The following is an 81,274-nucleotide window of genomic DNA, read 5'->3' on the forward strand; positions in this document are numbered from 1 at the left end:
CCCTCTCAACTTGTAGACCTTAGTTTAAAAGGGCTTTTCAGATGATTGTCACCCCAAAAACTTAGACAGGGTTTTTATCTGTTTCAAAACTTTATAAGTTCCTTTTAAGGATTAGCTGATTATACAGAATTTTGGAGTTCAAAAAAATCTATCAACCCTAACTATCCTTCGTCTTCAAACTTATAACCCACACCAACTACAGTTTTAATAAAGGTGGGATTTGCCGAATCTGGCTCGATTTTCTTCCGCAACCTTCTAATATGAGTGTCTACGACTCTCTCGTCGCCAAAAAAGTCATTACCCCAAAGCTTATCAATCAATTGGGTACGACTCCAAACTCGACCAGGATAGCTAAGGAAGGTGGCTAACAAGCTAAATTCCAGAGTAGTTAGATCCAATTCATCACTAGAGTTGTTTATCTCTCTTGTGGCAGTGTGCTGGTCTAAATTAACCGTAAAATGTTTCGTACGATAAGTTTGAGAAGTATCTTGTATCTCGTGGCGCAAACTACGGCGTAACAAAGCTCGAACTCTAGCAACCAACTCCCGGGGGCTAAAGGGTTTGACTAAATAATCGTCAGCCCCCGTAGAAAGCCCAATTACCCGATCTATTTCTTCTCCTCTAGCGGTAAGCATCAATATATAAGGATCTTTATTATAAGGTTGTTGACGAATACGAGTGCATACCTCTAGACCATCCAAACCAGGAAGCATCAAGTCGAGAATAACTACATCTGGCTGTTGTTGTTGAAAAATTTTTAATGCCTTCAAGCCATTATTAGCGATATCGCATTTAAAGCCTTCCCTGACTAAAGTTTGCTCGATTAATTGAGCTATTTCTTGCTCGTCTTCAACAATTAAAATTTTCATTTAATTAATTTAAAATGGAATAGTCGATGAGCTACTATTCAGGTATATGAACGATACCGCAATCTGTAAAACGACTAAAAAGATAATTAATACCTTGAATATTACCAGCCCAAAACAATAGTACGCCACGACCACCGCCCCAGATCGGAAAATGACCCAAAGGAGCATCGCGAGAAAAAATACATTGGTTATAAGATCCCAGCCATCCAACTGCTTGACTAAAAATAGACCATTGGTCACGATCTTTAAGATCCAATCCACTATCGATCCAAATACGGGTTTGCGCGCTGAAGCCAAAGCGATCGCCACTATAATTTGCCCAAAGAGCATCAATGATTCTTAAATCTTGACAGGGAAGCTTTTGGAGATCGTTTTGAGAGAGGTAAGTATCTGTTTGTTTTTTACCTGCGATCTTTAAAATCAGGTTAGCAGTTTCCAAATCGGCTGCACGCCATTGTTGATTGACAAGCAAATTATCTAGTTTTTTGTATTCAATACCCGAAGTAGAAGTCAATTGAACGGTTTTTTTATTTTTCAATTGTGAATTAAATTGGCATTGTTGAATTCGCCAAAACAAACGACTTCCAATAGATTGAATACAGCAAAAAACCCCAATACGACAGCCCAAAACTGCGGGTAAATGTCCTGCGGGGGCAGAATCGCGATCAAAAACAAAATTATTATAGGATACCCATTGCTCGTTAGATCTCCAGCCTACTCGATCGCCAAAGCGACAATAGACTTTATAATCTGGGCGAAGTTCTCCGCCAACTTCTAACCAGATGTTTCCTTGGACGCTAAAACCAAAAAGATTTTGACTGTAACTCGTCCAAAGGCGATCGATTGTTACCAAGTCACTCAAAGGAAAACATTCGAGGTCTTCATCTCTTAAAAAACCTGCTTGTTCTCGATTGGCAGCTTTCAACATGACCGCAGCAGTTTCGGCATCGGCTTGTTGCCATTCTTGTCGGGCTAATAAATCTTGTAATTTACTATAGTCAACTCCAACCTCTGAATTTAATTGAACTTTAGGGTTAATAATACGAGTCGGTGGAATAACTGGCGGCAATAAAGATAGCCATTCTTGAATAGACTGGGGACGATCTTCTGGTTCGATTTTCATCCCTTCTAGAATAGCGGAGTTAAAGCGATCGCTTATATTGCTATTTAGCTGTTTTGGAGGAAGTAAAGGATCTGGTTGAGATTTTAAGATTCGATGACCTCTAGTTGTGACTGATTCTGGTCTAGTAGCCGTAATTGCTGCATAAGCAGTTGCAGCCAGAGCATAAACATCCGTATATGCACCCCTTTTTGCTTGTAGATCGTATTGTTCGATGGGTGCAAAACCAGGAGTTAACATCTGAGTATGCGTTTGAGTTAGGTTGGGGATAAACTCGCGGGCTATACCAAAATCGATTAATACTGCTTCGTCGCGATCGCACCTCAGCATAATATTTTGTGGTTTGATATCTCTATGCAATATATCTCGACCGTGAACTATTTTTAATGCTGCACCGATTTGATATACGTACTTTAATATTGCAGATTCTGTTAGAATGCCTTGTTTTTCTAATCTACTGCCTAAGTCTTCTCCTTCAATATATTCCATCACCATCGCCCATAGATTGTCTTCTTGAATTACTTCATAGACTTCTGGAATATAACGATGGTTGCATTTAGCCAATCGCAAAGCTTCATTCAAAAAGTCTTGTTGTAATTTGGCAAATGAGGGATGACTGTCGAAACTATCTTTGAGAGTTTTAATAACAACTAGGCGATCGCGATTATCTTTGGCTTGGTAGGTTACTCCAAAGCCACCGACGCCGATTAATCTTTGGATAAGATACTTTCCACCCTGTAACTGCTGTCCTGTTAACCACATCATTTTGTGCAATCGTAGACTATGATTTCTAGTTAATCTTACATAGATTTGAAACGAATACTTATTTATTGGCACTATTTAAGGTGACTGCCAATTTATCCGCAATACCTTCAATCCATTTTTCATCTTGTTTGGTATAGCTGCGGGGTGCATTTGCGCCTAAAATTAATACTCCTTTGTCCTCAATCGGTTGACAAATAACTCCTTGAGTATTTTCTGGTAAATAATCAAACTCGAATTTACCTGGATATAAATTAAGATTTACCAAATAGACAGGCTGATTTTTAGATAATACTCGTTCGACAATTGCCCCTGGTTTTACTTGAGGATTTTCGCCCAATACACCACGCCTAAGTATCGTTTTGCCATCATAATAGACAACAAGCGATCGCGTTACGGTATTGGTTAATAGTAAATGGGATGCCCAGGCTAACTCTGTCTTAACTGTATCTGTAAGTTCTGGGTCGATTTCTAAACCTGTTTCTCCGACTAAAACAACTGTATCGGGAGTTCTTGCTTGAATTTGTTGCCACAACAAACCGACTAAAATTAAGATTGCACCTTCAATTACGCCCAAAGCATCGGATCTAGCCTGAGACTCGGTAATTTGCGCTGTTAATAAGCGATTAACTAACAACAGCGTTCCAGCTATTCCTCCAGTAAAGAAAGGCAGCAATCTCAATATATAGTTGGTGTCTGGTTTTCGCATTGTATTAATAATCGACAATAAAGATTTACCGGTTATGTCAGATTACCAAACTAGGCGCAAAAATTTTACCTAACATCAATACTTAAATACAATAAACAAGTGAGATATAGAGTCTTGGGCTATATCGTTTTACTTGCCTGTTGATTGATTCTTTTAAAATGGCGGGAGGCGGATTTGAACCACCGACCTTCGGGTTATGAGCCCGACGAGCTACCAGACTGCTCTATCCCGCGTCGACTTAATTAGAGTAACACGCTTTACAGAAAAAAAGCAACGTCCAACTGATATTACTACAATAATTGATCGATCTATACTCTAAAAAGCCTACATATTAAAGGATTTAGCGATCGCCATTGATGCTTGAAATTATGTGATCGCACAACAAAATTAAAACTTTAATTCAAATTAATCTACTAAATTTAATTAATTTGTTTCTTAGAAGTTAATTTGCTGTAATTGCCGATAATAAAGTTTTCCCTCCAAATCTAACCACATCACTACAAGGCAAACCAGTTAATTCTTGTGTAGATTGAATTACTTGATTAGCAGCATCCTCATCCATACCAAAAGTATTAAGAGCGATCGCTTTTACTTTGACTTCGCCAAAAGTCCCCCCCGCACTAGCCACGGTTTCGTAGAGTTTGATTACTTCTGGTAAAGGTGGAATTGAAACATCGGGTAGATCGCGAATGTGCTTTGCTCCTGCACGATGAACTAAGATTAAACCTGTTGGTTGGCTTCCTCTGATTAAAGGCAAGGTAGCTGTTGAACCTGGATGTAGTAAAGAGCCTTGTCCTTCAATAATAATTAGTTCGTTATCTTCTGCTGCATTCATAACCGTTTTTTCTACTGCACCTGCTGCAAAATCAACCCTAACCGCATCCAAAGCAATACCTTTTCCTGCGATCGCAATACCTGCTTGTCCTGTAGCAACAAAGTTCGCTTTAATTCCTGCTATTTTTGCTGCGCGGTGTATTTCTAGGCTGGTAGACATCTTGCCAATAGCCATATCCGTACCTACGGTTAAAATTCTTCGAGCCAAAAGCGATCGCACTTTAGCTGTACCAATACTCAAACCAGGAGGCTCTTGGCGAATATCCCAAATCCATTGTTGGGGTTGCAAATTAGGATATTTTGGCTCAAGTAAAGTATGCAAACCATTGATAATCGATACTCCTGCATCAACTGCAATTTTAATTTCTTTTTCTAGACTGGCAGGTAATTTTCCTCCTGAGGGGGCAATGCCAATTAACAACACATCTGGTTGATATACTAAAGCTGCCTTTGTATCGGCGACAATTGGGATATGGCGATCGATTTGAGTTAATTGGGCTAAAGACTCTCCCGCACAAGAGCGATCTATTATCGCCACAATATCCGTATCGCTGTAGCGTAAAAAAGCTAATCCAGTTTTACCATGATTGCCTTTGATACCATCTTCTAATAAAATTGCTACGCGAGTCTTAGCCGTCAGCATGATGTTTTACTCCTAGTCCCGATCTATTATTGGGTAACAAACGTCCTCCTTCTATAGCTGCGCCCGTGAAAGGATCGTCAATCAGATTCAAATGACTATCTAGATCTAAATAATCCGCATAGGCTGCAAGATGAGCCATAGCAGTATTAGCCAAACTACTATCAGAATAGCAACCAAACATAATTTTTAAGTTACAGGCTCTAGCAATTTTAATTGCTTGCATGACTTCTGTTAATCCCCCTGTCTTCATGATTTTCAGGTTAACTCCCGCCACAGAAGTTGCCAATCGGAGAACATCAGCACTATTAAAACAACTTTCATCAACAAATATAGGTAAAGGCGACCGCTCTGACAAAGCTTTAAGTTTGCCATCGTCAGCGACAGCTAGAGGTTGCTCGATATATTCCACTCCTTGTTGGGCCAACCACTCAGCCATAGCTACAGCATCATCAAAATTCCACCCACCATTAGCATCTATCATCAGATTGGTTTCGGGTGCAAAGGCGCGAATAGCTTCTAACATGGCTCGATCTGCTGCGATACCCTCTGGGCTACCCAGCTTGAGTTTGATTGTTTTAACATCCAAAGTATCTTGCCAAGCTTTGAGTCTTTTAATTGCCTCTTCTGGAGAGCTGATTCCAATGGTGACGGAAATAGGTACAATGCGATCGCGATTTAATCCCCAGATTTGCCACAGGGGTAAACCTGCTTTTTTGCCCAACCAATCATAAAGAGCCATATCAATTGCTGCTTGTGCTGCGGTTGATATATTTGCTTGTTGTAATTTTATACCGATTTCCTGTCTTTGTAGGGGGTGATATGGTTCTAACTGGGGAATAATAGCGGTTAACTCTACTAGCAATCGATCGGAAATATCTTTTGTTTGACTTTCTATAATCGAAAAAGGTGAAGCTTCTCCCCAACCTTCAACACCTTCTTGCTTTAGACGCAACCAAATATTGGTACTTTTTGAAGTTGTACCGCGACTAATTTTCAGGGCAAACTTTTTACGCACAGTAAAAGTTTCAACTGTTATTTTCATAGAACTTATAGATTGAAAAAATAGCAAACTCTCAATAAGCTAATAGTTGTTCTTCCTACAGATTAATTTGTATTTTTGATTACCAATTAAAAGAGACTATCATTTTAAACTAGCTTTATATCCCGGTTGAGTAGAAGAAGTATTCTTCTTAAGACAGCAAGTCTTCTTCCCAAAATAAGACATTTTCCCCAAAAGCGAGGCAATGAATATAACTCAGTGGCTCATCCTATTGCTACAATTAACCACGACTCTAAGGTTATCAGAGTTATCACGATCTATAACTTTAAAACCGAACCTGGAGTTGGAGACAGTGACAGACTGGAGGAACATCCCAATTACTGGTGAGACTGGAAAATTGGTAAATAATTGACAATACGCTCTAGTACAAAAATATCTAAAATCTTATCAAAGAGCTGATTTTAAATAAAATATAAGTAGTACAATAATATTAAAATTACCAAGTATTTTTCAAAATGGCAAAAACCTCAGCAGTTTCTCATTTTGTTGCCGTCAGCGATCTTTCCAAGCCAGCAACAGAGCAAGAAGGAATTTTAGTCGAAGTGTCAGCAACAGGAGGTGATAGCAAAAAAAATCGCGCTAAAGCATTAGATATTGTGCAAGAAATGTGGGAGAAAGAAGAAATTGATGTCAACCGTTTTCCCGATGGTTTAACCCAAGATCATATTTTTTATGTACCATCGGATAGTCCTAAAGTAAAATCGAACAAAGCAGTGTCAGATAGTCAGGAATTGTTGCCCATTGTCCAAGGCGCGCAAGAAATTATTCAGCTAACTAAGTTGCAGCTAGAAGTCCAAGACGCATCGGAACAAGCAGAGCAATATGTACCTATTATTAAGGTTGTTTTAGAGCGATCGCGTCCTCTAACTAGTGAAGAAAAAGAATTAGCCAAAGATAAAAAATATGGCAAAACTATTGAAAAACTAGGCTCGGTAGTAGCAGCACAAGAAGAATTTCAAGAAACTTGTACGGGTAATGGAAGTTTAGTTTTAAACGCGATCGCCTGGCAATTAGATAAAGGTATCGATTCTCAAGTGGATCGAAACTAGGATTAGGTATATTAGGGGCGAATGATAACTCGCCCTAATTTAATTTAAAGGGTAAATATGGGCTGAAAAATTGTTTTGTTTTAATTGAGAGACAAATTTGTCGGCATCTTCTCTATTTTTAAACGCACCCAGGTAAACAAAGACTCCTTGGGGAAAATTCACTAAAGAAACCTGTTTAACTTTTTGTCTTGCTAGAGATAAAGATTGTTCGCCAGTATATTCAGTCAGTACGTAATGATAGGGAGTATTGAAAGAAGATAAGCTGGCAATGTTATTTAAAGGAGCAAGTGCGGGAGGAATCGGTATAATATCTGGGGTTGATTCGACTAGATCTTCTTCTATCGTTTTGATCGCCCCTAATGTGCTGAGATTGAGAGGCATAAATTCGCGATCGCCAAAATGATTGTTACCTATTTTAGTAACAGAAGACTCGACTTGAGGAGGGTTACTAGTATTACGGAAAATAAACCCCGCAGCAATTAGGTTAACTAAAAACAAAATTGAGATCGCGCTAATACCCCAAGGGCTAAAGATACTGTCTATCCAACTTCTGTCTCGATATTCTATTTCATCAGGTTCTAGATTTAATTCGGATAATTCTAATTCGGTTTTGCGTTTATCTAGATCTCGTTCTAATTGGGCATTTAAAAATAATTTTGACGGACTTAATTTGCTTTTTCCCTTATTTCGATAGGGATTAAATATATTAATTGTTCCCGTGGCAAATGGTTTGTGAACAATACTAGATTTTAATTGGGAATTAGCCGATGATTTACTTGATTTATTCTCGCGATCGCTCAACCGTTTAGACGACATATTGCTATAGGATATAGAGCCTAAATTAAACTTAATTTAATAATTGAAGTGTCTAGTTTAACTTCTCTCTGAAAAAACCGCTTCATATCTTTCATCCTCTAATTCAAAGATGATTTGCTCAAGGCGATCTACTATTTGTAGTCATACTTATTTTAGAAGAGCCATAAATAAAAAGCTTTAAGCTCTAGGTTTTCATGAAATTCTGGTAGAATTTCAAACATATATTGCTCTTAACAAAACTTAAAGGAGAACCATACTTTGTCTCATACTATTGCCACTGATATCTGTGAAGGAGTAGCAGATTGCGTTGATGCTTGTCCCGTTGCTTGTATTCATGATGGACCAGGAAAAAACACCAAGGGAACAGAATGGTATTGGATAGGTGCGAACCGTTAGTCTTAAATGGGTCTAAGTACCCAGGGAAAGACTGCTAACTGTAAAAAAATATTACGAACGTAACAAGAATTAACAGTTAGACAACTTAAGGTTCGTGTTGGTGAGGGTAACACCCAAGTCCAACCCCCTGGATGCAAGGGTGAAAGCGCATCCCCATTAATTAAGGTGGTATCTCTAATTGATGAAGCGGGATGTTAAAAGGTGGTAACTCAAAACCTGATTGGGAATCCCATCGAAGCAGCTAACTATGAGTAGAAGACGAACTTTCGTTTGAATCGTCGTAATACCAGACCAGCCAAAACAGGTTGTTAGGCTGGGAACAAAAGTTCACAAGGTTAAAGAATAAGTACTCGAACTTACTTATTTTCAAGGGAAACAGATCTATCCTTGTTTCCTGGCATCCATAACAAAACCTTCGGCGAATAGAAAGACTCTAAAGTTAGAAACCAACGAATCTTAGGAACGGTGTAACCTCTGTAAGGCTCTCATCTTGGTCGAATAAGTTGAGTAGTAACCAGCGCAAGCCTTACAAGGGAAGGATAGAGTCAGAAGCGAATGTCTGGGGTAATGCCCAGGATATGCTGACAGACTCACGATGAGATGAAAGATAAAGTCTGTAGTAAAAGTAAAAAAGTCATGAACACGGCAAAACCGATGTATGAATGGAATACCCTCCCCTGGCATCAGCTAGACAAGCAGGTATTCAAGCTTCAAAAAAGAATTTATCAAGCTTCTGAACGTGGAGAAGTCAAAGTAGTACGCAGACTCCAAAAACTTCTGATTAGCTCATGGTCAGCCAAAGCAGTCGCAGTCAGGAAAGTCACACAGGATAACCAAGGAAAGAAAACTGCTGGAGTTGATGGAATTAAAGCCCTCACTCCTTACAAAAGGATGAAACTGGTCAAAAATCTTCAAATTGAAGATAAATCTAAACCTACCCGTAGAATTTGGATACCAAAACCAGGAAAAACCGAAAAAGCGGATACGACCCCGTGCCGACGTAAGGCGCAAGACAAAGGCTTTAGCCGCATGTACGCGCACCAAGCACGCCCTTTAGAAATACCTAGCATTTATGAAAGAGCTAAACAGGCTCTGGTAAAAATGGCTCTAGAACCAGAATGGGAAGCAAAATTTGAGAGCAACTCGTATGGATTTAGACCAGGACGTTCCTGTCATGACGCAATTGGAGCAATCCATAAATCACTGGCGCAAAAAGCAAAATATATCTTAGATGCGGATATATCTAAATGCTTTGATAAAATTGACCATCAAAAACTATTAGAGAAAATAAACACATCTCCCACGATAACTCGGCAAATTAAAGCTTGGTTCAAGTCGGGAGTAATCGACAAGGGTACATTATTTCCAACTAAGGAAGGAACGCCCCAAGGTGGCGTAGTTTCCACTTTGTTAGCCAATATAGCATTACACGGAATGGAAGACCTCATTAGGAAATCGTTCCCTGATAGAAATGGCTACAAAAATGGAAAGTATTGGAGTATTCCAACACCAAACCTAATACGATATGCGGAAGACTTTGTAGTCTTACATAAAGACATCGAAGTGGTCAGACAGTGTAAATCTTTAATAGAAACATGGCTAAAAGATATAGGACTAGAGTTAAAACCAGAAAAAACTCGAATAAGCCACAGTCTCGAAGAATACGAAGGAAACACAGGATTTGATTTCTTAGGTTTTCACATCCAGCATTACCGTGCAGGAAAGTACAAATCAGGACGTAGCTCACAAAGGAAACCGCTGGGTCACAAACTTCTAATAAAACCCTCAAAACAAAGTATTAAAAAACACCTAACGAAAATTGAAGATGTAATTGATAAACATCGGGCATCTAAGACTGAGAAAGTTATTGGTCTGCTTAATCCGATTATCAGAGGGTGGTGCAATTACTTTAGAGGAGTAATCAGCAGTGAGACATTTAAACTTCTAGACCATTTAACATATCTAAAACTCAGAAGATGGGCTAACAAAAGACACCCCAATAAAGGTAAGAAATGGGTTAAGAGTAAATACTGGAAATCCATAGAAAATCGAAATTGGGTATTCTCGGAAACCTATAAAAATGAAGTTACCTATACACTAATTAACCACTCGGATACTAAAATTATTCGTCACGTTAAGGTCAAAGGAAAAAAGTCTCCTTATGACGGTGATTTCGTTTACTGGAGTCAAAGATTAGGCACATATCCAGAAACTTCTACAAGAGTAAGGACATTACTTAAGAAGGAAAAAGGTATATGTACAATTTGCAAGTTATCATTCACAAGCCAAGACATTCTAGAAGTAGACCATATCAAACCTAGAAGCCAAGGTGGAAATGATACTTAAAAAAATCTGCAACTACTACATCAACACTGCCACGACAATAAAAACCGTCGAGATTATCTTGAATGGCATAAACAGAAGTATTCATGATAGGAATCATCTCATTGAGGAGCGCAGTGACGAGAAATTGTCATGCTGCGTTCTGTAGTCGAGTTAAGAAGGCGACTTCTTAGCTTAGATAACATTTCTCTACCTGCATTGATTGTGGAATTTGTCTACAAGTATGCCCTGTAGAGGGCGCGATCGTTCCCGATGAAAGACCCGATTTACAGAAGACACCGCAGTAGAGATCGTAGTAAATTGATCGGCTAAGATTGGCTTGTTTGCTTGCTTGCTTGTTCGTAAGTAATAAGTAACAAGTAACAAGTTAGGATCTAGTGCAATTAGTTTGCTTCCCAATATTTACAGGCTGCGTAAGCCATTGTTACAACTCCAGTAATAATGGCATCTTCATCTATTTCAAATCTGGGATGATGGAGAGGATAGTTAGTTTCACCACCGTGTCCTACTCCCAAACGAAACATACAACCAGGAACTTTGTCTAAATAAACTGAAAAATCTTCTGCACCCAAAGAAGGTTCGGGTAATAGTTGGACGCTTTCATCACCCCATGCTTCGCGGGTAGCTGTTTCGACGATTTTTGTTAGTTTCTCGTCATTATGTACGGAAGGAACGCCACGACGATAGTCTACTTGGCATTTTGCCCCAAAAGTCTGACAAGTCCCTCGAACTATATTTTCAATCCATTGCGGTAAGTTAGCATGACTTTCTGGATGAAGCGATCGCACTGTACCAACCATACGTACGCGATCGGCAATCACGTTGTGCGCCCTTCCTCCTTCTATTTGACCGATAGACAACACAATCGGATGAAGGGGGTTCTGAGTGCGACTAATAGCTTGTTGGAGGGTGGTAATAACTTGAGCCGCAATCCAAATGGCATCGATCGCTTGATGGGGACGCGCGCCGTGTCCCGACTCTCCCTGAATAACAATCTCTAGTTCATCCGCAGCCGAGGTTAATGCACCATAGCGTATGCCCACTCGACGGGCGGGAATAGAAGGAAAGACATGAACGCCATAGATGGCATCTACTCCTTCCATTGCCCCATCTTTGACCATCCACTTTGCACCCTGAGCGATTTCTTCTGCTGGTTGAAACAAAAAGCGCACATTGCCAGGAAGCTTATCAGAAAGTTGAGATAGCACCATTGCCGTACCCAATCCTAAAGTTGAGTGAACGTCATGTCCGCAAGCGTGCATGACTCCTGGGTTGCGGGAAACAAAATCCAACTTTGCCGATTCCTGAATTGGTAAAGCATCCATATCGGTACGAATTGCCAAAGTGCGGGGATCGCTCCCTGAACCCGTTAATTCTCCCAAAACACCTGTTTTTCCAACCGCTTCGGTAACACTCAGACCACAAGAAGATAGTACCCCTGCAATATAGGCAGAGGTCTGATATTCTTCTCCACTAAGTTCGGGATGAGCGTGGATATGACGACGAATCTCAATTAGTCGCTGAGCAAAATCTAGAGCAATTTTTTTAATTTGAGAGAGCATTTAGTTTTTGTGACGATAAGCCCACCATGTAGATTCGCTTACCACCGATCTTCCTTTTCAATTTGAGAAATTTATTCTTGTTCTACTACCACTACAGTAATATTATCAGACCCTCCTGCTATCTTCGCCGTATCAATTAATTCTCTTGCGGTTGCATCACAAGAATTCAGATTTATTAGGGCATCTTGAATTTGAGTGTCAGAAACTTCTTCAGTCAAACCATCACTACAAATTAATAGGCGATCGCCAGATTGGACGTCAAATTCTTGAATATCTATTTGCTGTAAATCTTCCCTTCCCAAACATTGAGATAAAACATGCCTCCAGGGGTGAAATTTAGCTTGTTCGGCATCAATTTCTCCTTTTTTAAGTGCCATACCCACCCAAGTATGGTCGCCAGTAATTTGCTCTAAATTAGAGCTACGTAAACGATATAAACGAGAATCCCCCACGTGAGCGCACCAAGGTTTTTCGTCTCGAAATATCAGTACTACGACAGTAGTTCCCATATCTCGTCGTTCGGGATGATTTTGTTGGTCTTCAATAATACCCAGGTTAGCCTTTTCTACTGCTTCTTTAAGCAGTACTTCTGAAGAGAGAGGAAGCTCCCAATGTTGTTCCAAGTAGTTTCGGATAACTTCTGTGGCAATCTTGCTAGCTTCCTGTCCGCCAGCATGCCCCCCCATACCATCCGCTACAATGAAAAAACGCCCCAACTCTTCATCGACAAAAAAACTATCCTGGTTGGCTGTTCGTACAACCCCTGTATCCGTAAGACCTATAAAGTGACGCTTCATAAACAGTTAGTCGGTAAACTGGAAAAGATCGAAGATTATAGATGACACCGCCCTTTTGACTTGTGGTCTATGATCTTTCTTTTAGAACATGCGGTCAATGCGATCGAGACGTTTTAATATTCGCAACAATGCCCAACCAGGGATTAAAGCGATAATAGCAGCGATCGCTGCAACAATCTTGTATTCATTGACCAAGAGGAGAGTGGCGCAAATTAATAACGCACTCAACAACACAGTATAGTTTGTACCAAGCTGAATCGCACTTAAACGACGTATAACCCGTTCTGATTCTATCGAACGGACACGGACTCGCAAGTCTCCTCTTTCTAATTTACCTATTGTATCGTCGATTCGTCCAGGCAACCCCAAGGCGGTTGTACCTACTTGGGCTGCTTGTCTGCCCAATTCATCGAAAATTGTATTTCCATTAGAACTAGTGTTAGTCATAAGCTGCATTGCATAAGGTTGAGCGACTTCCATAAAATTGAATTCAGGGTCTAAACCCTTGCCAACTCCTTCTAGAGTAGAAAAAGCTCGCATGACAAAAGTAAAGGTGGCAGGGAAACGGAATGGTTGACCGTAAGCTATATCGTATAGGTCTTCACTGATTGCATCAACAGACTGTTCCTCAAATGGCTTATCCATAAAGTTATCCAGCATAAACTGAATCGAACGACTGACGCTTGTCATATCCCCCGTAGGAACTAATGCTCCCAAATTTATTAGAGATCTGACTACCATGTCTCCATTTTTTTGGCTAATACCCATCAAAGTATCCATCAAACCTTCGCGGATATTATTTTCAATTTGACCCATCATGCCAAAATCATAGAAGATTAATGCTCCATCGGTATTGACTGCAAGATTACCTGGATGGGGATCGGCATGAAAAAAGCCACCATTAAGGATTTGTTGTAAATAGGCTTTCGCTCCCAATCTTGCTAATAATTTGCGGTCTAAACCAGCAGCTTCAATAGCTTCATAGTGGCTGATTTTGATTCCTGGCATATATTCCAAAGTCAATACTCTAGGAGAAGCATATTTCCAATAGACGCGGGGAACGCACACCCAGTCTTCATCTCTAAAATTGCGACGAAAGGTATCTGCATTGCGACCTTCATTGAGATAATCGGTTTCTTCCCATAAAATTCGACAGCATTCTTCATATATTCCCATCCAATCCCTATTTTTACCCCATTTAGGATGATTTTGGAAATAGCGAGCAATCTGACGCAAAATTACTAAATCTACGGTGAATAGCTGTTTTAATCCCGGTCGCTGTACTTTGACGACTACTTCTTCTCCACCGTGTAGTTTGGCCCTGTGTACCTGACCCAAGCTAGCAGCAGCCAGAGGAATGGGATCTAGAGTAGAAAAGAGCTTGTTTGCGGGTTTCCCAAAGTCGGATTCGATAATTTCTTCGATTTGGTCGTAGGAAAAAGCAGGAACTCTATCCTGTAGCTTGGAAAGTTCCTCAACATATTCGGTGGGAAACAAGTCCGCACGAGTAGAAAATAGCTGCCCTAATTTGATGAAAGTAGGTCCTAATTCTAAAAAGTTTTCCCTAATCCAAATGGCTTGTCCTCTGCGTCTGACTGCTTGTTTTTCTGGGGTCAAACCACCCCTATAAGTCCATTTCCGATTATTTAGCCAGTTTTTGAAGAGGAAAGAAAATACAAACAGCCAAATATCTATTCGGCGACGATTCCGAGAATATTTGGGACGATTCCAACGATAAGATTTATTTGATACTGTCATTCCAACTTCTGGTTGTTTAGAGGTTGAATTAACAACTTCTAAAGCAGTCTGGGATGGGTCAGACTTACTAGACTCGTAATCGATTGAGTTTTTATGAGGAAAAGCAGGAGACACAGAGTTTATTAACAGATATTAAAGTGTGATGATATTTGGTTAAGTTAAATTAACTAATCTAAATCTTAGCGACTTATTGTCAAAAAAACTTGGTAGAAAAAATCTTGTTGTATTAACTTTGGCTTACTTCCAAAGAAGTTAACTGTGACCAAACAACAGAGCAAAGCAGATTGGCGGTGTTTCAATCTGCTAAATTTTAAGATTTATCTTCAGTCTTGATATTTTTTCAATTCTGCTCTTAAGGTGGCAATTTCGGCTCTCAGTTGATCTAACATTGCTTGTAAATCGTCTGAGTGAATATCTATGTTGATATTTACACTATCTGAAGCACTATTACTAGAAGTTTGGGGGGTAGAAGTGCCTCCAGCAGCTTTTTCGGCTCGTAACTGCACTTCTTCAACGAACTGTCTGAGGTTTTCTCTCTGCTCTGCATCAAATTTTCCCAAATCGCTCATAGCGTTGGTGAAAGATTCTTCAAGTTTTTCGCTGAAGACTTCAGCTAATGCTCGACCAAAAAAGAAGGCATCGGTAACGGGATTACTCATTGAGACAAAGTTTTAAAAGGGCTTTCGTTACAAATTATATCCTTAATTATCCTAGCTTTGAGCGTTAAATCAATAGACTAACAGGGCTTTATGATCGAGAGAACCAAGAATTTGAAATAAAAGTAATATTTCCTGTTTAGTCTATTGACTAAAAATTTAGTTATTACGATGACAGGCTTAATTTTGCTGATGTGGGCAGTGAAAATGCAGTCTATAAAGCGATCGCGAATAAATTTAAAAATCGCGATCACATTTGCATGAGCTTTGATTTGTTTTAGTTTGTCTATTTTCATTTTCACTATTCTTTCTTTTCTCTAAGAATAGTTCTTGAATACTCACTTTTTACTGAGTATTTTTACTTACTGCAAAACTGAGATCACTCAGCTCAAAGTTAGTGAAAACTAAACGTAGTATCTAGTAAATTAACATTAATTTACTAGATACTACAGAAGCAAACATAGTATTTTTTCTCTACTAGAAAAAATTTTTGTAGGTTAAAACGGACTTGTCAACTTTTGGTGACTTTAAAAACTCAAATAAATTACTTAAGCAACTTCAATAAGTAATTTTTAGCACAACTTTGAGTGTGTTTAGTCATCAAATAATTTGAGTAATATCTCAATTCTGTTTTTATATGTTTGCTTCTATCTTTCAATCTAAACCGAATCTCAACAGTAAGAAAAAAAAATCAGCTAGATTGCCTTTTTCTCCATATTGGATTGCTTGTATACCTTTAGTTGCAATTATTTTAATTACTTGGAATACAGCAGCAATGGCTCAAGATGCTCAACCTTTAACTTTAGAGAGCGTTCAGGGTGCGTTAAATTCAACCTGGGTGTTGGTGGCAGCAATTCTAGTAATCTTTATGAATGCAGGGTTTGCCATGTTGGAGAGTGGATTTTGTCGTCGTAAAAACGTCGTCAACGTCCTCGCCAAAAACTTGCTCGTCTTTGCCCTAGCAACAATGTCATTTTGGTCGATTGGCTTTTCGATCATGTTTAGCGGAGTTGATAGTCCCTTTGCTGGTAATGAAGGCTTTTTCTTGAGTAGTTCCAATCCTGCTGTCTATGGACTAGAGCCTTATCCCCAAGGATTACCCATAGCAGTTTTCTTTTTATTCCAAGCTGCTTTTGCGGGTACGGCAGCAACAATTGTATCGGGTGCAGTGGCAGAAAGAATTCAATTTGTTAGTTATGCCATGTTTAGTTTACTACTTACGGCGATCGCTTATCCGATTGTCGGACATTGGGTATTCACTGAAAACGGCTGGCTTACCGCTCAAGGTTTTTATGACTTTGCTGGTTCGACGGTAGTTCACTCCGTTGGGGGTTGGGCAGCTTTAGTGGGGGCAATAATTTTAGGGGCGAGGAAAGGAAAATACCAAGAGGATGGAAGAGTTAACCCCATGCCCGGTCACAATATGAGTATGGCTACTCTAGGATGCTTTATTCTTTGGATTGGTTGGTTTGGTTTTAATGGTGGTTCGGAATTGGCAGCCAACGAAGCTGTTCCTTATATTGTTTTAACTAGTAACCTTGCTGCGATGAGCGGGGCTTTAAGTGCGACCATCACTAGTTGGTTGCGAGACGACAAACCCGACTTATCGATGATAATCAACGGTATTTTGGCAGGTTTTGTAGCTATTACCGCAAGTTGCTATGTAGTAGATTATTTTGGCGCGGTAATGATTGGTTTGATCTCAGGAATCTTAGTGGTTTTCGCTATTAGTTTGTTGGAAAGTCTCAAGGTTGACGACCCTGTAGGGGCAATTTCGGTACATTTGATTTGCGGTATTTGGGGAACTTTAGCGGTAGGACTAATCGCCAACCCAAAAAACTTACTCCAAAAAAGTTCGGAAAACCCCATATCGGGACTAGTTTATAGCGGCAACTTAGACCAATTAATCGCTCAAATGACAGGGATTTTGTCTGTCGGGGCATTCACGCTCATTTTTAGTATTGCTGCTTGGTTTTTCATCAAACTAGTTTTTGGTTTGAGAGTGCCAGAAAAAGCGGAATTAGATGGCTTAGATATTAGCGAACATGAAATGGAAGCCTATCATGGTTTTGTCAAAGAGTCTGATATGTTTGGCAGTAGCTTTAACTCAGATACATGAACTCGATTTTAATTTTTTCGAGAATTAAATAAAAATTAACTTGTCTTGCTGCTAATTATCGATTTCAAGGCAAGTTTTTAATGGTTCGCATTTCTCTTGAGTTACTTGGTGACGATAGCGAAACATATCAGTTAACCTGGCATCTACCCACCAGCCTAAGATCAATTCAGCAAGCATACCCCCAGGAATTTCATAGGCGATCGCATCTGTCAATCTAGTTCGACCATTTTCGGCGACAAATTCATGACGATGTACCCAAGATTCCATCGGGCCTTCAGTTTGCTTATCCACAAATAAACGGTTAGGTTCGCATTCAATATGAGTTGCCACCCAGCGGATCGGAATTCCCGCCAAAGAAAGCCTAAATTCACTAATTGCCCCTACACCCAAACCACCTTCGCGACGGATTATCTTCACAGGTTGCCAAGGAGGAGTCAGGAGATCGAGGATATCCGATCGCTCGTGAAACTGCCACACTGTTTCTACAGGTGCATCGATTAGACTAGAGTATTTGAAGTTAAGCATAGTTTTTCCATGAATTGAATTAATTAACAATTAGCGCGTAAAATTAGATTTGCCTTGTCTCTTCGATTTTTACTTTGCACTTAACTACTGTTAAAAGCTATACTCCAATCGAATTAGTAGTAGTAACTAACCTTAAAAAGCATGGTAGCGGTAGCAATTTTAGCAGCAGGGCGTGGCACTCGAATGAAGTCCGATTTACCAAAAGTTCTACATTTGGTTGCAGGGCGATCGCTGGTCGAACGGGTACTGGATAGTTGTAGTTTATTAGATTTAGATAAACAAATTGTCATTATTGGCTATCAAGGGGAAAAAGTTAAACAAGCCTTGAGTCATCGTCATGAAGTAAAATTTGTCGAACAAACAGAACAGTTAGGTACGGGTCATGCGGTACAGCAAGTAATTCCCAGTCTCCAAGATTATAGGGGAGATTTACTGATATTAAACGGCGATGCACCTTTACTTCGTCCTGAAACCCTCCAAAAATTAGTAGAAACCCATCAAACAAACAACAATGCAGCAACCCTTTTGACAGCAAACTTACCTAATCCCCAAGGTTATGGCAGGGTTTTTTGTAATGGAGATAATTTAGTCAGTCATATTATTGAGGATCGCGATTGTAATCTAGCCCAAAAACAGAATCGTCGAGTTAATGCAGGAATCTATTGTTTCAATTGGGAAAAATTAGCGGGCGCACTACCTCAACTATCAACCAATAACGATCAAAAGGAGTACTATCTAACAGAAGTAGTAGATTATCTCGATCGCGTGATGGCATTTGATGCGGAAGACTATCGGGAAACTAACGGCATCAACGATCGCCAACAACTATCAGCAGCTTACGATATTTTACAGGCAAGAATTAAAGATAATTGGATGAAAGCAGGGGTGACTATGGTTAATCCCGACAGCATTACCATTGATGAAACTGTCGAACTAGAACCCGATGTTATTTTAGAACCCCAAACTCACTTGAGAGGCAATACTAAAATTGCCACGGGTAGTCGTATTGGTCCTGGTAGTCTGATTGAAGATAGCATTATTGGTAATAATGTCACAGTGGCATATTCTGTGGTCTTAGGTTCACGGGTATCTCACAATACTACGGTAGGCCCTTACGCACACTTGCGGGGAGACGTGGTTTTAGGAGAAGGCTGTCGCGTGGGTAACTTTGTCGAGATGAAAAAAAGCAATATTGGCTCGAATACTAAAGTGGCACACTTATCCTATATTGGTAATGCAACTCTCGAAGAAAACGTTAATATTGGTGCGGGGACGATTACCGCTAACTATGATGGCAAAAATAAACACTCTACAACCATCAAAGAAGGTACTAAAACAGGCTCGAATAGCGTTTTAGTTGCTCCAGTAACTATAGGTAAAAACGTCACCGTTGCTGCGGGTTCAGTGGTGACTCAAGATGTAAAAGATAATGCTTTGGTAGTAGCGCGATCGCGTCAGAAAGAAATTTCTGATTGGCATCAGGATTAGGTAATAAGTAATAAATAAATAATACTGTTATGGGGGCGGACGGTTGTTTGCCCTTAATAAACCTCTCAATTCTCAATCTCATATGCTTCTAGCCAATTGAGTATGGCGGTTGGTAAATCTATTCTGATTCTTTTAGCTGGATCGATGGAAACGTGGTTAGTTTTAGCTTTAACGAGAATTTTATCTGAGTTGGCGACATGAAATATTTGGTAATTGACGGCAAATTCCCTGCTGTTGATTAGCTTGGTTGTTAGATTGATAGTAATGCGATCGCCACAAAACAACGGACGCAAAAAGTCTATTTCCCCACGAACAATTGGTAAAGCGATTTTTTTTTCTTCTATAATTTGCTTAAGATTAATTCTCGAACTTGCCAAAGACTCTTCATAGGCTTCGTGACAGATTTCCATCCCTTTAGCAAAATAGATTACTCCCGCAGCGTCGGTGTCTGCTAAATATATTCGCCGTGAATATTGAAATGGCATTTTGCGATAACTTGTTTAATGGTTATAAATATTATTTATCATTTATGTTTCCTAGTTATCTTCCTGCCGAAGTCGCTACTCTGACTGAATCTACTTCCATCGCTTTAGCCCAAGAGATTAAACTCGCATCTATATCTACACCATTAAGTCAATTAGAAATTGCAACCACCTATATTCATCAAGGGGAAGGCAATACGCCAATTTTATTAATCCATGGATTTGATAGTTCTCTCCTAGAATTTAGGCGTTTGATTCCTCTCTTAAAAGAAAAACAGTCTACCTGGGCATTAGACTTATTCGGGTTTGGCTTTTCTCAGCGCAACTTAGATATTCCTCTAAATCCTGAGAATATTAAAACCCACCTTTATCATTTCTGGAAGACTCTAATTAAACAGCCTGTAATTCTAGCAGGTGCATCCATGGGAGGCGCAGCAGCCATTGATTTTACCCTTACTTATCCCGAAGCGGTAGAAAAGCTAATTCTTTTGGATAGTGCGGGGTTAGTCAAGCAGCCAAGCATCGGCAAATTTATGTTTCCCCCCATAGATTATTTGGCGACAGAATTTTTACGCAATCCCAAAGTACGTCAAAGTATTAGTGAAACTGCCTATTTTGATAAAAGCTTTGCCAGTTTAGACGCTCGAACTTGTGCTGCGTTACACCTTAAATGCTTAAATTGGAACAAATCATTGATTGCTTTCACCAAAAGTGGCGGTTATGGCTCTTTTGCTAGTCTAATCTCAGATATAAAACAGCAGACTCTAATTATATGGGGAAAACAAGACAATATTGTCGGAACTAAAGGTGCGGGAAAGTTTGCCAAAGCAATTCCTAACAGTAAGCTAGTTTGGATCGATAATTGCGGTCATGTTCCCCATCTAGAAAAGCCCCAACTCACCGCAGGGATTATTTTAGACTTTGTAGGTTAAACCCTAGGTTTAGATTGAAATTAAGATTAGGCAAATATTTTATTGCGGATTGTTGCTATTAGCATATCTAATATAGGATAGCCTACGCCAAAGCAGAGGGTAAAAAGGGCAATGATTTGTACTGGGGTAATACTGGCGTTGGGATAGGCATAAACCGCAGAAACATAAAAAATCACGCTTAACAAGAGTCCCAAGGTAAGACAAGATACCAAAGTTTTGACCAACACTACCTTGAAATCGAATTCTCTGGCTTGACGAATAGATCTGTTTACATAATCGCCGATAACTGAATTTAATCCAGCACTAATTATCCCTCCCGCGATCGCAGCTTGAGCAATATGATTAGATGATGCAAAAATATCCATTTCTTACCTCAGTACATTAAATTGACATAGTTGTCTTTAGTTAAACAGATCTATCTGCTTAATATTAAGTACCTGGTTCTAATAGTTAGAATAGTTAAAGAAACTTAAGGCTTTTATCGCCAGATTGCAACAAAATAACTCCCGTATGTCCTGTGATCGTCCATATAATCGACCTCGCACCATCCCGCAGACACTTTTCTAAAGGTTCGGGTGGATTTTTAGAAGGTACGGCAATAGGTTTAAAGTCAATACCTTGACTGCCAAAGACAATATCGCCGATAATCTTGGCTCTTGTCATATGATTTTCTGAGGTAATTAGATACACGCTGTCTATGCCCTGAGCTTTTAGTTCGTCAACTAAAGTAGTAAAGTTGGTGACAGTATCTCTTGCACGATAATCAAAATGTAAGCGATCGCTTTCTATGCCTGCTTTGGCAAAGATTTTTTGGGCGTATTCTTGGGGACTTCCCGAGGAAATCCAAATAGGTAAATCGGGATACTCTTGAGCTAGTTTGGCTGCAAAACGTTCTCTTTCTTCATGTCCGCCTAAAACTAATAAAGCTTCAGGATTATTGTTAACAGAATTATGGATTGGTTTGAATCCAACACAGAGAGATGTTGCAACAACAGATAATAGTATTAACCTTCTTAGTTTGCCGATGGGGTTAACTACAACTAGCTTGGATTCATCTCTAGATTGGAAACTTAAAAACATAGGCTGTCGAGCTTCGGTTAGCTTTAATTTATACCAGCAGATGATGCTCGTAAATTATAAAGATTAAAAAAAGATTTTGCGGTAATTGCGATCGCTCTGACACATTTTTTTCAATAAAACTTAACCATATTGTATAACCCGCCATGGGAAACGTCTCTAGGTAAACAAAAAAAGAGTCTACAACAAGGGTACAGATTTTGTTACTCTTGAAGACGCTGTATTTCAAATCATATTCATTTAGCTAGCAAGCATGAGAACTAATTACTGTGGCGAATTGCGAGCCGAACATATAGACCAAACCGTTACTATTTATGGCTGGATCGATCGTCGTCGCGATCATGGAGGAGTTATTTTTATCGACTTACGCGATCGCACGGGAACAGTACAAATTGTTAGCGATCCCCAACGCACTCCACAATCTTATGCCGATGCAGAATCTCTCCGCAGTGAATATGTCATTAAAGCCATAGGAAAAGTCAGTCAACGTCCAACCGAATCATTAAACGATAAACTACCCACAGGACAAATAGAAATCTATGCCGAATCCATTGAAGTACTAAATGCAGTAAGCAAACAATTGCCGTTTCCAGTTTCTACCGCCGATACAGAAAATGTCGGGGAAAAGTTACGACTCAAACATCGCTACTTAGATCTAAGACGAGATCGCATGGCGAAGAATTTAAGATTGCGCCATGAAGTCGTCAAAGCAATGCGGAGATTCCTAGAAGATACAGAAAACTTCATCGAAGTAGAGACTCCGATCTTAACTCGTTCGACTCCCGAAGGAGCAAGGGATTATCTCGTACCATCGCGGGTTAATCCTGGGGATTGGTATGCTTTGCCCCAATCTCCCCAACTATTCAAACAATTATTAATGGTATCAGGATGCGATCGCTATTATCAAATAGCCCGTTGTTTCCGCGATGAAGATTTGCGCGCCGACAGACAGCCAGAATTCACTCAGCTAGATATGGAAATGAGTTTCCTATCTCAAGATGAAATTATTGCTCTCAATGAGGCTTTAATCGCTCACATCTTTAAGACTGTAAAAAATATTGATATTTTTCTACCTCTACCTCGTATTACCTATGCTGATGCCATGGCGCGCTACGGTACAGATCGACCAGATACCCGTTTCGATCTCCAATTAGTCGATGTATCCGATATCTTTGCAGACTCTGGATTTAAAGTCTTTTCTGGTGCGATTAAAAACGGCGGACAAGTAAAAGTATTACCCATCCCCAACGGTAATGATGCGATTTCTAATGTTCGGATCAAACCCAAAGGAGATATCTTTAACGAAGCTGTCACCGCTGGGGCTAAAGGAATTGCTTACATTCGAGTCCGAGAAAATAACGAAATCGATACTATTGGTGCAATTAAAGAAAATCTCAGCGAAGAGCAAAAACAAGATCTATTAAGCCGTACTGGAGCAAAACCAGGACACTTACTCTTATTTGGTGCGGGAGACACTGCCACAGTCAATAAATCCCTCGATCGCTTGCGTTTATTTGTCGCTCAGGAAATGGGATTAATCGACAACGAGAAAGTAAACCTACTTTGGGTGACAGAATTTCCGATGTTTGAGTGGAATGGTGATGAGAAACGCTATGAAGCACTCCACCATCCCTTCACCGCACCCTATCCCGAAGATAGAGACGATCTAACCACTGCGAGAGCGCAAGCCTATGACATGATCTATAACGGGATCGAAATAGGTGGAGGAAGCCTGAGAATCTATCAAAAAGAACTCCAATCAGAAGTCTTTAAAGAGATCGGACTATCGGAAGCAGAAGCTAATGAAAAATTTGGCTTCCTCTTAGAAGCGTTTGAATATGGTACGCCTCCCCACGGTGGGATCGCCTTCGGTTTAGATAGATTAGTAATGTTACTCGCAGGGGAAGAATCAATTCGCGATGTAATTGCCTTCCCCAAAACCCAACAAGCTAGCTGCTTATTGACCGATGCACCCAGTGCGGTTAATCCCAGACAGCTTAAGGAATTGGAAATAGCCTCGACTTTTAAACCGAAAAAAGATGCTTAAGACTAGGTGACTAGGTGACTAGGTGACTGGGTGACGGGGAGATCGATAAACTCCTCGTTCCTCAAAAAATGGTATTCTAAAATCTAAATAAAATTCTTTAAAGTCAAAATATAGCAAGATTGATTAATCAAAAATATTTGATAATTTGAAATTATGCCATCATCTAAATTTAATCCAGATGAACAATATGAAGAGGAAACTCTGACGATTGTTGATGAAAGTGGGCGATCGCTTCCTTGTTATATCGAACAGTCTTTAGAGATCGACAACATGACCTACTTGTTATTAGTACCAGTAGATATTCCTGTAGTCATTATGAGCATCAATAGCGATAGTGAAGATGAAATGGAAGCATCTATGCTAGATGATGAAGAAGCGATCGCCCTGATTTTTGATAATGCTAAAGCAGTCTTAGCAGAGCAAAATCTTTTACTACATCACACTGGATATACTTTAACCGCTATAGGGGAACTTCCTCCTATTGAAGAGGATCAAATATTAACTCTTGATGCGGATGGAATAGATGATGATATTGAAGAGGAAGAATTACAGTCTTTAGCGCATTTTTATCATGCAGGGCAAAAATATGGCATCTATACTCCCCTAACTCCTCTATTATTTTTTGCTCGATACGACGCGCAAAATCGCTTAGAATTGGTATCCCCCGATCAAGACGATTTGATGCCAATTTTAGAAGAGTTATTATCAGAAGATTGATAGAGACTGGACAATTATTCAGTAAACTAAAATTAAGAATAATAAAGATGCTATAAATCAACTATGTCTCCTGTAAACAAAGCCAAGGATGTTCAGGTATTTCCCGTTGCAGCTAATACTCGCGTATTGCGATCGCGTACTTGGGATAGACTCAAGTTTGAAATAGAATATGCCTTGCAAAAAGGAACTACCGCTAATTCTTATTTAATAGAAGGAGATAAAACAGCTTTATTCGATCCGCCTGGGGAATCTTTCACGGACATCTTTCTCGACGCACTCAAAGAAAGAATAGATCCTCAAACTATTGATTATGTTATTTTGGGACACATTAACCCCAATCGAGCAAAAACTCTTCAAGCTCTACTAGAAATTGCACCGAATATCACAATTGTCTGTACTAATCCTGGGGCAATATCTCTGCGTAAAATTTTGGCAGAAACAGAATTAAACATCCAGGTAATTAAAGGAGAAGAAACCCTCGATTTGGGACAGGGACATGTATTAGAATTTACCCCGACAGCAAATCCCCGCTATCCCGATCATCTTTGCACTTACGATCGCAAAACTGCCGTACTTTATACCGATAAACTGTTTGGCTGTCATGTATGTGGCGATCGCGTTTTTGATGAAGGTTGGACGATCGATCTAGAAGATCGTCGCTATTATTTTGATTGTTTGATGGCACCCCATGCGCGCCAAATTATCAATAGTTTAGACAAAATCAAAGATAAACCAGCCCGTATCTATGGTACGGGACACGGTTCTTTAGTTAGATATAGTTTAATCGAATTAACAGCCGATTATCGTAATTGGGCAAAACAACAAAGCGATCGCGATTTGAGCGTAGCTTTAATTTATGCTTCTGCTTATGGTAATACTGCAACTATTGCCCAGGCGATCGCGAGGGGAATCACGAAAGCAGGGGTGGCAGTCGAATCGATTAATGCGGAATCTGCCAAACCCGAAGAAATAGAAAGTGCGATTAAAAAATCTGCGGGCTTCATCATGGGTTCGCCAACCTTGGGAGGACACGCTCCAACCCAGATTCAGGCAGCTTTAGGGATTGTTTTGGCAAATGCAGCCAAAACTCAATTATCGGGGGTATTTGGTTCGTTTGGTTGGAGTGGGGAAGCGGTAGACTTGCTAGAAAATAAATTCCGCAATGCAGGATATAAGATGGGTTTTGAACCAATTCGGGTTAAGTTTACTCCTACCGATGCGGTATTAAAAACCTGCGAAGAAGCAGGAACAGATTTTGCTCAAGAATTGAAAAAAGCCAAACGTAAAAGCAAAAAAGTCAGACAAGCCCAAGGAATTACTTCCAATGTAGATCGCACGGCGCAAGCTGTAGGAAGATTGGTAGGTTCGATGTGTATTGTCACTACCAAAAAAGAAGAAGTATCGGGGGCGATGTTGGCTTCTTGGGTATCTCAAGCAACTTTTAGTCCTCCTGGTTTGACTGTGGCGGTGGCGAAAGAAAGAGCGATCGAATCTTTGTTATATAAAGGCAATAGTTTTGTGTTAAATGTCTTACCCGAAGGCAATCATCTTGGTATGATGAAGCATTTCTTAAAACCTTTTGCCCCTGGTGAAGATCGTTTTGAAGGGATATCAACCGAAGAAGCGGAAAACGGCTGTCCTATTTTGACGGATTCTTTAGCTTATGTAGAATGTCAGGTAGCTAACCGTATGGAGTGTGGCGATCATTGGTTATTATATGCCGTTGCTCAACAAGGTAAGGTATTTGAATCTGATGCAGTTACTGCTATTCATCATCGCAAATCAGGAACTCATTATTGATTTTTTGTTTTTTTAAAGCTGCCTACTGCTGCGATCGCTTCGGCTAAAATACTGATAAGTCGGTATAAAGCAACCGCAGCGATTTCGGCAGGAAATAAGGCATCGTCCAACAAACTGTATGCAGTGACTTCAAATACGCCCAAGCCTCCTGGCGCGCCTGGTACAACTAAACCAAGCAACCAAGCGAAACTAAAAGCACCAATTAACTGGGGTATTTGTGGTGCGGAAATAGGCTGTAATGCTAGGAAAGTGAGTATAAAACCAATTCCCCGCAAGATAACAAATCCAATCTCTCCCAAAAATGGCATCAGGGGATAAGTTTCTAATTTAATCAGTTGGGCTGCGGTAGGATCGGCTTTATTTTTACTCTTACTCAGACGGTGCATCAAAGGGTTAAGAATGCGAGGATGTATGCCGATTAATACCGCAACTAAGCTAAATAATTGCAATGCAACAATTATCGGGTTAAAGTCAGTTTCTAGCACACCCAAACCACTACTAATTAAGCCAATCAAAAGTGCTGCGGATGCCATTAGTAAAGGCTCTAATAATACGCTCAAGGTAGCTGCGCCTTTCGATCCTCCTACCCCAGAAACCGCCGTAATTCTGCCGTAAAAATGCCAGATATTGCCAGGAGAATATTTAGCAATGTTGGTTATTAAATAAACCCGAATACCTTCTTTGACTCCTAAGGGTTGTTTAAACAGTTGCAAAATCCACGTCCACACCCAACCAGACCAAATATGAGCGCAAATGGTAATCATTAATGCTCCGCTTAATATTAACCAACCTTGGTGATCGATGCTAATAGTTGCAACTTCTCCCAAGCGATCTTTAACAGTTTTAATCAGAAAAAATATAACCCCTCCCCAAATAAACCAGCGTATATAAGGTTTGATTCGAGCCAGAATTTGTTTCATCTAGATGTTTGGTATGAATTAGCTTTTGGAATAATTTTATCCCTTGTAGTTCAGTAATTGTGAGTTATTTTTATTCTGCTTATGATTGTGGGAGTTGATTCATTAAGGTAATTGCCATTTCAAAATAGCTAGCTACTTCTGAAGCAAAAGTATTGATATTTTGAGATGAATCTAAAGTAATAGAATAGATGAATTCAATTACCGATGTTTTAATTAAGTCAATCAAGCAACTTTGTTCGACTGGAAGTTCAAACTCGCTTAGGTCGGCTTGGAATTCTGGTGATTTTGAGTTCTTTAGGATAGATTTATCGGCAATTAAAATTGCTTGACAAATACATAATAAAATAATTTCACTGTCTTGTAAAAAACTAGCTTTTATCAAGGAACTTGTGGGGATATTTTGAGTTTCTAGCTGGTTTGGAGCGAATTTTTGACCGAGGGGATAATTTTGGTGATCGGCAAATGTATTCAAGAGAATTATATTAATTTGATTCAAAATAAAACTAACAACTTTCAATCTTTTTTTATCTTCTTTAAAAAGGAATCTGATGGTCAAGGATCTAGATTTAGCAAGTCGAACAATATTAGAGGTTTGATTTTGATAATTCGTGCGATCTCCTGAATTTTTGCGATCGCTGAAACTAAGACATTTTTCTGGAATAGCATTAAATTTCGCCAAATCAAAATTAGGCATTTCTTGATGGCATCTAAGACAAAACCACAAAATCCTAGTTTTACTAAGGTGACGGAGCAAAATATCAGAACAAATGGGACAAAGAGTTTTCATTTCTCTTTGGTCTAGATAAGACCAAGGCGAGGATTTTTACTCTCTCTATAATTAGGATAAATTTCCTATACTTTTATCTATTTAAGGGCAGATTAAAATAATACTTTTCTCCATTACTTTGGATTTATTAATTTTTTATTTGCATGAGATAGACAAATCAAGCTAGGATTTGACACTAATTAATAGCAGCAGAGATTCAGTTATTTAAAAGTTTGATTAAGCATTTTTTTCATCTAACTCTAAACTTAGATTCTTAAATTAATTATTTCATCAGTAAAATCACTGAATACTACTTGTTAATTGACAAAGTAATAAGTAATAACTAATGAGAGTTTTATCCTATATAAAAGTTAAATACTTAACAGTATTAGTTAATCCTCGTCCAAGATAAATTGTGTTTTTTTTCGTTCCAATGCCAGCGCAAAAAACTAGCAGGTTGTCCGATATCAATAGCGGTTAAAGCGATCGCTTTACGAGGAGATTCTGTCGCCATGGCGATCGCTTTTTCTAGATCGCAACCCCACTTAACCAAATTCTCTACCCCGACTAATAAAGGCAAAGTTGTACCTGACAATGTACCGTCAGCTAATCTAGCCGTACCTTCTATCACAGTAATTTCTCGATCGTCCCAAGGATATACTCCATCGGGTAAACCTATAGGAGATAAGGCATCGCTAACTATAAATATTCCCTTGTCGTAATTACTCGCTTTGAGAATAATTTCTAACATAGTAGGGCAGACATGATTGCCATCGGCAATTAAACCACAACGAACATCAGGATTGACAATGGCTTCTCCCAACAATCCTGGTTGGCGATGGTGCAAGCTAGGCATAGCATTAAAAGCATGAGTTACCATTGATGCGCCCTGCTTGAAAGCTTCTTTTGCTTCTTTTGCTGTTGCCAGGGAATGTCCCAAACTAACGGTAATATTTTGCTCTTTTAAATAACTAACTGCTTGACCACTGCCATCTAATTCTGGGGCAAGAGTGATTACTTTCACTATCTCGCTATAGTTTCCTAATACCCTTTTAATATTTTCGATAGTTAAAGGTAATAAATGTTGTGGGGGGTGCGCGCCTCTTTTTTGGTAATTTAAGAATGGCCCTTCTAAATGTACTCCTAAAACTTGGGCTGTTCTTTCTGTCTTCTCTTGAGTTGAAATGAATTGAGCAAGCACAAAAAGCGATCGCTGTATCTTATCGACGGAAGTAGTAACTATTGTGGGCAAAAAGCCATCTACTCCTCTGGCGTAAAGAAAATCGCCAATTTTTTTCAGTTTGGGTAAGTCTGTTAACTCCAAGTCGGGAAAAGCCAAACCCAAACCGCCATTGATTTGTAGATCTATTCCCCCCAAAGAAAGCCAGTCTCCATTCAAGTCAATAGTCGATTTTGCATCTATAACATTCAATTTAGATGAAATTGCTATTATTTTGCCCGATGCGATCGCAACTTGCTGTAAACCTTCATACCCCACAACCTTGGCATTAACGATCGATAAATCTACCATTATGATTACTATATGCTGATAAAATACAGAATCCCGAATATATGAAAATGCTTTGAGTCAAACTAACCCCTTAATTGGAATTATTATGGGCAGCGATTCCGATCTGCCCACTATGGAAAAAGCGATCGCAGTCTGCGAAGATTTTGATGTCCCCCACGAAGTAGCGATTATTTCTGCCCATCGTACCCCAGAAAGAATGGTCGAGTATGCCCGTAATGCTCATCAACAAGGTATTAAAGTAATTATTGCTGGTGCGGGGGGAGCAGCACATTTACCAGGAATGGTAGCTTCCTTGACTCCCTTGCCCGTAATTGGCGTACCCGTCACGACTCGTCAACTAAATGGAGTAGACTCTCTATATTCAATCGTCCAGATGCCTAGAGGAATTCCTGTGGCTACGGTAGCGATTGGTAACGCCCAAAATGCAGGACTATTAGCAGTACAAATCTTAGCTACAAGCGATCGCACTTTACAAAGTAAAGTAGAACAATACAGACAAGATTTATTACAAATGGTACTTGACAAACAAGATCGACTTGATAAATTAGGTTATCAATCTTATATAGCTCAAATGTAGAAAATATTGATTCTTAGGGGTGAATCGTCTAGATCGAGCTATAAACAACTCTAATAGTTAATAACTAAAACCAATTAATTATTAAATTAGAAAATTCTGGCGATCGCGTTACATTTCTTTACCTCAACTTAAAATTAGTGTAAACTAACCGAGGAAACTAGTATATCTATATATCTAAAGTAAGAGGAGCGAACGAAAAGATGCAGTCGGCTCAGACACTGCGAACAGTACCAAGAGAATATTTAAAAGCTCCTGGCGGAATCAATCCCAATGTGTTGATGACGATCGCAGCGATCTTGTTGCTGACGATATCAACCACTGGCTATTTCCTCTGGGATTTTCCTGCTTGGTGTTCTTTTACTGCCAATGTTCTGGCATTACATTTGTCAGGAACTGTTATTCATGACGCTTCCCACAATAGCGCCCACAGCAATCGTATTATAAATTCTATATTGGGACATTGCAGCGCCTTAATGTTAGGCTTTGCTTTTCCTGTTTTTACGCGAGTTCATTTGCAACATCACGCCCACGTTAACGATCCTGAAAACGATCCCGACCATTTTGTCTCGACAGGTGGTCCTTTGTGGCTGATTGCAGCTCGTTTTTTCTATCATGAGTATTTTTTCTTCCAACGACGCTTGTGGCGTAAATATGAGTTGCTAGAATGGTTTCTCAGCAGACTAGTATTAATTTCCATTGTTGTTTTGGGGATTCATTATGACTTTATTGGTTATGTAATGAATTTTTGGTTTGTCCCCGCTATGGTAGTGGGCATGGCATTAGGATTATTTTTTGATTATTTACCCCATCGTCCTTTTAAAGAACGCGATCGCTGGAAAAGCTCTAGAGTGTACCCCAGTCCTATTTTGAATTTGCTTATCTTAGGACAAAACTACCATCTAGTGCATCATCTTTGGCCTTCGATTCCTTGGTATAAATATCAATCAGCTTATTATGAAACCAAGCCTTTATTAGATGCCAAGGGTTGCGAGCAATCATTAGGTCTTTTAGAGAGTAAAAACTTGATTAATTTCTTATATGATATTTTGATAGGCATCCGTTTTCACAAGTCTTAATTAAAACTTTCCAACCTCAGCTTGCTTGAAATTGAAGTTAAAATTAAATTTTGATATTTATCAACGTCGTTTTAAACAACCCTTACGTACCAGTCATGGAATTTGGCAAATACGTGAGGGTATTATTATTAGTCTGAGTAATGGAATCGATTTTGCTCGGGGAGAAATCGCTCCTCTATCTTGGTTTGGCTCAGAAACCATGTCTCAAGCGTTAGAATTTTGTCAGCATTGGGGAGACAATATCAGTACAGAAGATATTGCCAAAATTCCTGATCGCCTTCCTGCCTGTCAATTTGCCTTTGAATCTGCTTGGTTGAATTTAACTCAACCTCAAGTAAATATTGCTTTAGATAATTTAGATTTTTGTTATTTATTACCTGCGGGAGCAACAGCCTTAAATGCTTGGCAAAAAATTTATCAACAACAACACAATACTACCTTTAAATGGAAAATTGGCGTTTATCCTTTAGCCCAAGAGATAGAAATTTTACAACAGTTGGTTGCCACCCTACCAAGCCAAGTTAAATTGAGATTAGATGCTAACGAGGGATTGAATTTAACTCAAGCTCAACAACTCCTTGCAGTAACGGATAATTTAACGGCGATCGAATTTATCGAGCAACCTTTAGCTAGAGACTGTTTGAGGGAAATGATTCGACTCAGCCAAGAATATTCAACCCCTTTAGCTTTAGATGAATCTGTCGCCAGTTTCCTCCAACTACAACAAGCCGATCGGCAAGGATGGCAAGGAATATTTACGATCAAGGCTGCTATTATGGGTTTTCCCAGTCGGCTGATCGAATATTGTCAACAGCATTCACTAGATATAGTTTTTTCTTCTGTTTTGGAAACAGAAATAGGTCGCGATGCTGTGTTAAAGTTTGCTCGACAATTAAACCATCCCCGCGCGTTCGGCTTTGGTGTCGAGGGTTTTATTCGGGGAATAAATGGTACAACTAATTAGAGAGAAAGAATATAGGTGTGTTTGAGGAGATACAACATGGGAATTCAACTTCAACAAGCAGTTACAGTCGGAAAATACTTAGTTACCCAGCGTCTGATGGGACGCAAGCACGTTCCCCTAGTATTGATGCTAGAGCCTCTATTTCGCTGTAATTTGGCTTGTTCTGGCTGTGGTAAAATTCAGCATCCTACAGAGGTATTAAAGCAAAATCTTAGTCCCCAACAGTGTTTTGATGCCGTCGAAGAATGTGGCGCGCCCGTGGTTTCTATTCCTGGGGGAGAGCCGTTGTTACATCCTCAAATTGATGAAATTGTGCGGGGTTTGGTACAGCGCAAAAAGTTTGTTTATCTTTGCACTAACGGGATTTTATTAGAAAAGAGCCTGAATAAGTTTGAGCCTTCCCCTTATTTGACTTTTAGCGTACATTTGGATGGCTTGCAGGAACAACACGATAAATGCGTCGATCGCGAGGGAGTATTTGAAAAAGCGATCGCAGCGATTAAGACGGCAAAACAGCAAGGCTTTCGGGTTACTACCAATACTACTGTCTTTCAAGATGCCAACCCTCAAGAGATACAAGAATTTTTTGACTATCTAGAAACTTTGAATTTAGATGGCATGATGGTTTCTCCTGGTTATAGTTATGACTGGGCTCCCGATAAAGATAATTTTCTCAAGCGGGAACAAACCAAAGCTTTATTTAGAGAAATACTGTCTCCGTGGAAATCTGGCGCAAAAAAATGGAATTTCAACCACAATCCTTTGTTTCTAGAATTTTTGATGGGAGACCAAGATTTTGACTGTACTCCTTGGGGTAGTCCCAGCTATAGTGTCTTGGGCTGGCAAAAACCTTGTTATCTCTTAAATGAAGGACATTTTTCTAGCTATCGAGAATTGATTGATCAGACTCAATGGAGTAACTATGGAAAGAAAAGTGGCAACCCCGAATGTGCTGACTGTATGGTGCATTGCGGCTACGAACCTACCGCAGCTACCGTAGCGATGCAACCCGAAAATATGGGTAAAGCGATCGGTGCTTTGTTTGGAGGTTAATATATTGTGAGAATGGGCGTTTTATCCCGCGTTCATTCTACTTTTATAATCTAGTTCCGCAAAAGTAATGCTAATTTCTGTACCATTATTATTGTTCATTTCTATTTTTCCCTCTAGTTGTTCTACTAAAGTAACCACGAGTTCTAATCCTAATGATTCGCTATGGTAAAAGTCTTTATCATCGGGGAAACCAATGCCATCATCTTTAAACCATAAATTATAGTTTCCAGGCTTATCTTGGCAAAATTTTAAAATGATATTTCCTTGCTTTTTTTCAGGAAAAGCGTGTTCTACAGCATTAGAAATAAGTTCGTTGATAATTAATCCACAGGGATGAGCGGTTTCAATGTTTAGATAAGCCTGTTGAATATCCGCTTTAAAATTAATTTCTTGAGTCAGGTAAGAGTTAGTAATATGCTCGATTAAAGCAGTTAAATATTGCTGAAAATCAATTTCACATAATCCAGTACTATAATGAAGCTGTTCGTGAATCAATGCCATGGTCGTAATACGATTTTGGCTATCCGATAGAACTTTAATTATTTCTGGATTATCTATATAATCTCCTTGAGATTCTAAAAGACTAGAAACAATAAACAAATTATTTTTAACTCGATGATGAATTTCTTTTAACAGCAAATTTTTCTCTTTCAAAGATTTTTTTACTTCTTTTTCTGCTTTTTTGCGCTCTAAAATTTCGGCCTGTAAGCGTAATGCCATTAGTTTGCGATTTTCAATTTCAGCTTTAAGAGATTGATTGACATCCGCCAAACGTTCATTAATATCTAACAACGAAATTTCTGCTTCATATCTCTGCTCAACTTCATTTTGCAAAACATGGTTACGATATTTTAAAGTTTTGCTCAAATCAAATACCTGTAAATGAGATTTTACTCTAGCTAACAGTTCTGGTTTATGAAAAGGCTTGGTAATATAATCATTAGCACCCAACTCAAAAGCTTTCACTTTTTTTTCTGTGTCTGTCACACTAGTCATAAATATAATTGGAATATCCTGGGTTTTAGGATTTTTTTTGAGTATTTTACAAGCTTCAAAACCATCAAGATTAGGCATTATCGCATCTAGCAAAATCAGATGAGGAAGTTCAACGTCAGTTATTTTAATAGCATCTATTCCATCTACTGCTGTGATAGTTCTAAAATTAGCTTTAGATAAAATTTTACATAGTAAATCTAAATTGAGATTATTATCATCTACTACTAAAATTCTGGCTGACTTGTTCGTTAGCGACATGATTTTTTCCTGATAAATTTTTTTTCGACCGAAGCAAAACTACATTCATACCAAAAAATTAGCCATCATTTAATTCTCGCCCTTGATGAATTAGCAATTTTATGGACTAAACTTTTGATTTGTGATGCTTCAAGGGGACGACTATACAAAAATCCTTGAACTAAATCGCATTTATGTGTTTGCAGAAATTTTAATTCTGCTTCTGTTTCCACTCCTTCAGCTACAACTTTCAAATTCAATTGATGTGCCATCCTAATAATATTTTGAGTAATTACAGCATTAATCTCGTTATTATGAATGTTATGAATAAAACAAGCATCTATTTTCAATAAATCAAAAGGAAACTGTTGTAGATAACCTAGAGAAGCATATCCAGTCCCAAAATCATCTAATGCTATTTGGATTCCCAGTTTTTTGATCAGATGTAGTCTTTGAATATTAGCTTTGATATTATCTACTAATATTGTTTCAGTTAATTCCAACTCTAAAGATTGAGGATTTAAAGAGGTATTAAATAAAACTTGAGTTATTTGGTGAAACAGATCTGTTTGCTTAAACTGAAATCCAGATAAATTAATGCCGATTTTAAGAAAATCCAATCCTTCATCGTGCCAGATTTGAGCTTGTTGACAAGCTTCTTGTAAAACCCATGCTCCAATTGGTTTCATTAAACCACTTTCTTCGGCGATGGAGATGAATTTTTCGGCAGGAATTCTACCTAATGTGGGATGATTCCAACGCAATAGTGCTTCCGTACCCGCTACTAAATTTGTTTGTAGGTCAATTTTTGGTTGATAATATAATTCTAGTTCTTTTTTTTCTAAAGCATGGTGTAATTGGGCTTCCATAGTCAAGCTTTCTGTTGCTTGCGAACTTTTAATATTAAAAGCAAATGTAAACAACTGACAACGATTTCCACCCTGTTTTTGTGCGTATTGGGTAGCTTTAACGGCTTGTTCTAATAATATTTCGATGTCTTGATGGTCGTTGGGATAAAAAGAAATTCCAATACTGGCAGACAGAAATATTTCATGGTAGTCAATATAAAAAGCTTGCTGGAGAAGATCCAAGATTTCTTGACCGTAGCGACTAGCTTTTATTTGCCTGTCTAAGGGGATCATTACGAAGAAATTATCTTCTTGTAAATGAATAGTAATGCCTTGAAAACTAAGATTGTTAATGTATTGATTTAGTCTTTCTGCTATTTCTTTAATAAAAATATTTTTTTGAGTTGAATCTAGACAATTATTTATTTTACTAAATCTATCTATGTGAATATTGAAAAATGCTACTAATTTTAATTCTTGTTCGTCATCATTAGATAGGGATGAAATTAAATAATCGAAAGAATCCCTTAAAAAAAGTTTATTGGGCAAATTAGTCAAGTTATTGACATAAATATTATCAAAATTGGATGAATATTCTTTAATAGTATCCTGTAAAGATTTTTGAATAACTGATTGTTCTTTATATTTACTCAGACTCATTTTGATTGTAGCCTGTAATTCTCTGTCCCGAAATGGTTTAATTAAATAACCATAGCAACCTGTTTGTGAAGCTCTTTCTAAAGTTTCGTCATTAGCATAGGCTGTTAGAAAAATAATTGGAATATCAGAAATCAATTTGATTTTTGCAGCAGTTTCGATGCCATCAATTTCTCCTTTGATAGCAATGTCCATTAGAATCAAGTCTGGTTGATTAGTATTAATATAATCGATCGCAGCTTGCCCTGAAGAGACTATTTTATCAACATGATAACCACTTTTTTCGAGTTTTTTAGCTGTATTTTTGGCAATTATCAGTTCATCTTCTACTATTAAAATATTAATTTTACTCATAATCTTTTATTAGAAAATATTGTACCCAGTTTCAGATAGCTTATTGCCACTTTAAAAAATAACTCGCAAAAAATACGTGGCACAACTCCACGGTAGCAATTCTTTTGAATAACGTAAATCATTGCTTTTCCTGTCGTATAATTGCAGATCGCAACATAAATCAAGCATAAAATTGCTAAACAATGTCGCTTAAATTACCGAGAAACATAAAAATATTCAAAACGTATTTTAGATTACAGTAAAAACAACTATAACTAACGATTTTAGTAATAAGTTAGCTATAGTTAAAAATCAATATTCAAACTAAAAGATATTAATCTATGTCTGCAAAAGTTTGTTTAAAAATGCGCAAAGATTTTCGCTCTGCTTCTCGCTCTATTTGCGATACTTCCTCTATATCGGGGGTTTTTTCTGTTTGAGATGTTGCGATTTCTTCGGGCAATATATCTTCCGTTTCACTCTTAATCTCTGTTTTCACTTCTTCTTCAATCGTGGTAATTGCTTCTAGTCCCTGTTCTTTAATGCGATCGCTCAATCTCCGTAACACACCATTAATAAACCTAAATCCGTCCTCATCAGAATATCTTTTGGCTAATTCTACCGACTCGTTAATCGCAACTCTTTCTGGAACGTCAAGGTATAATATTTCAGCGACGGCAATCCGTAAAATATCGCGATCGACCTGGGGTAAACGACTGAGTTGCCAAGCCACTAAGACATTCTCAATCGACTGTTCGATTTCAAGATGGCGATCGTTAACCGTTATAATCAATTCCGCAGCATATTCTCTTACTTGCTCTCTACTAGTAAGTTGCAAAAATTCAGGAAATTCTATTGCCATCCCCAAACGATTGACTGCTGTTTGAGATATTTCTAAAGCTTCTTGCAGCATCACTTTAGCACTATCGAGGTCACTGGCTCTAGTTTCACTGTTTAACAGACGCTCTTCGCCCCTTTTAATCTCCGCAGAAGCAGTCTCTAGATTATCTTGGACTTCCATAATCAAAGTACGAATAGCAGCCAAAATCAAACTATCTAAGTCTTCTGGGTTGAGTTGATTTTTTTTGGTTTTGATTTGACTAATACTTAGTAGTGCAAGTTCGCGAGCAATACTACGAGGTTGTTTCCGAAGAGCCATTTTAAAATTAAATGAATAATAGATACTCAAAGATAAATTTCCAGCCAAACCATTATACAGCTTAGTTTTGCCTAACTTTCTGATTCCTTGGGAATTAGTCCAGATGTGTTGGCAGCTAAACCCGCGTCTAAGGGAAGTTTTGAAGAAGATTTTGGCACAGCAACGGGTGGTTTGATGCTAGGATTTTCAGGACTAACAATTCCTCCTGAGATCAGAACTTTAAACGCATCTTCAATGGAAATGTCCACATCGATCGCTTCCGATTGAGGAACAATAGCATACCATCCCGAAGTAGGATTGGGGGTAGTAGGAATAAAAACATTAATCATTTCTTCGGGAAGATGCTTTTGCAAAGAAGGACTAGCTTTTCCCGTCACAAATCCCATCGTCCAAATTCCTTTACGGGGATACTCAATCAAAATAACCCTTCTAAATTTTGTTTTGGAATCTCCTAATAAGGTTTCTAAAATCTGTTTTAAAGTTTTATATACCGAACCTGCCAAAGGAATCGCTTGAAGGAATTGTTCGCCAAAATCGAGCAACCAACGACCGACAATATTACGAGCCATCAAACCTATGGCTAAAATGCTCAACAGAGGTACTGCCAACCCTACTGTAAAATTAAGAATATTGGTTAAAAAAGGATCTAACCCATCAAAAGGATTAATTTGTTTGGGTATACGGGTAAATAAATCAATTGTCCATTTAGCAATAGACACCGATAGCCAGATAGTTGTCGCCAGGGGAATCACCACCAGCAATCCAGCAATTAAGTCGTTCTTTAAATCTTGTTTTAAACGTTGCAGCACAGAGCTATTACTCTCCTTACAACTAAAATTTGTATTATATTAATTTGGTTCTAGTATAAGTTTTAAAGCTTATAAATAATTGTTGCAAGTATTGATATTAGGCTATTTTTATGAGCATAAACAGGATTGCGATCGCAACCTCGACAATTTCTACAACGGGGGGAACCCCGGCAATATGCGGAGCGGTATCCTTTAGGACGAACTGTCTCGCAAATATCGTACTAATAGCATATTCTACCGCGTAATGCGGTGGGTTCTATCAAGAGAAAAAGCTAGTCTCTCCACAAAATAGGTTTCAAAAATAATAAATATACTTAAGTTTGGACGAGCCTCTAACAGGAAGTTTTAAAATTTAGTTGAACCCCGCTCTCATTACCCTGAAAACGGTAATTTAAACCACTATGAACAGAAATATTGAAGTTTTAAGCGATAAACCCGCACTAATTGAGCGATCGCGAGAAATTATTCTGGCTCGCTTACATCAAGCCATAGAATCAAGAGGTAAGTTTACCATTGCTTTGTCTGGAGGAAGCACCCCCAAACCACTCTACGAAGCTTTAGGCAAAGAGTCTCTACCATGGTCAAAAGTACATATTTTTTGGGGTGACGAGCGTTATGTCCCCGCCAGCGATCGAGACAGCAATCAATTGATGGCGCGTCAGGCTTGGCTAGATCGTATAGAAATTCCTGCTGCCAATATTCATCCGATGAGTACTAATGCCGAAAATCCCCTCCAAGATGCCCAACAACAGGAACAAGAACTTCACTCCTTTTTCCAGACTCAGCCAGGAGAATTCCCCGCGTTTGACTTAATCCTATTGGGTATGGGAGATGATGGACACACTGCTTCTTTGTTTCCTCATACCGAGGCTTTAACAGTTTGCGATCGCTTAATTACCGTGGGTAATAAAGACGGTCAACCTAGAATTACTTTTACCGTACCGTTGATTAATCAAGCTCGTTGTGTTTTATTTGTAGTAGCAGGAGCAAATAAGCGTCCTGCTCTTAAAGAAGTATTTGCTCCTGAAGCTGATGAGATGAATTATCCCTCTCGATTAATTCAACCCCAAGGAGAACTTTTGTGGTTATTGGATCGCAGCGCAGCAGCAGAATTATCCCTCGACCGTCAATAATCAATAATAAATAGTATAGTGGGGAAAAAAAACACCTATGTCGGTAGTAGTGTAATAGTTTAGATTTTAGTGAAATTTTAAAATACCTATGATTACTTGCCCCAGTTGCAATCACCAAAATCCAGAAGGATCTTTGCAATGCGAAAATTGTTATACTCCTCTGCCAGCGAGTACTAGCTGCCCCAATTGTGGAACATCAGTACAAACCGATGCGACTTTTTGCGGTCAGTGTGGTTTCAATTTACAAGCAGAAAATCCAGTTGTGGAAACTGCTCCTGAAAAAACTGTCGAAGAGACAGCAATTGGCTCATTGCCTGATCTGCCCCTAGAAGAGTTATCTCCCACCGTTGAAATACCCGAAGTCTCTGTAGCAGAAGTAGAATCAGATATTTTACCCGAAACTACTATGTCTTCTCCCATTACTAGTCCTTGGGATGAAGAAGAAGATTTGACCATCGGACAGCCAAAAGCTGCATCCAATCTTGATAGTACAGAAATTGATTCTTCCCCTGTAGATCTAGAGCTACCTCCAGAATTTATCACATCAAACTCTGATACAAACAATAATATGCCTGTGTCGACAGAATCGACTGACCTAGATTTGAATTTCGATGAAGTTCCAATAGAGGAAAAAGCCGAGATTAAACCAGAAGAGTTAGAAGTTCCAGAAGTCCCCGCAAGCCCCAGTAATAGTAGTTTTAGTTCGACTGCCGACCCCGATCGTGCTGGGATGGGAAATATTAGTGGCATGACCCAATTACAGTTGCAAACAGCAAGTCTGCTGCATCTGCAAAGCAACACTACTATTGAAATTCCTGCTAACTTAAATGTAGTTCATATTGGCAAACCCAACGGTCAAATACCCCCAGATATTGATGTGGCGGGTTTTCCCGACTCAGAGGTAGTATCTAGACTTCATGCTGATATTAGAATCGAAGGAGATATTTATTATATTGAGGATGTGGGTAGTTCTAATGGAACTTATGTCAACCATACTCCTTTACTCAAAGGAAACCGTCATCGGCTGCGGGCTGGCGATCGCATTGCCTTAGGTAAAGGCGATTTGGTAACTTTTATCTTCCAACTGGGTTAGATAACAAAATGTTACGACCAGCTAAAAAATTTGTAAAATTTTAGCGCAAAGCCAAGTTAGTTTGGAGGGTGAGGTGCAGGTCATTGTTCGGATCGATGGAAACCAATTCTGCTTCGTTGCCTCCCAGAAGCAATCCAGCGATCGCACCAGCACCAGCCCCGCCCAAAACTTCTAAAAATTCGATATCACCAAAGATTTCCGACAATACAGTGGCAGCAGCAGCACCAATCGCTGCCCCTTTGATAATTTCTCCTGCATTCGCTCCTTTTTTAATGGTTTCTCTCCGAGTTACCACATCAGAAATAGCATCAATCGATCGAGTCGTGCCGTTAGGAAAGACTAGTTCTTCGGCTAAGAAAAAAGAACCAGATTGATCTTCATTCGGTCTAATTTCGCCGATTATTTCACTACCATAGGGGATGAGAATGTTGCGCCGACTATCTTTGACATCTGCTGCGACATAAAGACTTAGGGGAATAGTTTCTTCTGGAGTAAGGAGAATTTTTTCTTCATCATATTCTACGGGAATGACGAACCCCCGAGGAACGGTATTGGGGAGCAGATCTATAGTGCGTCTGGGTTGTTGGGGAGGATTGTAGATTCTTTCTCGATTGGGTTGACTGGGAAAAAGCTGCGCTTGGGCAGGGGTTATATTAGCAAATGGTGCGATCGCTGCTGTTAAAGCAGTCAAAGTTATGGAGATAGAAGTGGTTACTTTAGAGTATTTTGCGTTAAACATAACTAGACAAAAATTTTTCTCATAGAAATATTAGTTATGACCCATTGACGCAGACATTTCGATCCTAGTTCCAAATCCAACTCATTTATCATTCCTAAAATTCCCTATTTTTTGGTAAGACAGAGCAATATTACTCATGCTAGAATCCCGCGTGCGCCCCAGAAAAACCTTACAAAAAAAACTAAAAGATCGAGCAATAACTTTGTTGGCTAACAACAAAAAGTTAATTTTACTAATGCTGTTAAGTGGCTTTGGTTGTTTGATTTTACAAAGCCGTAATTTATCTGACCAATCGAACAAAAAATTATCATCAGCCCCCGAATCATCTTCTCTGATAGAATTACGCCAAATAACGCCTTCTGCTAGGGCATCTCAGTTGAAAGTTATGGCAGAAGGGAATCCTAGAAGAAATGACAAACAAAGAATACTCGATCGCCATCGCGCCCGTTATTTATTGGGTTCGGATTTGGTGCAACAACAACAAGGCAAGCTGGCTTTAACTTATCTCCAAGGCTTGGGACAAGACTATCCTTTGCTGCGCCCTCAAATTCTCTGGAAAATTGCTCAAGCACATCAACAAAACCAACAAACCAACGCTGCCCAAAGAACCTTAAAGTATTTAATTAAAAGCTATCCCGACTCTTCTCTGACAGCAAATGCACTGTCCCTGCTGGATGAAGATCGAGTCCAAAATGAAGCTCAAATCATTAAAAAGTTCCCCTATCATCCCATCGCTCAAAAAATTGCCCGCCAACGTCTGAGTAAAAATCCCCAACAATTTCAATTACTATTGTTGCTGGCAAAATACAGTCGAGACTCCGATTTAAACCCAATTCGCGATCGCCTGGTATTAAAATATCCAGCTAAACTCACTCCTGAAGACTGGCAAGCTATTGCTGATGGCTATTGGCGAGAAGAAGAACACCGCAAAGCTGCGGATGCTTATACCTATGCCTCTTCTACCCCTCAAAATTTATATCGTGCTGCCAGAGGTTTTCATCGCAATGGTAATTTAGATACTGCCAAACGAGCCTATCAAAGACTATTACAAGAATATCATGACTCTAGAGAAGCAGGTGAAGCTTTAATCTACTTAGCTAACATTTCTAGCGGTGATGAAGCGGTGGTATATCTTGAAAAAGCGATCGCCAAATTTCCCAACAATGCCCCAGAAGCTTATCGTTCTAAAGCGATCGTTCACGAACGTTTTGATAAAAACGTCGCAGCCGATGAAGCCCGCCAGAACTTATTAAATCAATATAATGATTCCTCCGCTGCGGGGGAATATCGTTGGAAAATAGCCCAAAAATTAGCAGCCAGCGGTAGCAAAAAAGATGCTTGGCAGTGGATGCAGCCTTTGGTTAAATCCAACTCCACCCTCGAACAAGGTTTTGCGCCTAAAGCTCTTTATTGGACGGGAAAATGGGCAAAAGAGATTGGTAAATTAGCCGAGGCAGAAACAACGTTCAAAAAAATCATCAAGCAATATCCTCAATCCTACTGGGCATGGCGATCGGCAGTTATGTTAGGTTGGGATGTGGGAGACTTCGATCGATTGCGCTCTCTCTCTCCGCCCTTAAACTTATCCGCCACCTATAGCCCCTTACCAGTAAGATCTTCAGCCCTCCAAGAACTCTATTTATTAGGGCAATATTACGATGCAGGGCTAATGTTGCGATCGCAGCTCGAACGACCCCAACAGCTTTCTGTGAACGAGCAGTTTAGCGAAGGTATACTAAGAATTGGGGTAGGAGAATATAGCGCAGGAATGCAAGAAATTTGGGATTTAACCAAACGAGAAACTCCTCAAGAATTAAAAGAATGGAAAGCCTTGCGCCAAACTACCGCTTATTGGCGGGGTTTATTTCCTTTTCCCTATCAAACAGAAATTCTTGACTTTGCTCGACAAGATGAGATTAATCCTTTGTTAGTTCTTTCTGTCATGCGTAAAGAATCTACCTTTAATCCCGAGATCGATTCGGTGGTTGGTGCAGTTGGCTTGATGCAGATTGTTCCTCCTACAGCTAAATGGGTAGCAGAACAACTAGATTTAGCAGAATATTCCCTCACAAATCCCGAAGATAATATCAAAATTGGGACTTGGTATCTCAAGCACAATCACGATCGCTATGAGGATAATTCTTTATATGCGGTAGCAAGTTATAACGCTGGTACGGGGAATGTTAGTTCTTGGTTAGACAGTTATAATACTAGCGATCCCGATTTGTTTGTCGAGCAAATACCTTTTCCTGAAACTAAGGATTATGTTGAGGGGGTTTTTGGTAATTACTGGAATTATTTGCGGTTATACAATCCTGCTATACGTCAGAAAGTTAATTCTATTAGTCATTAGTTATTAGTTATTAGTCATTGGTGATTGGTCATTTCATCTTTTATCGGACAAGCCAAATAAGTTCGATCTGGATATTTTTTGGGGCTAAATATCCCTAATTGGTTCGACATAAAAAGCAATTCCATCATTACCTTCCAATTGATAGTCGGGAAGATTGGTTAAAATGGCATCTCTTTCCACTGCCGAGGGGGTATAAAAATGGGCGTCGATCGCGGCATTATAAAAACGATATAAGGCAGTTGCCCCTGGGCGATCGCTTTGGTAGCCATAATAAGCTATTCCTTCGTAATTATAATTAGCTAAATTGCCATCGATAGTATCTCGTTCGGCTTCGGACATAGTGTATAGATGCGCCCCCGTGGAGGTATTAAAAAAGCGATATACTGGTCTTGCTCCCGTTAAGGGATCTGCGGTTTCTGATGCAGCAAGATAAGATTCTCCTTCGTAACTATAGTTGGGCAAGTTAGTAATAATTGAATCTCGCTCAAAGTTTGACGCAGTATAGAAGTGAGTCCCTATGTCGGGACGGAAAAAACGATAGACAGTCGAACCCGTAACTAGATCGTTACCGCTACTAATACTGAGATTATAATTGCCTTGGTTTCCTGGTGCAGCACCTTCCCCCGTAACGGGATTGTATTGTTGTCCTTGAGGGCTACTGCCATTAACACCGATATAGTATTGCGTCCCTGCGGTAACGTCCAACTGAATCAGGCTACCCTGATTGAGATCGTTTTCATTATCATTGGCTGCAATTTCGTTACCTTCCCCGTCAAAAACTCTTAAATAAGTATCGGCACTAAATTCTTCGTTAGCAATGGTTTTGATATTTACCGTACTGTCAATATTGGGGATAAAACGATAAATATCAATATCCGTATCGCCAACAATAAAACCACTATCGTTGCCCACGTTACCAAAGACAGTTTCTCCTGAAGTGAGGTTTTGTACTGCACTGCTGCCGATGGTGTTGTCGACTAAATTTCCTGCTTCTTCTAGAGGAATGAGATTTCCGTTAATTGTATAGGTCCCTGTATCTCCTCCCGTACCACTACCCAAGGCGAAGGGATTAAAATTTTGATTGCCAAAACCCGTAACAGCAACATAATAGTCGGTATTGGGGGCAATTTGGTAGCGCAATAAGGAATCAAGACTGTTGTTAGGATCGCTCAAGCCCAAGCGGTTGCCTTCTGCATCGAAAATAAGAGCGACGGTGTTAACAGGATCGTCATTACTGGATGTGACGGATATTTCGAGAATTCCCGAACTACCAGAATTGATTTGATAAAAGTCCACATCGCGATCGCCTACTTCTTGTTCTCCATCCACGCCAATTACCCCAAGGCGATCGCCAATCGGCAGAGCGATCGCTCCATCGGTTTGGGTAATACTACCATCGAGGTCGTTATTAACAAAGGTAGTAATTAATTCGTATTGACCCCCCGCAGTATTTTCAGGACGATTGCTGAGATTATTGGCATTATATTCCTGATTGAAAAAGTCAGATACCCCAACATAATAAACCTTACCCCGTTCGACTCTAGTATTAATAAAACTGTCGGTAGTATGACCATAATTACCCGATTGATAGTTCCCTTCTGGATCGAGGCTGCTGTCTACTAAATCAGTTTGTTCGGGATTTTCTAAGACTATGCCCGAATTATTATCTTGAAGAAATTCGATCGCTCTACCATCTCTGGCGATCGCCAGATTGTCATCGCTGGGAGAAACTATTTCATTGCCGTTTTCATCAAACAATCTGAGATAAGAATTAACAAAATTGTTGGCAAAGGGCGTATCAATATCAATAAACAAAACCCCGTTGTCAGGAGCGACAATTCGAAACAGATCGACATCAGACACGCCTACCTCTTCCCCATAGTCCGTCCCAATCACACCAGGAAAAACTAAGGGTTCGAGTCCGCTACCCAAATTAACTTCGACTGCCCCGCTAATCAAACCATTGGGATCTTGATTCCTCAGACTAAACTGTAGGGTATAATTCCCCGTATCTGCTGCAATGCCACTCCCAGGAATATTAGGATTGTAGCTAATATTTCTAAAACCACTGACTCCAACATAATACGTTCCAGGCTCTAAATTCATATCGAGACGAGAAAACAGATTTCCCGTAGCAATATCGTCATTGTTGCCTATTTCATTGCCATTGACATCAAACAATCTGATATAACTATCAAAGTCAGCAGGATTGTTGAGATCGGATGCGGTTTCTATTCTCACTGTCCCTGGGGAAACTAGCTCGAAGCGATAAATATCAACATCATTAGGGCGAATATTCTGACCGTCTTGTCCGATATTACCCACAATAGGGGAAACTGGAGAACCATCAATGGTTGGGGCGATAAAAGCTCCTGTGATCGTACCGTTAGAGTCTCCAGAGACAATATTATCGGGATTATTCTCAGGAGGAGGAGCAAAATTATCTGCTCCTGTTTTTACTTGGGCGATCGCATTGTAAATGTTGATTCGGACATAAGAACTTCCAGAATTAATAATATTATCATCTTCGTCATCTCCATCGACGATCCGATCCCCCGTATTAAACAAAATCTCTCGCACTTCTTCAGGAGCTAGCAAACGCCCGTTAAATTGCAAAGATGCTTGTTGAAGCAAAGCTACCGAACCCGCGACGTGGGGTGAGGCTTGACTAGTCCCCGCCAAAAGGCCCCTACCTGCCCCTGGAATGGTACTAGTAATTAATGCTCCTGGGGCAAATACAACGTTCGATACATTGAGACGCTGACTAAAACTGGTGATGCGATCTGCCCCCGTGGTGTAATCAATACTGCCACTCTGCCAAGCGATATTGGATTGCGATCCATCTTGCCAAACTGCTCCCACGGCGATCGTACTAGCAATAGCAGGAAAAGCTAAATTTTCTCGATTTGATTCTCCTGAATTGGTAAAATATTCGTTCCCCGCAGCCCCAACTACGGTCACGCCAGCATTTTCTAAACGTCGAATATCGTCTGAGATAATATCTCCCCGCAGTCCCGTTTCTGGAGTAAAAAACCCCAGTCCTAAAGATAAATTAACCGCAGTAATATTGTATTGTTCGCGATGGGCAAAGACCCACTCTAGAGCATCTTCTACTTCTAATAAAGATCCGCCATTACCATCTAATACTCGTAGAGAGATCAAACCCACACCAGGAGCGACACCAATACTCTCATCTGTCGCGCCAATTGTCCCCGCTACATGAGTGCCGTGTCCGTCAGGATCGCTAGGATCGTTATCGTCGTCGAGAAAGTCATAACCAGTCAGATAATTGGGTGCGAGTAAAGGGTGATTGACATCAATCCCCGTATCGATGGCGACTACGCTAAAACCACTGCCATCTATCCCCGCAAAGTTAGGATCGTTACGCAGTCGAGTCAAACCAATGAGGTCGAAAGCGGGGTTGTCTCCTGGGTTTGCTTGTTCTATTTGAATCGCGCGATCGCCAATAACTGCGGTTGTTAATAAATCCTGAGTTAACGATAACGATATAGATGGGCTGACAAACAATGACTTTAACAAACTCATGAAATATAGAAAACAACATCTAGTTCCTAACTTCATACATAACACAAAACGAGTACTAATCGCCGTGAAATGTCAGTGAATTTACTGAGTTTTTTAAGTGCTTTGGGTAAGATGTAGTGGGTTTTTAATCAGTATTCAACAATCAACTACAATTGAAGGAGTTTGAGTTTTCCATCTGCCTGCTAGATATAAAGTTTAACGACTAAAAGAGAAGATCGAATTTTGTTTGTAATAATTACTCATATGGGGTTCAACCTAGCTTAAAGTTAATCAATAATATGAAATTTTTATCTAATAAACTGAGTGTCTATTTAAGCATTTTAACCCTTGGCTGTGGTATGGGCTTTTTAGTCAGTCGCGCCCTCAGACAACCACCAGAGATTAGTCAAGCGCAAGTTTATCCTGCGGTTATTCCTGCCAAGTCCAGTCCGTCTCCCATAGGAGAAGACACTCAGAATATTAACTTTATTGCTACTGCCGTGCAAAAGGTAGGCCCTGCGGTAGTCAGAATTGATGCTTCGCGACAGATTTCTAGCACCTTACCTGAAAATTTAAAACATCCTTTATTGAGACGTTTTTTTGGCGATGATGGAGAAAACTCTTTAGACCCCGCACCAGATAAATTCGAGCGGGGTACGGGATCTGGTTTTATCATTGGCTCGAATGGTCGTCTGATAACCAATGCTCATGTAGTCGATGGAGCGGAAAAAGTCTTAGTAACCCTCAAAGATGGCAAAACCTATGAAGGCAAGGTATTGGGGACAGATTCTTTTACTGATGTGGCAGTAGTTAAAATCGAGGCAAAAGACTTGCCTACTGCGGATTTAGGCGATGGGGAAAGCTTGACTCCTGGAGAATGGGCGATCGCCATTGGCAATCCTTTAGGATTAGATAATACTGTTACCGTAGGTATTATCAGTGCTTTGGGTCGTTCTAGCTCTCAAGTTGGCGTTCCCGATAAACGAGTTCGGTTTATTCAAACTGATGCAGCCATCAACCCAGGAAACTCAGGGGGCCCTTTATTAAACTCTCAAGGACAAGTAATCGGCATTAATACAGCAATTCGGGCTGATGCTCAGGGTTTGGGCTTTGCCATTCCCATTGAAACAGCCCAACGCATAGCGAATCAATTATTTGCCAAAGGGGAAGCAGATCATCCCTATTTAGGGATTCACATGGTTAATATTACCGAACAGACCAGAGAAGAAATTAATCAAAGCGCGGACTTTGATTTTATAATTCCCCAAAATGATGGCGTGTTGGTCGTGCGAGTAATTTCTGACTCGCCTGCTGCCAAAAGTGGCTTAAAACCAGGAGACATTATTAATAAGGTCGGTAATAGTCCCGTTAAAACCTCTCTACAGGTACAAGAGCAAGTAGATCTAAGCGCAATAGGCTCTGGTTTGCAGGTAGAAATTTTGAGAAACGGCAAGCTAAAAACCCTTAAAGTTGTACCGACACCTTTCCCTAAGAACGAATTTAAGTAATAGTGGATACTACTACAGTCTTTGTTTTGAGATAGTTTGAATGTGATTGAAGTAGAAGTCCACTCATCTTTGAGAGATTTTTTGCGGGAACATGGAGATAGAAGTTTTCCCCACCACTTGACCATGGCACGGCTCATTGCCAGAACTTTGCGTTTGGATCGTCCTGCTTTGATGCAGACTGGCAGTAGCGTCAGTAAGTATTGTCTTAGTTATTTGATGCCCATACTTTTGGGAGACTGGTCGGTAATTATTGTTGCTCCCTCCGCAACACAACAGTATTTACTAGTAGAAATAGCTAAATTACAAGAATGGTTGGGTTCGGATAAAAAAGTTCGTAGTGGAAATTGTTGGCAACAAGGCGATCGCTTATTACTGACTACTCCTCAAAATTGGTTGAGCGATCGCTTGGAAAGTCAAGCTAAATTTCCCCCCAACATCCCCACAATTATCGAACGAGCGGATAATTTAGAAGAATGGACGAGAAACTTACTCACAATTAGACTCGACGCTTCAGATTGGGATAATTTAATTCGGGCAAGTCCCGATTATCAAGATTTGATTGCCGATACCAGCATCAAATTAACTCAGTCTATCTTAACTCGTCCTCAAAATCCCTACGGCAATCATACTTTGCTCCAATCGGAATTGGGGCTGATTAGCTATCTCTGCCAGACTTTAGCAGATAAACAACGATTAACGGGTAAATTTCAAGAATTTTGGCACCAAATATCTCAAAAACATACTATATCTTGGATATCTCGCCCACCTACGGGATACAAGCAGAGTGCAATAGTTCCCGAATGGTTTGCGATCGATGTTGCTCCAGGAGAGGTGAGAAATTATCTGCAACCTATTTGGAAAGACCAACCAGTGGTCATTCTAGGTGGTTTTTTAGATATTGAATCGACTGCTGCAACCTATAAACAAAGATTGGGTTTAGATCGGGATATTTTGAGTCTTAAGTTTACTCCCCACCGACAAAACAATCATATTCAACTATATCTGCCAGATCGCCTCCCCCTTCCCAATACTCCAGATTTTCAGTCAGCCTTAATCGAACAAAGTTTGTTATTAGTCAGTCTCAGCAGCAAGATTAAAGAATTAATTGTTTTGATTTCTGATGATGTACCCTTGCAAGGAAAAGTAGGTTCGGCTTTGGCTGCGGAATTTGGTTCGCGGGTTAAAGTTGAAACAGCAAAGGTAAATGACGACGGGATTCTAATTTGCAGTTGGTCTTTTTGGCAACAACACCAAGAAAATTTACCCATTCCTCGATTATTAATTGTGGCGACATTGCCTATACCTTCCTTGGAAAACCCTTTGATAGCTAACCGCGTCGCTTATTATAAAAATCGTCGTAAAGATTGGTTTAGGCTATATCTGTTACCAACAGCCCTCAAAACTTTGGAACAAACAGTAGTGCCATTGCGAGAGTCTCAAAGCATCATTGCTTTATTAGATAATCGCGTCAATTCCCGCAGCTATGGTAAGGCTATTCTCTCTACCCTCGAACCTTTCGCCCGCATCAATTATATCGATCCGACTTGGTTTGGCTATCCTAATTCTTAATTGATTATTTTTTATTTGCCATTTGCCCATAAAACATCGGCTAAAGCGATCGCCAGTCGGTCATTGTTTTTCCGCAACCCTTCATAGTGAAAGAATACTTGTCCGCCAAAAGAGCGATCGCGATTGGTTTCGATACATTTAATTAGATCTTTTGGCGTAATATCTTTGCCATTAGCAGTGAAAGCAATCCCTGGGGCAAATTTAGAGAGAGAATGGCGATCAAAGGTTTTGATTATTTTTTTGACTTCTTGGTTATAGCTAAAGTGATTCGAGCGATATATCTGGGGGTGAATTATGTCTGCCAAACCTTTGGCGATCCATGCAGGAGAATCTTGCAATAGATATTGCAAACAAAAAGGATATACCCCAGGGGATAAGGACACAATAGCATCAGGCTTAATAGTTTTTACCTGTTGATATAATTCAGCCAAAAAGTCAGTTAAAAGATCGGCGCGCCATTGTATCCAATGTTTATCTTGAGGATTTTGAGGGGGATGTTTGCTAAAAGTATTTTTATATAGATCGACGGTATCGGGGTCATAACCCGCGCTGTTAGGTAATGCTGGAAGGCGATCGCATCCCTGAATACCATCTACATCATAATTAGTAACAATTTCAGCAACTAGATCTAACATAAACTGCTGTACTTGGGGATTGAAACCATTCATCCAGGTTAAACTACCGTATCTTACGCGATCGCCATTTCGATCTACAGCTTGCCAATGGGGATATTGTTTGAGGATATGCCCCCCATTCAAAAGATGAGAAGCAGCAAAACCATATTCTAACCAGGGAATAACTTTCATATCTCGTTGGTAGGCTGCGGTAATAATTTCCCCAAGAGGATCGCGCTGCTGTTGGGCATAAAATGGATCGATCGCGGGTAAGTAATATCGACTCATTACCCCAGAAGGATAAATAGTATAACCCCTCGTCCAAACTACGGGAAAAATATAATTAAACCCATAGGAATCCAAAAAAGCGATCGCCTCGGAAATATTATCCTGGGACTCTAAAACCTGACTATGGGGGCGATTCGCAATCCAAACTCCACGAATTTCTGACATCAAGTTTGCTTAGAAAAAAAAACAGCAGCTATTACAATTAAACCTAGCAAAAATAACGGCACTAGCAAATTAATCGGCTCAATCATTTATTTAGCAAAATTAACTATCAACAATCCCTGCTGATTGCAAAGCCATTTCCATAAAGGTTTGGTGAGTATTTCTGACTTCTTCATCTTTTCTGGGTTTTCGCTGCACAAATGTACCATCGGACTGCAATTCCCAAGCTTTACGATTGTCCGCTAACATTACCCCCAAAATCTCTTGTAAATCCCCAAATATTTCAGGAGAGTCAATGGGAGTAACTGCTTCCACGCGACGACTGAGGTTCCGAGTCATCCAGTCTGCACTACCAATATAAATTTCTTCATCACCATTATTGTGAAAATAGAAAATACGAGAGTGTTCCAGAAAACGACCGATGATACTAATAACGCGAATTTTATCGCTAAAGTCAGGAATGCCAGGACGCAAGCAACAGATGCCCCGCACAATCAAATCTATTTCCACTCCCGCTTGGGAAGCTAGATATATAGTTTGAATTACTTCTTGGTCTACTAGAGAGTTCATTTTAGCCACAATGCGACCAGTTTTACCCTGACGACAATGTTCTATTTCTCGTTTAATCATAGCGATAATGCGATCGCGCAAGCTTACAGGAGCAACCAGCAATTTGCGATAAGACTTTTGTTGGGAATAACCAGTCAAAAAATTGAATAAATCGGTTAAATCCGCACCCAATTCTGGATTACAGCTTAAAAGACCTAGATCGGTATATATTTTGGCAGTTTTCGGATTGTAGTTCCCCGTACCAATATGAACGTAGCGACGTATGCGTTCTTTTTCTTGGCGCACTACCAGAGTAATTTTAGTATGGGTTTTTAACCCCGTAACGCCATAAACTACGTGAACTCCTGACTTTTCCAGTTTCTTCGCCCAGAGAATATTATTCTCTTCATCAAAACGCGCCTTAAGCTCGACTAATACCACTACCTGCTTGCCATTTTGGGCTGCTGCAATCAAGGATTTAATAATAGGCGAGTCTCCTGAAGTACGATACAAAGTCATTTTGATCGCCAATACGTGAGGATCGGAGGCTGCTTCGCTGATAAAACGGAGTACGGTGCTGGTAAAAGAATGATAGGGATGATGGACTAACAAATCTCCATGACGAATTACGTTAAAAAAGCTTTCTCCTTCTCCACTACTGTCTCCATCATTTTCTTGCAGCCAGCTAAGACGAGGAGGCAGTACGGCATTCCAGGGTTTATCTTTGAGTTCGGCTAGGGGTAGTGCCATAAATGACATTAAATCTCCCAAGCTCAATAAACCATCAATATCGTAGACATCACTTTCCTCTAAAGTCATCTCACGAATAATAGTCGAACGAATTTCAGGCGAAACAGAGGCTTCAATTTCTAATCTCACCGAAGAACCCCCCATGCGTCGTTTTTGGAGTTCTTTTTCGATCGCTAGTAGTAGATCGTCTGCTTCGTCTTCTTCTACCGATAAGTCTGCGTTACGGGTGACTCGAAAGGCATAAGACTCTAAAATGCTCATCCCAGGAAATAGATATTCTAAATTGTGAGTCACAATTTGTTCTATAGGTACGCCAGTCCAAACTCCTGGCTTTTTTTGGTGAGTTTGTCTTAATTCTTCGGGTAGGGCGATAAAACGAGAAAGCACTTGAGGGATTTTAACTCGGGCGAATAGCTCGTTATCAATCTGAGGATCTTTTAAAACTACTGCTAAATTTAAACTAAGGTTAGAAATATAGGGAAATGGATGGGAAGGATCTACTGCTAAGGGCGTTAAAACAGGAAAAATATATTCTTCAAAAAACTCGTTAAGATAAGCTCTTTGTTCTTGATTCAAATCGACATAATTGAGGATATGAACTCCAGATTGATTTAATTCTTTTTTTAAAATCTTTTCAAAATGCTGATGTTGTTTTTTAATTATTGGTGTCAGCATGTTAGCGATCGCTTCTAACTGTTGTTTGGAAGTTCGACCATCTGCCGATAGTTTTGTTACCCCTGCTGCTACTTGTTTTTTGAGTGCAGCCACCCTAACCATAAAGAATTCATCTAAATTAGAACTAAATATTGCCATAAACTTGAGACGCTCTAGCAAGGGAGTTCTTTTATCTAATGCTTCTGCTAAAACCCTTCGGTTAAATTCTAACCAGCTTAATTCTCGATTGAAATAATATTGAGGGTCATTTAGGTCGATCGCATTATCAAGAGATTTGGTACTAGTCATTGCTTGGTTTGATATCTAGGGCGTTAATTTTAGTCTAATACGCCTGATGTGAATTAGCCTTTCAGACGTCTAAAAGTTAAAATAGTTTATCTCGTAAGTAAGACTACTGTTTCGCAATTTCACTCCTAGAGGCTAAGAAAGTATAGTTATTAGTCGGAGTGAAAAATAGTTCTTTATGAGATATTTAAAGGGTTTTAGCCTGGGATATTCTGTCTGTCGATCTTTATTATTGTGGTGTCTGTTGATTCCTGCCATAACGATCGCCATGGGAGTTAATCCAGAAGTAGTACAAGCTCAAACTGCTAGTAAACAGACAGCAGATCGGGACTATCAAGCAGCTAGAGAAACAATTGCTTCGGGTAGTTTGTTTGCAGCTAAACCTAAATTGCACAATGCTTTAAAGATATATCAAACTCTAGGAGATCGCACTGGACAGTATAATTGTCTGATCGAACTGGCTCGCATTGATTATAAAGAAGCCAATTACCAACAAGCACAAATCAAACAAAGACAAGCCTTACAAGTTGTCAATTACAGTACCAATGATGGTAAAGCCAAAACTTTGGCGGGTTTAATTGCTTTGGAGTTGGGAGATTATAACGAAGCACTAAGTAAGCTCAGGGTAGGAGTCCACGAACTACAAATAGCTGGATTGAGCGATCGCCTGGCAAGACAAGAATTGAATGAAGCGAAAATTGGTTTGGGAGAAGTCTTTACTCACCAAGGGCTATATAAACAAGCAGAAAACTATTTAGCCCAGACAGTCAATTCCCCCTATAGCGATTCTCATTTGCGACGACGCACCTTTAACGCCTTAGGCTCGATTCAACTAGAAATAGGACAATATGACGAGGCTCTTAAGACATTCGAGCAAGCTCATTCTGTTTCCAACACTATAGGCGATCGCGTGGGGAAAGCCAAAACCCTGGAAAATCTGGGTAGAGCCTATCAGCTTACGGGGGATAGAAATAAGGCTCTCAAGCAATATCAAGAGGCATTGGGACAATTGAGGAGTGCGGGGGCGTGGAGCAGACAGGTATACGTTTTGAATAATCTGGGTTTATTGGCTACCGAACTAGGCTTAAGTAACCGCGCTTTAGAATACCTGCAAAATGCCGAAGGTACGCTGTCTAATTCGGGGGGAGTGGGGCGAGTAATTACCTTGACTAATTTAGGTTATTACTACACTCAGAGAAAAAAATACGATTTAGCCAGAGATTATTTAGAACAAGCTTTAAGTTGGGCGAAAAGTAATGGAGATCGCCTAGGCGAAGCAAAAGCCCTCAGCGGTTTGGGGGCGATCGAGATGGAATTGGCAGACTATCAAGGTGCAAGTCAGACTTTAGAGTCTAGTATTAAAATCTTTGAATCTCTACGCCCTGGTTTGCGAGACGAACAAAAGATTTCCCTAGCAGAAAGTCAAAGACTGACTTACGACTTGTTGCAAGAGGCTTATATAGCCCAAAATAAACCGATGAAAGCTTTAACTATAGCCGAGCGCAGTCGAGCCAGAGCTTTTATTGAATTATTAGCACAAAGATCGTCTGGGAAATCTACTACAGAAATCGATCTGACTCCTCCCAACATCCAAGCAATCAAAGCCATCGCCAAAAATCGTCGAGCAACTATAGTTAACTATTCCATTATTCAAGATCGAAAGGGAGAGGAATCACAATTTTATATCTGGGTAGTTAATCCCCAAGGAAAAATTGATTTTCGCGCTCTAGATTTGACAGTTATTAAAGAGCAATTCAACACTTCTGTTGCTAGGGTATCTCGGGAATCTCGCAATGCTGCATCGGGGGGACGCGATCGCCAAAAGCCCAGACTGCAAGACTACGTGGTTTCATTCCGTGGCGAAAATAGCTCGGATACGACGGAGAATCATCGCAAGCTTAGTTTTCCTAGAGATGGCTACAAATTACTCATCGAACCAATCAAAGATCTATTACCCGAAGATCCCGAAGCATTAGTTGTTTTTATTCCCCAAGACTCATTATTTCTCGTTCCTTTTCCCGCCTTACAAAACGATCAGGGAAAATTCTTAATTGAGGAACACACTATGCAAATTGCTCCTTCGATCCAAACCTTGGCAATAAAACCCAGCAAATCGACTTTAGATTCTTCTCAAGCATTAATTGTGGGCAATCCCGCACCCATGCCCGAATCATTGGCAAATTTACCAGGAGCAGAAATCGAGGCAAAAGCAATCGCCGATATTTTAAATGCAGCTCCTATAATTGGTTCAGCAGCCACCGAAACCACTATCGTGGAGAAGATGCCACAAGCAGATCTAATTCATTTTGCCACCCACGGTTTATTCGATGAAAATCAAGGCTTACAAAGCTCCCTCGCACTTTCGACTAGCGATCATACAGAAGGCTTTTTAACCGCCGAAGAAATACTCGATCTCAATCTTGATGCAGAATTAGTTGTACTGAGTGCTTGTAATACTGGGCGGGGAAGAATTACAGGGGATGGGGTGGTTGGTTTGTCCCGTTCGTTTCTTTTAGCAGGGGCGCAAAGTACTATCGTTTCCCTGTGGTATGTCCCCGATCTCCCCACCTCCGCACTAATGACAGATTTTTATCGTCAATTAGCCAAAAACCCCAATCAACCCCAGGCTCTACGTCAGGCAATGTTAAATACCATTAAAGAATATCCTAAACCCTACCAATGGGCTGCATTTATGTTGGTTGGGCAATAAACAGGTTTATTATTTATTACAATTCATTACAAAAGTTAGAAATATTATAAAGCGATCGCTTGTAAGCATGAAACAGATACTTAAACAGAAATCGCCCCTCTCGCCATATCTGCGATCGCTTTATCGTTAGCTTTAGGTAAATGATAATAAGTACCCCCTGCTTGTTTGGCTAGCTCTTTAGCAAAACCAGTAGAGACAAAACGGCTTTCCGTATCGATCATTAGCAGTTTCATGCCTGTGGCCCGCACTTTTCCTGCAATATCGAGCAATTCCTCTTTAATATTGGGTTTTTCTGCTCCTTCTTCGGGCATTTCTCCTAAAGAACGAGATAGGGGAATATTACCTCTACCATCGGTAATGGCCACAATTACCACTTGTCCTATATCTCCAGACATTTGAGCGTTGATGCCCACATTTACCGCTTGAGTTAAGCCATGAGATAAGGGAGAACCTCCACCACAGGGTAAAGTTTCTAATCTACCTTTTGCCATGGTAATCGATCGCGTGGGAGGCAAGAGAACATCTGCTCGTTCGCCTCTAAAAGGAATCAAGGAAATTTGATCTCGATTTTCATAGGCTTCGGTTAATAATCGCATTACCGCACCTTTCGCCGACTGCATTCTATTTAATGCCATCGAACCAGAAGCATCTACCACAAAAATAATTAACGAACCTGCTTTGCGCGCCATCCGTTTAGAACGGATATCGCTTTGTTCGACAATTACATTACGCCCAGGGTTGCGTTCTCTACGTGCTTTTTGATAGGGTGCAGCATTTCGTAAAGTTGCATCTACTGCAATTCTTTTTACTTTCCCTTTGGGAATCATGGGCTTAATATATCTTCCCCTATCATCGGAGAAAATCAGACTGCGCGCCCCAGATTTGCCCTGACGTTGCATGGTTTGAGCAAAGGTTAATACTTCAGGATCTAATATTACCCCTTCAATATCAAAGATAAACTCGTCGGGAATAGCAGGAGGCTCTTGTTCTTGTTCTTCTTGTTCTTCTTGTTCTTCTTGTTCGTCTTCGTCTTGTTCTTGGTCTGAATCTGGTTCGTCTTGCTGCTGCTGTGGTGGTGGTGGGGGTGGTGGGGGTGCGTCTTCTGGAGGTGTTTCGATCGTCGTAGCGCGGGGAATAATTACAAGTTCTACTGCTTTGCGGAGATCCTCAGCAATTACGTTATCTCTACCATCTAAGGCTGCGCAGGCTTTGGCTACCCGAACCGCAAATAGTTCGGCGCGATGTCCTTCTACTGTTCCCCGAACAGCTTCTTGTACCAAATATAAAACCTGATCGTGACTTATTTTAACTTCCTTGAGCCATTCCCGCGCCAGAATGATATCTGTCCTCAGGCTGTCGATATCTCCTTCATAAGCATTGATAAACTCTTGGGGGGAGTTGGTAAAATCAATTACTTGATTTACTGCTTCTACCCGTTGTTCTAGAGATAATACTCCATCAGCGGAAAGAGCGATCGCAATACGGTCTAAAAGGTGTTCCCGCAATACCCCCTCTTCGGGGTTATAGGTAGCAATTAAAATTGGTTTGCAAGGATGCTGAAAACTAATACCTTCCCGTTCGATTACATTTCGTCCATCGGTTAAGACTGTCAGTAACTGGTTGGCAATTTGGTCGTCCAAAAGATTGATCTCATCAATATATAAAACCCCACGGTGGGCTTGCGCCAGTAATCCTGGTTGAAAGATCGGTTCGCCACGCTTAACCGACTCTTCTACATCTACCGAACCGAGTAATCTATCTTCTGTAACTCCCAATGGTATTTGCACAAAAGGCGCGGGAATAATTTGGGTGGGGATATTTTCCATGGGAATATCTCCATACCGAACAACAGTATCATCATCCCAATTTTGGGGCTTATTGGGGTCGCAATTGTAGAGAGAACCCTTGATAATTTCTATAGGTGGCAAAAGATTATAGACTGCCCTTGCCATTACTGATTTAGCCGTTCCTCGACGACCAGCGATCGCTACTCCGCCTAGTTCTGGATCGATGGCAGCTAAGAGTAAAGCCAGCTTAATTGTCTCCTGTCCGACAATAGCGGTTAGGGGGAAGTTGATATTTTTGGGTGCAGTAGTTACAGCAGACATGGCGATCGCTTTTTCTGATTCCTTTGTGGGTTATAAGACCTAGACCTTTTACTTTAATCTATTTGGGGGAGACTAGGAAAGCAGTCCAGTCTTAAATTCACCAAAGCGATCGCTTCTGAGGAAATAAACTTATTCTTCTAGTAAACGAGTAAATTTATCCCGCATATCCTGTAGCTTTTGCTCGCATTTAGGAACAGCAGCAACTCGAAGATCGATTTCCAAAATATTTTCTAGTCTAGTTGTTTTTTCCCATATTCTTGTCTCAACAGCAGACTCATGTTGATAGCGAAAAGACACTGTTTTTGAATCTACATCAAGAATTTCTACATTCTTAACCCAGCCATTACTACTTTGTATAAAAAGCCATATATCTGATTGACCAATGAGTTCTTTAAGTTTTCTTTCCATAAATCGATTAACTCTAGATTAAATTTATAGTCGAAAAATATTTCATCTACTATAGGACATATTTTTAAAGTTTGCATCTTTTATTTTTTTATATCTTGCAATAGATGACAAAAATAATAATGTTTGAATGACCTCAAGTTGAAAGATTATTTATTATTTTTCGCTCTTTTGGAAAAAACTATAATTACTTATTACTTATTACTCAAACAGTCCGAAAACTAATCTTTACTACTGTGAATTTCGCCAAACCCATCTAATATGCACCCCTACCCGCAACCACTACCAAAACAGTTTTAATTACGATCGTAAAATCTAACAATAAAGACCATCTATTGATATAAAAGCGATCGTATAGATGAAGTTGTTTTGAGCTAGAATCAGATCTACCGTATACTTGCCACATTCCCGTAATTCCTGGCAAGACTTGATAACGAGAAAATTTTTCTGGGGACAGTTTTGAAGAATCTCTTAAAGTAAGAGGACGAGGCCCTACTAAGCTCATTTCACCTTTAATTACATTAATTAATTGTGGTATCTCGTCAACACTATAACGACGTAAATATTTACCAACTTTAGTGATTCTGGGGTCATCTTTTATTTTGAATAAAACACCACCTTCCACTTCATTATTGCTTTCTAAATCGACTTGCATATTAGAAGCATTTTCCACCATAGTTCTTAACTTAAGTAAGTTAAACTCTTTACCTCCAAGCCCAATACGAGGTTGGCTAAAAAAAACCGAACCAGTCGAATCTAGTTTAATTGCTGCCATCACAACCAACATTGGTAATGCTAATACTATTAACATTGAGCTTGCTACTACAACATCAAAAATACGCTTGATGAGAAAGCTATAATTTTTAGCCGAACGAATATCTTGGACTGGAAATTTTAATTCTAAAACCTTTCTGCTGCTTGAATTTAACCTACTCTTTTTGGAACTGTGAAGCATCTTAATTAATTGATTTTAAATTTACAAAATAGTGTTTGCTCGTTAAACAGGGTTGCCAGCTTTAGATTTTGACGGCTAAATAAATATTAAAATTTATATGTTTACTAAAATAATTAACGTATATATGCTTAGTACATCTACTTAGTAGGTTAAATTACCATAATATCCATCTGTTTTCAATGAGCTTATTTACTAGTATTCTCAACACTATTGGTTCGCCCACCAGCACAATCAGTAGAAGTGTAGAAAATAACAGCAAACTGTTTTTTTAATCCCCCGCAGGAGAAATCTCGATGAAAATTGGCAATAAAAAATTACAACGTTCTTTTTATCGTATTTTGTTGGCTGTTGGGGGTACTTCTATGTTAATTGTTTTAATTCTGGCGATCGAAACTACATTTGGTGCAGAAAAAACCTGTCAACCAACAGAATCTTGGTTATTTTGCCAGATTAGAGAATCGGTTTTGTTAAATATTGTTGAAGGTTTTAGCATCTTAGTGGCAGTATGGCTGTTTTTCTTAGAAGCACCAGAAAGAGATAAGCAAGCCCACTATGAAGCCTGGAAAACCATTGATTCTGCTCATGGTTTGAGAAATAGTTATGCCAGGTTACAAGCTCTCCAAGATTTAAACGACGATCGCATACCCTTAAGAGGTTTCACAGCCCCTGAAGCAGATTTACGAGGAATCAACTTAGAAGGGGCAGATCTCAGCAATGCTTACCTGTCGGGGGCAGATCTCAGCAATGCCAATCTAAGTAATGCTAATCTAAGCCACGCTAATTTAGTAGAAACCAAGTTAACCAATGCTAATTTGAGTAATAGTCAGCTAACTGGGGCAAATTTGAGCTATACGGATTTAATTGAAGCCGATTTGCAGGATGTAGACTTTGTAGGCGCGAATATTTTAGGGACAAACTTTGTCCGCGCAAATTTAACTCGGGCTTATTTTGGCGATGTTGATTTTAATCAGTGCTTGTTAACGAATGCAAACCTACACAAAACCAAATTTTTTGGCGTAGAAAATTTAACCGCAGCACAAATAAAAGATGCCAAAAATTGGTCTGAAGGTATTTATGATGCCAAGATGTCGGCTAAATTAAATTACTCCTAAATTACTCCTAAGAAATAAATTATAAAAATTATAAACAACACTTAATTCTTCTGTTGTTTATAAAGCTCTTTAAACTTACGCTGCTGCACTTTGTGATCCACAATAGGCTGGGGATAATCGTAACTAGCCCTTTCTAATTCTGGTATTTTGCCTGTAACCAAATACTCCGTATCCATTGAGCTTATTTCGGGCAACCATTGACGAATATAATCCCCATCCTGGTCAAATTTAGCAGTTTGGGATGCGGGATTAAAAATACGTAAAGGTTTGGGATCCATACCGCTAGAAGCACTCCATTGCCAACCGCCGTTATTCGCTGATAAATCACCATCAAAGAGTTTTTGCATGAAGTATTTTTCCCCCCAACGCCAGTCAATAATTAAATCTTTGGTTAAAAAACTGGCAACAATCATGCGACAACGATTGTGCATCCATCCGCTTTCATTTAGCTGACGCATGGCTGCATCAACAATGGGATAACCTGTTTTTCCTTCGCACCAGGCTTGAAATTTGGTTTTGTCGTTTTCCCAAGGAAAGTCTTTGAATTCATCGCGATATGCCCCTTCAGCTAGTTCGGGAAAGAAAAATAAACAGTGTTGATAAAATTCGCGCCAAGCTAGTTCTTTTTGCCAAGTCACGACTCCATTTTTGGCTTCATCGCTGCGACAGTTTTCAGCAAGATCGACGGTGGCTTGCCAGACTGTACGAATGCCAATTACACCAAATTTTAGGGCGGCACTTAATTGTGATGTACCATCGACATAGGGGAAATTGCGTTCTTCGTCGTAACTATAAATAGTTCGGTCACAAAATTCTTCTAGTTTCTCTTTGGCAGAGGTTTCTCCAGGGGCAAGAAGCAAAGGATATTCCCATTCATAGCCTAACTCTTTTGCCGTAGGTAAAGCGATCGCACCTACTTGACTTGCCGTTTCTAGTTCGGTCTTATTTAACCCTGCTAGCTGTTTAATTTCTGGGGTGACACTTTGTTTATCTTGTCCAATCCAGCTACGCCAAAAAGGTGTATACACCTTATAGGGAGAGTCAGAAGATTTGGTCAGGATCTCCCCTGGAGCGTGTAATAATTGATCCCAAACAGTGCTAATTTCTATACCCTTTTCGTTTAAAGTTGCGGTAACATTGCGATCGCGATTTTTGCTATAGGGTTCGACGTCTCGATTCCAATATACTGCTTTGGCTTTTAGTGCTTGAGCTAGTTGAGGAATGGCCTTTTCGGGTTCGCCTTGAATAATAATTAATTGGCTGCCTAGGTTTTGATAACTTTCCTGTAACTCTTGCAGACAGCCAATCATGTAAGTAACTCTAGCTGGGGCAACATCATCGCGATCTAGGATGTTGGGATCTAAACAAAATAAGCCTACTACTTTAGTAGTTTGCTCTGTTGCGGCAGTTAATCCTAAATTATCTAAAATTCGTAGATCGCGACGATGCCAAAAAAGAATTAAATCGGACATTAGTAACTGGTTAAAATGGGGTAGAACAACTTTGCCGTTGTTCATTCTATCGCTTTTTTAGTTCATAATTACTGACTAAAAATTATTTTTAGCTACATTCTCAGCTGCATTTCATTGACGCTCCCCCGCATAAATGACGGGGGATTCCTCCTGCGAGCGGGATCTTCTAAGACCTTTCCCCTTCAGAGGCTTGGACGGTGCGCCCCACCGCCATATGCGAAGCTGTATCCTTTAGGGCAGCTTTTAATCCTCGTTGCTCGACTATTTGTGCTGCTGCTACATCTCGATCCGTTGTATACCCGCAGCTACCACAAAAATGCACTCTTTCGGATAGTAGTTTTTTTCCTGTTATGGTTTTGCATCTAGGACAAGTTTGACTTGTTAGATTTGAATCCACACCCTCAAAGTACACTCCTCGCTTATGACATACAAACTCAAGAATGTTTAAAAATTGCCCAAAACCTGCATCTAAGGTGTGTTTTCTTAACATTCCTCTAGACATAGCCTTGAGGTTTAAATCTTCAACAAATACCATCCCAGCTTCATCGCACAATTGGTTAGCCAGCTTGTAATGAAAATCTTTTCTGGTATTAGCTATTTGTTCATGCAGCCGAGATACTTTGGCAATGCTGCTCAAGATCTAACAATATAATATGATTTAAACCATAGTCGATACTCCAGGCGATCGCTCTAATGTCAGACAAAGAGTCCATGGGAAAGTCCGTTTCTCCACAACCAGATTTTTTTGTAGTGGGTATTGGCGCATCTGCGGGTGGGCTAAGGGCTTTAGAAAAGTTTTTCGAGCATATACCAACGGATAGCAATGCTGCTTTTGTGGTGATTCAACATCTTTCGCCAGATTTTAAAAGTCTGATGAAAGAGTTGTTAGAAAGACGCACCTCCATGGCAATTTATCGAGTGACAGAAGGCATGACGCTACAGCCTCATTCTATTTATTTGATTCCTCCTGGTAAAAATTTGGTTTTGGAAGAGAGGCAATTACGTTTGTTAGAACAAGAAACAAGAACCCGCAATGGTTTAAATTTTCCCATCGATATCTTTTTCAAATCTCTAGCGGGAAATCAATCGGCAAGAGCGATTGGTATCATTTTATCGGGGACGGGAAGCGATGGTACAAATGGATTGAGGGCGATTTATGAAGCGGGAGGAATGACAATGGTACAAGAACCCAAAACTGCTGAATTTGATGGTATGCCCCAAACGGCGATCGCCACGGGAATAGTGGATCGAGTCCTGCCTCCCGCCCAACTAGCTAGAACAGTCTATCAATTGGTAAACTCCCCTTCATCACTAGAGAAAGACAGCACAGACTTGCTGAATTTATCTAATAATAGTAACTTGCAACGTATTATCGAAATTTTAGCCCAACAAGAACAGATAGATTTTTCTCACTATAAAACGACTACTCTTGCTCGTCGAGTTTATCGCCGTTATCTAATTAGTGGTTGTGAAAATATAGAAGATTTTATTGGGCTTTTAAAAAATTCCACCCAAGAAAGAGCAATTTTGCGAGGGGATCTATTAATTGGTGTAACTCAATTTTTTCGCGATCGCCCTGTTTGGAATTTTATCGAAAATACCATTATTCCCCAGCTAATCGCCCAAGCCGAACCCTACGAGGAAATACGCTGTTGGGTAACTGCTTGCGCTACGGGAGAAGAAGCCTATTCTTTGGCAATCTTACTCGATGAAGCGGTAGATAAATCTGATAAACCAGTTCGATTTAAAATTTTTGCTACAGATATTAACAAAACAGCCTTAGAAAAAGCCAATCAGGGTATATACTCTCAGTCCATTGTGAATGATATTAGCCCAGAACGATTGAAACAGTATTTTGTGTCTAAAGATAATTCTTGGCAAATAGCCCGAAAATTACGAGAGAAACTGTTATTTGCTCCCCACGATCTGACTAAAGATGCAGGATTTACCCGCATGAATTTTATTAGTTGTCGCAATGTTTTGATTTATTTACAGTCAGAATTGCAACAGTATGTTTTGCGCAATCTTCACTTCTCTTTAGTATCTAGAGGAATTTTATTATTGGGAGAAGCAGAAAGCTTGGGCTATATCGAGTCTGAGTTTGAAACTTTGTATCAAAAAGGTAAAATCTACCAAAAACTGCGAGATATTAAATTAAATACCTCCATTAGAGGAATAGACAAAAACTCTCACTTCCTATTGTCTGCCAACCAAACTCCAACTATTCGATCAAATCATCTCGAACCGATATTAAATAAAGCTTTTAGTCTGTTTCTGGCTAAATATAAAGCTACTTGTTTTTTAGTAGATCGAGAATATCGTCTTTTTCATACTTTTAACGATAGTATGAAACTGATTAAAATGCCCTCGGGTAGAGCGACAACAGATATTACTAAGCTAATTGTTGGAGATTTGCAACTACCTCTGATTACTGCCTTACATCGCGCCAAAAGAGAGCGATCGCCTATTTCATATTTGGGTATCAAAACTGAAAATGAAACCAGAAGATATAACCTCAAGGTAGAAGTTACTTATCAAGAAAGCAATACTGTAGCAGACGATTTTTTTACCATCGTCATTCAAAACGATGAAACAATCCAACTCTTTTCTGGAGAAAGGTTTAAAGCCGACACTCAAGCATCTCACCGCATTGTTAACCTAGAAGATGAATTGCAGCAAACTCGCGAAAACTTGCAAGCAGTAATCGAAGAGTTGGAAGCTACCAACGAAGAACAACAGGCGACGAATGAAGAGTTGATTGCTTCTAATGAGGAGTTGCAAAGCACCAACGAGGAATTGCATTCAGTTAATGAAGAACTTTATACGGTTAATGCAGAATATCAATCCAAAATAGAAGAATTGACGGAGGTAAATAATGATATTGATAATCTCTTGCGCAGCACCGATATTGGAGTGGTTTTTCTAGATCGAGAGTTAAAAATACGTAAGTTTACCCCCGCTGCTACGGTGGCGATTAATTTATTAGAAGCAGACATCGATCGCCCCCTAGAACATATCACTCACAATCTAGACTGTGGCAATCTGATCGAGCAACTACAACAAGTAATTATCAGTCAAAAAATTGTAGATCGAGAAGTCAAGCTCGTCAAACAAGACTTATATTTCCTGATGCGGATCAATCCCTATTTATTAGAAGATGGAAGTCTCGATGGAGTCGTAATTTCTTTTATTGATATTGACGAGCTTAAAAAGATTCAAGAACAACTTCGTTTAGTCAATCAAGATTTGCAGAAGTCTCAACTGCAACTGCGCCAACTAAATCAAGGCTTAGAAAAAAGAGTAGCAGAGCGCACTCAAGCTTTGCAAAAATCTGAAGCTAGACTGAGGGCAATTTTAGCCACAACTTCTTCAATAATTTATCTCAAAGATATTGAAGGACGTTATCTTTTGGTTAACAACCAGTATCTAGCTATTCTGGGCTTAGAAGAATCCGCCGTATTGGGTCAAAGCGATCGCGACTTATTTCCCGAACAAAATGCTAGAGCCATGATTGCCAACGATAATCAGGTTTTGGCTACCAGATCCGTACTGCAATTTGAAGAAGAAATTAAACTGGCTGACGATTGCATTCATACCTATATTTCTACCAAAGCACCCTTAATAGACGAAGACGGTGGAGTTTATGCCATCTGCGGTATTGCTACGGATATCAGCCAACAAAAGCAAACCGAGACAGAATTAAGAGCCAGTGCCAAAAGAGAAAGTACCGTCCTCGAAATAGTCGAAACCATTCGTCAAAGCCTCGATCTCTCAGAAATATTTCAGGCTACCACCGATAAACTCAAAGAAAATCTCAAATGCGATCGCGTTGCTATTTATCGTTTTAACCCCGATTGGAGTGGGGAATTTGTCGCCGAGTCCGTAGCAGAAGGCTATACCCCCGTAATGGGTAGTTTTTTACAAACTGGCTGGACAGATACTTGCTTGCAAGCAACCAAAGGGGGTTATTCTCATACCCACAAAACCTTTATTATCAATGATGTCGACCTAGCTAATTTAACTGAATGTCACCGAGACGTATACAGACAGATTCAAGCCAAAGCTTTTTGTATCATTTCTATTTTTCAGGGGAATAAACTTTGGGGATTATTAGCTGCTTATCAAAATCATATTCCTCGCCACTGGACAGAAGGAGAAATCCGTTTGCTTACCCAGACAGGAATTCAAGTAGGTATTTCCATTGCTCAAGTCGATCTATTCCTTCAAATTCAAAACCAAACCAGGCAACTAAAAAAAGCTAAAGAAACCGCCGAAGCAGCCAACCAAGCTAAAAGTGCTTTCATTGCCAATACCAGTCACGAATTACGTACTCCTCTCAATGCAATTTTGGGTTTTGCTCAAATCCTCCAGCGAGATAATATTGATGCTGCTACCCTAGAGCGGGGTATTGAGGTAATTGGGCAATCAGGTCAACATTTATTGACTCTAATCAATGATATTCTCCACATAGCCAAAATTGAAGCAGGAAAGCTGAATTTGGAGTTTAGAGATTTTGTTCTTCCTTCGTTTCTAGATAATTTGGCTGCAATTATGCGCATCCGCTGTCAACAAAAGGCAATCGAATTTGAACACAAGGTTTTATCCGATCTACCAATAACTATTAGAGGAGATGAAACTAGATTGCGTCAACTCTTGCTTAATTTGTTGAGTAATGCTGTAAAGTTCACCACTAGAGGAAAAGTTAAGTTTACGGTGGGCTATGTCCGAGATTTTCCCGACAACCTAGATTTGAGCCAGGAAAAGGGCGATCGCATTCGATTTTATGTTCAAGATACAGGCAGTGGTATACCCGAAGATCGTTTGACAGATATATTTTTGCCTTTTTATCAATTAGATTCCCATCAATCATCCCAAGAAGGTACGGGATTAGGTTTAACTATTAGCAAGAATCTTGTCGAGCAAATGGGAAGCGAGATTCAAGTCCGCAGCAGGTTAAATGAAGGTAGTATTTTTTGGTTCGATCTCGATCTTTTGGCGGTTAACAACAACACCATACCTATAATGTCTCCCGCTCTAGATTTTGATATTGCAGGATATACGGGGAAAAAACGCCAAATATTAGTAGTAGATGACCTCGATAATAATCGGGAGATTCTGGTTAACTTTCTCGTACCCTTGGGTTTTGATGTTTTAGAAGCCAATTCTGGGGAAAAAGCGATCGCTTTAACGCGACAACATCGTCCCGATCTAATTATTCTGGACTTGATTATGCCTCAAATGGATGGTTGGGAAGTTACTCAAAATCTGCGTCGAGAATCTCAATTTGCTGACATTCCCATTGTGATTGTTTCTGCTAGCACTCTTCCCGCAGACGAATCTTATTGTTATCAAGTAGGGGCAAGTCAATTTTTGGCAAAACCACTGAGTTTCGAGCAATTATTACACACCATCGAACTATATCTCCATCTAGAATGGGTAGATTCCCAAGGGGAAAGGCGATATCTCAATCTAGCTCAGTCTTTTGTTTCTCCTTCAACATCGATCCCTCAAATAGAGACTGAATCTACACCTCTGGTTTTACCCTCTCCAGAGGAACTAGATCGGCTTCTTTCCTTGGTTATGCAGGGAGATATTCGCAGCACTTTATCTGTAGCAGAAAAATTAAACCAAGACCAACCTCAATTGAGTCCTTTCACCCAAAAAATTATTCATTTAGCTCAAACTTGTCAATTAAAAAAGCTCAAAGATTTTCTTCAGCAAGCATTATTCAGTAGTCCCATGTAGGGCGGTCAAATCGAGGGAGGATAATTTTTCGTAAGCGAGATCGATATAACCTTTTCCTCTGAGATAACCCGTATTTGCTCCAGGAAGAATATATTGAAGAGTATCGGGAGTAAAGCGATCGCATAATTTATTGATACTATTTAGTTGTCGCCACCAATGAAAAGTTTTGGCAGTACGCAAAGGAACAATTTCAGTAGGCGATTTGGGTAATAAATGTCTCCCAGTAAATAATATTCCTCCCTGCTGTGGTGAATACAGACAAGATGAACCAGGAGAATGTCCACAAGTCCAAATAAGCTCTAAATCCGATCCTATAGTTAAATTTTCCGCAAAAGAATTTACTTCAATTTCGGGCAATAGATAAGCTTCTTGTTCTTGTAATATTACTTCACACGAGAGGGCTTTTTGCATCTCTATGACATTTTTGCCGATACCACCTCGATGGGTAATAATCAACGAACTGACTCCACCTTGCTCGATTAAGAACTTTTGATTGGTTTCATTCCAAGCAGGGCAATCAAGAAGAATGTTGCCAATTTTATCTACAATAAAATAAGAAGTAGCACCTAAGGTATCTCGATTAGGAGCAAACGCAAAAATTCCTGGCAAAATAAGCCGAGGAGATTTGATGTTGAGGGAGCTTCCATGATTAATTTTGGTGGAGTTTTGGGGCATTCTAAAAATAGAGATCCTTAGTTTATACTGTCTAATTACATTTTAATTTTATCTTTACCCGATCTATTTCTAGTTCAAAATAGTTATTTAGCAAGAGAATTCAAAATACAGATTCAGAATGCCTTTTTATGAAACTCTGGTTGATTTTAGTTATATTAAGTCCCATTACTTATCTCGTTGTCGATCGAAGCGTGAGACATAAAACCACCACTCCCGTCTGGCTGTGTTGGCTGGTCATTATGTTGCCATCTTGCATTTGGACTGTTTGGACTTATATTTTTGGCGAAGAACAACCTTTACCCCTAGCTGTATTTTTACTTCCTCTGATTGTCTGTCCTTTATTATACGGATGGCTTGTCCAGCGAGGGAAAATAGAAAACACCAGAGAAACAACCGTAACAACCGCAACAAAAACTGAACCTAAACCCCTAGCTATGGCTAAAACTGCTACTGAATCTACTTCCGCCCCTCGTCCGATTAACGACCTCGAAGAAACTACTTTACGTAACTGTTTTCCCTGGAATGTTTATTATCTGCAAAATATTGATTATCGCCCCCAAGCAATATTCTGTCGGGGTAAACTAAAAACCATCCCAGAAGAAGCTTATCAAGAAATTAAAAGCAATGTAGAAAAAGCTTTCGGCGATCGCTTTTTTCTGATTTTTCAAGAAAGTTTTCGCGGAAAGCCCTTTTTTGCTCTCGTCCCCAATCCTCAAGCTAAAGCAGCCGAAAAAGGAGAAGCAGAAAACGATCTGCGAGTTGTTTTTGCTTTAGTAATGTTCTTTATTACCCTCTTAACTACTACTATTGCAGGAGTGAGTATTGATGCCACGCTGTCAGAGGAATTGTTTTCTAATCCTAGTTTATTATTGAAAGGATTGAGCTATAGTCTGCCATTGTTACTGATTATTGCAGTACAAAAATTTAGTCATTACTTTGTGGCTGCTTATTATAAAATTCGGACTACTCTACCCTACTTTATGCCTTTTCCTTTCTTGCTAGATAATTTTGCCGTGGGTACATTGGGTGCTTTTAGTCAAAGAAGATCTCCCATACCTCACCGTAAAGGACTGTTTGACCTGGCAATTATTAGTTCTTTATCTGGTTTATTGTTAATTATTCCTGTTTTGTTTTGGGGACTTTCTCTTTCCGAGATTACACCCTTAGAAGAATCTTCCATTTTCAATCTTCAGGCTCAAGATCCTCGTTTATCCTTGTTCTTTTCTTTAATTGCCAAAATAGTCTTGGGTTCTTCTTTGACACCAGATATGGGCATTCAACTCCATCCCATAGCTGTAGCGGGGTGCGTGGGCTTATTTATTACTGCTATTAATCTGATGCCTATCGGACAGCTAGATGGCGGACATATCGTCCACGCTGTATTCGGACAAAAAATGGCGATCGCAGTAGGGCAAATTACTCGCATTTTAGCTGTATTATTTGCCGTAATTCATCCTTATTTTTGGATTTGGGCGATTATTATGTGGTTAATTCCCCTAATCGATCAACCCGCTCTTAATGATGTTACCGAGCTAGATAATACGAGAGATTTCTTAGGTTTGTTCTCCCTCGCTTTACTGGTTATGATGATTTTACCTCTGCCTAGTGCGATCGCAAGTCTCTTGAATATGTAGACCGACGAATTATAAAAGTAAGGTGAAAAAATCCACCTTACTGTCTGCTAACTTAATTAAGCTATTAGTTGAGAGGAGTTTGTTCCTCGTCTAGTTGAGAGCGATCAAAATCACTATCAGTTAATGCTTCTAATTGATCTTGTTCGGCAATTTCTTCGGCAAAAACGTTGTGATAAGTGAATCCTGCTAAAACCGCGCCTACAATGGGAGCTAACCAGAAAAGCCAAACCTGAGCAAATAGCTCTTTCCCAGCCCATAAAGCAACCCCCGTGCTGCGGGCGGGGTTAACAGAAGTATTAGTAACGGGAATACTAATCAAGTGAATCAAAGTTAGTCCCAAGCCAATAGCAATAGGTGCAAATCCAGCAGGTGCGCGCAGATCTGTCGCTCCTAAAATAATCAGCAAGAACATAAAAGTCATAACTACTTCTGTAATCAAACAGGTGAGCAGATTATAACCACCAGGGGAATGTTCTCCGAAACCATTAGTTGCCAAAGGATTTGAACCAGACAAGCTAAAGCTCCCATTACCACTGGCAATTAAATAAATAAATCCACCAGCTAAGATCGCTCCTATCACCTGAGCGATAATATAAGGCAGCAATTCTTTACCAGAAAAGCGTTTTCCCGCCCACAAACCAAAAGACACTGCGGGGTTAAGATGGCATCCAGAGATATGTCCGATCGCATATGCCATTGTTACTACAGTCAAACCAAAAGCAAGGGATACCCCAAGAAATCCCAGACCAATGTTAAAGAAACCCAAATCTTCAGCATTTCCCGTGTAAACGGCTGCTAAAACCGCACTACCACAACCTCCCACGACTAACCAAAATGTTCCGATTAATTCTGCAATGTATTTTTTCATAATTGAACTTATCTTTTTAATTTGGAATCAATATAAATTATTAAATTCTAGGGAATTATACCTAACATTAGATGCAATAAGTACATATTTTAAATCTAAATTAATCATCAAATGATTTCTTTAAACAAATATATTCGTAATATGAAGCTAGTAAGAACTTATTAAGGTTGATTAGAAAATCACTTGTTTTTTTGTAGTATTAATGCAATAAAATGCAATAATACATTAACCACTTAAATTAAAGTGTTTCATCATTAACGATACGTAAGAAGGGGAAATTTACAATGTCTGGTATTCAAGAAAAGAACGAGTTTTTGCTTAGAGAATTCAGTAATTGTTTCAGAATACAAGTCATCTAATCTAATAATTAGAAACTGGGTATTGCATCTATACGCAATACCCAGTTTGCAATACCCAGTTTCTAGAAACGTATTGCAGAAAAAAAACTTTGACTCATTCTAAGTTTACTACTCGCGATCGCATTCCTACTGATGGCTATCACAAACATCAGTGTAATAAGAAAGAGATTCAATGGATTGAATCACAAATTAGAATCGAATTGAATTAATAATTCTATCTTGAGATAATGCGATCGACTCTACTATTAATTTCTCCTCTTATTTGCTTACTCGATCGTTTTATCTTGAGATCTCTTTGTTCTAAATCTACTATCAACCGCGAGTAAACACCAAATTATTTCCATCGGACAATTCATCATTAAAACTATATTCAGCTTCCCTAAAACTTTTAATATCTTCTGTCTTTTCAAGACGGTTTTTAATAATATAAGCCGACATCATTCCACGAGCTTTTTTTGCATAAAAACTAATTATTTTATACTTCCCATTTTTCCAATCCTTAAAGATGGGAGTAATAATTTCTCTTGTTAACAACTTGGGTTGAACAGCCTTAAAATACTCGTTAGAAGCCAAGTTAACTATGATAGGATTACCTAACTTGTCTAACTGTTGGTTGATTGCTTGAGTTAATTTATCTTGCCAAAATTCGTAGAGAGTATTTGCCGATAAATCCTTTAACTTAACATGAGTTAGTTTTGTCCCCATTTCCAAACGATAGGGTTGAATCAAATCTAATGGTCTGAGTACACCATATAAGCCCGATAATATTATTAAATGTTCTTGAGCAAACTCAAAATCCGATCGCGAGAAGCTATCTGCATTCAATCCTTGATACACATCCCCTTGAAAAGCCAGTAAAGCTTGTTTGGCATTAGTATTATCAAAACTAGGTTGCCAAGCTTGATAGCGTTCAGCATTTAATTCCCCTAACTTATCGCTAACCTTCATTAAGGTCGAAATTTCGTTTGCCGATAATTGACGCAGTTGCTTGACTAATATTTCAGTATCGGATAGAAAAGCAGGTTGAGAAAAGCGATCGCACTCTGCGGGAGTTGTAAAATCGAGGGTTTTAGCGGGAGAAATTAAGATTAGCACCAGTTGTCAATAAAGCTTGGAATATGCTCGGGTATTATTTTGATTTTAACCATAATATCCGAGCAATAAGCTTATTCATTGCTGGATTAAACTAAACTGCAAGAATTGCGGAAGAAGGTGCGTAATAAAGCAGTCGCGCAAAATAGTTTAGTTACTTCCAAACTCCAATAACCCAAGTGCATCACTGTCATAGTTGTAGAAGTTTTTTCTGTAGTGGTAGCAAACAGATCCAAAGACATTCCCGCACTACTCATCTGGGGAGTAAAGAAATAAGTATAAACCAAAGCGATCGCGAGTAATGTCGCTGCTGTCAAAACAGACTTATAGCTGACTTGTTGATTGAAGAGATCGCCAAAACGATAAACCAAGCATCCAGCCAAAATAATAGCAGCACACAATAACTCTAGATGATTGAACGTGCCAAAAATTACGTAGCCAGCACTAGCAAAACCAGGCTCATTCATCATTCCAGTAGTTAACATTCCTGGAACAACCAGAAAATCAAAAACTAGACTACCACTAAGCCAAAATCCTAAGGCAAACATAATAATGGTCGACCAGTTTGGGGATTTAGGGGAGCGAGGAGAAATAGTTTGCATAAGAAAGTAAGAAAAAGATAATTACTCTTTCAGCTTAACTAACAACTATTCCATCTCGTATAACGAAAGGTAAAGTCTTTTTAACAAGCTATAAGTGCCATGGGTTAATATTCTTGAATCTCTCTAATAGAAAATAGAGCTTGAAAATCAATTCCTTTCGATTGATAAAGTTCTTTTCCGCCTTGTTCTCTATCTACCAAAGAAAGAATTTGCGTCACTTCATATCCCGCAGTTTGCAATCTTTCCACCGCAGTTAATGCCGAACCTCCTGTAGTCACTACATCTTCTAAAACTACTATCTTTGCTCCCGATGCTAAAGATGGTCCTTCTATATAAGCTTTTGTTCCGTGTCCTTTGGGCTTTTTACGAATAATCAAAGCGGGAATAGGTTTGCCTTCATAAGCAGAAACCACACTTACCGCAGAAACCATCGGATCTGCACCCAGAGTTAGACCAGCTACTGCTATGGTATCTGAAGGTAATATCTGAAACAAAAGACGACCTAGAGCTAATGCTCCTTCTGCTCTTAAGGTTACTTCCTTGCAGTTTATATAGTAAGAACTTTTTGCCCCAGAAGAAAGCAGAAAGTCCCCCTCTACGTAGGCATATTCGACAATTAAATCTAATAATACTTGTCTGAGGGTGTCAGTTTTAGCCGTACCTAAAGAAGTGCTATCAATCCGATCTGTATTCATACTAGTGAGTAAACTCGTTAATTTAATAAATGAGGCAAAATTTATTGTATAGCTTTCCCCAATTTATTCGTTGTTTAAATGTGAGTCAAACAAACTACAAAAGTAAAGATTGATAGTTATGAAGATGAATTAAATCTGAACAAAATATTCTAAATTAAGCGCGAAAAATAGAGTCTAAAAGAAAATTACAGACTGTTGTTTCCCAAAATATTCAGCTAGGATTGAGCAGAAGTTTATCAATCAATAAAGTAATGTCTATTAAGTTTGCTAAATTAACCACAATCTTATTAGTAGGTAGTACTGCTAGTATATTTTCTCTACCAGCTAAGGCAGAAATGCAATCTCTGAATGAGAAATTCACAGAAGCTTATTTCACTAAAGCTCAAGACGCTTTTGTTCAAAGTAATATTATCAGCCAACTCGATACTATTTTTGGTTTTACAGGCTTTCCCGACCAACATATCACTAAAGATGGAAAAGCAATAGATAACTTATATCAAGCAGGAACCGTCCAACAATCTTCTCTGGGAGAGCGCATGGTAACTAGAGATTTGGCTAATCCTTATGATACTTCTATTAGAGAAAACCCTAGTTATAGTGCTATTAAGTAATAAATAATTGTCGATCGCCAGTACAAAATTAAAGATTACCGAAACTTCTGGTTAATTCAAGCCAGGAGTTTTTTAATCAATATTTTATTTACAATAATCAGTAGAATATATAGAGCTTATATGATAAAACTTAAAATTCAAAATCTATAGCATGAGCGAATTGTCCCAGACTATTCAATTACCCAATAGCGAAAGCGCGATCGCCTTAGCGGGGAGTAACGAGCAAAATCTTAAATTACTTTCTCGCCATACAGGAGTGAGTTTAGTATTGCGGGGACAAGATTTATTAATTAAGGGACAAGAAAAAGCAGTAGCTAGGTGTATCAGGGCGATCGGAACTCTAGAACCATTGTGGTCTGCGGGGAAACCCCTACATGAACCCGATATTTTGACCGCATTTCAAGCGATCGATACTGGTAGAACGGACGAATATAACGAACTACAAAAAAACGTTTTAGCTCGAACCAAAAAAGGTGAAATAATTCGCGCCAAAACATTTAAGCAAAAGCAATACATCAAAGCGATTCAAAAACACGATATTACTTTTGCAATTGGTCCTGCGGGAACGGGGAAAACCTTCCTAGCTGCGGTTTTAGCCGTCAAAGCATTGCTGAATGATGAATGCGAAAGAATTATCTTAACTCGTCCTGCTGTAGAAGCAGGAGAAAAACTAGGATTTTTACCAGGAGATCTACAAGAAAAAGTCAATCCTTTTTTGCGCCCTCTATACGATGCTTTGTATGAATTCATTGACCCTGAGAAAATTCCCGATCTTATGGAACGAGGCAAAATCGAAGTTGCACCTTTAGCTTATATGCGGGGACGCACTTTGTCTAATGCGTTTGTAATTGTAGATGAAGCGCAAAACACTACTCCCTCCCAATTAAAAATGGTACTAACTCGCCTGGGTTTTGGTTCTAAAATGGTAGTCACAGGAGATATAACTCAGACAGATTTGCCATCTCGTCAAGATTCGGGTTTGGTTGTTTCCCGCCAAATTTTGCGTAATGTAGAAGGAATTGCTTTTTGTGAGTTGACTCAAGCGGATGTAGTCAGACATCCATTGGTCCAGAAAATTGTCGCTGCTTACGAGCGATACGAAAGATAATCAACAAACAACGAAATTAATGAACGATTCAATTAAAGCATATACATACGAGCAAAAAACTATTACCAGAGCCAAACAAGCCCTATCCTGTTCTCCTTTTTGTTTGAAACTATTTCAGAATATGCGCAATCAAAGTGTGCCAATTCAAAAAATTGCAGGAACAACTGGGATAAAATTAGGCTATGCAGATCGGGCATATAGCGAACCAAGAATAGAAGACAAACTGCTCTGGCTGATTAATGTCGGCTTATTACGTCGGGAGGTAGACGGACAGGGTTTAACCGATAGTTTTCGCCTAACTCCTTTAGGTAGAGAGATTGTCAGGGAGTGGGAACAAGGAGAAAATCAGATTCCAGCTCCATCTTTCGGGGATAAAGCAACAAATTGGCTCAATCGTTGGTTACAATTATCGCTCTAAATACTGCATGACTGTTATAACAGTGTATATTTATCTATTCCAGCACAGGAGCTATCGATGAAAGCGATTATGGTGGTCGGGACAACATCTCATGCAGGAAAATCTTTCCTGACTGCTGCGTTGTGCCGTATCTTAGCCAGACGTGGCTGGCGAGTTACGCCTTTTAAAGGGCAAAACATGGCATTAAATGCTTATGTTACCTCTACCGGGGGAGAAATAGGTCACGCTCAAGCAGTTCAGGCTTGGGCTGCGGGAGTAACCCCTAGAGTAGAAATGAATCCCATTCTACTCAAGCCCCAAGGGAATATGACTTCTCAGATCATTATTAAAGGTAAAGCCGTCGGTACGGTTCAAGCCACAGAATATTATGAAAAATATTTTGAATTAGGCTGGGAAGTCGTTCAAGAATCTTTATATCGTCTTTCTCTCGAATTTGATATGGTCGTTTGCGAGGGTGCGGGGAGTCCAGCAGAAATTAACCTCAAACATCGCGATTTGACCAATATGCGAGTGGCAAAGCACCTCAACGCTCCAACTATTTTAATAGTAGATATCGAACGAGGTGGCGCATTTGCCCATGTGGTAGGAACTTTAGAGCTATTAGATCCTCAAGAGCGATCGCTTGTGAAAGGAATTGTGATCAACAAGTTTAGAGGACAAAAAGAATTATTAGATTCGGGTATTACTTGGCTGGAAGAAAAAACTAAAGTACCCGTGTTGGGAGTAATTCCCTGGAGTCATCAAATGTTTCCCGCGGAAGACTCTTTAGATTTATTGGAAAGAAATCGTCGTCGCAGCAGTCAAGATATTAATATTAGCGTTGTTAAACTACCGAGAATCGCTAACTTTACCGATTTCGATCCTCTAGAAGCGGAATCATCTGTATCGGTCAATTATGTTGATATTCAAGATTCTTTGGGACATCCCGATGCAGTTATCGTCCCTGGAACAAAAACCACTATTCCCGATCTCTTAGCGATGGAAAGGAGTGGTATGGCAGAACAGATTAGAAACTATGCTGCTGCTGGAGGTACAGTCTTGGGTATTTGTGGTGGTTATCAAATTTTGGGACAACGTATTATCGATCCAGAAGGATTTGAAGGAGAGTCGGGAGAATTTACAGCTTTGAATTTATTACCCGTGACAACTATCCTTTCTCCCAATAAAATTGCTCGTCAAAGACAAGTGATTTCTGAATTTCCCCAAGCAGGTTTGCCAGTTGATGGCTATGAAATCCATCAAGGTCGTACTCGCATCAATCGCCGTTTGAGAGAAGAGAACGACGATTATCAACCTATTTTTGACGATCCAGCTTTAGGATTAGTAGATAAAAGCCAGGCGATCTGGGGTTGCTATATTCATGGTTTATTTGATAATGGTGCTTGGCGACGTTCTTGGCTAAATCATTTACGGAAACAACGAGGAATGTCATCTTTAGCAACGGGTATTTCTAATTATCGCGATCAAAGAGAAGCTACCCTCAATATTTTGGCAGATATCGTGGAAAAGAATTTGGATTTAACCACAATTCTGTCTAACCATTACTAAACATCTATTGATATGAGTATTAAGGTTTGTTTTCAACCAGATAATATTACTGTGGAAGCAGAACCAGGAGAACCAATATTACAGGTGGCAGAAAGAGCGGGAGTATTTATTGCCACTGGTTGTTTGATGGGTTCTTGTCATGCCTGTGAAGTGGAACTAGATGAAGGGCAGGCTGTCTGTGCTTGTATTAGTTCCATACCTGGAGATAAGCCAGAATTAACCATCAATATTTACGAAGATCCCGTTTGGTGAGTTGTAGGGAGCGATCGCTTTTGTACTAGTACAAAAATATTTTGCGATATCGTTTTAGTTATCAAATATATTTTTATAAATAACTTTTTAAAAATTGAACCGATAGGATCTTTTGTCAGTCTATATAAAAGAACTAAATATTTCTAGAAAATGAGCGAAATGTTAGCCAGCAAACAGGCTAGTAAAGCAGATACAGAATCAGAAACAGGCGTGCAGACAGAACAAGAATTAATTTTGCTTTGTCAGCAAGGCGATCGCGAATGTTTTCGTTTGCTCTATCAACGCTATCAACAACGAGTACGTTCTACCCTCTATCAACTGTGTGGTAAAGCATTGTTGGACGACCTGGTACAAGAAGTTTTTTTGCGAGTTTGGAAAGGATTACCTAAACTTAAAAAAACCAAATATTTTTCTACCTGGCTATATCGCATTAGTTGGAATGTGGCGACAGATAGACGGCGTAAGTTGGCTAAAGTAAGAGATAAAACTAGTTTTAACGAACAATATGCCGACAAAGATCGGCTAGAGTATGACAAAGATCTCTCCAATACTCAAGATGCACCAGATTTGATGCACCTGCACTACCAAGACTTAGTTCAACGAGGTTTGGACAATTTGAGTTTCGAGCATCGTTCCGTGCTTGTTCTTCACGACCTAGAAGATTTGCCGCAAAAAGAAGTAGCTCAAATTTTAGACATACCCGTAGGAACGGTTAAATCGCGTTTATTTCATGCTAGAAATTTATTTAAAAAATTTTTGCAGCAACAAGGAATATCTTTTTAAACCCCAAACAATTTTCCCATGACTAACTCACACAACCACAACCATAATAAAAACAATCTCGTCACTTTTTTGCGACACAACCAACCAATTACCCCCCAACCTAGCCCTGATTTAGAACAGCAAATTATTGACTCCCTCGAACCCCGTCATAATAGAAAACGTTATCGAACGGTTACTTGGTCTATTCCCAGCGCGATCGCTACAGGATTTTTGTTTACTACTGTTAGCTTTGGAGTTCGCACTCCCCGTATTGCGATCGAACCCAAGGATTTAGAAAACTTTTTGGTCAATAATTGGCAAGATACTCTAAATGCTCGCAATAATAATGTTATGAGCGATAGCGAAGCTTATTGGCTGTTACCTACAGTCTCCGAATCGAAGCAAGCTTTATCTGTTTCTGCACAGTAACTAAATTTAATACTTTAATCTTTTTTAATACAACTTATATTTTTATTTTATTGTTGGTCAATTTTTAAGATGGTAACTACGAGATGGCAAGGTTTATTATCAATTACAGCTACAACTGTTGTTCTTATTTTAATTATTCATATTTCCCCTGCGATCGCCCATTCTAAAATATCTTTTCCCAGACAAAATAACGATTTTCATTTTCAGAAAAGCAGTGCGATCGCTGATAATTCCCTAACCACAGTAAAGCAACAACACTCATCAAGCTTGCTTAACCAACTCAACCTAACTAACCAGCAAAAAGATCGGATTAAACAAATTCACCAGCAATATAAGCAACAAATCCTGAAGAAAAAAAACAATCTGACTATCCTACAGCAACAATTGTCAGACTTGATGGTAGGGACAGAATCCGTTGAATTAATTAGAGCGAAAAATCAACAATTAATAACTTTACGTCAAGAAATAGGAGAATTAAGATTTGAAAGTATGCTAGCCACCCGAGAAATACTAACTCCCCAACAACGTCAAAAGTTCAGAGAAATTATAGAATCACAAGTGGCTCAATAATCGTCTCAACAAGATGGCAAAATATATGATAAGTTATATATTGCCAATGGCAGAAATAGAGTAACTTAAAATCTGAGCTACTACTCTTCTAGCTCAACACGCGGATGTGGTGGAATTGGTAGACACGCACGCTTGAGGGGCGTGTGGCTCACGCCTTGCGAGTTCGAATCTCGCCATCCGCATCGCTAGCGCGCCTTTGTGTGGCTTGACTTTCACTCGCAAGACGTAGCCGACGCTCAAGCTTCTTGCTCAAAACTTGCTCACTTACGAGCATAACTGAAGTAAGAAATAAAAAAAACGGGGTACAAACTTACCCCAATTAATTAACCGCTTTATCTAAGCACAAAAAACGGCTAGGCATTTTACCGCTTAACCGTTTTTTTGTCAAACTGACTTTTAACCCTGTTTTTAGCCCTCAGAGGCTAGCTACTTTTAACTTTCTGATGACTTCATCAACAAGGCTATCTACTTCGTCTATTTTGCCCACTAAGACATCAAGGGGGGATGGATTGGCATTCCTTTCCTCTTCCTCTACTTCTCGATAGTTTTGCCAATCTTGAACGATAAACTCTAAAGCTTGCCCTTGAGTAACGCCAGCCTCTAATGACAAGCTAGCGACTACCTGATAAGCACTGGCTGACAAGTAATAAGGACAAGCATTTTCCTGTGTGTTCATATCTTTATATGCCTCGATTTTAGTTTTCTTGATATCGCCGAAAATAAGTGAAAATAGGCTCTTTTAAGCGTCTCATTTTTTCCCTTAAAATGGGCGGTTATAGTGATGGGTAACTAAGCTGGTAAACTTAGTTAAGCGGTTCTTTTGATTTCTGTTGAGTCAGTCTTAACTCGCTCTAGACGAATTAGCTCTCTAACTGCTTTGCAGACATTCGCGTTTGTCCTCTCTAGGCGTATAATACGCTCGGTTAACTCCGTTAGTCTGTGGTGGGTAGCTCTAGCGTCTAATGTGCTAGCATTGCTCAATTCGTACCATTCCGAGACAATCGTGTCTACTGTTGTGCTGATAGTAGTATCCAGGTCTATTGCTGTTTCCTCTACTATTGCCCTGGTTTCGGGACTGATTGATATGCTCATGCGGACTCTGTTCTTTTTGGTTGTCACAACGCTTACTCCTTGGTGTTTCTGGAAAGTGTAATATACTGTCTAATACGTTCTCTACTTACGCTTTCTTTTCTTACGTACTTTCTGACTTCTTAACTTTTCTGTGGTAGTAGTCTTGGTGGCAAGACTACGAAGGAAATCGAGTAAATCTAGTAACTGCTCGTCAGTCATAACGAGTCGTGAAATCTTCCCGTAACGACTGATAATAAAAGACTTGCACCTTTGCTTAGACCACCCTATACGTAGGGTGTTGATTTTGAGGTTGATTAACAGATAAAATGTCATATGAGTTCTC

Annotated in this window: 64 protein-coding genes, 2 tRNA genes and 5 pseudogenes; 32 read left to right on the forward strand and 39 right to left on the reverse strand. The window is 39.5% G+C overall.

Annotated features, from left to right (window positions below):
* Nucleotides 1-161: 161 nt before the first annotated feature.
* The 6 genes from I4641_RS08240 to I4641_RS08265 all read right to left on the reverse strand — a co-directional run bounded on the left by I4641_RS08240 (nt 162) and on the right by I4641_RS08265 (nt 5,979).
* On the reverse strand, nt 162-869 hold the full coding sequence (locus I4641_RS08240; RefSeq protein ID WP_229640007.1) for a response regulator transcription factor: 708 nt from the start codon (nt 867-869) through the stop codon (nt 162-164).
* Nucleotides 870-903: 34 nt separating this feature from the next.
* Nucleotides 904-2,754, reverse strand: a complete 1,851-nt coding sequence (locus tag I4641_RS08245) for a serine/threonine-protein kinase (protein WP_229640008.1) — start codon at nt 2,752-2,754, stop codon at nt 904-906.
* A gap of 58 nt (nt 2,755-2,812) precedes the next feature.
* Entirely contained in the window at nt 2,813-3,460 is a 648-nt protein-coding gene (locus I4641_RS08250; protein WP_229640009.1) for a cofactor assembly of complex C subunit B, read from the reverse strand.
* Nucleotides 3,461-3,619: 159 nt separating this feature from the next.
* Nucleotides 3,620-3,693, reverse strand: a tRNA-Met gene (locus I4641_RS08255).
* Nucleotides 3,694-3,902: 209 nt separating this feature from the next.
* The gene (locus I4641_RS08260) at nt 3,903-4,937 is read right to left on the reverse strand and encodes an N-acetyltransferase DgcN family protein (protein ID WP_229640010.1); all 1,035 of its coding nucleotides are present in this window, start codon (nt 4,935-4,937) and stop codon (nt 3,903-3,905) included.
* Nucleotides 4,924-5,979, reverse strand: coding sequence for a dipeptide epimerase (locus tag I4641_RS08265; RefSeq protein WP_229640011.1), 1,056 nt, complete (start codon nt 5,977-5,979; stop codon nt 4,924-4,926). Before I4641_RS08265 ends, I4641_RS08260 begins: the two co-directional genes overlap by 14 nt.
* A gap of 473 nt (nt 5,980-6,452) precedes the next feature.
* On the opposite strand from I4641_RS08265, the gene I4641_RS08270 reads away from it, so the two are divergent.
* A complete protein-coding gene (locus I4641_RS08270; protein WP_229640012.1) occupies nt 6,453-7,046 on the forward strand; it encodes a hypothetical protein in 594 nt (197 codons plus the stop codon).
* A gap of 39 nt (nt 7,047-7,085) precedes the next feature.
* Here I4641_RS08270 and I4641_RS08275 read toward each other — a convergent pair whose 3' ends face one another.
* The gene (locus I4641_RS08275; protein ID WP_229640013.1) at nt 7,086-7,862 is read right to left on the reverse strand and encodes an SPOR domain-containing protein; all 777 of its coding nucleotides are present in this window, start codon (nt 7,860-7,862) and stop codon (nt 7,086-7,088) included.
* Nucleotides 7,863-8,120: 258 nt separating this feature from the next.
* Between I4641_RS08275 and I4641_RS08280 the strand changes: the two are divergent.
* The 3 genes and pseudogenes from I4641_RS08280 to I4641_RS08290 all read left to right on the forward strand — a co-directional run.
* A pseudogene (locus I4641_RS08280) lies at nt 8,121-8,243 on the forward strand (ferredoxin family protein); the annotation flags it as partial.
* 615 nt (nt 8,244-8,858) lie between these two features.
* Entirely contained in the window at nt 8,859-10,604 is a 1,746-nt protein-coding gene (locus tag I4641_RS08285) for a reverse transcriptase domain-containing protein (RefSeq protein ID WP_229640014.1), read from the forward strand.
* 182 nt (nt 10,605-10,786) lie between these two features.
* Nucleotides 10,787-10,888, forward strand: a pseudogene (locus tag I4641_RS08290) (4Fe-4S binding protein); the annotation flags it as partial.
* A gap of 96 nt (nt 10,889-10,984) precedes the next feature.
* Here the strand turns inward: I4641_RS08290 and I4641_RS08295 are convergent.
* From I4641_RS08295 to I4641_RS08310, 4 genes are all read right to left on the reverse strand, one after another.
* On the reverse strand, nt 10,985-12,163 hold the full coding sequence (locus I4641_RS08295; protein WP_229640015.1) for a M20 family metallopeptidase: 1,179 nt from the start codon (nt 12,161-12,163) through the stop codon (nt 10,985-10,987).
* Nucleotides 12,164-12,234: 71 nt separating this feature from the next.
* On the reverse strand, nt 12,235-12,960 hold the full coding sequence (locus I4641_RS08300) for a Stp1/IreP family PP2C-type Ser/Thr phosphatase (protein ID WP_229640016.1): 726 nt from the start codon (nt 12,958-12,960) through the stop codon (nt 12,235-12,237).
* 81 nt (nt 12,961-13,041) lie between these two features.
* Nucleotides 13,042-14,718, reverse strand: coding sequence for an ABC1 kinase family protein (locus tag I4641_RS08305; RefSeq protein WP_263858184.1), 1,677 nt, complete (start codon nt 14,716-14,718; stop codon nt 13,042-13,044).
* Between the two features lie 323 nt (nt 14,719-15,041).
* Nucleotides 15,042-15,377 (reverse strand): DUF6825 family protein, encoded by a 336-nt coding sequence (locus tag I4641_RS08310; RefSeq protein ID WP_229640018.1) that lies wholly within the window; start codon nt 15,375-15,377, stop codon nt 15,042-15,044.
* A 634-nt stretch (nt 15,378-16,011) separates the two neighbouring features.
* On the opposite strand from I4641_RS08310, the gene I4641_RS08315 reads away from it, so the two are divergent.
* Nucleotides 16,012-17,493 carry an ammonium transporter gene (locus I4641_RS08315; protein ID WP_229640019.1) on the forward strand — a complete coding sequence of 494 codons (1,482 nt, stop codon included), beginning with the start codon at nt 16,012-16,014 and terminating at the stop codon, nt 17,491-17,493.
* A 51-nt stretch (nt 17,494-17,544) separates the two neighbouring features.
* Here I4641_RS08315 and I4641_RS08320 read toward each other — a convergent pair whose 3' ends face one another.
* Nucleotides 17,545-18,018, reverse strand: a complete 474-nt coding sequence (locus tag I4641_RS08320; protein ID WP_229640020.1) for an SRPBCC family protein — start codon at nt 18,016-18,018, stop codon at nt 17,545-17,547.
* Between the two features lie 141 nt (nt 18,019-18,159).
* On the opposite strand from I4641_RS08320, the gene glmU reads away from it, so the two are divergent.
* Nucleotides 18,160-19,506, forward strand: a complete 1,347-nt coding sequence (gene glmU, locus I4641_RS08325; RefSeq protein ID WP_229640021.1) for a bifunctional UDP-N-acetylglucosamine diphosphorylase/glucosamine-1-phosphate N-acetyltransferase GlmU — start codon at nt 18,160-18,162, stop codon at nt 19,504-19,506.
* A 65-nt stretch (nt 19,507-19,571) separates the two neighbouring features.
* Here the strand turns inward: glmU and I4641_RS08330 are convergent, their stop codons facing one another.
* Nucleotides 19,572-19,991 (reverse strand): acyl-CoA thioesterase, encoded by a 420-nt coding sequence (locus tag I4641_RS08330; protein ID WP_229640022.1) that lies wholly within the window; start codon nt 19,989-19,991, stop codon nt 19,572-19,574.
* A 44-nt stretch (nt 19,992-20,035) separates the two neighbouring features.
* On the opposite strand from I4641_RS08330, the gene I4641_RS08335 reads away from it, so the two are divergent.
* The gene (locus I4641_RS08335) at nt 20,036-20,920 is read left to right on the forward strand and encodes an alpha/beta fold hydrolase (protein ID WP_229640023.1); all 885 of its coding nucleotides are present in this window, start codon (nt 20,036-20,038) and stop codon (nt 20,918-20,920) included.
* A gap of 26 nt (nt 20,921-20,946) precedes the next feature.
* On the opposite strand, the gene I4641_RS08340 is transcribed toward I4641_RS08335, so the two are convergent.
* Both I4641_RS08340 and I4641_RS08345 read right to left on the reverse strand, forming a co-directional pair.
* Nucleotides 20,947-21,285, reverse strand: coding sequence for a hypothetical protein (locus I4641_RS08340; protein ID WP_229640024.1), 339 nt, complete (start codon nt 21,283-21,285; stop codon nt 20,947-20,949).
* 94 nt (nt 21,286-21,379) lie between these two features.
* Nucleotides 21,380-22,000, reverse strand: a complete 621-nt coding sequence (locus I4641_RS08345; protein ID WP_229640025.1) for a YdcF family protein — start codon at nt 21,998-22,000, stop codon at nt 21,380-21,382.
* A gap of 250 nt (nt 22,001-22,250) precedes the next feature.
* Here I4641_RS08345 and aspS point away from each other — a divergent pair, with 250 nt between their 5' ends.
* The 3 genes from aspS (at nt 22,251) to I4641_RS08360 (ending at nt 26,561) form a co-directional block, all read left to right on the forward strand.
* The gene (gene aspS, locus I4641_RS08350) at nt 22,251-24,044 is read left to right on the forward strand and encodes an aspartate--tRNA ligase (RefSeq protein WP_229640026.1); all 1,794 of its coding nucleotides are present in this window, start codon (nt 22,251-22,253) and stop codon (nt 24,042-24,044) included.
* A gap of 153 nt (nt 24,045-24,197) precedes the next feature.
* Nucleotides 24,198-24,761, forward strand: coding sequence for a DUF3727 domain-containing protein (locus tag I4641_RS08355; protein WP_229640027.1), 564 nt, complete (start codon nt 24,198-24,200; stop codon nt 24,759-24,761).
* Nucleotides 24,762-24,824: 63 nt separating this feature from the next.
* Nucleotides 24,825-26,561 carry a diflavin flavoprotein gene (locus I4641_RS08360; RefSeq protein WP_229640028.1) on the forward strand — a complete coding sequence of 579 codons (1,737 nt, stop codon included), beginning with the start codon at nt 24,825-24,827 and terminating at the stop codon, nt 26,559-26,561.
* Here the strand turns inward: I4641_RS08360 and I4641_RS08365 are convergent.
* The 3 genes from I4641_RS08365 to nagA all read right to left on the reverse strand — a co-directional run bounded on the left by I4641_RS08365 (nt 26,555) and on the right by nagA (nt 29,778).
* Nucleotides 26,555-27,481 carry a putative bifunctional lysylphosphatidylglycerol flippase/synthetase gene (locus I4641_RS08365; protein ID WP_229640029.1) on the reverse strand — a complete coding sequence of 309 codons (927 nt, stop codon included), beginning with the start codon at nt 27,479-27,481 and terminating at the stop codon, nt 26,555-26,557. The two genes, I4641_RS08360 and I4641_RS08365, sit on opposite strands and share 7 nt — an antisense overlap.
* A 79-nt stretch (nt 27,482-27,560) precedes the next feature.
* Nucleotides 27,561-28,268: a globin family protein gene (locus I4641_RS08370; RefSeq protein ID WP_229640030.1), complete on the reverse strand. Its 708-nt coding sequence runs from the start codon at nt 28,266-28,268 to the stop codon at nt 27,561-27,563.
* Between the two features lie 367 nt (nt 28,269-28,635).
* Nucleotides 28,636-29,778 (reverse strand): N-acetylglucosamine-6-phosphate deacetylase, encoded by a 1,143-nt coding sequence (nagA, locus tag I4641_RS08375; protein ID WP_229640031.1) that lies wholly within the window; start codon nt 29,776-29,778, stop codon nt 28,636-28,638.
* Between the two features lie 85 nt (nt 29,779-29,863).
* Between nagA and purE the strand changes: the two genes are divergently transcribed.
* The 4 genes from purE to hpnH all read left to right on the forward strand — a co-directional run bounded on the left by purE (nt 29,864) and on the right by hpnH (nt 33,448).
* Entirely contained in the window at nt 29,864-30,355 is a 492-nt protein-coding gene (gene purE, locus I4641_RS08380; protein WP_229640032.1) for a 5-(carboxyamino)imidazole ribonucleotide mutase, read from the forward strand.
* 200 nt (nt 30,356-30,555) lie between these two features.
* A complete protein-coding gene (gene crtR, locus I4641_RS08385) occupies nt 30,556-31,431 on the forward strand; it encodes a beta-carotene hydroxylase (RefSeq protein ID WP_229640033.1) in 876 nt (291 codons plus the stop codon).
* A 31-nt stretch (nt 31,432-31,462) separates the two neighbouring features.
* Complete coding sequence (locus I4641_RS08390; RefSeq protein ID WP_229640034.1) at nt 31,463-32,395, forward strand: o-succinylbenzoate synthase; 933 nt, start codon at nt 31,463-31,465, stop codon at nt 32,393-32,395.
* A gap of 36 nt (nt 32,396-32,431) precedes the next feature.
* On the forward strand, nt 32,432-33,448 hold the full coding sequence (gene hpnH, locus I4641_RS08395; RefSeq protein ID WP_229640035.1) for an adenosyl-hopene transferase HpnH: 1,017 nt from the start codon (nt 32,432-32,434) through the stop codon (nt 33,446-33,448).
* A 21-nt stretch (nt 33,449-33,469) separates the two neighbouring features.
* Here hpnH and I4641_RS08400 read toward each other — a convergent pair whose 3' ends face one another.
* The 4 genes and pseudogenes from I4641_RS08400 to I4641_RS08415 form a co-directional block, all read right to left on the reverse strand.
* Nucleotides 33,470-34,702 carry a response regulator gene (locus tag I4641_RS08400; RefSeq protein WP_229640036.1) on the reverse strand — a complete coding sequence of 411 codons (1,233 nt, stop codon included), beginning with the start codon at nt 34,700-34,702 and terminating at the stop codon, nt 33,470-33,472.
* A gap of 65 nt (nt 34,703-34,767) precedes the next feature.
* Entirely contained in the window at nt 34,768-36,540 is a 1,773-nt protein-coding gene (locus tag I4641_RS08405) for a two-component system response regulator (protein ID WP_229640037.1), read from the reverse strand.
* Nucleotides 36,541-37,057: 517 nt separating this feature from the next.
* A pseudogene (nusB, locus tag I4641_RS08410) lies at nt 37,058-37,678 on the reverse strand (transcription antitermination factor NusB); the annotation flags it as partial.
* A 71-nt stretch (nt 37,679-37,749) separates the two neighbouring features.
* On the reverse strand, nt 37,750-38,487 hold the full coding sequence (locus tag I4641_RS08415; RefSeq protein WP_229640039.1) for a DUF502 domain-containing protein: 738 nt from the start codon (nt 38,485-38,487) through the stop codon (nt 37,750-37,752).
* Between the two features lie 401 nt (nt 38,488-38,888).
* Between I4641_RS08415 and pgl the strand changes: the two genes are divergently transcribed.
* Together pgl and I4641_RS08425 are read left to right on the forward strand one after the other, a co-directional pair.
* Entirely contained in the window at nt 38,889-39,620 is a 732-nt protein-coding gene (gene pgl, locus I4641_RS08420; protein WP_229640040.1) for a 6-phosphogluconolactonase, read from the forward strand.
* Nucleotides 39,621-39,708: 88 nt separating this feature from the next.
* Nucleotides 39,709-40,713 carry an FHA domain-containing protein gene (locus tag I4641_RS08425; protein ID WP_229640041.1) on the forward strand — a complete coding sequence of 335 codons (1,005 nt, stop codon included), beginning with the start codon at nt 39,709-39,711 and terminating at the stop codon, nt 40,711-40,713.
* 40 nt (nt 40,714-40,753) lie between these two features.
* On the opposite strand, the gene I4641_RS08430 is transcribed toward I4641_RS08425, so the two are convergent.
* On the reverse strand, nt 40,754-41,452 hold the full coding sequence (locus tag I4641_RS08430) for a TraB/TrbI/VirB10 family type IV secretion system protein (RefSeq protein ID WP_229640042.1): 699 nt from the start codon (nt 41,450-41,452) through the stop codon (nt 40,754-40,756).
* A 136-nt stretch (nt 41,453-41,588) separates the two neighbouring features.
* On the opposite strand from I4641_RS08430, the gene I4641_RS08435 reads away from it, so the two are divergent.
* Nucleotides 41,589-43,805 carry a lytic transglycosylase domain-containing protein gene (locus tag I4641_RS08435; protein ID WP_229640043.1) on the forward strand — a complete coding sequence of 739 codons (2,217 nt, stop codon included), beginning with the start codon at nt 41,589-41,591 and terminating at the stop codon, nt 43,803-43,805.
* Nucleotides 43,806-43,889: 84 nt separating this feature from the next.
* On the opposite strand, the gene I4641_RS08440 is transcribed toward I4641_RS08435, so the two are convergent.
* Entirely contained in the window at nt 43,890-47,351 is a 3,462-nt protein-coding gene (locus I4641_RS08440) for a S8 family serine peptidase (protein ID WP_229640044.1), read from the reverse strand.
* 278 nt (nt 47,352-47,629) lie between these two features.
* Between I4641_RS08440 and I4641_RS08445 the strand changes: the two genes are divergently transcribed.
* A complete protein-coding gene (locus tag I4641_RS08445; protein WP_229640045.1) occupies nt 47,630-48,838 on the forward strand; it encodes an HhoA/HhoB/HtrA family serine endopeptidase in 1,209 nt (402 codons plus the stop codon).
* A 42-nt stretch (nt 48,839-48,880) separates the two neighbouring features.
* A complete protein-coding gene (locus I4641_RS08450; protein WP_229640046.1) occupies nt 48,881-50,407 on the forward strand; it encodes a helicase C-terminal domain-containing protein in 1,527 nt (508 codons plus the stop codon).
* A gap of 11 nt (nt 50,408-50,418) precedes the next feature.
* Here I4641_RS08450 and I4641_RS08455 read toward each other — a convergent pair whose 3' ends face one another.
* Nucleotides 50,419-51,474, reverse strand: coding sequence for a glycoside hydrolase family 10-like protein (locus I4641_RS08455; RefSeq protein ID WP_229640047.1), 1,056 nt, complete (start codon nt 51,472-51,474; stop codon nt 50,419-50,421).
* 99 nt (nt 51,475-51,573) lie between these two features.
* Nucleotides 51,574-53,733: a polyphosphate kinase 1 gene (gene ppk1, locus I4641_RS08460; RefSeq protein WP_229640048.1), complete on the reverse strand. Its 2,160-nt coding sequence runs from the start codon at nt 53,731-53,733 to the stop codon at nt 51,574-51,576.
* Between the two features lie 175 nt (nt 53,734-53,908).
* On the opposite strand from ppk1, the gene I4641_RS08465 reads away from it, so the two are divergent.
* Nucleotides 53,909-56,440, forward strand: a complete 2,532-nt coding sequence (locus tag I4641_RS08465; protein WP_229640049.1) for a CHAT domain-containing protein — start codon at nt 53,909-53,911, stop codon at nt 56,438-56,440.
* An 80-nt stretch (nt 56,441-56,520) separates the two neighbouring features.
* Here I4641_RS08465 and bchD read toward each other — a convergent pair whose 3' ends face one another.
* The 3 genes from bchD to I4641_RS08480 all read right to left on the reverse strand — a co-directional run bounded on the left by bchD (nt 56,521) and on the right by I4641_RS08480 (nt 59,908).
* Nucleotides 56,521-58,548 carry a magnesium chelatase ATPase subunit D gene (gene bchD, locus I4641_RS08470; protein ID WP_229640050.1) on the reverse strand — a complete coding sequence of 676 codons (2,028 nt, stop codon included), beginning with the start codon at nt 58,546-58,548 and terminating at the stop codon, nt 56,521-56,523.
* Between the two features lie 129 nt (nt 58,549-58,677).
* A complete protein-coding gene (locus tag I4641_RS08475; RefSeq protein ID WP_229640051.1) occupies nt 58,678-58,956 on the reverse strand; it encodes a DUF6679 family protein in 279 nt (92 codons plus the stop codon).
* 253 nt (nt 58,957-59,209) lie between these two features.
* Nucleotides 59,210-59,908: a sugar transferase gene (locus tag I4641_RS08480; protein WP_229640052.1), complete on the reverse strand. Its 699-nt coding sequence runs from the start codon at nt 59,906-59,908 to the stop codon at nt 59,210-59,212.
* A gap of 293 nt (nt 59,909-60,201) precedes the next feature.
* On the opposite strand from I4641_RS08480, the gene I4641_RS08485 reads away from it, so the two are divergent.
* Entirely contained in the window at nt 60,202-61,020 is an 819-nt protein-coding gene (locus I4641_RS08485; protein ID WP_229640053.1) for a pentapeptide repeat-containing protein, read from the forward strand.
* 41 nt (nt 61,021-61,061) lie between these two features.
* Here the strand turns inward: I4641_RS08485 and I4641_RS08490 are convergent, their stop codons facing one another.
* Together I4641_RS08490 and I4641_RS08495 are read right to left on the reverse strand one after the other, a co-directional pair.
* On the reverse strand, nt 61,062-62,492 hold the full coding sequence (locus tag I4641_RS08490) for an FAD-binding domain-containing protein (protein WP_369426750.1): 1,431 nt from the start codon (nt 62,490-62,492) through the stop codon (nt 61,062-61,064).
* Nucleotides 62,493-62,658: 166 nt separating this feature from the next.
* Nucleotides 62,659-63,114, reverse strand: a pseudogene (locus I4641_RS08495) (RNA-guided endonuclease InsQ/TnpB family protein); the annotation flags it as partial.
* Nucleotides 63,115-63,185: 71 nt separating this feature from the next.
* On the opposite strand from I4641_RS08495, the gene I4641_RS08500 reads away from it, so the two are divergent.
* The gene (locus I4641_RS08500) at nt 63,186-68,237 is read left to right on the forward strand and encodes a chemotaxis protein CheB (RefSeq protein ID WP_229640056.1); all 5,052 of its coding nucleotides are present in this window, start codon (nt 63,186-63,188) and stop codon (nt 68,235-68,237) included.
* On the opposite strand, the gene I4641_RS08505 is transcribed toward I4641_RS08500, so the two are convergent.
* The gene (locus tag I4641_RS08505; RefSeq protein ID WP_229640057.1) at nt 68,217-68,912 is read right to left on the reverse strand and encodes an MBL fold metallo-hydrolase; all 696 of its coding nucleotides are present in this window, start codon (nt 68,910-68,912) and stop codon (nt 68,217-68,219) included. The genes I4641_RS08500 and I4641_RS08505 overlap by 21 nt on opposite strands.
* Before the next feature lie 128 nt (nt 68,913-69,040).
* Here I4641_RS08505 and I4641_RS08510 point away from each other — a divergent pair, with 128 nt between their 5' ends.
* The gene (locus I4641_RS08510; protein WP_229640058.1) at nt 69,041-70,546 is read left to right on the forward strand and encodes a site-2 protease family protein; all 1,506 of its coding nucleotides are present in this window, start codon (nt 69,041-69,043) and stop codon (nt 70,544-70,546) included.
* Between the two features lie 64 nt (nt 70,547-70,610).
* Here I4641_RS08510 and aqpZ read toward each other — a convergent pair whose 3' ends face one another.
* From aqpZ to pyrE, 4 genes are all read right to left on the reverse strand, one after another.
* Complete coding sequence (gene aqpZ, locus I4641_RS08515) at nt 70,611-71,414, reverse strand: aquaporin Z (protein ID WP_229640059.1); 804 nt, start codon at nt 71,412-71,414, stop codon at nt 70,611-70,613.
* 671 nt (nt 71,415-72,085) lie between these two features.
* Entirely contained in the window at nt 72,086-72,868 is a 783-nt protein-coding gene (gene yaaA, locus I4641_RS08520; protein ID WP_229640060.1) for a peroxide stress protein YaaA, read from the reverse strand.
* A gap of 86 nt (nt 72,869-72,954) precedes the next feature.
* Nucleotides 72,955-73,467, reverse strand: a complete 513-nt coding sequence (locus I4641_RS08525; RefSeq protein WP_229640061.1) for a DUF4149 domain-containing protein — start codon at nt 73,465-73,467, stop codon at nt 72,955-72,957.
* A 104-nt stretch (nt 73,468-73,571) separates the two neighbouring features.
* Nucleotides 73,572-74,162: an orotate phosphoribosyltransferase gene (pyrE, locus tag I4641_RS08530; RefSeq protein ID WP_229640062.1), complete on the reverse strand. Its 591-nt coding sequence runs from the start codon at nt 74,160-74,162 to the stop codon at nt 73,572-73,574.
* Between the two features lie 251 nt (nt 74,163-74,413).
* Here pyrE and I4641_RS08535 point away from each other — a divergent pair, with 251 nt between their 5' ends.
* From I4641_RS08535 to I4641_RS08575, 9 genes are all read left to right on the forward strand, one after another.
* Entirely contained in the window at nt 74,414-74,773 is a 360-nt protein-coding gene (locus I4641_RS08535; protein WP_229640063.1) for a serine/threonine protein kinase, read from the forward strand.
* Between the two features lie 151 nt (nt 74,774-74,924).
* Nucleotides 74,925-75,881: a PhoH family protein gene (locus I4641_RS08540; RefSeq protein WP_229640064.1), complete on the forward strand. Its 957-nt coding sequence runs from the start codon at nt 74,925-74,927 to the stop codon at nt 75,879-75,881.
* 19 nt (nt 75,882-75,900) lie between these two features.
* Nucleotides 75,901-76,299: an Npun_F0494 family protein gene (locus I4641_RS08545; RefSeq protein WP_229640065.1), complete on the forward strand. Its 399-nt coding sequence runs from the start codon at nt 75,901-75,903 to the stop codon at nt 76,297-76,299.
* A gap of 57 nt (nt 76,300-76,356) precedes the next feature.
* Nucleotides 76,357-77,847: a cobyric acid synthase CobQ gene (cobQ, locus tag I4641_RS08550; RefSeq protein WP_229640066.1), complete on the forward strand. Its 1,491-nt coding sequence runs from the start codon at nt 76,357-76,359 to the stop codon at nt 77,845-77,847.
* A 12-nt stretch (nt 77,848-77,859) separates the two neighbouring features.
* The gene (locus tag I4641_RS08555; RefSeq protein WP_229640067.1) at nt 77,860-78,099 is read left to right on the forward strand and encodes a 2Fe-2S iron-sulfur cluster-binding protein; all 240 of its coding nucleotides are present in this window, start codon (nt 77,860-77,862) and stop codon (nt 78,097-78,099) included.
* Nucleotides 78,100-78,258: 159 nt separating this feature from the next.
* Entirely contained in the window at nt 78,259-78,882 is a 624-nt protein-coding gene (locus I4641_RS08560; protein WP_369426751.1) for a sigma-70 family RNA polymerase sigma factor, read from the forward strand.
* A gap of 18 nt (nt 78,883-78,900) precedes the next feature.
* Nucleotides 78,901-79,290, forward strand: coding sequence for a hypothetical protein (locus I4641_RS08565; RefSeq protein WP_229640069.1), 390 nt, complete (start codon nt 78,901-78,903; stop codon nt 79,288-79,290).
* Nucleotides 79,291-79,359: 69 nt separating this feature from the next.
* Nucleotides 79,360-79,860 (forward strand): Spy/CpxP family protein refolding chaperone, encoded by a 501-nt coding sequence (locus I4641_RS08570; RefSeq protein ID WP_229640070.1) that lies wholly within the window; start codon nt 79,360-79,362, stop codon nt 79,858-79,860.
* Between the two features lie 100 nt (nt 79,861-79,960).
* Nucleotides 79,961-80,042: transfer RNA gene (locus tag I4641_RS08575), tRNA-Leu, on the forward strand.
* A 233-nt stretch (nt 80,043-80,275) separates the two neighbouring features.
* Here the strand turns inward: I4641_RS08575 and I4641_RS08580 are convergent.
* The 3 genes and pseudogenes from I4641_RS08580 to I4641_RS08590 form a co-directional block, all read right to left on the reverse strand.
* On the reverse strand, nt 80,276-80,536 hold the full coding sequence (locus I4641_RS08580) for a hypothetical protein (protein WP_229640071.1): 261 nt from the start codon (nt 80,534-80,536) through the stop codon (nt 80,276-80,278).
* A 131-nt stretch (nt 80,537-80,667) separates the two neighbouring features.
* Nucleotides 80,668-80,952 carry a hypothetical protein gene (locus I4641_RS08585; protein WP_229640072.1) on the reverse strand — a complete coding sequence of 95 codons (285 nt, stop codon included), beginning with the start codon at nt 80,950-80,952 and terminating at the stop codon, nt 80,668-80,670.
* 81 nt (nt 80,953-81,033) lie between these two features.
* Nucleotides 81,034-81,274, reverse strand: a pseudogene (locus tag I4641_RS08590) (hypothetical protein); the annotation flags it as partial.

Origin of the sequence: Waterburya agarophytonicola KI4 (genome assembly GCF_020640915.1) — a bacterium.
Taxonomy (GTDB): Bacteria; Cyanobacteriota; Cyanobacteriia; order Cyanobacteriales; family Xenococcaceae; genus Waterburya; species Waterburya agarophytonicola.

What these genes read in the sequence shown, in the direction of transcription:
- I4641_RS08240 (WP_229640007.1), bottom strand. Translation starts at nt 869, where the DNA reads ATGAAAATTTTAATTGTTGAAGACGAGCAAGAAATAGCTCAATTAATC.
- I4641_RS08245 (WP_229640008.1), bottom strand. Translation starts at nt 2,754, where the DNA reads ATGATGTGGTTAACAGGACAGCAGTTACAGGGTGGAAAGTATCTTATC.
- I4641_RS08250 (WP_229640009.1), bottom strand. Translation starts at nt 3,460, where the DNA reads ATGCGAAAACCAGACACCAACTATATATTGAGATTGCTGCCTTTCTTT.
- I4641_RS08260 (WP_229640010.1), bottom strand. Translation starts at nt 4,937, where the DNA reads ATGCTGACGGCTAAGACTCGCGTAGCAATTTTATTAGAAGATGGTATC.
- I4641_RS08265 (WP_229640011.1), bottom strand. Translation starts at nt 5,979, where the DNA reads ATGAAAATAACAGTTGAAACTTTTACTGTGCGTAAAAAGTTTGCCCTG.
- I4641_RS08270 (WP_229640012.1), top strand. Translation starts at nt 6,453, where the DNA reads ATGGCAAAAACCTCAGCAGTTTCTCATTTTGTTGCCGTCAGCGATCTT.
- I4641_RS08275 (WP_229640013.1), bottom strand. Translation starts at nt 7,862, where the DNA reads ATGTCGTCTAAACGGTTGAGCGATCGCGAGAATAAATCAAGTAAATCA.
- I4641_RS08285 (WP_229640014.1), top strand. Translation starts at nt 8,859, where the DNA reads ATGAAAGATAAAGTCTGTAGTAAAAGTAAAAAAGTCATGAACACGGCA.
- I4641_RS08295 (WP_229640015.1), bottom strand. Translation starts at nt 12,163, where the DNA reads ATGCTCTCTCAAATTAAAAAAATTGCTCTAGATTTTGCTCAGCGACTA.
- I4641_RS08300 (WP_229640016.1), bottom strand. Translation starts at nt 12,960, where the DNA reads ATGAAGCGTCACTTTATAGGTCTTACGGATACAGGGGTTGTACGAACA.
- I4641_RS08305 (WP_263858184.1), bottom strand. Translation starts at nt 14,718, where the DNA reads ATGACAGTATCAAATAAATCTTATCGTTGGAATCGTCCCAAATATTCT.
- I4641_RS08310 (WP_229640018.1), bottom strand. Translation starts at nt 15,377, where the DNA reads ATGAGTAATCCCGTTACCGATGCCTTCTTTTTTGGTCGAGCATTAGCT.
- I4641_RS08315 (WP_229640019.1), top strand. Translation starts at nt 16,012, where the DNA reads ATGTTTGCTTCTATCTTTCAATCTAAACCGAATCTCAACAGTAAGAAA.
- I4641_RS08320 (WP_229640020.1), bottom strand. Translation starts at nt 18,018, where the DNA reads ATGCTTAACTTCAAATACTCTAGTCTAATCGATGCACCTGTAGAAACA.
- glmU (WP_229640021.1), top strand. Translation starts at nt 18,160, where the DNA reads ATGGTAGCGGTAGCAATTTTAGCAGCAGGGCGTGGCACTCGAATGAAG.
- I4641_RS08330 (WP_229640022.1), bottom strand. Translation starts at nt 19,991, where the DNA reads ATGCCATTTCAATATTCACGGCGAATATATTTAGCAGACACCGACGCT.
- I4641_RS08335 (WP_229640023.1), top strand. Translation starts at nt 20,036, where the DNA reads ATGTTTCCTAGTTATCTTCCTGCCGAAGTCGCTACTCTGACTGAATCT.
- I4641_RS08340 (WP_229640024.1), bottom strand. Translation starts at nt 21,285, where the DNA reads ATGGATATTTTTGCATCATCTAATCATATTGCTCAAGCTGCGATCGCG.
- I4641_RS08345 (WP_229640025.1), bottom strand. Translation starts at nt 22,000, where the DNA reads ATGTTTTTAAGTTTCCAATCTAGAGATGAATCCAAGCTAGTTGTAGTT.
- aspS (WP_229640026.1), top strand. Translation starts at nt 22,251, where the DNA reads ATGAGAACTAATTACTGTGGCGAATTGCGAGCCGAACATATAGACCAA.
- I4641_RS08355 (WP_229640027.1), top strand. Translation starts at nt 24,198, where the DNA reads ATGCCATCATCTAAATTTAATCCAGATGAACAATATGAAGAGGAAACT.
- I4641_RS08360 (WP_229640028.1), top strand. Translation starts at nt 24,825, where the DNA reads ATGTCTCCTGTAAACAAAGCCAAGGATGTTCAGGTATTTCCCGTTGCA.
- I4641_RS08365 (WP_229640029.1), bottom strand. Translation starts at nt 27,481, where the DNA reads ATGAAACAAATTCTGGCTCGAATCAAACCTTATATACGCTGGTTTATT.
- I4641_RS08370 (WP_229640030.1), bottom strand. Translation starts at nt 28,268, where the DNA reads ATGAAAACTCTTTGTCCCATTTGTTCTGATATTTTGCTCCGTCACCTT.
- nagA (WP_229640031.1), bottom strand. Translation starts at nt 29,778, where the DNA reads ATGGTAGATTTATCGATCGTTAATGCCAAGGTTGTGGGGTATGAAGGT.
- purE (WP_229640032.1), top strand. Translation starts at nt 29,864, where the DNA reads ATGGGCAGCGATTCCGATCTGCCCACTATGGAAAAAGCGATCGCAGTC.
- crtR (WP_229640033.1), top strand. Translation starts at nt 30,556, where the DNA reads ATGCAGTCGGCTCAGACACTGCGAACAGTACCAAGAGAATATTTAAAA.
- hpnH (WP_229640035.1), top strand. Translation starts at nt 32,432, where the DNA reads ATGGGAATTCAACTTCAACAAGCAGTTACAGTCGGAAAATACTTAGTT.
- I4641_RS08400 (WP_229640036.1), bottom strand. Translation starts at nt 34,702, where the DNA reads ATGTCGCTAACGAACAAGTCAGCCAGAATTTTAGTAGTAGATGATAAT.
- I4641_RS08405 (WP_229640037.1), bottom strand. Translation starts at nt 36,540, where the DNA reads ATGAGTAAAATTAATATTTTAATAGTAGAAGATGAACTGATAATTGCC.
- pgl (WP_229640040.1), top strand. Translation starts at nt 38,889, where the DNA reads ATGAACAGAAATATTGAAGTTTTAAGCGATAAACCCGCACTAATTGAG.
- I4641_RS08425 (WP_229640041.1), top strand. Translation starts at nt 39,709, where the DNA reads ATGATTACTTGCCCCAGTTGCAATCACCAAAATCCAGAAGGATCTTTG.
- I4641_RS08430 (WP_229640042.1), bottom strand. Translation starts at nt 41,452, where the DNA reads ATGTTTAACGCAAAATACTCTAAAGTAACCACTTCTATCTCCATAACT.
- I4641_RS08435 (WP_229640043.1), top strand. Translation starts at nt 41,589, where the DNA reads ATGCTAGAATCCCGCGTGCGCCCCAGAAAAACCTTACAAAAAAAACTA.
- I4641_RS08440 (WP_229640044.1), bottom strand. Translation starts at nt 47,351, where the DNA reads ATGAGTTTGTTAAAGTCATTGTTTGTCAGCCCATCTATATCGTTATCG.
- I4641_RS08445 (WP_229640045.1), top strand. Translation starts at nt 47,630, where the DNA reads ATGAAATTTTTATCTAATAAACTGAGTGTCTATTTAAGCATTTTAACC.
- I4641_RS08455 (WP_229640047.1), bottom strand. Translation starts at nt 51,474, where the DNA reads ATGTCAGAAATTCGTGGAGTTTGGATTGCGAATCGCCCCCATAGTCAG.
- ppk1 (WP_229640048.1), bottom strand. Translation starts at nt 53,733, where the DNA reads ATGACTAGTACCAAATCTCTTGATAATGCGATCGACCTAAATGACCCT.
- I4641_RS08465 (WP_229640049.1), top strand. Translation starts at nt 53,909, where the DNA reads ATGAGATATTTAAAGGGTTTTAGCCTGGGATATTCTGTCTGTCGATCT.
- bchD (WP_229640050.1), bottom strand. Translation starts at nt 58,548, where the DNA reads ATGTCTGCTGTAACTACTGCACCCAAAAATATCAACTTCCCCCTAACC.
- I4641_RS08475 (WP_229640051.1), bottom strand. Translation starts at nt 58,956, where the DNA reads ATGGAAAGAAAACTTAAAGAACTCATTGGTCAATCAGATATATGGCTT.
- I4641_RS08480 (WP_229640052.1), bottom strand. Translation starts at nt 59,908, where the DNA reads ATGCTTCACAGTTCCAAAAAGAGTAGGTTAAATTCAAGCAGCAGAAAG.
- I4641_RS08485 (WP_229640053.1), top strand. Translation starts at nt 60,202, where the DNA reads ATGAAAATTGGCAATAAAAAATTACAACGTTCTTTTTATCGTATTTTG.
- I4641_RS08490 (WP_369426750.1), bottom strand. Translation starts at nt 62,492, where the DNA reads ATGTCCGATTTAATTCTTTTTTGGCATCGTCGCGATCTACGAATTTTA.
- I4641_RS08500 (WP_229640056.1), top strand. Translation starts at nt 63,186, where the DNA reads ATGTCAGACAAAGAGTCCATGGGAAAGTCCGTTTCTCCACAACCAGAT.
- I4641_RS08505 (WP_229640057.1), bottom strand. Translation starts at nt 68,912, where the DNA reads ATGCCCCAAAACTCCACCAAAATTAATCATGGAAGCTCCCTCAACATC.
- I4641_RS08510 (WP_229640058.1), top strand. Translation starts at nt 69,041, where the DNA reads ATGAAACTCTGGTTGATTTTAGTTATATTAAGTCCCATTACTTATCTC.
- aqpZ (WP_229640059.1), bottom strand. Translation starts at nt 71,414, where the DNA reads ATGAAAAAATACATTGCAGAATTAATCGGAACATTTTGGTTAGTCGTG.
- I4641_RS08525 (WP_229640061.1), bottom strand. Translation starts at nt 73,467, where the DNA reads ATGCAAACTATTTCTCCTCGCTCCCCTAAATCCCCAAACTGGTCGACC.
- pyrE (WP_229640062.1), bottom strand. Translation starts at nt 74,162, where the DNA reads ATGAATACAGATCGGATTGATAGCACTTCTTTAGGTACGGCTAAAACT.
- I4641_RS08535 (WP_229640063.1), top strand. Translation starts at nt 74,414, where the DNA reads ATGTCTATTAAGTTTGCTAAATTAACCACAATCTTATTAGTAGGTAGT.
- I4641_RS08540 (WP_229640064.1), top strand. Translation starts at nt 74,925, where the DNA reads ATGAGCGAATTGTCCCAGACTATTCAATTACCCAATAGCGAAAGCGCG.
- I4641_RS08545 (WP_229640065.1), top strand. Translation starts at nt 75,901, where the DNA reads ATGAACGATTCAATTAAAGCATATACATACGAGCAAAAAACTATTACC.
- cobQ (WP_229640066.1), top strand. Translation starts at nt 76,357, where the DNA reads ATGAAAGCGATTATGGTGGTCGGGACAACATCTCATGCAGGAAAATCT.
- I4641_RS08555 (WP_229640067.1), top strand. Translation starts at nt 77,860, where the DNA reads ATGAGTATTAAGGTTTGTTTTCAACCAGATAATATTACTGTGGAAGCA.
- I4641_RS08560 (WP_369426751.1), top strand. Translation starts at nt 78,259, where the DNA reads ATGTTAGCCAGCAAACAGGCTAGTAAAGCAGATACAGAATCAGAAACA.
- I4641_RS08565 (WP_229640069.1), top strand. Translation starts at nt 78,901, where the DNA reads ATGACTAACTCACACAACCACAACCATAATAAAAACAATCTCGTCACT.
- I4641_RS08570 (WP_229640070.1), top strand. Translation starts at nt 79,360, where the DNA reads ATGGTAACTACGAGATGGCAAGGTTTATTATCAATTACAGCTACAACT.
- I4641_RS08580 (WP_229640071.1), bottom strand. Translation starts at nt 80,536, where the DNA reads ATGAACACACAGGAAAATGCTTGTCCTTATTACTTGTCAGCCAGTGCT.
- I4641_RS08585 (WP_229640072.1), bottom strand. Translation starts at nt 80,952, where the DNA reads ATGAGCATATCAATCAGTCCCGAAACCAGGGCAATAGTAGAGGAAACA.